Below are 113,745 nucleotides of genomic sequence, written 5' to 3'. Positions count from 1 at the left end.
CGGGCACCCGGCCTGGCGCCGGCGGGCACCGGTGAGGTGCGTGGCCTCAGCTTCAGCACCACCTCGGTGGACATTCTGGCCGGTCTGATGCAGGGGCTGTGTGAGCTGGTCGCCGAGGATCTCGCGGTGCTCGAGTCCACCATCGACAAACCGGTGGGTGTGGTGCTGGGTGGGGGTGCGGTGGCGGCGTCGGTGTGGTGGCGGCAGGCCTTCGCCGCCGCGCTCGCACCGCGACCGGTGTCGCACCAACGCAACCCGGAGATCGGTGCCACCGGCGCGGCACTGGTGGCGCTCGGCCGGTTCGGTGACGCGATCGGGCTCGCCGACATCGGCCGGACGGACGAGCTGGTTCTACCGACCACGGCAGGACGATCCCACCCGCAGTATCCTTCCTGAACCACCGCTCAGCCCAAACCGTTGACAGTCCAACCAAGCCTGGTTGGATGGACTGCGCTCCCCGGACCGCGGCGGACGCGGTAGCACGGAGGAGGCAGGGTGGCGGCAGGTCCCGAGCCGGCGAACGGCGCGGTGTCGAACCATCGCCGGCGCCGCTTCGACGTCCGAGTGGTGCCGCATCGGCGGCGGTCTCCGTTCCGGCTGCGCGACTGGCGGATGAGCACGAAGCTCGCCACCGTGCTGGTGGTGCCGTCGATGGCGTTCCTGCTGCTCGCCGGTTTGCAGACCAGCGCCCTGGTGGGGCGGACGACCGCGCTCAACGACTTCTCCAGGCAGGTGGGCATCGGCCGGCAGATCACCGCGGCGGTGCACCAGCTCCAGCAGGAGCGCGACCGCTCGGCGGGCGAGTTGGGTGAGCTGCGCAGGGGCGGCGACCGGGCGGCCGCGGCGTCCAACCTGAAGCCGTTGCAGACGGCCACCGACCGGGCCATCGCGGACCTGAGTCGGGCGGCCGAGCCGCTGGCCGACGCCGACGCGTCCTGGCGGGTCGCGTTCTCCGAGGCACTGGAGGCGTACGACCAGGTGATCGACATCCGGCCGACGATCCCGCCGGCGGTGCTCAGCAGCGAGACCATCCTGAGCAACTACCACCGGGCCGTCAGCGCGTTGCTCGACCTGCTTGCCGAGCCGAGCCCTGGTCAGGGCCAGTCGGCGTTGAACGACGCGGTGCTGCGCTACGTCCAACTGGCCCGGGTCAAGGAACTCTCCTCGCGGGTGCGGGCCCAGCTCTACGCCGCCGGCCGGGCCGGCGGGTACGGCACCGAGGACCGGGTGATCCTCAGCGATCTGCGCGGCCAGCAGCTGACCGCGCTCAGCGCGTTCCGGGTGGCTGCCACGTCCGACCAGATCCGCCGCTACGACGAGACGTCGGTCAGCCCGATGTTCCTGGTCGCCACCCGGCTGGAGGAGCGCAGTCTGCCGGCCGGCAACGCGTCGCCGGAGGTGCTGCCCTCGGAGCAGTGGTGGTCGGCCAGCCAGCAGCGTCAGGAGCTGCTGCGCCAGCTCGAGGCGGGTGTGCTGGACGACGCCGTGCGGCAGGCCGACGACGCCAGCAGCGAGCAGCTGCGGGCCACCCTGCTGGTGGTCGGCGGGATCGTCGCGGTCCTGCTGGTCGCCCTGCTGATCTCGTTGCTCGTCGGACGGTCGGTGGCCCGGTCGATGCGGTTGCTGCGTAGCCAGGCGCTCCGGATCGCGCAGGTGGAGCTGCCGGACGCACTGGACCGCCTGAAGACCGTCACCGGCGGGGTGCCGGGCATCGAGGTCGCGCCGGCGGTGGTCCGCTCGCTCGACGAGATCGGTGAGCTGGCCGAGGCGTTCGTGGCGGTGCACCGCAGCGCCGTCACGGTCGCCGTCGAGCAGGCGCTCATGCGGCGCAACGTCAACGCCATGTTCGTCAACCTGGCCCGCCGCAGCCAGGTGCTGGTGGAGCGGCAGCTGGAGCTGCTGGACGACCTGGAGCGCGAGGAGAGCGACCCGGACCAGTTGGAGAACCTGTTCAAGCTCGATCACCTGGCCGCCCGGATGCGCCGTAACGACGAGAGCCTGCTGGTGCTCGCCGGCACGGACTCCACCCGCCGGTGGAACCGGCCCGTCGGTCTCGGCGCGGTTCTGCTGGCCGCCGCCGCGGAGATCGAGCAGTACCAGCGGGTCCGGATCGACGCGGTGGCCGACGTGTACGTGGTCGGGCACGCCGTCGGCGAGCTGGTGCACATGCTGGCGGAGCTGCTGGAGAACGCCACCGCCTTCTCGCGTCCGGACACGACGGTGGTGGTGACCGCGCGGGTCGACGCCGCGACCGCCCTGGTCGAGATCGCCGACCGTGGCCTGGGGATGAGCCCGACCGCGCTGACCGAGGCGAACGCGGTGCTGGCCAGCCCTCCGGCTGCGGACGTCGCGACGGTGGAGCGGATGGGCCTCTTCGTTGTCAGCCACCTGGCTGCCCGGCTGGGCGTACGGGTCCGGTTGGACGACCACCAGGGCGGTCTGGTCGCCCGGCTCGCGTTGCCCGCGGTGCTGCTCGCCCCGGCGGGCACGGTGCAGACGGATCTGCCCGCGCCGGCCCGGATGTTGGCGACGAGCGCCGCTCGGGGCGTGGTCCGGCAACCCGGGGCCGTCGCCCAGGCCGGTGCCTCCGGGCTGGGCATCGCGGCGCGGGACCTGCCGGTCGCCGGTCGGCCGCCGGGTGTCGCCGTGCCGCGCCAGGCCCGTCCGGTGCCGGTGCGCGCCGAGGACGTGTTGACCCCGGCCGGCGCCCGCGACGACGGTGGGGGCTGGTGGTCGCGGCAGGGCCCGGGCCCGTCCGCGCCCATCGTGCCCGCGTCGGGGATGCCACCGGCGGTCCCGGTCACCGCCGGTACGAACGAGCGAGGGCTTCCGGTGCGGGTGCCGATGGCACAGTTGAGTGCGGTCACCCGCTCGGCGCAACCGTCGGCGGCACCGACGCGCACCGACCCGGACCCGGAGGCGGTCGGCGGCATGCTCTCCCGGCTCTACAGCGGAGTGCGGCGCGCCGAGGCCGAGGACACCACCGAGATACCCGTGCCACCGTCCGGGGGGCACGACGAAGGGGGACGACGACAGTGACGACGTTGAGCCAGGAGGCGCGTGACCTGAGCTGGCTGGTGAGCGCGTTCGCGGAGCGGGTGCCGGGCGTGGCGCACGCGGTGGTGGTCTCCTCCGACGGGCTGTTGGTGGCGATCTCCGACCACCTGCCGCGCGACAACGCGGACAAGCTCGCGGCGGTCACCTCCGGGCTGATGAGCATCACCGCGGGCGCGGCCCAGATGTTCGACGGCGACGTCGTCAAGCAGACGGTGGTCGAGATGGGCCGCGGCTATTTCCTGGTGATGCAGGTACGCGACGGTTCGATCCTGGCCACGTTGGCCGCCGGTGACGCGGACATCGGTGTGGTGGGCTACGAGATGGCCCGGCTGGCCAAGCAGGCGGGGGAGATGCTCACGCCGGCCCTGCGGGCGGAGTTGCAGCAGGCGTTGCCCCGCTGAGTGCGTTGGCCGAGGCCCGGACGGTCGCCAGCTCATCCGAGCCGAGCCGAGCCGTCCGGGCCGGCCGTCCGGGTGGCGGTGCGCTCAGAAACCGCCGTCGGCGATGACGGAGCGGTACCAGGTGGCGCTGCTCTTGAGCACCCGCCGCTGGGTCGCGTAGTCCACGTAGACCAGGCCCCAGCGCTGGTCGTATCCCGCGTCCCACTCGAAGTTGTCCAGCAGTGACCAGACGTGGAAGCTCTCCAGCGGTACGCCGTCGGCGATGGCCCGGTGTGCGGCGCTGAGGTGGTCGCGCAGGAAGCTGATCCGACCGGTGTCCCGGACGGTGTCGTCCGCGGCGAGCGTGTCCGGTGTGGGCAGCCCGTTCTCGGTGATGGTGAGCGGGATCGGGCCGTAGTCGCGGGTGACCCGGGTCAGGAGGTCGTACAACCCGTCGGGGTAGATCTGCTGCCACGCGGCCTCCGAGGTCACCCAGCGGTGTTCGGTGCCGCCGTCGGCGGTGACGTAGATCGGCGTGTAGTACTGCACGGCCAGCAGGTCGACGGGCGCGGAGATGATCGCCAGGTCGCCGTCGTGGATGCCCTGGACCATCCGGCTCTGCGGGCCCAGGTCGGCCAGCACGTCCTCCGGGTAGCTGCCCTTGAGTAGGGAGTCGAGGTAGAGGCGGTTCTCGTAGCCGTCGTAGAGGTGGGCGGCGGCGGCAGCCTGCGGGGAGTCGTCGGCGGGGTAGCAGGGGTGCAGGTTGAGCGCGGGACCGATTCGGCTGTCGCGGCCGCTGGCCCGCAGCGCGGCGACGGCGAGCCCGTGCGCGAGCTGCAGGTGGTGGGCGACCAGGTAGGCGGCGTCCGGGTCCTGCCGGCCGGGGGCATGGTGGCCGGTGAGGTAGCCGTTCTGCACCACGGTCTTGGGCTCGTTGACGGTGAGCCAGGCCGGCACCCGGTCGCCGAGGGCGTGGAAGACCAGGTCCGCATAGTCGGCGAAGTGGTGGGCGGTGTCGCGGGACTCCCAGCCGCCGGCGTCCTGAAGCGCCTGGGGGAGGTCCCAGTGGAACAGGGTGGCCATCGGGGTGATGCCGCGTTCGTGGAGGCCGTCGAGGAGGCGGCGGTAGAAGTCGAGCCCGCGTTGGTTGGGCGCCCCGGTGCCGTCGGGCTGGATCCGGGGCCAGGAGATGGAGAAGCGGTAGCTGCGCAGCCCGAGGTCGCGCATGAGGTCGAGGTCCTCGGCGTACCGGTGGTAGTGGTCGACGGCCACGTCGCCGGTGTCGCCGTTGCGGGTGCGCCCCGGGACGCGGCTGAAGGTGTCCCAGACCGATTCGCCGCGCCCGTCCTCTTTGGCGGCACCCTCGATCTGGTACGCGGAGGTGGCCGCGCCCCAGCCGAAGTCGTCCGGGAAGCGCAGCGGGCCGGCGGGCCCATTAGGTATCGACATGGATTCTCCTCATGGATACGGGGCCACCGCCGAAGATTCGGGAGCGCTCCCATGATAGGGCAGACGCGGCCGGCCGGTCATCCGTCCGTCGTGACGGCCGGGGCTGGCGGGGTGGTGGCGGGTATGGCCCCGAGCAGCGAACGAGGCCGTCCGGGCGGCGCACCGCGCCTGTCCCGTCGGCCTCTTTTCCTATCGTGTACGGGGGTTTAGTGTGGGGACGGGGGAGGGCAACCCCCGTCCCCACCGTAACTGCACACACGCAAGCGGAATTTGGGTCCTGCCATGCGTGTCGCGCGGGAGCCGGGCCACGCGAGTGGCTCTGGTTCCACCTCCCTCCATGTGGCGGGACGATGGCTGACGACGGCGTCCGGGCTGGCCCGTCGTCGGCCATCGGTCGGTCTCCCCGACCCCGCCCGGAGGCGGCGCCGGTGATCTTCTAGTTGGAACCTTGTCGATGGAAGCGCTCCCATCGACCGATGTTGCGACTGTAACGCCCGTCACGCGTTTGTGAAAGACCCAAAACAAGATCGAAACAAGGAGCTGATCCGGGTTGTTGTGGGAGCGCTTCCATGGCACACTGTCGATTCAACGCGGCAGGAGCCACATCGCGTGAGTGCGGGTCCACCGAGGGCAGCCGGCAGCACCACTTCCGGTCACGGTCACCCCATCGCGGCCAGCGGGACCCCCTCCCGTGCAGGCCGCACCGACCCACCCCGGCCGGGCCCGGGGAGACCACCTTCCCGGCGCCTCTAATCCCCCGCGGACCACCACCCTCGCGGGCCGGCGCCCCCGCCGGGACCATCCCGGCCTCGCCCGAGGAGACACCGCGCACATGAGACAACTGGCAATACGTCGCCGCGTGGCGATCGCCGCCGCCGCGTTGCTCGCCGTCGGCGGGGTGACCCTGCCCGCCGGTGCCGCACAGGCCGCCCCCGCCTGCGACGTGGTCTACGCGACCAACGACTGGAACACCGGCTTCACCGCCAACGTCACCATCAAGAACCTGGGCGACCCGATCAGTAACTGGACGCTCAAGTGGACCTTCCCGAACAGTGGCCAGCGGGTCACCCAGGGCTGGTCGGCCAGGTACAGCCAGTCCGGCAGCGAGGTCACCGCGACCAACGAGTCGTACAACGGCAACCTCGGCACCGGGGCGTCCACCACCATCGGCTTCAACGGCGCCCACTCGGGCAGCAACCCGAAGCCCACCTCGTTCACCCTGAACGGCACCCCCTGCAACGGCACCCCGGCCAACCAGCCGCCGACGGTCTCGCTCGGCCTGCCGACCGGGCCGTTCACCGCGCCGGCGGACGTGCCGCTGACCGCCACCGCCAGCGACCCGGACGGGACGATCAGCAAGGTCGAGTTCTACCGGAACGGCCTGCTGATCAACACCGACACCTCCGCTCCGTACGCGTACACGCAGGAGGACCTGCCGGCCGGCAGCTACACCGTGCAGGCCAAGGCGTACGACAACGCCAACGGCATCGGGGTCGCCGAGAAGGCGTTCACCGTCGGCGCCGCCAACGGCCCGACACTGGTCGCCACTCCTTCCGCGGTGAGCGTCACCGAGGGTGGCACCGCCACCTTCAACCTGAAGCTCAGCGCCGCCCCGACGGCCAGCGTGCCGGTCACCCTCGCCCGCACCGGTGACACCGATGTCACGGTCTCGCCGACCAGCACCACGCTGACCGCGAGCAACTGGAGCACCGGGGTCACCGTCACGGTCGCCGCGGCGGAGGACGCCGACACGCTCGGCGGTGCCGCCACCATCACCGCCTCCGCCACCGGTCTCGCCTCGCTGGCGGTCACCGCCACCGAGATCGACAACGACACCCCCGGCGGCGACAACGCCTACACGGCGAAGTTCCTCGAGCAGTACGGCAAGATCAAGAATTCGGGCTACTTCAGCCCTGAGGGCGTGCCATACCACTCGGTGGAGACGCTGATCGTCGAGGCGCCCGACCACGGCCACGAGACCACCTCGGAGGCGTTCAGCTTCTGGCTCTGGCTGGAGGCCTACTACGGCAAGGTCACCCAGAACTGGGCGCCGTTCAACAACGCCTGGACGGTGATGGAGAAGTACATCATCCCGACGCACGCCGACCAGCCGACGGCGGGCTCCGCGGGCACCCCGCAGTACGCCGCGGAGTACAACCTGCCCAGCCAGTACCCGTCCGCGCTGAACCCGAACGTCTCGGTCGGCCAGGACCCGCTCCGCTCGGAGTTGCAGTCCACCTACGGCACCGGCGACATCTACGGCATGCACTGGCTGATGGACGTCGACAACACCTACGGCTTCGGCCGCTGCGGTGACGGCACCACCAAGCCGGCCTACATCAACACCTTCCAGCGGGGCACCCAGGAGTCGGTCTGGGAGACCGTTCCCCAGCCGTCCTGCGACACCTTCGAGCACGGCGGTCAGTACGGCTACCTCGACCTGTTCGTCAAGGACACCGGCGCCCCCGCCAAGCAGTGGAAGTACACCAACGCACCGGACGCCGACGCCCGTACCGTGCAGGCCGCGTACTGGGCGCTGACCTGGTCCAAGGCGCAGAACAAGCAGGCCGACGTCGCGGCGACCATCACCAAGGCCGCCAAGATGGGTGACTACCTGCGGTACGCGATGTTCGACAAGTACTTCAAGAAGATCGGCAACTGCGTCGGGGCCAGCACCTGCCCCGCCGGCAGCGGCAAGGACTCGGCGCACTACCTGCTGTCCTGGTACTACGCCTGGGGCGGCGCGTACGACGCCAGCCAGAACTGGTCCTGGCGGATCGGCTCCAGCCACAACCACTTCGGTTACCAGAACCCGTTCGCGGCCTGGGCGCTGACCAACACCCCGGAGCTCAAGCCGCAGTCGTCGACCGCGGTCGCCGACTGGACCAAGAGCTTCGAGCGGCAGCTGGAGTTCTACACCTGGTTGCAGTCCGCCGAGGGCGGCATCGCCGGCGGCGCCACCAACAGCTGGGACGGCAGTTACGCCCAGCCGCCGGCCGGCACCAGCACCTTCTACGGCATGTTCTACGACGTCGACCCGGTCTACAACGACCCGCCGTCGAACCAGTGGTTCGGCATGCAGGCCTGGTCGATGCAGCGCATCGCCGAGCTGTACCAGCAGACCGGCAACGCGAAGGCCAAGGCCCTGCTGGACAAGTGGGTGCCGTGGGCGATCGCCAACACCACGCTCGGCACCAACTGGTCGATCCCGTCGGACATGGCGTGGACCGGTCAACCGACCACCTGGAACCCGTCCAACCCGCAGCCCAACACCGGCCTGCACGTCGAGGTCATCAGCAAGGGCCAGGACGTCGGTGTCACCGCCGCCTACGCCCGGATCCTGATCGCGTACGCGGCCAAGTCGGGCAACGTGGCGGCGAAGGACACCGCCAAGGGGCTGCTCGACGCGCTGTCGGCCGCCAGTGACGCCAAGGGTGTCTCCACCACCGAGACGCGCGGCGACTACCGGCGCTTCGACGACGTCTACAACGCGTCCACCGGGCAGGGCCTCTACGTCCCGTCGGGTTGGACCGGAACGATGCCGAACGGCGACGCCATCGCCGCCGGCAAGAGCTTCCTGGACATCCGGTCCTTCTACAAGAACGACCCGGACTGGCCCAAGGTGCAGGCGTACCTGGACGGTGGTCCGGAGCCCACCTTCAACTACCACCGGTTCTGGGCACAGGCTGACGTCGCCATGGCGTACGCCGACTACGGCAGCATGTTCCCGAACGGCTGAGACGGCCCGGGGTGGGTGGCGTGGACCGCCCACCCCGGGATTCGGTCAGGGTCCGGGGAACGACGGACCCTGACCGGGGGACGGCCTGACACCCACGGTCAGGCCGGGGTGGGCCAGCCATCTGGCCGACGCAGCGGATCGGCTGGCCCACCCCACCGCCCGGACTGGAGCCAGTCGCGAAAAAGCCCAGAAATTCGGGCCTTCACGGGATCACGCTGAAGTCCACGACGGAGTAACGTACGTCACCGGAGAGGCCGCTCCCCCCGTGGCGGCCTCTCCACTTTCTTGGCCCCTGACCGGCCCCGCTCGTGATCGTCACGACGATCGCTGGCAGCTCAGCAGAGCATTGCCCGGCGTGCCGAACCGCTCAGCCGCCCATGATCACCGAGGCGAGTCACGCCGGCCGGCCGGCACGTCGGGGCCGTCGGTGAGCGGGTGACGCAGACCCGGGTGCCCGGCCGGCAGCGAGCGCCGCAGCACCACCCAACTCAGTGCCAGCGCCGCGGCGACCAGCGGCCAGGTCAACGCCACCCGGGCCACCACCAGCGCGAGCACCTGGCCGCTCAGGTAGAGCGGCACGAACACGGCGACCCTCAGCAGGTAGGTCGCCGTCCACACCCAACTGGCCCGGCCGTACCCCCGCAGCAGCGCCGGGTCGCGCCGCCACCGGGCGCGCTGGCCCAGCACCGCGCCGACCAGCACGCCGAGCAGTGGCCAACGCACCACGACGCTGACCGTCCACGCCAGGGCGCTCGCCGCGTTGGACAACACCTGGATCAGAAAGAAGTTCTCGGCCCGGCCGGTGCGCACCGCGATCAACGCCGCGACGCAGACCGCCAGCAGCCCGATCAGCACCGACCGCGGCCGGTCACCCCGACGCAGCCGTACGCCGGCCACCACCGCGCCCACGGCCAGCGCCGCGCCGACCCCACCCCACAGCGACTCGCCGCCCAGCAACCAGCCCGCCGCGAACGCCAGCGGCGGCAGGGTGGCATCGACGGCGCCGCGTCGCCCACCCAGCAGATCCGTCAGCGACTCGGCGCGCGCCGGCCCTCCCGGACCGGTGTCGGCACCTGCCCCGGCCGGCCCTCCCGGCCCCGGATCGGCGCCCTTCCGCTGCTCCGGACGGCCGCTGTCGCGCCCCGGTGCTCCGCTCACCACCGCCTCCTCGCCTCTGGCACAACCTAACCGTCAACGCGCGGCGGGCCACCGATCGGTTGCCCGACACCGGCCGCTACGGTGTGCGGATGCGCGCGACGGCACGGGGTTGGACCGCGGTCTGGTTGGTCGTACTGGCCCTTGTCCAGGCGGCTGCCTTCCTCGCCGTGTGGCGGGTGGCGGTGCACACCGAGGTCGGTCAGTGGGTGGACACCGTCGCGCTGACCGGCAACCGGATCGGGCAGGACACCATCGACGGACCCGTCGACCGGATCCTCAACGCGATGTCGGTGGTCTCCCTGCTGGCAGCCACCGCGATGATCGGCTTCATCGCGTTGATCCGGGGACGGATCGCCCTGGCCGTCACCGCGACCCTGCTGATCGCCGGAGCGAACCTCTCGACCCAGCTGCTGAAGTACGGCTTGAACCGCCCCGACTTCGGCCTCGACCCGGAGCGCGCCGAGGTGGGCAACAGCCTGCCCAGCGGGCACACCACCGTGGCCGCGTCGGTGGCGGTCGCGCTGATGCTCGTCCTGCCGCGCAAGGTGCGGGCGGCCGGTGCCTTCATCGGTGCCGGTTATGCCGCCGCCGCCGGAGTCGCCACCCTCTCCGCCGGCTGGCACCGGCCCAGCGACGCGGTCGCCGCGTACCTGGTGGTGGGTGTGTGGGCGGCGTTGGCCGGGCTGCTCCTGCTGATCACCCAGCGGGAGCAGGCCGAGGTCGCCCCCGGCGACGCGCACCGGATCGCCGCGCTGGTGCTCGGGGTGGGCGGTCTGCTCGCCCTGGTCGCCTGTGGGCTGGCCCTGGCGTGGCTGGTCGAGTTGCGCGGCACCGGGCCGCAGGAGTTGACCCGCCGGCCACTGTTCATCGGGTACGCGGGCAGCGCCGCCGGGATCGCCGGCACGATGGCGGTGGTGATGGCGCTGGTGCTCACCGTCGTGCACCGGCTCGTGCCCCGGGTCAAGGGCTGAGCCGGCTGATGGATCCGGTCCGTGCGGCGTTCTCGGCCGAGTGCGCACAGCTCACCGAGGTCCTGGCCGACCTGGTCGACGCCGACCTCGACGGACCCACCGACTGCCCGCCGTGGACCGTCCGGGAACTGATCGCACACGTACGCACCGGCGTCGGCCGGCTGACCGACATGCTGGCCGCGCCGGCCCCGCCACGCGCCGAGGTGGACGCCGCCGGTTACTTCGGCCGGGCGAAGTTCACCGAGCAGGTGGATGCCGACCGGATCGCCGGCGGGCGGCGCGACGCCCTCCAGGTGGACCAGCCGGCGCTGGCGACCGAGTTGGAGCGAGCGTGGCGAGCCACCGAGGCGGCGGTGGCCGCCGCCCCGCCCGATCGCGTGGTGCGGACCCGACACGGCGACGCGATGCGCCTCACCGAGTTCCTGCGGACCCGGGTCGTCGAGGTGGGCGTCCACGGTCTGGACCTGGCTGCCGCTCTGGGTCGGCCGCCGTGGCTCACCGCCCCGGCGGCCGAGGTGATCGCCGACCTGCTCGCCGGAGGGCGCCCGGCACCGTCCGGTCTGGGCTGGGACCGGCTGACCCTGATCCGCAAGACCACCGGGCGGGCGGCGCTGACCGCCCCGGAACGGACCGCGATCGACGCGGCGCGCTTCCGCTGGCTCGCCTTCGGTCGCTGACGCCGCGCGCTGTCGGTCGCTGACGCCGCGCGCTGTCGGTCGCTGACCCCGCGCGCCGTTGGTCGCTGACCCCGCTCCAAGGCGCGTGAGCCCGACCCGGACACCCAAGATCCGCGCAACTTCGGGGGAACCGCCGCCTCACGGCCGGTGGACGCAGCAGTTTCCCCGAAAGTGTGCGGATCTTGCGGGGCGACGGTGTCGCCCTGCTGGTTGCGGCTCGCCCCCGGGCGGGTCAGCTCGCGGAGCGGGGTGCGGGGACGTGCGGGGCAACACCGCGCAGGTGCGTCAGGACGACAGGATCGATCCGGCCCGGCACCAACCGCTCCTCCAGGTTCTCCAGCCCCGCCCAGGAGACCAACGCTGCCTCCGGCCCGTCGCCGGCCACCGGATGGCCCAGCGCCATGAGCAACGCGGCTACCTCCTCGGCGACCGCGCCACTCAGGTCGAGCAGGGTGGCCGGGTCCGGCCGGCCGAACAGCATGGTGTGCACGGCGAGCAGCCGGCTCAGCTCGGCGACCGGGTCCGGGTGATCGTCCACGCGAAGGTCGACCAGCACGTCGCTGGTGCCGCCGTACCCGCCGCCACGCTCGACCACCAGCAGCCCGGCGCTCTGCCGACCACGCCGGTCGCCGCCGGCCTCCTCGCCGGCCCGCAGCGCGGCGACCAGCCGCTCGGCGAACGGCAGCGCCGCCCCCGCCAGCCACGCCTCGCCGAGGGCGTCGACGACCTCCGGGCCGGTGAGCACGTTGCCCTGTGCGGCCCAACCGTCGCCGGTCCGCCCACCGGCCCACGGGAGGCAGGCCGGCCCGGTCCAGCTGGCACCCGGACCACTGGCGTCCACCACCCCGAGCTGGCGGTGCTCGCGCTCGGGGTCCGCGGCGACCAGCCCGGCCACGACATCGGCGGCTGTCACTCCGGTGCGCAGCAGGGCGAGGCCCTGCGGGCGGTAGCCGAGGTTGGCGTGCGCCTGGGTGGCCAGCGCGCCGACCTCGGCGGCGGCCGCCGGCACCACCGCCCCGGCGGCGAGGAACTTGCTGGCGACGGCGACACCATGCAGACGGCCGTCGGCTGAGCGGGCGACGAGCGAGAAGGTCACCGGCCGAGATTATCCGGTCGCGCCGGCAGGACATCGCCGTACGTCGTCGTCTCAGAACGGTGGCGCGGCCGGCTCCGGTGGCGCGCCGCGCGCCCGGCGGGCGTCGGCGATCGTGACCGCGCCCAGCACCAGCACCCCGACCGTGGTCGCGACCACACCCGGCAGGAACAGCAGCGGCACGGCCGACACCGCCAGCGCCAGCAGGGCGACCCAGCGGGAGGGCGAGACCCGCGCGAACACCTCGTACTCGAGGCGGGACCGACCGGCCAGGAACAGCGCCGGACCGCCGAGCACCAGGGCCAACCACGACCCCGGGATCCGTTCCAGCGGATGCTCGATGATCAGTTCGTATCCGATCGCGGTGGCGGCGAGCCCGACGACCATCACCAGGTGGGTGTCGGCCGCCGACCGGCCGATGGTGGCGGGGTGCCGGGCCTTCGTCACCGCCTCGCCCAGGATCCGCCCGGCCCGCTGGACGTAGATCCGCCACAGCATGATCGACGTGGCCAGCGCGAGCGCGAACGCCCAGGCGTGCCCCGTCTCGTACGGTCCCCTGCTGTACGCGAAACCGGCCACCAGGATCGTCTCGCCCAGGGCGACGAGGAAGAACTGCTGGTACCGCTCGGCCAGGTGCTCCCCGGCGATCTCCCACTTGGAGATCGTCGAGCGACCCAGCCCCGGCACCGGCCAGCCACAGCGGCCGGCCAGGTACTCGATCACCAGCGCCGTCGTCCAGAACACCACCTGCATGTTGGTCGTCAACATCGCGCCGCTGATCCAGAACACCCCGCTGACGGCGAACACCACCGCCATGCGCACCTTCAACCGGCGGTACGGGTGCGGACCCAGCGCGATCGAGAGGATCACCGGTCGGGTCACCTGTGCGACCACGTACGCCACCGCGAACATCAGCGCGGTGTCGCTGAACGCCCGGGGGATCGCCACCCCCATCACCATGCTGCACACCAACGCGGTGATCACTACGGTCTGCAGCGGCACCCGGTACGGGTCGTACCGGCTGGTCGTCCACGCGGTGCCCTGCCAGACGGCCCAGAGCGCGAGCAGCAACAGCAGGGTCTTGCCGCCGCCGGTGACCGTGCCCCAACCATTCTCCCGGCCCGGCTCCTGGGTCAGGTCCTCGAACGCGCGTGCCGAGATGCGGGTGAGCGCGAAGACGTACACCAGGTCGAAGAAGAGTTCGAGGAAGGTGGCCCGGCCGGGGGTGGTCGCCGCAGGAACCGGCTCCAGGCGTCCCGCTGCCCCGGAACCCATGGTCAGCGGCCTGCGCCGTCGGTCCGGTCCACCTGGCAGTCGTAGCACCCCCGATGGCAGGCACCGCCGGAAACCGGCGATTCTGCCCAGTACGGGGATCTTGCTCGCGTGCCCCGTGAACGGGCACGATCGATCGGTGACGAATCGATGGGGCATGACGGTGCCGCTGGGCGGCATCCCGCTGGCCGACCACGAGGCGGTCTACGCGACGCTCGACCGGGCCGGGTTCACCGACGTCTGGTCGTCCGAGGTCGCCGGGACCGACGCGTTCACCCCGCTGGCGCTCGCTGCCGCCTGGCAGCCCCGGTTGCGGCTCGGCACCGCGATCACGCCGGTCTTCACCCGGGGTCCCGGGCTGCTGGCGATGAGCGCGGCGGCGTTGGCCGAGGCCGCGCCGGGTCGATTCTCGCTCGGCATCGGGGCGTCCTCGCCGGTGCTGGTCCGCGACTGGAACGCGGTCCGGTTCGAGGAGCCGTTCCGGCGGACCCGTGACGTCCTGCGTTTCCTGCGCGCCGCGTTGCGCGGTGAGACCGTCGACGAGGTGTACGACACGTTCACCGTGCGACGGTTCACGCTGGAACGACCACCGGCGGTGCCGCCACCGATCCTGCTCGCCGCGCTGCGTCCGGGGATGCTCCGGCTGGCCGGCGCGGAGGCCGACGGGGTCATCCTCAACTGGCTCAGCGCCGACGACGTACCGCGTGCCCTCGCCGAGTTGGGTGAACGACGCCCCGGCTTCGAGATCGCCGCCCGGATCTTCGTGTGCCCCACCGAGGACGCCGCGTACGCCCGGACGTTGGGCCGCCGGCTGATCACCAGCTACCTGACCGTCCCGGCGTACGCCGAGTTCCACCGTTGGCTCGGCCGGGACGAGACGCTCGGCCCGATGTGGGAGGCCTGGGCCGCCGGTGATCGACGTGGGGCCAGCGCGGCGGTGCCGGACGACGTGGTCGACGCCCTGGTGCTGCACGGCTCGCCCGAGCGGTGCCGGGCACAGGTGCGCCGCTACGCCGACGCCGGCGTGGACGTGCCGGTCTTCGCGCTGCTGCCCACCCCCGAGGTGACCGCCGGTGGCGCGACCGCGCTGACCACCCTCATCGCCCAGTTGGGCACCGACTCGATCGGAGCGTCCGCGTGAACCTCACCGACCGGATCGTGGTGGTCACCGGTGGCGCCGGTGGCATCGGGGCTGCGTTGTCCCGCCGCTTCGCAGCGGAGGGTGCCGCCGCCGTGGTGGTCGCCGACCTGGACGCCGACGCGGCGGACGCGGTGGCCGAGGGCATCGGCCCGGTCGCCCATCCCATCGCCCTCGACGTCACCGACGAGGAGCAGGTACGCGAGCTGGTCGCCGACACGGAGGAGCGCTACGGCCGGATCGACCTGTTCTGCGCCAACGCGGGGGTGACCACCGGTGGGGGAGTGGAGGTCGACGATGCCGGTTGGGACCGGGCGTGGCGGGTCAACGTGCTCGCCCACGTCTACTCGGCCCGTGCGGTGCTGCCCGGGATGCTCGCCCGGGGTGGCGGGCACCTGCTGCACACCTGCTCGGCGGCGGGGGTGCTGACCGCGGTGGGCGACGCCGCGTACACCGCGACGAAGCATGCCTCGGTGGGGTTCGCGGAGTGGTTGGCCATCACCTACCGGGACCGGGGCATCCGGGTCAGCGCGCTCTGCCCGCAGGGGGTGGACACCCCGATGCTCGCCGACGGGATCGCCGAGGGTCACCTCGGTGCCCGGGTGATCACCGCGTCCGGTGCGGTGCTCACCCCGGACCAGGTCGCCGACGCGGCCATCGCCGGGTTGGCCGAGGAGCGTTTCCTGATCCTCCCGCACCCGGAGGTCGCCGACTACGCCCGCCGCCGCGCCGAGGACCCGGACGGCTGGCAGGCCGGCATGCGCAAACTCATCCGTCGCCTGACCGCCTGACCGTTGTACTGAGCACAACGGACTTCCCCCGCCGGCGGGAGCACATTCCCCGCTGTCGGGGAGGAGAAGCGCGTCGGTCGCCGCAGACCATTGATCCATGAATGCGGGTGTGTGGTCGCCAACCTCCGGTCGTACCCGTCGATCCGCGGCGATCGACGCGGCCAGACCGTGGGCGGTGGCCTGCGGCGTCTTCGTCGCCGGTGAGCTGGCTCTGCGTCTGTACTGGATCGGGGGCGGCCGGTGGGGGTACACCGCCTGCGACCGCACCGATCTGGTCGACCCGGCCGGTGGATGCGGCGCGGACCGGGTGGAGACGCTGCCGGTCTGGACGGGATGGGGCGCGATCGGAGTCGGTGTCGCGCTCGCGGTGATCATCGGTTTCACGATCCGGGTTCCCGGCCGCGTCGCGTCCGGCGCGAGTTGGGCGGCGAGCGGGCTGCTCCTGGTCGTCGCGTTCCCGCTGCACCTGCTCTTCGAGGTGCCGGCGGCGTTGGCGGGACGTCCCTCGGACTGGCGTGACCTCGGCGCCCGGCTCGCGCTGGTAGCCGGTGGCGTCCTGTTCGCCGGGCTCGCGAACGCCTCCGGTCCCCAGCGCGGACCGATGGCTGCCGACTACCAGCCGGTGCCGAGGTGGACGCGCCTCTGGGCGTACACCGCTGTCGCTCTGCCCGTGGTCGGCTGGGCCGTGCCGCACGGGCTCTGGGTGCTCGGCGTTCCGTTCGGCGTCTCCGAGCGGAAGCTGGATGAGATGCACCTGAATCTTTCGACGGAGACGGGCGTCGCGATCACAGTCGTCCCGCCGCTCGCCGGCCTGCTCGTCCTCGGGTTGGTGCGGCGGTGGGGGCAGCAGTTCCCGCGCTGGGTGCCGGGGCTGGGCGGTCGACGCGTTCCCCGGCTGCTGGCGGTGCTCCCGGCCGGGGTGGTGGCGCTCGCGTTGGTCACCTACGGGGTGCTGAGCGTCGCGGTGTTCGTCGGCCAACTACGCACCGGTGACCTGCCGTGGTCGGAGGTGTGGGAGGAGTGGGCGACCAGCGCCACCCTGCTGGTGTTCCTCGGCTGGGGAGTGTCGCTCCTCATCACGACCACCGGCTATGCCCTCGCCACCCGGCCGCTTCTGCTGGGACCCCTCCTCATCGCCGTGGCTGCTGACTACGGCCGCCGCGTCGCCTGGACCCGACCCCCGGCGAGCCAGCGCCCGGGTTGATCAAGAGGTTTGCGTCAAGAAGCCGCCCGCCGGTGACGCAAAGCTCTTGATCACCGCGGGGATCGGCGGGTGCGGATCACCGCGGGGATCGGCGGGCGCGGCGCAGGGGGGACGGGTGGACGGACCAGAGCAGGCGGCGCCACCAGGGGCGGGCCGCGCGCAGCGTCGCCACGTAGGCGGTCGCCACCTCGGCGGCCCGCGCCGCCTGGTCCGACGTCGCGGCAGCGGGGGCGAAGCCCACCTGATTGAGCAGGGCCGCCAGTTCGTCGACGGTCGGCCCTTCGCCGGTCGCGCCGCCGTTGGTCGGGCCGCTGCCGGTCGCGCCGCCTGCGGTCGGGTCGTCGCCGGTCACGTCGGCTCGGGCGTCGGCCAGAGCCTGGCGGGCGTGCCCAGCCACCTCGGTAGCGGCCAGGTCGTCGCCGACCGGTCGGCCGGCCAGCCCAAGCGCATCGGTGACCTCCCGCCAGGCGCCGGCGATGCGTTGACCGGGATCACCCTCGACGAGCCGACGCCGGGTCAGCGAGCGGCGCATCGTCAACAAGGTGAGCAGGAGCGCCCCCACCAGCAGCACCAGGCCGCTGCTGCCCCCGGAGACCAGCACCGGCGTGGACAACCCACCCCGTCCGGGCGGCCCGTCCGGCGCGGCCACCGGCTCCGGCGACGCGGACGGCTCCACGGTGGGCGCCGGTGCCTCCGACGGTGGCGGATCCTCGGGCGTCGGCCGGAAATCCTCCTCCACCGGCCTCGGCTCGTTGTTCGGGCGCGGCAGCGGGTCGAACGGCACCCAACCCAACCCGTCGAAGAGCACCTCCGGCCACGCGTACGCGTCACCGGCCAACACCGGCCCCTGCCCGCCGGCCCGGAAACCCACCACCACCCGGGTCGGCAGCCCGGACAGCCGGCCGAGCACCGCGAAAGCCGCCGCGAACTGCTCGGACGTGCCCTCCTGGCCGCCACCGTTGCGGGGTCCGAAGAGGAAGAAACCCAGATTCGGGTACGCGTGCCCACTCGGCGCGTCCGCCGCCACCCGGTAGTGCTCGGCCAGGAACTGCTCGATCGCCAACGCCCGAGCGTACGGAGCGCCGTTCTCCTCGGCGAGTTGCGCGGCCAACCGGCGCATCGGGTCGGGCACCCCGTCGGCGACCCGCAACACCCGGGCCACCTCGTCCCCGGCGGGCACGTTCGCGGTGCCCAACAGGTTGAAGTCCGGGTGCTCCTCGGCGGAGGTCACCTCGTACCGCAGCCCCGGCGTCAACCCCTCCGGCCGGATCAGCGTCCCGCTCGCCGGGTCGTACGCCACCCGCGCGCCACTGACCTCCCGCGGCGTCGCCACGGCGGGGAGGAGTCGACCGCTCAACTCCGCCACGGTGATCTGCTGGCGGACCGTCCCGACCGTGCTGTCCTCAGGCGGCGTGGCGGCCGGCAGGATCCGGCCCGCGTTGCGGTACGTCGCCCCGACCCGCCAGGTCACCCCGTCGTAGTCGCTGAGCACCGCCAACCGGATCCGCACACCGCCACCGGTGCCCGCCCCCGGCTCGGTTCCAGGCTCGCCGTCCGGCGACGCGGCGTCGGGCGGTGCGGGCGGCGCATCGGCGCGTTCCGTGCTCACGTCGAGGAGTTTCTGCTCCGGATGCAGCGCCCAACCGGAGATCCGGATCAGCGGGTTCTCGTCGAGCGACTGCACCTGCGGCGGCTCCACGTACCGGCGCGGGTCCACCGGCCGACCGTCGACCTGACCGGCGACGACGGGGCCGAGCAGCGCGACCAGTCCGACCACCAGGGCCACCCCGAGGGCCGCGCTGGCGGCCAGCCGGAGCCGCACCGCCGCGCGTACCCGAGGTGCCAGGTCGGCGGCCGGATCGCCGCCGGCCGGCGCCGCGTTGCCGGGCGCCGCCAGGCCGACCGCCGCGACCGCGACGAACGCCACGGTCGTCCCGACCGCCGGCTCGGCGTTGGGGCCGACCGTGTACAGGGCGGCGGCGTAGAGCCCCGCCGCCGGCAGGTAACCCAACAGCACCCGGCCGGCGCGTAGTGCCACCTCCGCACCCGCCAGCCCGGCCAACCAGGCGGCGACGACGGGCACCAGCACCGTGTCCGGTGCGGGCTCCACCGGGATCATCGCGGTGAGCAGCCGGGGAATGCCGTTGCGCGCGGCGTCCGCGGTGACCTCCAGCAGACTGCCCGGAAGCTCCGCGTGGTGGGCGGCCAGCCGCAGTGACCACAGTGTCCAGCCAGCCATCGCGGCCACCGACACCGGTGCCACCAGCCAGGACGGCAGCCGACGGGCGGCGACACTGACCAGCACCGAACCGGCCGCCGCGCCGATCACCAGCCAGGTCAGCAGGTCGCCCGCGTACACCCGGCCCAGCGTCACCCCGGCGAGCACGGTCAGCCCGATCAACGCCGCCGGGACCACGGCCGCCCGCAGCACCCGCACCGTGCGCGTCACCACCGGCGTACCCCGTCCCACTCGGCGGCGAACTCCGGGCCGTCCGCCGCGTCGACCACCACCAGGCCGGTGGCGCCCGGCGGCGTCGGCTCGGCCGCGCCGAACACCCCGACCACCACCGACGGGTACGCCCCACGCAGCGCGCCGACGTGCCCCAACTCGTCTCGGCCACCCGGCCCGGTCAGGAAGATTAGCGTGTCGCCGAGCCGGTCCTGTCGCAGTCGGGTCGTGGCCGCGCGTACCGTGTCGTCGTCGCTGGAGAGTTCGGCCGCGGCGAGCCGGTCCAGCGGCCCGAGGGCGACCGCGGCGTCCGTCTCCTCACCGGGCGTCGCCACCTCGGCGGCCACCAACAGCAACACCACCGGCAGGTCCGCGCGGTGCGCCGCGGTGACGACCGACGCCGCCGCCTCGCAGGCCGACTCGAACGACTCCGCCACCCCGCCGACCCGCTGCGGGTGCGCGGTGACACGGTTGTCCAGCAGGACGACCAGACGCGGCAGGCTGGTGTCCACGTTCTCCCGCACCATCAGCTCACCCACCCGGGCGCTGGTGCGCCAGTGCACCCGGCGCAGCTCGTCGCCGACCACGTACTCCCGCAGCGAGTCGAACGTGATCGACCCGTGCGGCACGCCGTCGACCCGGCCGTCGAGGCTGCGCCCCGCGCCGGTGGGCACCGCCGTCAGCGGGTGGATCCGGGGATACACCCAGACCGGCACCACCGCACCGTACGGGCGGGCCAGCGCCACCAGACCCAGCGGGTCGCGCCGGGTCACCCGCAGCGGCCCGACCGCGACCACCCCACGTCGGTGGGTCGGCACGTCGTAGCGGACCTCGGTGTCCCGTCCCGGCCGCAGGCGCAGCACCGGAACCGGCACGGCGCGCTCGCCGCACCGGTCCTCGGCCAGCAGGTTCGCCGACCGCAGTCGGCCCGAATTGCGCACGGTCACCGTCATGATCGCCGACTCGCCGCGCGCCACCCGGTCCGGGTCGGCGTGGCGGGTCACCGTCAACCGGGGCCGCCAGGCCGCGACCAGTGCCGCGTAGCCCACCGCCGCGCCGGCCGCCGCGCCGAGCACCGTCAACTCGGGGTACGCGAACCGGAAACCCGCCCCCAGCAGCACGACGGCGGCGACGAGCAGCCCGACTCCACGGGCGGTGATTCCCATGCCGCTGCTGCCGGTCAGCCCTGTGCCGGAGCGGGTTGCCCGGACGGCAGGGGCACCGGCACCGAGGCGATGGCCTGGCGCAGCACCTCCGCGGCGGTCAACCCACGCACCTGGGCGTCCGGGGTGAGGAGCAGCCGATGCGCGAACACCGCCTCGGAGAGCGCCTTCAGGTCCTCCGGCATGATCCAACCCCGCCCGTCAATGAGCGCGTACGCGCACGCCGCCCGGGTCAACGCGATCACACCCCGGGGACTGACCCCGACGCGCACCTGCGGGTGGGTACGGGTCGCGGCGGCCAGTCGGACCGCGTACGCGTAGAGCGGTTCGGCGATGTGCACCCGGCGGGCCATCCGGACCATCTCCCCGACGGTGGCGGTGTCGGTGACCGGGGCGAGCGCCTCGGGGGAGCGCACGGTGGCACCACGCAGCACCTCGACCTCGACCGCCTCGTCCGGGTAGCCGACGGACAGTTTCACCAGGAACCGGTCCAACTGTGCCTCGGGGAGCCGGTAGGTGCCGTCCATCTCCACCGGGTTCTGGGTGGCCACGACCAGGAACGGCGACGGCACCGGGTGCCGGACCCCGTCCACCGTCACCGTGCGTTCCTCCATCACCTCCAGCAGCGCCGACTGGGTCTTTGGCGACGCCCGGTTGATCTCGTCGGCGATGACGATGTTGGCGAAGACCGGCCCCGGGTGGAACTCGAAGTCCCGGGTCGCCTGGTTGAAGATGGTCACGCCGGACACGTCCGACGGGAGCAGGTCGGGGGTGAACTGGATGCGCCGCCACTCACCCTTCACCGTGGCGGCGATGGCCCGCGCCAGGGTCGTCTTACCGACCCCGGGCACGTCCTCCAGGAGTACGTGACCCTGTGCGAAGAGCGCGGTCAGCGCCAGCCGGACCACCTGCGGCTTGCCGAGCACCACCGCGTTGACGTTCTCGGCCAGCCGGGCGGCCAGGGCCGCGAAGCCCTGCACCTCCGGCTGGGTGAGTGGCTCGTGGGTGTTCACGGTCGGCGGTGCTCCTCGGCTGGTGGTTCAGCAGGTGGGCAGGACGTTGATGTTGTCGCCGCCCTCCAGGTTGAGCCAGGCCCAGGGAATGTAGTTCTTCCCCTCGTAGCTGACCTGCACCCACCAGGTGCTGCGCTTCTCGTTGTTGTAGATGTAGGCGTAGACCTCTTCGCCCGACTTCTTGCAGTACGCCTGCAGCCGGCTGCCGGGCTTCGCCCAGCCGACCTGCTTGTCGTTGTCCTGTCGCGCAACCGAGAAGATCTCGTTGCCGTTGCGGCCGTCACGGTCCCGGTCGCAGTAGGTCGACTCGGGCCCGGATGCGCCGTTACGGCAGGTCGCGATTCCGTACAGCGAAGGCGTGGCCTGCGCCCTCGTCGCCGTGCCCTTACCGGCGGCGTTGCTCGCCGTCACCGTGAACGTGTAGTTGGTGCCCGGCGTCAGGCCCGTCATCGTGATGCTGGAACACGGCCCGGCCTTCGCCGGCTCACCCGTCGTACTCAGCGAGCAGGTGGCCTGACCGCCGCCGGCGTCCACTGTGAACGTCACCGTCGCCCCGGTGGCGGTCGCCGACGAACCGGTCACCGTGACCCGGGGCTCGGCGACCGTACGCGCCGTGGCGGTGGCCTCCGGCCCGGGCCCCGCCTCGTTGACCGCCTTCACCTTCACCGTGACGTTCTGGCCGTTGCCCAGCCCGGTGACCGTCGTCCGGGTGTCGGTCACCTCGCTTGCCCGCCCACCGACGTCCACCAGGTACTTCGTCACCGGCCGGCCGTTTGCCTCGGCCGGCGCCCACTGCACCGTCACCGCGCCCGGCTGGTTGGCGACCGTGCCGGCCCGCAGGTTGAGCGGCCGACCGGGCGCGGCGAAGGGCACCACCGTGTTGCTCACCGGCGAGGCCGCCGACCCGGCGCCCTTGCTGTTGACCGCCACCACTGTGAACGCGTACTGGGTGCCGAACTCCAGCTCACCGGCCGGCACCACCAGCTCCGTCTTCGTCGACTCGCCGGCCGGGGCGTTCGTTCCCGCCGAACTGGCCGTCACCGCGTACCTCGCGATGGTGTTGCCCTGCCCGTTCGCGGCCGGCCACTTCACCAGCACCGTGCCGTCCGGCCGCTCCTGGGCGGTGACGCTCGCCGGCGGGTCGGGCACCGCGGCGGTCGGGGTCACCGGGTTGCTGTTGCGCGGCGGACCGTCACCCTTGGCGTTCACGGCGTGCACCGCGAACCGGTACGTCTCGCCGTTGGTCAGGCCCTTGATCTCCACCGCACGCTGGTTGGCGCCCACCTCCACGCGCTTGCCGGCACCCTCCACCACGTACTTGATGATCTCGGCGCCGTTGGCGGCCGCCGGCCGCCAGCTCACCCGGGCCTGCGCGTTGCCGGCCGAGGCGGTCACGCTGCGCGGAGCACTCGGCTTACCCACCCGAGGCTTCTTCGGCGGGGGCGGCGGCGGGGCAACCGGTGGCGGGTCGCCGCCGAGCACGTCGTTGGCGTACTTGTTGACCTCGCGCACCTGGTGCTTGTCGTCCACCACCCGGGCCGTCGCCGAGTCGGGGGAGTTGATGAACAGGTGGTTCTCCCGGACCTCCAGCTCCAGCGGCCCGTTCGCCCGTCCGCCGATGGTCTCGACCAGCTGACCGCCACCGTCGAAGGCGTAGATCGTGCCGGTGGCCTCGTCGGCGCAGTAGAACCGGTCCGCCCAGGCCACCGCCGGGCTGAGCCGATCCCCCTCGCCCGGCACGGTGAACGCCCTCTCCTCCCCACCGTCACCCACCACCAGCACCCGCCGATCGGCGGGCACGGTGACCGGAATCCGCGGCCCACTGGTGCGCGCGGGCAGTGCGGCCGGGCCGGACAGCGTCAACGACGTCGGGCGCACCTCGCCGCGCTGCACGCGCACCAGCTTGCCCGCCGTGCGGTCGAGCACCGCCACACCGTCGTCCAGGGTGGAGACCACCAGCTCGTGGCTCGCCTCGGCCACGTCGTACGACTCGACACGCTCCGGGCTGATCCCGCCACCGGCGGGCGCGGCCGAGGCCGGCGCGGACGGCAGCTTGGCGGCGGTGATCGCCGAGACGGTGCCCTCGCTGGGCACCGCGATCCACAACCGACCCGCACCGTCGAAGGTGCCGCCGGCGATGCCCGGGGGATAGCGGACCGGCTCGCCGACCGGGGCCAGCGACCGCGGGTCGAGCTGCCGCACGATGCCCTGCACGGCGTCGACCACGAACGCCGAGTCCTCGTGCAGGGCGACACTCACGCCCAGGCCGGGGGTCGTCTTGGTGGTCGCGGTGAGCTGCAGGGTCGCCAGGTCCAGAGAGCTGACCTGCCCCGTCTGCAGGTCGCGCAGGATCAGCAGCCGGTCGGTCTGGGTGACCTGCATCGGGTGACGGTTGGCGCCGGGGATCTCGGTGCGGGTGTCCACCCGGGCGGTCACCCCGTTGACCCGGGCCAGCTCGCTGCGCGCCGTGCTCCACAGCCAGGAACTCGCGTCGTAGTTGGCCACCGCGTTGTCGGCCGCGCCCAACCCGAGAACCGTCAACCCCATGGCGGCCAGCAGAGCGGCCACCGTGCCGACAGTCACCAGTCCACCGCGAAGCCGGGACCGGGAGCGGGGGGCGTCAGTCCGTACGGCGTCGTCGATGCTGGCCACAGCCGGCTGCCTCCCCTGAGTCGTGGCAGGTGGCGCGCCTCGCGGCAACCCCTCCCCTGAGCCGGGTGCCATCATATGGCGCTGCTGGTGGCGGGGGAACCCGCACGGTCACCCCTGTGGATACCGAGCGTGTGCGTTGTGGACGCCCAGCTCAGCCCAGCTCAGGCCGGCTCACGTTCCGGGTCAGCTTGGCGACGGTCGGCCCGAGGGCTTGCCGCTCGGCGAGGCGCTGCGCTCCCGCGCGGTGCAGACCTGGCCCGAGGTCGCGAAGCTGTCCGTGGAGTAGACCGCCAACACGGTGAAGCAGTGATCCACCCGCGAGTTCAACCCGTTGACCGTGTAGCTGGTCCGGCCCGGGTCCACGGTGGCCATCACCCCCAGGGCCTGCCCGGCCCGTCCGGCGGCGACCATGAACGGCACCGCGCCGCCGGACGGGTCCGTCCAGGTCAGCGTGATCGTGGTCGAGTTGTCCCGGAGCTTCAGATCCCCCGGCGGAGGCCCGGCCGCCGTCGGCACCCCCGTGGGTGCCACCGCCGTCGGCGCGGCCCCGCCGGGTGGCGGGTCGTCACGGGTCAGCACCACCGCACCCAGCCCGGCCACCGCCACGACGGCCACCCCGGCCGCCACCACCGCGCCGATCAGCGTCGCACGGTTGCGGCCCGCCGAGCCGTCCTCGTCGGCGTACGCCGGCCGGTACGGGTCCTGCGCCGGGTGGTACTGCTGCCCCGGGTACAACGCCTGCCCCGGGTGGTGGTCCGGGGCCGGGTAGTGCTCCGGGACCGGACGCTGCTCCTGGGCTGGGTATTGGTCCGGGGCTGGGTAGTGGTCCTGGGTCGGGTAGCTGGCCGGCTCGGCCGGAGTTGGCTGTTGGTCCTGGTGGTGCTGAGGGGCAGGTCGCGGCACGCTCGATGGCGGCATCGGCACCGCGCCACCGCCGTCCGGGGACCAGGCCGCCGGAGTCGGCTCGACCGGCGTCGCAGCGGGGCGCAACGGCGCGGCGGCAGATCGAGGCTGCGCGGCCGGCTGAGCCGTCACGTTCTGGCTCGGACCGGCGTAACCGCTGGCCGGGCCACTGCTCGGCGCGACGGCCGGGAACACCTCGGTCTCGTCGGACGCCGAGACACGGGCCCGCTGCGTCGGCACCGCCGCGGCATCGAAGATGTCCAGCCCGGACTCACCGTCTTCGCCGGTGTCCGCCGCGTCCGCCTCGGCGACGTCGGCACCGGTGTTCGGCAGTGGCTGCGGTGGGCCGCTGCGGCTCCACGGGGGCGCGGTCAACCCCCACGGCGGTACGGGAGGGGCGGAGATGGGTGGTGCGGGACTGGGTGGCGCGCTCTGCGGAGGTCCGGAGACCGGTTGCCGGGGAAGGGGAGGCGCGCTGATCGGAGGCGCGGAGACCTGCTGCCTAACAGCGGGTGGTGCGGAAACCGGGTGGGTGTGCCCGGGTGGTGCGGACACCGGCTGGCCGGGCGGTCCGGAGACCGGGTGTGGGTGGGCTGGCGGCGCAGAGGTGGGCAGCGGGGGAGCGGGGGGCGCGCTGACCGGGTGGGCTGGTGCTCCGCCGACCGGCCGTGGTGGCCCCGGGTGACTCCTGGCCGGCACCGACCCACCCGGCGACGTCGCTTCGACACCGGGTGCGTCGACCGATCCGCTCGCCCCGGTTGGCCTGGCTTTCGGCCGGGCGGCCTCCTCGGCGAGCAGCGGTTCGATCTGCCGTACCTGGATCGTGGGTTCGTGCCAGCGGGGCGTCGGTATCGGGGCGGGTGGGGCTGCCGGGGGGTGTGCGCCGTCAACGTTCGGGGGGTCGGCGACCCGCTGACGCGGCGCCACGGCAGGTCCATTTGGTGGTCGGTGTGGTGGCCGCTGCTCGGAGGACTGCGACGGCTGGCTTTCGGCCCTGGGCCTGGGCAGTGGGCTTCCGGCCGTCGGTCTGGTCGGCTGGCTTCCGAGCGTGAGCGTGGACGGCTCGATCTCAGTACTCGACCTGGGCTGCCGGCTCTCGACCGTCGGCCCAGGCGACGGGCTCGCCGTAGGAGGAGGTCCCGGCTGCGCCGATGAGATCGAGGTAGGTGCCGGCTGGACGGGTCGCGCCGGCGTGGTCGAGGTCGGTGCTGGCTGGATGGGCGGGGTCGAGGTAGGTGCCTGCGGGACGGGCTGCACCCGAGGCGCTGGAGCCGGGGCCGGGGCGGCATTGCCGGATGCGGCGGGTGCGCGTACCCCTGCAGGGGTTGACCGGGGTGTCTCTGGCGGTTGCGGCGGAGCCCAGGGTGAGGTGGTCGCCGCCGGGCCGCCAGCGGAAGGGCGCATCGCGGCGAGCGTCGCCAGTGACAGCGTCGGCCCGGACAGCGCCGACCGGGCGCTGAAATCCGGCGGCGCACTGACCGGCTCCGGGGTGGGCGTGGGCGCTGGGTTGTGCCGCCCGCTCGGGGTTGGCGCGGGTGGGCCGAGGTAGTCGCGGGCGGCGCGTACCGCTGGGTGGTGCTCCCCGAGCACCGCGGGCCCGGCGGTGGCGACCCGGGTGTAGTTGCGGCGGGCCTCGTGCCTGTTGCCCAGCTCCTCCGCTACCTCGGCGAGTTCGAAGGCGATCGCGAGGAGGACCGGGTCGGAGTGCTCCCACCGCCGCTCGCCCGCCGCGAATGCCTCCTCCAACACCCGGCGGGAGCCGAGCGGATCATCCGCCTCCCGGTGCAGCCGCGCCAGCAGATGCGCGGTGTGCAGCATCTCGGGGTGGTCGTCGGTGTACGGCGGGGGAGGGGACCCGACAGCCTCCGCGAGCAGCTGCCGGGCGGCGCTGAGATCGCCCGCGGCGCGCAGGGCGAGGGCCCGATGCTGGACGGCTGCGAGGGGGGAGGGATGGGACACGTGGCAATGCTGCCGTCAGAGGGCCGCCGGACGCTACCCGGACACGCGTCGGTGCTGTGCCGATGAGGCCCTGTGCGGCGGTTTGACCAGTGGCGCGAGCGCCGAGACCCGGGCACCGGAAGGCGATGTGCATGATCCACGGGCGGCGTGTACAGTAACTCCCCGTGCGGCCCGCCGTACCGACCATCGGATGGAAAGATCATCTGGGTCGGCGAGGTAGGCTGAACGTGTAGGTCCGGGTGGCGGAATGGCAGACGCGCTAGCTTGAGGTGCTAGTGCCCGTATAGGGCGTGGGGGTTCAAGTCCCCCCTCGGACACGAACCATTACCCCCACGGTGCGCGCTGAGATCGACTTCGGCGCGCACCGTTTGCGTTTCAGGCTGGTAGTTCAGCCGGAGGCCGAGTTGCCGGTAGACCTCGGCTTTGTCGGCGGGATCGGCGTCGCGGAGCACGGCGGCGATGTCGCCGAGCGCTCGGACTAGGTCGGCGATCTGGGAGCGGCTCATCCGGCGTGGCTCTGTCTGCTGAGTGTTTGAAGATCGACTTCGGCTCGTGTCCGTTCGGCCTGGGTTTGGGTGATCCAACCGGTGACTAGTGCGGGATCTGCGCCTGCGTCGAGGGCGGCCCGGTACTGGGCGAGCTTTGCGTCACAGGCCGCGATCGTGGCCTGCGCTGCGGCCGTCTGTGGCGTTGTGTCCGTTGGTTGGGCGTCGCACATGGCGGTGATCGTTTGGTCGAGGTGGTCCGGGGTGAACGCGGATGCCAGCCACTCGTCGAGCGGGTCGGTGAGGGCGTACTCGCGCAGGTAGACGTTGCGGGGGTGTTCGCCCCGACCGACGCCGGCCCTCGGCGCTACCTGATCAACGGAACGGTCTTCAAGAACGCCAGAGATGACGACGGCGTCCACCTCTCCGCCGTGCGTGACCGTGGAACTCCCTGGGTCGCCATACCTGCGGTGGTGAGCGCCATCCGAGTCATGGAGCGCATCGTCGGCGACGGTCAGGTGCTGTTCGGCCGCGACACCCCGTACTCAAGCAGCACCCCCTATCCCGGGCTTGCACTGACCCACAAGACCGCCGCCGACCGCATCGACAGACTCATCACCTGGATCAACGGCTACGCCCGAAGGATCGGACGGCCTAACGAAGCGATCCCGGCTGACCTCGACGGGCCCATCGGGATCTCACGTTTCCGTCGCACGCTGGCGTGGCACATCGCACGACGTCCCGGCGGTTTGGTCGCCTTGGCCGTGCAGTACGGGCATCTGCGGACCGTCGTCAGCGAGGGCTACGCCAGCCGCTCCCGGCAGGGCATCCACACGCTGATCGACATCGAGTCCGCTCGCGACATCGCCGAACGTCTCAGCGACCTCAACGAGGCCATCGACAACCTCGAAGGGATCTCCGGGCCCGCCGCCCGGCAGCTCATCGACGCGGCAGCCCGCGAGCACAATCGCTTCGGCGGGATCATCACCACCCACCGCCAAGCCCGAGCTCTCCTCGACGGCCCCGGGCTGACCGTCTTCGAGAACCAGCGGTCGTTTCTGCTCTGCAACTACGACCGCGACAAGGCGCTCTGCCACCCCGGCCGCGCCAAGGCCGGCATCCCCAGCCTGGACCGATGCCAGCCCCGCTGCGCCAACATCGCCCGCACCGACCAGCACGCGACCCGAATGCTCCAGCACGCAGGCCGATTGCGCGCCCAAGCCGACTCCGGTGCCACACCCACACCGCTCGCCGACCGCCTGCGCGCGGAAGCCGAAGCACTCACCGGCCGAGCCCGGCACCACCTCGACAACCGGATCACCGGCGGGACCGTCTCATGACTAGCGATAACACCGACGAACGCAACGCCATCGAGGCGGCAGCTGCCAGGCTCCTGGCCGGAACACCGCTGCGCTCGAACGGCGCGCTGACGGCCGTCTCCCTCGCTCAGGAAGCCAACGTCAAGAGGCACGTCCTGACTCACCGCCACACCGATCTCAAAGACCTGTTCTACGCCCGAGTCCGTACTCAGGGCCAGGTCCCCGACAGTGAGCGCAAGCTCCGAGAAGAACTCGATACGATCAAGCGTCGACTGGCCGAGGCCATGGAGCACATCCACTCTCTGGAGCACGACAACGACATGCTCGCCCGCATCGTCAACTTGCTCGCCACCGAGAACACCCAGTTCCGGGAGCAGCTCCACACCGCCCCATCAGCCGTCGTCCGCCCTCTCCGCCAGATGCCGATGTAGCCCCAGCGACTCCATCGGCAAGCTCGGGCTTGTGATACATGTGGCGGCCACCGTTTCTGCCGGTCAGGAACCGTTGTGTACCGGGCGCCGACAGTTCACTTCGGCACCGCCACCAGCCCGTTGTCCGCATACGTGTCGCCGAAGGAGCGACACCGCAGCGGCGTGTCAGCCGATGTGTGCGGGCGCCGCGTCCTCGGTGCGCTGCTGGGGGCTTGCGTTGAGCGTGGCGACGGTGATGACCAGCGCGGCCAGCAGGAAGCCGACGGCGGAGGCGAACGCGACGGTGTAGCCGTGGGTGAGCGCGTCGGCCGCCCGCTGGATCAGGGGCTGGTCGCCGCTGGCCAGGCCGCGGAAGAACGCGACGTCGGCGTGCGGCAGTTTGTCATCGGCGGCGCTGGTGGAGACGGCGGCCAGGACGGCCAGGCCGACGGCGCCGCCGATCTGCTGGGCGGTGTTGAGGATGGCCGAGGCGATGCCGGTGTCGTTGCGGTCGACGCCGGAGATCGCGCCGAGCGTCATCGGCAGGAAGCTGGCGCCCAGGCCGAGGGCGGTGATGAACATGGCCGGCATCAGGTGGGTGAAGTACGACGAGGACGGTTCGAGCAGGCTGAACCAGAGCATCCCGCCGGCCGCGACGACCAGGCCGGGGCCGGCGAGCGTGCGTGGCGCGAACCGGCCGGCCAGGCGTGAGCCGATCCCGGCGGCCATCCCCATGCCGAGGCTGAACGGCAGGTAGGCGAACCCGGCACGAACCGGGCTGTAGCCCTTGACCTGCTGTATGAAAAGCGACAGGAAGTAGAAGGTGGCGAACATGGCCGCGCCGATGAACAGCATGGTGACGTAGGACCCGGCACGGTTGCGGTTACGCAGCAGCCGCAACGGCAGCAGCGGGTGCCGGTTCCTGCGCTGCGAGCGCAGAAAGGTGATCAGCAGGATTGCCGCGACGGTGAACATGCCGAGGGTGACGGGGTCGGTCCAGCCGCGGTCGCCGCCCTGGGTGATGGCGTAGACCAGGGCGGTCAGGCCGCCGGTGGCGGTGGCCGCGCCGCGCACGTCCAGTTCGCCGTGCAGCTTCTCGCCGCTGGCCAGCACGCGGGCGCCGAGCAGTACGAGCACGCCGATCGGGACGTTAACGAACATCACCCAGCGCCAGCTCAGGTAGTCGGTGAGCACGCCGCCGAGCAGCAGGCCAACGGTGGCGCCGAGCCCGGACATCGCGGCGTAGACGCCCATCGCCCGATTACGGGCGGCACCCTCGGCGAACGTGGTCGCGATCAGCGACAACGCCGTCGGCGCGATGACGGCCGCGCCGAGGCCCTGCAGGGCCCGGGCGGCGATCAGCAACTCCACGCTCGGGGCCAGGCCGCCCAGCAGGGACGCGCCGGCGAACACGGTCAGGCCGATCCGGAACACCCGCCGTTTGCCGTAGAGGTCGCCGGTGCGCCCGCCGAGCAGCAGCAGCCCGCCGAAGGCCAGGACGTAGGAGTTGACGATCCAGGACAGGCCGGAGGCGGACACCTCGAGGTCCTTCTGGATGCTCGGCAGCGCGATGTTCGTGATCGTGCTGTCCAGCACGACCATCAGCTGCGCGGCCGCGATGACGATCAGCGCGAGGGCCGGATGGGTGGAGGTGCGCGGCGGAGCCGATTGTGCGGGGATGGACATCAGAAACTCCAGAACTAGACAGGTGTTGAGTTTTCGTGAGGCCGCGACAATATCTCAACGGTTGTCTAGTTTTTCAAGTAGGGATGTGCCGGCTTGTACGATCGGACGCCGACGTACGGAAGGGGTGCTGCACGATGACCGAGGCCGCCGCAGAGGCGCCGCAGGGCGAACGCAAGGGCGAGCGCACCCGGCGGCGCATCCTGGAGGCCGCTCGCGCCCTGTTCGCCGAGCTCGGCTACGAGCGCACCACGATCCGTGGGATCGCCGCGGCGGCCGAGGTCGACAAGTCGTCGATCCTGCAGTATTTCGGCAGCAAGCAGCAGCTGTTCCGGGCCGCGGTGCACTGGCACATCCCGATCGCGGAGCTGACCACCGACGATCCGGCGCAGAGCGTGCACAACTTCATGCACGGCATGCTGAGCAGCTGGGCCGCCGACCCGAACAGCCCGATGGCGGTGCTCGTGCGCGCGAGCATGACCAGCGAAGAAGCAGCCGAACTGCTGCGGCGTCACATCACCACCGAGGTCGTCGACGCGATCGCCGCGACCGTCGACGATCCGGAAGCCCACCTGCGCGCTTCCCTGGCCGGCGCCATGATGATGGGCATCGCCGCGCAGCGCTACCTGCTGCGCATGCCCCACATCGCAGACGCCGACCTCGACGACGTCCTGCGCCTAGCCGGCCCGGCCATTCGCAACGTCATCGCCCCGCCGGCCTGACGCCCACGCGTCGGCGCCGAAGATCGCCGGCACCTGCTCGGCTGCAATGATGCTGAAAGCCGTCTGCTCGAACCGCTCTCGCTCGCCCTGTCGGCAGGTGCGCGACGGCACACCGCATCATGAAGTACTCCCCCCGGCACGCAGCGTGGCGTGCCGGGGGTCAGCGGCTCAGTCCCGCTGGGTCGGCGCCGGCCGATCGGCAGCGTCGCGAAGATCTCCGCGACATCGGCAAGGTGAATGCCGAGTCGCCGAGCAACGAGGATCAGCGAGACGCGGCGCAGCATGTGCCTGCGGTGAGGCGCTGGTTGCCCTCACTGCGCTCTGCGACGATCAGCCGTTTGCTCTCGTAGAAACGCAGAGCGGGGGCCGCCGTCCGGTACGGGCGGTGGCCTCCCCAGCGTCAGCAGACCCTCCGGGCTCGCCTGCTCGGAATGCTCCGCCGTCGTACGCGTCAAAATCCTCGCCGTGCCTTCTCGCCGAACGTAGAAACTGAACCCACGGTGAGATCAATAGGTCAGCGTCGGGGCGGCCTTGCTCCACCGGCTGGTGTCGAGTTGGTCGAGCAGGAAGTTCGCCAGATCGGCACGGCTGAGCCGCGACCCACCGGGCGGGTTCTTCCCGTCCTCGACCCGGAACGTCCCGGTGGCCGGCTTGTCGGTGAGGTAACCGGCGCGGACCAGAGTCCAGTCGAGCCGGCTAGACCGCACGATGTCCTCCATCACGCCCATGTCCTCGTACAACTCACGCAGGAACAGCGGAATCATCAGTCGGAACCACCAGGGCAACCCGGGGTCCTTGGGCTCCACCCCACCGGACGAGACGACGATCAATCGCTGCACCTGAGCGTCCTGCAGCGCAGTGACGACCGCCTGGCCACCCTTGGAGTAGATGCCGTTCGGATTCCGGGCCGTGCTGCCGATCGCGGAGATCGCCGCGTCGTGCCCGACAGCGATCTCCCGCAACGGGCGGCCACCGGCCAGCACGTCGGCGGGTTGCAACGCGAGATCGGGATGTGACGGCAGCCCGTCCAGGTGGCGGGCCACCGCGGTCACCTGGAACCCGCGGTCGAGCGCGCCGGAGACCACGAGACGTCCGGTGCCGCCGCTGGCCCCGAAAACGATCAGCTTCATACGAATTCCTCAACCTGGTGGGTTCGTCGCAGGCAGGTCCCGGCAAGGGCGGAAGCCTCACCGGTAACCGAAAAACTAGACAAGCGTTGAGATATTAGTCAGACAGTTCCGGAGAAGCAACCCCGGCGGTCACCACAGGTAGCGACATCACCCAGAGTGAGTCGATCTGGACCAGAGCGCTGCTGCGCTGAGAGGACCATCCGCGGACACCGCAACACGGTCAGAGTTGACAGGGAAAGCCAGGGCGCGGAGACGGAGCTGGTGGCGCGTCCGTTCGGGCCGCGTTTGGTGACCACCACGTCGTCGGTGTAGGCGTCGACAAGGTCGACGTTGTCCGGGACGAACGCCTCGCGGGGTGTGGCGCGCACAGCGGCTTCGACGGTGGGTGTGGTGGTCGCGCCGGCGGCGACCAGGTTGTCGGCTAGCCGGGCGCGCAGTTCCTCGGCAGTCGGTGCGGATGTCTTAACGTCGGTCACCTGGCGGTCCTTTCACATCGTTGACGGTGCGGTCGCAACGGCCAGAAGCGGCTGCGAGGCGGGTCACCCGCCGAAGGCGCAAGCCGGTTTCGCTCGACGTTGAACTGGGCTGGCTGTGGGTTTTGTCAGCGTAGGAGGGCGCGGGGCAGGGCGGCCGGTGCCGCACGGTTCGCGTTGTCATCCCTGAGGGGGATGGTGGTGGTGCTGCTCGACGCAGCGCTGGTTGAGCAGGCTGAGCTGACCTTCCATCCGCTCGGTGGTGGGATGGTCGGGGTGAGCGGGCCGGTGGATGGCCATGGTGTCCGTCGGCAGTGCCCTGGCGGGGGCGCGGTGTCCGAGGGCGTGCAGCACGGCGGCCATCTGAGCCTGGGCGGTGAGGATGGAGTGGGGTGGTCGGCGTGGTGCTGCTGGACGCGGTCGACGACCGAGGCGATGAGCGCCGGCGTGTGGACGCGAGGGACGGGCATCGGTGGGTGGATCCTTCCAACGACGCGGGGCGGTGGATGTGCCCTATCGGGCGGTGGCCGCCGATGGTGAGGCGGCCGGTGGACCCGGCCGCGTACCGCTCTCGGTGGGGTTGGTGGGCGTGCGTCGGCCGCTGCCGGCAGGTCGATGCATGCCTAGCAAGGTAGGACCGTGGGGGAGACGGATCGGGGTTTGTGCCTGGTAGCCGTGGCGGGTGAACAGATTTCGGTCGCGGACGGTGACTTCCGCCCAGGCGGGCATCTCGGTGCGGTCGATGCGGGTCAGGTAGTAGGCCAGCATCACCTCGTCGAGATCGCCCGCGTCCTGCGGTGGGGTGGCGAGGGTCTCGAGGTGGTGGTGCGCGTCGGTCGGCCGGCGGGCTGCCAAGGCGGTGTCGAGGGTGCGGAACCGCTGAAGGTAGGGGCCTGCGGCGTCGGCGAGGCGGGACGGGTAGTTCGCTGGTGGTGGCAGCGGGCGCAGCCGGTGCAGGCCGACGGTGGCGGCGGTGAGGTCGTCGGTGACGTGGATGTCTCCGAAGAACAGGGCATGCTCGACCCAGATCTCGGCAACGGCGGTGAGCACCCGTAGCCGGTGCGCGGCGTCGGGTACCAGCCATTCGCCGAGGCTGCCGGGGTGCAGAGCGGCGGCGACGACGCCTGCCACGGCCTGCCGCTCGGTCCACCGCAGGGTGCGGATGCGGGGTGTGTTGTCCATCGAAGGTTGTCCTGTCCTTGTGCTCGGGACGGGTGCTTATCGGTAGGTGGCGGTGGCGAGGTCACCGACGGTGGCATCCACGGCGGCGGTGACGGCCCGTACGGGCTTGTAGTGCTGGTCGGCGACGGTGCGCAACCGGGCGGGCAGGGTGGCGGTGTCGTCGTCGAGATACAGGTACGGCGACAGGCCCAGCACAGCGACGAGGCCGGCGAGAGCGGCGGTGTGGTTGTCCGGCTGCTCCCGGCCACGGGCCAGGGCACAAGCCGGGCGCGGGGAATGATCTGCCAGCGGGTGTGGCTGGGCAGGTAGGTGTCGGCCCGAACCAGCCCGGCCAGGCGGCGCCGCTGCTGGTGATGCAGGATCCCGGAGGTGACCAGGCCGGCGCGGGTGCGGTCGTACAGGTCGTTGCTGAACGCCCGCAGCCAGCCGCGCAGTGGCGGTGGCGTGGTGGCGTGCCGGATGGAGGCGATGGCGGTGTCGGCGATCAGGTCGCCGACCGGCCGGTCCTGATGCAGGTGCAGGGTGAGGTCGCCGCCGGGGCGGGTGGTGCCATTCGGGTTCAACACCACCCGCCCGGCGAGGAACAGGTCGATCAGGACCGCCCCGGCCATGCCTAGGGCGAGGGCTTGGTGGTGTACGTGGGGTTGTCCGGTGTCCTCGTCGTGCCCGAGCAGGAACACCTCGTCCCGCAGTGGCAGCGGGGGAGTCAGCGCGGTCATCGTGTGCTCGCCGTCTACCGCGGCTCGGCCGCGCGCCGTAGGCGGGCGTGCACCCCGCCGTAGGCGGGAGACGGCCCGGGCAGCAGCGCGGTGTCGACCATGGCCAGGACGGTGTAGCTGGGGTCGCACACGTTCCCGATCGGCGCCCGGCCGGCCTGGGAGATCAGCTGGTAGGCGTCGAGGGTGTCCATGCCGGTCAGCTCGGCCGTCCAGCCGACGAGGTCGGTGTGGGCGATGCGGTAGGCGTCTTCGAGGGGTCGGGCGCAGCCGGTCGAGGCCAAGTCGGTGTCGGTCTCCAGCCGTGGCCACACCGTCGGCGTCTTCTTGATCACCTCGACGGCCAGGGTGGTGACGGTGGCGATCTCCACGCCGACGCCGCAGGCCTCACCCTCGCCCTGGCGGGCGTGCCCGTCGCCGAGGGCGAGCATCGCCCCGTGCACGTTCACCCCCAGATACGCGGTCGTACCGGCCCGGACCAGCGGCGTGTCGAGGTTTCCGCCGTGGGTGTCCGGGACGATCGTCGCCCGGGCCTCGAACCCGCCCGGGGCCACGCCGATCGTGCCGATCATCGGCTCCAACGGCAGATCCACGTTGTGGTCGGTCTCGGTGGCCCGGAACCGGACCGTGCCCGCGGCCCGGTCGATGCCGTACACCCACACCCGCTCCTCAAGCGGCGGTTGCAGGGTGGCCGTGTGGGAGGTCGACGTCAGCGCCCCGAAGTGCGGGAACGTCGACGACACCCCCCACTCCCGGGCCGGGGTGATCGACATGATGTGCACGGCGAGGGTGTCACCGGGTTCGGCGTCCTCAACGAAGAACGGCCCCGACACCGGATTCAGATACGGCATCTGACAGACCTGCGACGGCAGGTCCGCTGGCCCGCGCACCCGCCCACCGAAGCAGTCCTCGGTGAACACCTCCAGCATGTCGCCGGACCGTAGGTGCGCCACGGGCATCCGCCCGCCGAAGGTGTACGCCAACTCGTCCCGGGCCGGCCGGTAGACAATCGTGTCCACGACGGTCACACCCTCTGCATCTCGTGCCGGGCCGGCTCCGCCGCCGCCAGCCCTGACAACACCGGCCGCCGGCCTGTGGCGTACAGGCCGCCCAGAACCAGCACCCCCAACGCCAGCCACGCCAGACCGAGGCGCTGCGCCGCGATGTTCGCGTTCGCCACCACGTACGCCAGGACCGCGAACCCGGCCGCCGGCATCACCAGGTGCGCCCACCAGTTCCGGCTACCGTGCCGGATCAGGTAGTGCACGACCACGGACACGTGCAGCACCAGGAACGCCACCATCGCCCCGAAGTTGATCAGCGACGACAACAGGGTGATCCCGTCCGCGCGCAACGACATGTACAGGCCGAGCGCGAGCGACACCACCGCGGTCAGCAGGGTGGCGTTCAACGGCACGTTCCGCCGCGCCGACACCTTCGCCAGCAAGGCCGGTAGCTGCCGGTCCCGAGCCATCGCGTACAACAGCCGCGACGTGGCCACCTGCGCCACCATGCTGTTCGGCAAGCCCCACGCGATCGCCGTCGCCACCGCGCACAGCGTCGCCAACCACCCGCCCCCGGCCACCCGGGCCGCCTCGTAGAACGCCGTGCCGTCCGGATCCCCGTCCGTCAGCAGCCCGGCCGGGTTCGGCACGAGCATCGCCGCAAGCCACGTCTGGACAATGAACAACACCCCCGCCAGCACCAGCACGGCGGCCATCGCCCGGCCGATCTGCCGAGCCCCGTCCCGGGTCTCCTCCGCCAGCATGCTGATCCCGTCGAAGCCCAGGAACGACAGCACCGCGATCGAGACCGCGCCACCGACCAGCGACCAGGTAAACGTCTCGGAGTTGTAGAACGCCTCCCAGCTGAACCGGCCCCTACCCGAGGCCAGGGCCCAGCCCGCGACGGTGAGGAACACCGCCAGCACGATCAGCTCACCGACCAGCATCACCCGGGTCACCACCGCGGTCATGCGGATCCCGACGGCATCCGCGCTGAGCGACCGCATGCCACCGCCGATCAGGTCGCCGCGATCGTCGCCCGCCAAGTCCGCCCCAGCGACGGGCTGCTCATCCTCACCGCCGCTTACACCGGCATGCGGTGGGGAGAACTCACCGGCCTCACCCGCGACAACGTCGACGTCACCACCGGCAGCATCCACGTCCACCCCGACGTCGGCGCCCTGGACGAGGTCGAAGGCAAGCTGTTCCTCGGCCCACCCAAGACCAACGACTCGGTGCGCCACACCCACAAGACCTGGCCCATCGAGGACGGCATCCCCGAGATCACCCAAGCCCGCCGCCTGGGCCACCGCCTCGCCGGTGTGCGCGGCATCTACAGCCACGTCACCGAACCCATGATCACCAACGTCGTCGACGCACTACATCGCCGGTGGGAAGCCACCCAGCCCGACCGGACTGCCGACACCGCCCGACGACTGCGCGCCGTTGCCTAACAAGGGAGAGGATGAGTCATGCTTCAGGCCTTCGTAGCGGAACCACCGTGCGCGGTGTGTGGGCGACCGGCAGCACACGTCGAACTCGTCGCACCCGCCAGCCAGCCGGCGGACTGGCAGCGCTGGTCACCGCAGCAGCGCGACGCCTACAACGCTGCCCGACAGCGCCACGACGACCAGCAGTGGTGGCTGCTGTTCTCCGGGATCGAGGCGGGTAACGGATCCGGCAGACCGGTGGACCTGGCAGAGGCGCAACGGATCGCCAACGCCTTTACCCAGCCGTATCGGTACGCCGCCGTAGCCTCCGCGGGCTTCTACGACGACGCCGGATTTTGCGGCCAGTGCGACGCACCGTACTGCTACCACCATTGGAACGTCTCTAACACTGGCTACGGAGCATGCCCTCAAGGCCACGGCAAGAGCCTTGATCCGCACTGGTGGCCCGACGATCTTTAAGGGCCGACAGGCGGAACACAGTGGAAGCGCGTCCGCACAGCTGGCGGAGGCGGCGTGGTCGCGTTCAGTGCGCCCAGCCAGCGGCGTGGAGACTGTTGTGGAACCAGCCTCCTGAACTGAACGGCCGGATGGTGTTGTCATCGTCGACGTGGTGTGGGAAGACGGCCAGGACATGGGCGAGATCCTGCTCCGCCGGTCGGGGTAACTGCAGGAGTGCCTCATCGAGGGTCAGGCCGCTCGCCTTGACGAACTCGGGATGCTTCCTGAGGTATGCCACGACGTGGTCCACTACGGCCGCGAGACGCTGACGCAGTCGGGCGGCGTCGGGTGCGTCGCGGCTGTCCCGTAGGTCGACCAGTTGCCAGGCCGGCCCGAACACCGGCACCAGTTGTAAGCCTGCCGCGTTGAAGAATTCCAGGGCCCCCCGACGGGTGTCGGCATCACCGAACCCATCCTCGATCATTTGCCGCACGTCCGAGTAGACATGTGCGTAGGTGTCGTCGGAGGCGATGGCGACGATCGTGGTGATCGTGCGGGGGGTGGTGACAATTGTTGTTGTCGAAGATCCGTCCACTCTGCTTTCCTCCCGTACAAGCATGATGTGGAAGTTCGCCTATATCTCTAGGCTAGGTAGTCAGGTCAACCGCTGAACGTGCCGATGGGGCCCGACATCCGCTGACTCACCTGCGCCGCATGATCGCGTGCAGCGTCCTGCTGCTCCCAACCTCCGTCACGTTAATGAGTTCCCACCCCATGTGGCTGAGGTAGTCGGCGGCGGCGAGTGCCTGGCTGATGCTGGCCCCGCCGGGGGCATAGGCGGCCACGGCAAGGTGCCGGTGTGGGTAGGCACGTAGATCGACCAGTTGCTGCAAAACCGCCGCTGCGGTGATGGCGCGGGAGCGAGCGACAGAATCAATGGTCTCGCGGGGCATGCCACGACGATAACGGTAACCAGCAGGCGCGATCGCCCGGCGCAGCTGACGGTATGGTCAACAGCGTGAAGGCTCGATCCCGGAAACGGGCGCTGGTGGTCGGGCTTCTGGTAACGCTCGCGGTTACCAGAGGGTGACGACGGTCGATCAGCAACGGCCCGTGCCGTCACCACCTCGCCGATCGTGGGTGCTCCCGCCACAAGTAGCCCAGCGCCCGCCGTCGGCCCCTTGTCCGACGCCACCAACCTCGAGTTGTGCCGGCGCACGGACCTGACGCCCCCGGCGGACTTGTCGGTGAGAGTCGCTCGTACCGATCCGAAGCCGCCGCTGGCGCGGTAGGGCTCGTCGTGCCTATTTTTCACCAGGGCGAGTGCACCGAGGTGCGGGATTAGTCCTTGTCGCTCCGCTACGCGAAGCGGCCCGAATCGGGAGGAAGTATGTCTACTTCCGAGTTAGGTGGACGCGGATGTGTGACTCGTAGGCCAGCAGGGTGGGGGTGGACGCTGCTGAGGCTGCGGCGGGATGTCAGCCACGACTGCAGGTATTCGCCGACGCTGGTCGTGACGGCGCCGGGCAGTCCGGCGCGGACCCGTTTCCCGAGCCGTCCACGGTGCGGGCGATCGCCGTCGCGCTGCACGTCACCGAGATCGCGGTCAAGAAGCGCCTCACCCGGCTCTACGACAAGTTCCGCCTGGCCGGCAACGACGACCGTCGGCGGTTCCGGCTGGCCGGGGAGGCCGCCCGCCGGCGCACCACGGTGTCTGGTGGCCTGACCACCCGTATGCTGGTTGCCCCAATCGGCCTCTTCCGGTGCGCCTGCCTCCATTCCACCGCCGCGTCGCGGTCGCACCGGTTAGCCTCGCCAAGTCCAGCGGATGAGGACGGTCGGAGGCGGGTGGTGGCAAAGCTCGCGGAGTTGGCGAGCGGTGAGTTGTGGCCGCCGCCGAGGGTCTCGTTGCCATCTGCCCGCGCCGAGCTATTTAGATGATGGCAGCCAATGCGACCAGCGCCAACGGGCAAGGGCGTGACCTGGGAGGAATTGTTCTTCGATCTTGCCTTCGTCTTCGCCCTTACCCAGTTCTCCCAGCTGCTGCATGAGGACCACAGCTGGGTTGGCATTGGCCGTACATTCATCCTCTTCGTTCCGGTCTACTGGGCCTGGGGCGGCGTGACGCTCTATACCAACCAGCGCGACGTCAAGGCGCTTCTGGACCGCGCCGGCATCCTCACGCTCGGGCTAAGTGGTCTTCTGATGGCCCTGACGATTCCGCGGGCGTACAACGACAACGGGCTGCTCTTCATCGCCGCGTACCTCGCTGGCCGAGCGTTGCTGGCCGGGCTCGCTCTGCGCCATGTCCCGTTTGGGCGGGCTCTCTTCGTCGGCCCCTACGGATTCTTCGTCATCACCGGACCGCTGCTGGTGGCGGGTGCCCTCACACAGGGCGCCGCCCGGGTCGTCCTCTGGGCCGTCGCCGCCATGATCGACCTGCTGAGCCCGTGGGTGGCGGCTCACCTCGCGGTTCAGGGCCGGGCTCAGCCGGCGCACTACACACATCGCTACGGACTATTGATCATCCTCGTGTTCGGGGAGTCCGTGATCCAGGTCGGGGCGGTGGCCGTCGACGACAAACTGACCGTCAGTCGACTGGCCGCCGTCATGGCGGCCTACGCCCTGGTCAGCGTCCTCTGGTGCGCATACTTCGGCTACGGTCTGTCGGACTTTCGGCGCGCTCTGGAAGTGGCCACGGACCAGCCCTCGCTGCGCCGCGCGATCCTCGTCTACAGCCACCTGTTCTTCAGTTTCGGGATCATCACCATCGCCGTCGGTCTGGGGGATATGGTGCCCGCCCCGCTCGAACCCTTGCCTCCCCGCGAGGCGATGCTCCTCTTCGGCGGCTGCGCACTGTTCCTGCTCACCTTTGCCTACGTCTACTGGCGAATCCACCGAATGATCGCCTGGCGTCGGATCGGCGCGGGCACGGCCTGCCTACTGATGGCGCCGCTGGCCACGCTGGTGCCAGCCCTCGCCATGGTGGTCTCCCTGGTCTCGGTGGTCGTCGTGATGATTGTGGCGGAGGAGTTGGCCATGCGGCGCCAGGGCGGCGAACCGGACCACGCGATGTTCGAGATCGGGCCCAGGGACCCGATAGACCGGGGGCCCTCCACGGAGTCCGATGCCTGAGCGCCAGCACGTGGTCTCGTCGAAGGCACCAACGCAAGGTCATGTTTCTGAAGTGTCGGATGCACAGCCGTGCCCGGTTCGCGCTGCTGCGACAGCGGATCATTCCTGTGTAGGCTCACCAGTCGCGATCACCGTTTCGCGCCCAGAGTTGCTAGATCCACAGACCTGGGTGACGACTGTCACGGTCACCGAGGTGGACCTTAACACTACTGTGAACCTTTAGCGTTGGCTCAGTAAGTGATAGCGAACTGAGTAGCGCAAGGAGATTGACATGATCAATGCCTTGACAGGACGGACTGCGCTCGTGACCGGAGGGTCACGGGGTATCGGTGCTGGGATTGCCCGTGAATTGGCACGCCAGGGTGCAAGTGTTGTCATCACTTACCGAAATTCGCGCCAGCGCGCGGAAGAGGTTGTCGCCGAACTGGCCGATCTTGGGGCGAAGGCGTTTGCTGTGCAGGCGGACCAGTCCATTCCCCACGAGGCTTCTATCGCTGTCGAGCGGGCTGCCGAGTTCCTGGATAGCCGGATCGACGTGTTGGTGAACTCTGCTGGAGTCGCCGTCATGGGCACCGTCGATCAGGACGACCCGGAGTTCCTCGAAGGAGTGCAGCAGATGATGGCCACAAATGTGCTGGGGACCATCGTCACAACCCATGCCGCAGCACGATATCTGCCGGATGGTGGGCGCGTCATCCTGGTGGGAAGCATCGTCTCCCACCGTATTCCTAGCCCCGGCGTTGCCGAATATGCAGCAAGTAAGGCGGCGATTGATCGACTCGGTCGAGGGTGGGCGCGCGACTTTGGCCCACGCGGCATCACCGTCAACGTTGTACAGCCCGGGGCGATCGACACGGACATGAACCCCGTGGACGGGCCGAACGGTGCCGCCCAGGTGGCCATGACGCCCCTCGGGCGCTTCGGCGCCACCAGCGATATCGCTAAGGCGGTCTCCTTCTTTGCCAGCGAAGACGCCGCCTTTATCACGGGCTCGCTGTTGACCGTTGACGGCGGATTCAGCATCTGAGTCAGTAGCGGTACCCGCAACGCACGAGGCTCCGGTACCAGACGACGGCATCGGAGCCTTGCCGTTGCTGGTCCGGCCCTGCCAACCCCTCCAGCCCGCCTCTGTCTGATCGGTGACGTTGGATTCACTCTCGCGAATAGTGTTTCCCGGCCGATGATCTGGCAGACGGAAAACATCTCATTGTCAACCACCAGTTGAAGGAGACAATTCGATGCCTACCGAAGAGCAGATGCGCGCAGCGATGCAGAAGTACCTCGACGCTCTCAACACTCATGACGTCGATGCGGCTCTCGCTGTTCGCGGAGGGCAGCACGCTGCAGGACCCCGTGGGCACCGGCGTCGCAGACGCCCACGAGCGCCTGCCCCAGATGTTCAAGCAAGTGCCCGACGGCGCCACGTTCACTCTGGACACCCCGATTCGCACGTCCTACGGCTCCGCGGCGGCGATGGCCTTCACCGTTCGGATGGTTTACGACGGCCAGTCCATCTGGCCTGGATGCGCGACGGACCCACCGTCATACCGCGCTTGGAGGTGGATGGTTGTTCCGGCGACGAGGGTGACGAGAACGTCCTGGTTGCGTTTCCCGCTGGAGAGGGCGACGGGACCTATGAGACCCGGGTCGGCCGCACGCGGAGCGGAGAGATCACCTGTTTCGTGACCGACTTCCTCTTACACGACGCATAGGCCCCTTCCGGGACCGAGCGCCGGCTGGATGTGCCACGTGTGCGGTGCTGAGACCTCGACCACGGAGACGATGCGGCAACGGAGCCCTGCCCCGCATCGGTAGAAATTGCCTATTCGGGCCGGGGTAGGCTGGCCGGCGTCCGATCCGCCGCTACCTCTCGGGCTTCACATACGGACGGGGTCAACGCGGACGCGGTGACGGGCGAGTTCGGACGCCGCCTATTGCCTGAGCGGCCTCGAGGTCCGGATCCGGTCCCGTCAACCCAGTCGATCCAGCTTCTCGCGAGCGGCAGTGTCGGGCCGAGGCGTGAGGACCACGAGGCGCAGGTCGCTGTTCTGGGTGGTCAAAACGTTGGCGTCCAGCGGGATGGCCCCCACGTCCGGGTGTACGGCGGTCTTGTGCGCGCTCTCGTGATGGGCCACCGCGCGGAGGGCCCAGAGGTGGCAGAACCTGTCGTTTCCGGCCATCCGCGAGATCAGTGCCGCCACGTCGGGATCGTTCGGATAGCGGGCGCTGGTCGCGCGCAGGTCGGCCACCAACGACTGCTCGAAGTAGGCGCGCTCGGTGTCGGTCTGGCGGACTCGGGGGTTTCGGGATTCGAACTGGACGATCAAGGCGTTGCGCTCATCGGCGGTGGCGCCGGCGGGGTCGCCGAAGACGGCTGCGAACAGCCGGTTCCAGTGCAGCAGCCGCCACACGGCGTCGTAGACAGCCACCGGGGTGTCGTCGAGGTGGTCGATGACGCGGTGCAGGCTGGTGGGGATCAGGTGGGGTATCCGGTCCGGGGCCGCGGCGAAGCCGGCAAGGCGCATCAGGTGCGCCTCCTCGTCGTCGGAGAGTCGTAGCGCGCGGGCCAGGGAGGTGCACACCTGCGCCGATGGTGTGGCGGCCCGGCCCTGTTCGAGGCGTGCCACGTATTCGGGGGAGATGCCGGCCAGTGCTGCCAGCTCACCGCGCCGTAGCCCGGCGACGCGGCGAGGTGATGCGCTCGTGAGGCCGACCGCGGCCGGATCCAAACGATCCCGCCAGGCCCGCAGCGCGGCTCCGAGGTCATTCATGAACCCCATGATCCGCCATCGCTGGGTGGTACCAGTGGTACGCGGAAGATCTGTGTCTTCCACAGTGGTGGCTCGGCCCTTCAGGATGGGGATCATGAGCAGAGTGACCAGGATGAATCACATCGGAGTGCCGGTCAGCGATTTGGCGCGGTCGGTGAGGTGGTACGAGGACGTCCTCGGCATCGCGCCGAACGGCGTGACGATCGCGGCGACGAACCCGGCGATCGGTGCGGTTGTCGAGGTCGAGAAAGCGTCGATGCGGGCATCGTTCGCGCTGGCCGGTGACAACGTCCTTCTGGAACTCATCCAGTACGACAGCCCGCAGCCGAGGCCCTTCACCGGGCGCAACTGTGACGTTGGGGTGATGCACCTGTGTTTTGAGGTCGACGACCTCGACGCGGCGCACCGCGACCTGGTGGAGCGGGGCGTGCACGTCAACGCCGATCCGGTCGTGCTCCAGGACGGCGATGGCGTCGAAGCGGGGGCGCTGGCCGGGACGAAGATCCTCTACCTACGTGACCCCGACGGCATCCAGCTGGAACTGTTCGAGTTGCCCTCGTAGGAGCGCCGACTCCGGACCCGGCGGCCGCCCCCCGGTGGGCTGTCGACCCGATCGGTGCACTGCTGTGGATACCATCGTTCGGGCCGTTACCGACACCGCCGTGGGCACCGCACCGACCCCCACCACCATTCGTCCGGCGACATGCAGAAGTTGATGACAGACAACACATCCGGATCTTTCGTCACTCGAGAGGCGGAGCTGGGCGAGATTGCCTCGGTGACGGCAGCCGCGGCGCGGGGCCGTGGTGGGGCGATGCTCGTTCTCGGTGACGCGGGGATCGGCAAGTCGACGCTCATCGGTGAGGCCGCTTCGCGGCTCGACGGATGGCAGGTGCTGCGGGCCGGTGGTGTCGAGTTCGAGAGCGAACTGCCCTACTCGGCCCTGCACCAGTTGTGCGCGCCCGTGCTCGACCACCGCGCTGGGCTCCCCGTACCGCAGCGGAGCGCGCTCGACGCGGTGTTCGGGCTGCACGCCGGGGTCACGCCGACCCCGATGCTTGTCGGGCTGGCCGTCCTCGGCCTGCTGAGTGCCGTAGGCCGGCGCAGGCCGCTGTTCTGCGCGGTCGACGACGTGCAGTGGATCGACGCCGGCTCGCGGCAGGTACTGGCCTTCGTCGCGGCACGCGTGGCGGTGGAGCCGGTCGCCATGGTGTTCGCTGCCCGCGACGCCGCCTCGGTGTCGGAGCTCGGTCGCCTACCCGCCCTCACTCTCACCGGGCTCTCCGATTCGGAAGCCCTCACCCTGCTGCGGTATCGGGCACCCTTCGGCCACGAGTCGGCGATCGTGCAACGGATCCTCGCCGAAGCAGCCGGCAACCCTCTTGCCCTGGTGGAGTTCGCCCGCGACGCCGGACCGTTCGGGCTACCCGGGGACGCCGGGCACCGCGCCGTGGAGCACCGGTTCGTGAGTCGGTTCCTGCGGCTGCCGGCACCCACGCGCTCGGTTCTGGCGCTGGCCGCGGCGGAGCCGACAGGTGACCTCGTTCTGCTGCGGCGTGCGATGGCGATCCAGGGGCTGGACGCCGTGGACCTGACCGCGGCCGAGGACAGCGGCCTGTTGGTGACCGGGCCCCGGGTGCACTTCCGGCATCCGTTGGCGCGTTCCGCGGTGTACCGGTCGACTGGCGCCGGGGCACGACGGCAGGCACACGCGGCGCTCGCCGCCGGTACCGACGTCGACGTCGATCCCGACCGTCGCGCCTGGCACCAGGCGAACGCGATCACCGGCCCGGATGAGGAGACTGCGGCCGAGCTGGAGCGTTCGGCCGGGCGGGCACAGCGCCGCGGTGGATTCGCGGCCGTGGCCGCGTTCCTCGAGCGCGCGGCTCGACTGACACCCGGCCGGTCGCGGCAGGCCCGCCGGTTGTTGGCCGCGGCCCGGGCGCGGTTGGGTTCGGGGGCGCCTTCTGCCGCCCGGGAGTTGGTGGACGAGGCCGAGCGTCTCCAGCCGGACCCCGTCGACCGCCGGGCCGCGCGACTGCTGCGCGCGACGATCGACTATCACGTGGCGCGCAGTATTCCGGCGACGATCGCGCTCATCGAGGCGGCCGACGGCGTGGGACCCGACGAGGTCCGCGAGACCTACCTGGAGGCGTTCGCATCGCTCATGTTCAGCGTCGACGAGCCGGGGAGGTTGCGGCGGCTCGCCCTGCACATCCGGGAACGGGTGCCCCAGAGTCAGCCGCCACGCCCGGTCGACCTGCTCCTGCAGGCGTTGGTCGAGCAGAACCTCCGCCCGGTGGACGAGGCGATGCCCCTGATGCGCCGCACGGTCGACGCCTTCCGGGACCACGCCCGCACGTCCGAGGCGGATCCGTGGTGGATGGAACGCGCCTGCGTGCTGAGCGTCGACCTCGGTGACAGCGACGCCATGGAGGAGATCGCCGACCGTCAGGTGGATCTCGCCCGGGCACAGGGCGCCTACGCGATCCTTCCCCATGCGTTGCGCTTCCAGGCGGCAGCCCGGACGATCGTGGGCCGCTTCGCCGACGCACGGGTCTGCATCATCGAGGCGCGTGCGGTCGACGAGGCCGCCGGGACGTCCAACCTCGTCGGGTCCGACCTGATGCTTGCCGCATGGAGCGGGGACGTCGACCGGTACCGCGAGATCCGGGAGAAGCTGCGCGGCTGGGTGGGGGTGAATTTCACCGCGGTGCACTACGCGGAGAGCGTGCTGTGCAACGGCAGCGGCGATCATCAGGCCGCGCTCGACGCGTTGCTGCTCGTGCGGGACCAGCACCGGCGCGGCGCGTACGCCGTCACCGCCTTCCACCACGAGCTGGTCGAGGCAGCCGCGTACCTCGGACGTCCCGAAGAAGCCAAGGAATCGGCTGACTGGATCGGGGATGTCGCACGGATCAACCCGAACGCGTGGACGACGGGCGCGCATCTGCTGGCGTGTGCGCTGCTCGACCCGGGGCTCGGCGCGCAGGACCACTATCGTGCCGCGATCAGCCGGTTCGCCGGGAGCAGGATGCGGGTCCACTACGCACGTGCCCGACTGCTCTACGGACAGTGGCTGCGACGGGTCGGCCGTCGCGCCGAGGCGCGGGTGGAACTGCGCGCCGCGCACGAACTGCTCTCCACCATCGGCGCGCGCGGGTTCGCCGGCCGCGCCGCCCGCGAACTGGAAGCCATCGGCGAGCCGACCCTGACCGACGACGCCGATCCGCTCGCGGGGCTGACCGCACGGGAACTACTCGTCGCCCGCAAGGTCGCCTCCGGCGCAGGCACCAAGGAGGTCGCCGCGCTGCTGTTCGTCAGCCCGCGAACGATCGACGCCCACCTGCGCAACCTCTACCGCAAACTGGGCATCACCTCACGCCGGCAGCTACGAGAACTCCTCCGCTGACGGAGCCGGGCCGACCGAGCGACGAAAGGACCCCGCCGGTACGAGACCGGCGGGGCACTTGGGTCACGTCAGCGCCGGGCCCGATCACACTCCCGTTCGGCACGCGTCTTCAGCTCCGTCAGCCACGTCTCCAGGCCCGCCCCGAGAGCCGCGGTGGAGAAATCGACGTTCTGCTCCACCTGGCCACCGCGCCACGTCTCCTCGGTACGCACGAGAACCCGGCCGCCGATCTCGGTGAACGTCCACACGTGCACCCCCTCGTCGATGCGCAGCCCCGTACCGACCGCCGGGCCGTTCCACCGAAGGCACCTCTGGTGCTGAAGCTGCCGAACGGTGGACGTGACGACGAGCGTCGTAGCGGGATTCAGCGCGGTCTCGCGGACCGGCGTCGTCCACCGGAACGACGAACCGGGACGCAGTGGGCCACGATCGAGCCGCTTGCTGGACAAAACGGGCTTTTGCCACGACGGCCAGCGTTCCACGTCAGTCTGCAACTTCCAGACGGTCCGTAGCGGAGCGTCGATCGTCGTCTCCGTCCGATAGCGAATCTTCGCCGCGGTGTCGACAGTCCTTCCCGCACATCGCGCCGTCGCGTGGTCGGCACCGACATCGCGCCTGACCTCGGCCCGAGCCGGCGCACCCGCGGTGCCCACGAGGCCGGCCACGACCACTGCCGTCGCGACGGCAAATACTCGATTCTTCACGAGGCGGTCACCGCCTCGGCGGTGTCCTTGAGTCGTTCCAGCCACATGGCGAGGGTCGTGTCGAGGCCCTCCTGGAACGGCCCAGGGTCGGCATCGACAGGCGGGCCGGCGAAGGACTCCTCGGTCGACACCTCCACACCGTCGCCGGCCGGAGTGAGCGCCCATACGTGGACGCCGAGGACGCCGTCCGGTCCGCCACCGTAACCCCGCCACACGAGGCGTTCCCGCGGCCGTACCTGAACGATCGTCGATTCGATCTCCATGCCCGCGGCCGACCAGCGGAACACGGAGCCCGGCGCGAGCGGGCCGGGTGTCTCCACGCGTGCGTACGGGATTTCTGGCAGCCAGGTCGTCCATGCGTCGATGTCCGTGAGGATCCGCCACACGGCGTCCGCCGACGCGGTCACCGTGACGCTGTGGCGGCTGACCACCGGGGCCGACACGTCAATACCGGCCTCGTCGGTGTCCGTAATGTTCTCCATCGTGAAGCCTCTCTGCGGTCACTGACCATCGGATCGCCGGGCATGAGAGTGAGCCGCTAGATCCACACCCGGCAGATGCGATCGTGCCAAGACGGCAACCGCTACACATCGGCAAGAACTACCTAGTTCGCGGTACGTGGGCCGGCCACGGTGAAGATCCCTACCTCCGTGCCTGTTACCGGCCTCAGCCCGACAGGTCTTCGGCGAGGCGCAGCGGTGCTGCCCGGGATCATCTCGGGACTCCTTGCCGTGCTGATGCTCGGCTTCGGCATGAATCACACGTGGCCGTGGCCATCGGCAACGCTGTCTTCGACGCCATCGGGCGGCGCCTGCGCGACCAGGCCTTCGATCAGGACAGGCTGCCGTGAACGACGGGAGTCGAGACGGGCCGGTCCGGGCCCGCGCGGGTCACCGGTTGTCGTCCGGTCCCAGCGCGGCGCGCCGCCAGGTGTACCACCCGCGCGGCACAGCACGTGGGCGACGATCGTGGTCAGCGAGACGAACCCGTCAGCGATGAGCGTCCGGTCCGCGTTGGGCACGTCGATGACGAAAGCGGCCTGAACGGTGACCGCGATCTTGTGGAAGAGAAGGAGCTCCCACACTCCGCGCTGCTTCGTGACCGGGCCCTCGGCGGTGCGGATGCGGCTGGCCCGTCGGACGGTCGAGGTGGTCGCTCCAGTGGCGTGGGTGGTCGATGACACCGGTTTCCCGAAGGCCGGCAAAGGCTCGCCGGATGTGGCCAGGCAGTACTCGGGGACGTTGGGTAAGTTGGCGAACTGCCAGATCGGGGTGAGCGTTCACGCGGTACCGACACCGCGTCGTGCCCGCTGGATTGGCGGTTGTTCTTGCCGACGTCGTGGGACGACCAGGCTGTTGGGGATGCTGACCGCCCCGATGTGGTCGCCCGCCGGGCTCGGTGCGGGATACCCGGCGATGAGCATCAGCGGCCGACGTGGTCGCTGGTGGTGGAGATGGTCGATGGTCTGGCCGGGCAGGGACTACGCCCGCCGTTGTTGGCCGCCGACGCGGCTACTGCGACAACAGCCAGTGCATCGATCGGCGGTCGAAGCACGTACGTCAGGCGATGATCGGCGGAAGCTGCCCATGGGGGACGCCGGCCGGGCCGCTCAGCTCCGCCAGGAGGGCGTCCACCGCGGGCCGCTGCGGCCTGCCGCCGAGGGCGCGGGTGACCGCGAAGATACGTCGTTCGCTGACCGGCTCGACCAGTGGCTCCACGTGCACGCCGGGTGGCACGTGGCGCAGCGCCAGCTCCGGCACCAGCGCAGCGCCCAGCCCGGCCGCGACGAGGTCCAGCGTGAGCGCGAAGTCGACGGCACGGTGCCGGATGTCCGGCTCGAAGCCCGCGAGCCGGCAAGCGTGCAACGTGGACCGCAGGCACGGTGTGTGTTCGGCGCTGGCGATCCATGGCAGGTCACGTAGCTCGCTCAGCCGTCCCGTGCGACGGCGCCATTCGACCGGGGTGATCAGGTGCATCGGGTCGGTGGTGACCGGATGCCGGTCCAGGTCGTCGACCAGCGGCACGGGCACGTGGTCGTACTCCTGCAGCACCACCACGTCGAGGGTGCCGGAGCGCAGGTCGAGGCGGCTCTGCTGGTCTTCGGCCTCGATCACCCGCACGTCCAGCTCTGGGTGCTTCGCCCGCGCGCGAGCGGCGGCGGGTGCCACTAGCGCGCCCGCCGCCGACGCGAACGCGCCGACCCGCACCGTGCCGCTGACCCCGTGGCGGAGCGCGGCGAGCCCGGCCACCGCCTGCTCCACCGCGTCCAGCACGTCCTTCGCGTGGCTGGCCAGCACCTGGCCGGCCGGGGTGAGGACGATCCCGCGCCCGGCCCGCTCGACCAGCTCGTGCCCGGCCTCACGGGACAGCTGGACGAGCTGCTGTGAGACCGCCGACGGAGTCACGTGCAGCGCCGCGGCGGCGGCGGTGACGCTGCCGCGCAGCGCGACCTCGTGCAGCACGCGGAGCCGACGTGCGTCAAGATTCATGTAGCCACGCTACAGCGGCAGTGAAGAACATTGAACTGGTCCTTAAGCATTTCCTCGGGCAGCGTAGCCGCCGTGAAAACATCGCATCGCCTTCTCGCCGTGCTCGTCGCCGCCATTTGGGGCGTCAACTTCGTCGTCATCGAGCTGGGCCTGCGCGACCTGCCGCCGCTCGAGCTGACCGCGCTGCGCTTCGTCGCGGCGGCGGTGCCGCTGGTCTTCCTGGTGCCGCGCCCCAGCGCCCGGCTCCGTTACGTGATCGCCTACGGGCTGGTGCTCGGCGTCCTGAAGTTCGGTGCACTGTTCACGGCGCTCGCCGCCGGCATGTCCGCCGGTCTGGCCTCGCTGGTGCTGCAGGCGCAGGCGCTGATGTCGGTGCTGCTGGCGGCGGTAGTGCTCGGCGAGCGGCCGGCGCGGGCGCAGGTGGCCGGCGTACTGGTCGGATCGGTCGGGATCGGGGTGCTGGCAGTCGGCAGCGGCGGCCACGCCACGGTGATCGGCTTCGCGCTGACGCTGTTCGCGGCGGCCAGCTGGGCCACGGCAAACCTGGTCATGCGGGCTAGCGGCGAGACGCGACCGCTCTCGCTGCTGGTCTGGTCGAGCCTGGTACCGCCGTTACCGTTGCTCGGCCTGGCCGGCGTGCTCGACGGCGGACAGGCGGTGCTGGATGCGACCACCGGCCTGTCGTGGCGCGGGCTGCTCGCCGTGGCGTACATCGCGTACGTGTCGACCCTAGTCGGCTTCGGGATCTGGAACCGGCTGATCGCCCAGTACTCGGTCGCACGGGTGGCCCCGTTCAGCCTCCTGGTGCCGGTCTTCGGGCTCAGCGCGGCGTGGCTGCTGCTGGATGAGCCCGTCGGCGTGACGGAGCTGGCCGCGGCCGCCATCGTCATCGCCGGGCTGGCGCTGGTAGTGCGGCGCTCCACAGCGGACCCCAACAACGCCACGGCTGCGAGCGAGGATCGCAACTCCTCCGTGGTGCGCCGCTCGTGCGGTGACGGCTCCGCTGCGCCCGGTTCCCCGGACGGGGCGAGCCGAGACGGCGTATCGGCGCCTGGCCGAGGTCGCCGACCAGTTTGAGCTGTCGGCCTTGCAGTCGAGGATGGTTGCCGCAGTGCTGGGCCGCGCGGTGCCCGAGGTCGTGCATATGCAGGGACCAAGCCCGACGTTCCTGCACTTGTGAGGGCACGTTCGGGATGAGACTAAGGGATGCCTCGTATCCCTGACGTCCGTCCGTTGAGGATGGTCGGGCAGGATGCCAGGGGTGCAGGTGATCACGGCAGCTCTCCCCGAGTGGATCCTTCCGATCATCGGGCTGTTGCCTGCCCGGTTCCGCAGGCTGGTCCGGCTGGCGGCTGGGCATGGTGGGATGATGCGGTACCTGGGTGAAGGAGTGGAAGGGCCGCTCGCGAAGGAAGACCGGCGGTCGGCATGGAAGCTCAACCCGGGTGTGCCGCTGCGAAAGCCGGACGAGGGCGACGTGACTCCTCGGGCGTTAGCAGGCGCCGGTACGGGACGGGGTCGTTGCGGAAATCGGCCTGCGCCGTCCAGTGCTGCACCTTTGCAGCGAACAGCCGGCGCTCATCGGCCATGGCAGTGCTTGGACCGCGTCGTACGGGGGCTCGGTGAAGGGGAGTTCGCACTCTCGGCAGCCGTGAGCATCATGCTGGCCACCACGTCACCGCTGGGAAGCCGGTCCGGATCGAGCCGCTCCACCTCGATGAGGATGGCGTCCACGACGTTGTAGCGGGGACGGATTCGCTTCGCGTCGGTGGTGTAGAGGTACCCATCGGCTTGGCGGCCACTGTTGGGCAGCCGGCCATACTCGCCCTGGAGTTCATCGTATCGCCTCGTCAGATGCTGGCGTGATGCCCAGTGCAACGTTGTGGGATCCACGCATACATCCTCTCCGGTCAGTCCACGGCGCTTCACAGGTGCACGGATCTGCCGAGATCCGCGGCTCTGCAGCTGAACTGTTGGGCCTCGGTCGAGCCGTTTCGGGAGCCCGCTCACGATGAGCGGGCTCCCCGGCCGGATAGGCCTTGCCGAAGGCGCGAGGCCAACTTCGAGAGTCTGAATGCTTGGACTGTGCGGTGGATCCTGATCCTGCCCCGAGACCGACCGCGAACACCCCTTGTCTTCCTTTCAGCAGATCGGCGTAGGCCTCCTGCAAGTCAGCTGACGGGTCGACTCCGAGTTCCTCGGCGATCCGCCGCCTGACCTGCTCGTAGCGCTGCAGCGCCTCGGCCGGCCGGCCCAGCCGGTGCAAGGCCTTCAGGAGGCGCAGCCACAACGACTCACGCAGCGGATGTCGCGCGATCAACCCCTCGATTGCTAACAGCGACTCGTGGTACCGACCGTCTCGGAGATCGATATCTATGAGGCGTTCGACAGCCGCCAGGTGCCGCTCGAGCAACCGTGGATACTCGGTACGCGCCAACCACTCAGAGTCGACGCCCTGGAACGGCTCGCCCCGCCACAACCCCAATGCCTTGTCCAACAGTGCCCGCTCCATGGCCACATCCGGGGTGCGGGTCGACTCGGAAAGGACCCCTTCGAACCGCAACGCGTCCACCCGATCGGCGGGAACTTTCAGCGCGTACCCGGCGGGTTCGGTCCTGATGCGGTCCGGCCCCAGAATGGCACGCAACCTCGCCACATAGGTCTGCAAACTCCGCCGAGGATGAGCCGGAAGATCGCCATTCCATACGATGGCCGCCAGCTGCTCGACTGACACCGATCGTTCTGCCGACAACGCCAACCCGACCAGCAGGCACCGCAGACGATTCGTGGTCAGCGGCACCGACCTACCGTCGACATCAAGCAACAGCGGCCCCAGAACACCCACCGTCAGCGCGGCCACAGACGCTCCTCAAAGGCCCGCCGGTCGCCGGCCATCGTGGCTATGACGGATCCGAGAGACTCTGTCCTGGGCCTGACCAGCGCGATCACCGTGACGGCACCCGCGACGGCGACGAACGCCAACGAGGTCGCCCACGGACCGACCAACCCCGCCCGCGGTGGTAAACCTGCATTTGTCATGCATCGATCCTCGTGGTGCACCAGCGCTCCAAGGCGTCTCCTGCTCGAACATGTCCGGATTCCTCGGCGGCTGTGCCGAAATCCTGGTGCGGACGCCTACCGGGACCTGTCTGTGTTCGTGGCGGTAGTGCGAGGGGCGTACCGGTTGAGCAACGTCCGTCGGGGCGTTTCGGTCGAGCCCAGGTGCCACTCGTCGAACAGGATTGCATGATCGACCTCGCTCCGACGTCGACCTGAGCAGCGGTGAAGCGCTTCTGAAGCGGATGTGAAGCCGGCTACCACGATTCTGGCTCGGCGAACGCGAGCGCGTCGGCGACACCGACACTCAGGAGTACTTCGCATGACTCGACAGCCCCAGCATGATCCCGGGCCTCCAGGCGAAGCGACCCTTGCCCGGGATAGCGGTACGAGGCGGCATGGGCCGACGGTCACCCGCATCGCCGCCGGCATAGCCCTCAGCGTTATGGCCGCGTGGGCGGTCGTCGGCACCGGAACAGGTGCGGCCGTGAATGCACCAACCTCTGGCGGTCGACCAGTGGCCGCCACGGATGACGAGCTGCTCCATCGGGCTTCGGAGCGGCTGATCGCCCGCTGCATGGCCCGGCACGGCTTCGTGTACGCCGAACAGCCGCCGCCTTCGTCGACGGGGCAGGACTTCCGCCACGTGCTCGACGATGTCGGTTGGGCCCGTGAGCACGGGTACGGCCCCCTGCTGGGCAGACCTGGCGCGTGGGACCAGGATGCCAACTCCGCCAACCTGGACAAGCTGTCGACTGAACGGCAGAGGGACTGGCAGCGAACGCTCCTGGGGTCCGGACGTCAGCTCACCGTGGACCTTCCCGACCTTGGCCGGATGTCCGCGCCCGACAACGGCTGCACCGCCGATGCGCGACTCACCCTCTACGGGGACCTTGCCGGCTGGTACCGGGCGCGGCGGATCGCTGACCACGTTGGCAGCTACGTCGCCAGCAAGGTGACTGGAGCCCCTGAATACCGAACCGGGCTCTCCGTCTGGGCCTCGTGTGTGCGCCAGCGTGGGTATGCCGCGTCCTCCCCGCGTGAACTGCGCGAATTCGTTGCTGCCGAGGCACCGGAGTCCGTCGGCGAGCAGGCCCGGGCGCGGGAGGTCGATGCGGCCGAGGCTGAGGCCGAGTGCGCGAATTCCAGCGGATTTTCCCAGACCATCGACGCTCTTGAGCGGAGGTATCGACCGGAGATCGAGAGGAGGTTCGCACGCGAGATCGACGCACTGAAGTCATTCGAGCGGGAAGCCGTTCCCCGGGCCAGGCAGACCCTGGCCATCGCCTAGCACCGCAGCACCATTCGACCGGAGAAGAGCTGAAAGGACACTTTAATGATCAAGGCTTTGAGGAACATCGTCATCGGGCTGCCCATCGTGGCGGCGGCCCTGGTGGCGGCCCCGACCAGCGCCAGCGCTGACCTGGGCGACTGCCCCCGAACCGCCTTCTGCGCCTGGGCCGAGGACGGGTTCACTGGCCCCTGGGCCTACTGGTATGGGAGCTACCCGAGGTGGGGCGACTATGGCATGCACGACGACGCCGACTCCGTCTTCAACAACGCCCCATCGAGTACGACCGTTCCCGACAACGTGTGGGTCTACTACGACGTCGACTACGTGAGCCCGTCTATCTGCGTTCACCCCGGTGAGACGTACGACGTCGGGATGAACGACAACGACTACGACTCCCACAAGTGGTTCCACTCGTGCTGACGGACGGACCGGCCCAGCGGCGGGGGTCGCACGCCCGGCCCGCATAGTTGCCCACGACGAACCCCGCCTGCTCGTGTCTCCGTCAGGAGCGCGGCAGGCGGGGTCTGACTTCGACGCCGACGATCTCGCCGTCACTCGCTGAACACACCAGGACGGACCGGCCGGGGAAGCGACCGGGAGAGCCCTTGCCGGCTTGTCACGAACGGACGACCTGCTCTCACGCACAGGCTGGCTCGTCCGCTTCTCCTACGGCACCCGCCGGTTCCCGATTGCAGGTGCACAACGCCTCGCCGCCGCCAGCATTGAGCACCACGGCGCCAGCGGTTTCGCCGTCGCAGGCTGCCCGTAGCGGACATGACTAACAGCACCGATCGCGTCGGAAGGCTCGGGCGACGTGCTCCACACTCCGAGCCGCTCGATTTCAGCCCCGGATCCCTGACAGTCGGTCTAGGAGAGGGTTTGTGATCTTCGGAAACGCCTCGAGACCTGCTCGGCCAGTACCCGCTGATGCTGCGTTTCCCGTACTTCGACATCTACCGCAAGTGGCTCGTCGAGCAGGTCGATCTCGTGCTCGCGATGCAGCTGTGACCGGAGGCCTTCACACCTGAGGAGGAAGCCGACAACTTCGCCTAGTACGAGCAGCTCACCGTCCGTGACTCGTCGCTGGCGGCGGCCGGGTCGTGCGGCTCAGCCGCGCAGGCAGAACGGGTGGCCGGCCGGGTCGCGCAGGACACGAAAGCGTTCCGGCGCCGGTTGTTGTCTTTCTCTGACGGCTCCGAGTTCGATCGCCCGCGCCTCGGCGTCATCGAGGTCATCGGGGCCGTCGACGGCCAGGTCGAAGTGGATCTGCTGCGATCGTTCGCCGGTGGGCCAGGTCGGTGGCCGGTAGTCGTCGACGCGAACCGCGCCGAGGTAGAGCGGACCCGCCTTGACCGCACAGAAGTCCGGGGTCTGGACCGTGACCTCACCGTCCAGCATCGCGGCCCAGAAGCGGGTCAGGTCGGCTGGGTCCGGGCACTCCAGGTTGATCGCAGCGATGTGAGCTACCGGCATGGGTCCTCCAAGGAGCGGGTTCGTCAGGGGCCGACAGTGACCTACCCTAGCACCCAAAACGACGCGTCACTCTCTTTTGGTTCAAGCCGTCCGAGAGGGAGGCCGGCCGGCATCACGGACGCCGGTCGAGCGTCCACGGGCCGGCGGAAGCCGGTCGGGTCACGCTCGTACTAGCCCTTGATGATCGCCATCAACGCGGTGGTGAAGGGTGCGGGATCCAGGTCGCCACGAATCGCCAGTTGCAGGCTGTAGCTGATGCTGAGGGCCACGAACGCTTCGGCGATCTGCCCGGCCTGCGGGCGCCGGGAGTCGGGCACCAGCTCGGCAATCGCGGCCCGCATCGCGGCGAGTTGTCTCTGCACAACGGCTGCCAGCAGTGGTGATACTGCGGCCTCGGCATAGATCTGGGCGACCAGCCGGGCATGATGGGTGTCACGGGCCCGGGCCCGGACATGGTCGAGGAAACCACCCACGGCCTCGGCGGTGAGCGCCCTCGGCAGCGCTTCGGTTCCCTGCTCGCAGACCGCGATGACGATCTCATCCTTACTCGTGAAGTACCGGTAGATCGCCCCGTTGGAGAGCCCGGACTCGGTCACGATGTCGGCCATCGACGTGTGGGCAAAGCCGTGACTGGCGAACCGAGCCCGGGCGGCATCCACGATCTGCTGGCGGCGTGCGTCGAGATGAGCTTGACTGACCTTAGGCATAAAAGAGTGAACCCTCGCTTTATTTGCTACTGTCGGAAGCCTACCTCACCGCACTGACCCTCAGGAGCCACCGTGCGCTACCAGACCTTCGGCCGTCTGAGCGGACTGCGTGTGTCGCAGTACGCGCTCGGGACGGCGAACTTCAGCACCTCGAACACCGGCGCCGGCCCCGAGGCCTCCCGCCAGATCTTCGAGGCCTTCGTCACCGCCGGCGGCACCACGTTCGACACCTCCAACCTGTATCAGGATGGACAGGCCGAAACTGTGCTCGGCGGGCTGCTCGGGCCTCAGCGGGACGACTTTGTGATCATCACCAAGTACAGCGGGACCAGGCAGGCCCAGCCCCGCCCGGGCACGACCGGCAACAGTCGCAAGATCATGGTCCGGTCTCTCGAAGCGAGTCTGCGCCGCCTGAACACCGACTACGTCGACGTCTTCATGCCGCATTTTCCCGACGGCCTCACCCCGATCGAGGAGATCCTGGCCGGGTTCGACGACCTGATCCGCTCCGGCAAAATCCTGCACGGCGCCCTGTCGAATTTCCCGGCCTGGCGGGTTGCCGGCGCCGCCGTCCGCGCCGACCTGCGCGGCCTTGCCCCTCTGGTCGGCATCCAGACGGAATACAGCCTGGCCGAACGATCCGCCGAGCGGGAGCTACTGCCGATGGCGCAGGCTCACGGTCTGGGCGTGGTCCTCTACTCCCCGCTGGCCGGCGGACTGCTCACTGGTAAGTATCGGCAGGGTGAACAAGGCCGGCTGACCGCCCGGGGCGACGCGATCGAGGGCAGTGCCCAGCGCACCGCCATCGTCGACGCCGTACTGACGATTGCCGAGGAACTCGGCGTCAGCGCGGTCCAGGTCTCCCTGGCCTGGCTGCGTAGCCGGGCCGCACTGGCCCCCACGGCCCTGATCCCGATCGTCGGCCCGCGCACCCTGACTCAACTGGAGGAGTACCTGAAGTCGCTGCAACTCGACCTCAGCGATCAGCACTATCGACACTTGGACGAGGTCAGCGCCATCCGGCCAGGAACCCCACACGAGGACGTCACCGCCGCGCTGGATCATGGTTTCGACGGTGACCGCACTCTGGTCGACCCTTCCCCCGTTCCCGTCATCTAGTGCCCTGACCACAAACGTTCGCCGGGTTGGTTAGGCGGCCTTGGCTGCGGGGTGGCCCGGGGTCGCGGTCAGGTCCGGCTGCGGCAGGAGGCGGCGGCAGCAGACGGACACGTCGCCTCGGAGGCGCGAAGCCAGTCAGAGCAAGGGTCACGTCCACTGCCGCCAACCATCAGCCCATCACGTACGGGCCAACCCGGCCAGCCTCACCGTCGGTCCAGGACGGCGTTTCCCGCCCCCTCGGCGGCTGTCACCTGCAGCAAGGCCAGCGGGACGTGGTGTTGGCCGGCATGGACGTCGCGGTCGTGCAGGCTGCCCTGTGCCACGGGGCGCGGGAACGAGATCTTGACAACGTTGAGCTCGGGGATCCGGTAGATCTGGACGGTGTCCGCCGCGACGCCGTAGAGACGCGCGATCACCGGCGCGTTCAGGAATTCGGGATCGCCGACGATGGCGTAGCCGGCCGCGTCGCGCAGGAACACCTCCATAGTGACCCAGAAGGGGCCGGCGTTCTTCGACCGGACCTCGAGTGCGAGGTCCGCAACGGTCTCAGTCATCGGTGTCCTCCGGAACGTTGATGCGAAACAGGCTGGTGGGGGAGTCGACGTCGACGACGTGGTTGAGGACGAACTCGTACGCCGCTCCGCGTTCGGTCTCGGCGGGCGAGGTCGCGAAGGCGAGGCTGGGGAGGTAGTCCATGTCGGGGGTCGGTAGATGCAGCATGAGCGGGTTGGCTATCTTCGCGATGGCGGTGGCGGTCTGCTGGTCGGCGGCGTTGACCAGGAGCATCACGCCGACCTCGCGGGGCGGTCCGGTGGCCGGGTCGATGGCATCCAGGACGGCGTTGTAGCCGTAGAGGCGGATGTCGAAGGCGTACTCGTCGGGGTTCAGTCCTAGCGCGTTGGTGACCCACTCACCGATCATCCGGCGCAACAGCGCGGCCCAGGTGGTGATCTGGCCGAGGATGTGGGGGTCGCGGATGGCGGTGAACGACATAGTCTCGTAGCCGGTGATGCGCGAGCCCTCGAGTTTGATGGTGTGCTGCGCGGCGGGTTCGAAGCGGGAGCCCTCCACGCGTACCCGTCGGTCGTCCAAGGCCCGGTAGGTGGCGTCGGCGACCACGATGGTGCCCGCCGGTTCCCGCATCGAGAAGGGGTCGACCGTCTCGTAGAGCATGTGCGCGGCGACCGAGGTGGTGGTGCAGGCGACGGCGGGGTCGAGCGGCTCGATGGTGAAGCCGGTGGCGTCGATGGTGGCGAGAACGCCACCGGCGCGCGGGTTCGTGGTGCACTGCCCGCCACATTCGACGATCTTGGCGGCGTGCCAGGTCGGGCCGGCCGGCATGCCGGCCATCAGCGGATAGGCGGCGGCGATGGCGGTGTCGGTGGCGCGTCCGGCCAGAACCACATCGGCGCCGGCGGCCAGCGCTTCGGCGATCGGCTCGTGGCCCATCATCGCGACGATGTGCTCGCAGCTCTCCAATGTTGCCAGGTCGAGGTCGCCGGCCGGCGGCAGCGGGTGCACCCGGCCCTGGTCGAGGTGTCCCTTGAGGTCGCCGGCCTGCTGCTCGCTGTAGATCGTCGCTACCCGCAGGTCAAGGTTCTCCTCGGCCAGGATCTGGCGGGTGATGCCGGCGACCCAGTCGACGCCGGAGTCGGTGCCGCTGGTGCCGCAGGAGCCGATGATCAGCGGGATGCGGGCGGTGGCTGCCGCACGCAGCAGCAGCCGCAGGTCTCTGGCCACGGCTGCGGCGGCGGTCTTGGCGATACCGGAACCGAGGTAATAGGGGCCGGAGTCGGTGGAGCCGCCGTCCACGGCGATGACGTCGGCGCCGAGGTCCAGGCCGCGAGTGACGGTCTCGGGCGGAAATCCGGCGCCGAGCATGCCGGTCGGCGCGAGGACGCGAACGGAGTGGCGGCGTGCGGTCATGGTGGTTCCTTCCATGGTCAGGTGAGGGTGGCGGCGAGCGCGCGGCCGGCCTGGCGTCCGGAGAACAGGCAACCGCCGAGGAAGGTGCCTTCCAGGGCGCGGTACCCGTGCATTCCACCGCCGCCGAACCCGCTGACCTCGCCCGCGGCGTAGAGGCCGTGCACCGGCTGCCCGGTGCCGTCGAGCACCCGGCCGTCGAGGTCGGTGTGCAGGCCGCCGAGGGTCTTGCGGGTGAGCACATGCAGGCGTACGGCGATCAGCGGTCCGGCGGCGGGATCGAGCAGCCGGTGCGGCGGCGCGGTGCGCATCAGCCGGTCGCCGCGGTATCGGCGGAAGTTGCGGATCGCGGCAATCTGCATGTCCTTGGTGAAGTCGTTGGTGAGTTGTCGGTCGCGCGCCTCGATCGTGCGGCGCACGTCGAGCGGGTCCAGCAGCGGCTCGCCGGTGAGGGCGTTCATGCCCTTGACGAGTTCGTCGAGGTCGTCGGTCACGACGAAGTCGGCGCCGCGGCGCTTGAACGCCTCCACGGGTGCCGGCGCCCCGGCACGGAGGCGGCCCAGGACCTGACGAACGCTCCGGCCGGTGAGGTCCGGGTTCTGCTCCGATCCGGAGAGCGCGAACTCCTTCTCGATGATCTTCTGGGTGAGCACGAACCAGCTGTGGTCGTATCCGGTCGAACGCAGGTGGGCGAGCGTGCCCAGGGTGTCGAATCCGGGGTAGAGCGGCACCGGGAGCCGGCGGCCACGCGCGTCGAGCCACATCGAGGACGGGCCGGGCAGGATTCGTATGCCGTGGGAGGCCCAGATCGGATCCCAGTTCTGTATGCCCTCGACGTAGTGCCACATCCGGTCCGGGTTGATCACGGCGCCGCCCGCGTCCGTGGTGATGTCGAGCATTCGACCGTCCACGTGCGCCGGGACACCGGTGATCAGGTGAGCGGGCGGCGTCCCGAGCCGTTCCGGCCAGTTGCGGCGTACGAGGTCGTGGTTGCCTCCGATGCCGCCGGAGGTGACCAGGACGGCCTGCGCCGTGTAGGCGAAGTCCTCGGCCGGGACGCGGGAACTGGCGGTTCCACGGGGAGCGTCGCTGGGCTCCAGAATCGTCCCGGCCGCGCCGGTGACAACGCCGGCGCGAGTGGTCAGCGTGTCGACCCGGTGGCGGAACGCCAGCCGGACCTGACCGCGCTCGGCGGCCTGCCGCACGATCGCGATGAACGGCTCGAGCACGCCGGGACCGGTACCCCAGGTGATGTGGAAACGCGGCACCGAGTTGCCGTGCCCGGTGGCGTCGTAGCCACCGCGCTCGGCCCAGCCGACGATCGGGAACAGCTTGATGCCCAGGCTTCGCAGCCACGAGCGTTTCTCGCCCGCGGCGAACGAGACGTACGCCTCGGCCCAGCGCCGCGGCCAGTCGTCCTCGGGCCGGTCGAACCCCGCGCTGCCCTGCCAGTCTTGCCACGCGAGGTCCAGGGAGTCGCGGATGCCCATCCGGCGCTGCTCGGGCGAGTCAACCAGGAACAGCCCGCCGAACGACCAGAACGCCTGGCCGCCGAGGCTCTGCTCGGGCTCCTGATCGAGCAGTAGGACGGATCGACCGGCGGCGACCAGCTCCGCAGTGGCGACCAACCCGGCGAGGCCCGCCCCGACCACTATCACGTCCGCTTCTGCTGTCCTGTTGGTCATGCCAGCTCCCGTACTGCGGTTACCGAGTGGGCGGGGCGGCCATCGAGGGCGGCGACCAGTTCCTTGGCACCCTCCATCCCTGCGGCCAGCCGCGCCTCGGCGGTCTGCCCGGCCATGTGCGAATAGACGGTGATGCCCTCGACGCCGCGCAGGACGCTGTCGGCGGGCAGCGGCTCGACGTCCACCACGTCGAGAGCCGCGCCGGCGAGGCGGCCGGCGCGGACGGCCTCGGCGAGGGCTGCCTCGTCGATGATCGGCCCTCGTGCGGTGTTGATCAGATGCGCGCTGGGCTTCATGCGTGCCAGCGCTGCGGCGTCGACGAGGTGGCGGGTGCGCGACGTCAGCGCGGTGTGCACGGATACGAAGTCGGAGTCGCGAAGCAGCTGGTCGAGCGTGACCTGGATCGTCGGCGCGGCCAGGCTGCCGGTGCACAACACCGTCATGCCGAAGGCCGAGGCGAGCGGTGCCACCCGCCGTGCCACGGCACCCCGCCCGATCAGTCCGATGGTCTTGCCGCGTACCTCGTGGCCGTCGCGGCGGGGCCAGCCACCGGCCGCGACGTCGGCGGCCATCGGCACCAGATGCCGTGCCTGGGCGAGCAGCAACGCGATGGTGTATTCGGCCACCGCGTTGCTGTTGATCCCCGGCAGATTACTCACGCTGATGCCGAACCGGGCAGCGGCGGCCACGTCGACGGTGTCGTAGCCGGCGCCGGTGCGCACGATGGCGCGCAGGCTCGACGCCTGCCGCAGCACCTCCTCCGTCATCGGCTCGTTGGCGATCAACGCGCCGTCGACCCCGGCCAGGGCGGCGATCAGCTGCTCGGGCCGGCGAGGTCCCCGCATCGGGTCGTGCCGGGTCGTGAAACCCCGCCCGGTGAGGTATGTGTCCACCTCGTCGCCGGGGGCGAGGTAGTCCGTGGTGATGAGAACGGTCGGCATCGAATTCCTTCGTGTCATGACAGGAGAGCGGTCGTGCGGCGTCGTTGCAGGCGGCCGAGGTACACGACGACGAGGACGGCAAGCGCGGCCAGTGCCGCGATGTCGAGCAGCATCCCGGTCCAGCCGGTGAGGTCGACCACGGCGCCGATGATCGCCGGTCCTCCGAAGCCGCCCAGGTACCAGGTGACCGCGTACAGGCCGGTGTAGGTGCCGAGCACCCGACTGGACGGCGCCATGTTCCACAACGCCACCGCCGCGTTGATCGTGAACGCGGCGGCGCCGACGGCGGCGAGGCAGAACACGACGACGGTCCCGGTCGGGGTCCGCACGATCGATCCGGCAGCCATCGCGACGGCGAACAGGGCCATGCCCGCGCCGATGGTACGCAGTCGCCCAAAGCGCTCGGCGCACAGCGCCGCCGGGAAGGCGGCGAGCAGGTAGGCGACGCCGCTGGGCAGGCTGAGCCCGCCCGCCTCTCCACGCGTGAGGCCCAGAACCTCCATGCCGTACGGGGTGATCAGCGAGCGCGAGGCGAACCATGCGCCACCGAAGAGCAGAACGGTCAGCAGGAGCAGAAGTCGTCGGCGGTCGCGATCGGTGACCAGGTCCGCGACGATCCGCCGGAACGGCACGTCCGTTCCGCCGTTGCTCGCGGTGGCGTCCTCGGCCAGGGCGGCTTGATATGCCGCTGATCGGTTGTCACGCACCTTGAGGATCAGCACCCCCGTGACGAGCAACAGGATCACCGCCGGGATGACGAACGCGCCGCGCGGATGCTCGTCCACCACGAACAGGCTGATCAGCGACGCCACGATGATGGTCAGCGAGGTCGCGATCTTCACGACGGCGTTCGCCCGGCTTCGCCGCTGTGGCGCGATGAAGTCCGGCACCATCGACTCGGCCAGCGGACGGATCGTGTTGGCGACCAGCGCGTAGAGGACCATCACCACGACGAGCGTGGCGAGCGACGTGGTCCAGGGGAGGAGCAGGAAGAGCAGGGCGGCCACCGGCATGCCCACCGCGAGGTACGGCACGCGGCGTCCCCACCGGGTACGGGTGTTGTCCGACCGGTTGCCGATCCAGGGTTGGACGAAGATCCCCAGCAGGTTGTCCATTCCCATCAGGAGACCGACGACCGCCGCGCTCGCGACGTGGTCGCGTAGCAGCGCGGGGACCTGGTTGTCGTAGAAGTTCCAGGTCGACTCCTGCGCGAACAGCACCAGAGCGATGAGCAGCGTGATCTTCCGGTGGGACACCGCGCTGTCGCGGACCTGCGTTTCGGTCATGTCACCTCCATGTGTCCGGCGTCACGCTAATTTGCTATAGCAAACTCGTCAATAGTTGCAACAAGCTTTGCTGTGTCATGGGTTAGAGTCCGAACATGACCGTTACCGAGACGCTCGCCGACCAGGCGTACCGTCACGTCCGCACCGCCATCGCCACCGGCGACCTCGCCGCGGGGGAGAAGGTGACCGAGCGGGGCATGGCCGAGCGGCTCGCGATCAGCCCGACGCCCGTCCGTGAGGCGCTGCGCCGCCTGGAACTCGACGGCCTCATCGAACGGATCGGGCCGCGTACCGTTCTGGTGGCCGCGATCCGCGACGCGGCCATCGACGACCTCGCCGAGGTGGAGGTCGGCCTGCGCGGCCTCGTCGCCCGGTTCGCCGCCCGGCACGCCACCGCCGGTCAGCTCGACGCCCTGGACGCGATCCTCGACCGGGCCGACGACCTGCTGATCCTGCTCAAGGAACGACACCGTCACGGGCAGGCGGTCGACCGGCACCTCGCCGAGCTGCTCGACACGATGCAGGAGTTCAACGACACCGTGAACGCGTGCGCCCACAACCCCGTCCTCGTCCGGATGCTCGAGCAGAGCCGCGTGTTCTCCCGCCCCCAGCGCCGGGAACTGCTGCTGCGGAAAGTGGCCTCGGACGACACGTTCGGCCTGGAGCGGTACACCAGTCACCGCGCCCTCGTCCGGGCCCTGCGCGCCGGCGACTCCGCCACCGCCGAACGCCTCGCCACCGAGGACGCGCAGGGTGGTCTCGCCGCGCTGAGGGAGACGGCGTGACGTCACAGCGCATCGCCGTCATCCCCGGGGACGGCATCGGCAAGGAGGTCGTACCCGCGGGGATCGAGGCGTTGCGCGCGACCGCCGACCGGTTCGGGTTGAGCCTCACCTTCGACAGCTTCGACTTCGCCAGCGCCGACTACTGGCAGCAGCACGGCACGATGCTCCCGCCCGACTGGGAGGAGACACTGCGTGGCTACGACGCCATCTACTTCGGGGCGGTCGGCTGGCCGTCAGTGGTGCCCGACCACATCTCCCTGTGGGGTAGCCTCCTGCAGTTCCGGCGGGTCTTCGACCAGTACGTGAACCTGCGCCCCTGCCGGCTCATGCCAGGCGTCCGCAGTCCGCTGGCCGGCCGCGAACCCGGCGACATCGACTTCGTCGTCGTCCGGGAGAACACCGAGGGCGAGTACTCGAGCGTGGGCGGTCGCATCTTCGAGGGCACGGAGCGGGAAACCGTCCTCCAGGAGACCATCATGACGCGCGTCGGCGTCGACCGCGTGCTGCGCTTCGCCTTCGAACAGGCGCTCCGCCGCCCGAAACGGCACCTCACCTCGGCCACCAAGAGCAACGGCATCTCCATCTCCATGCCCTACTGGGACGAGCGGGTGGCCGCGATGGGCGAGCAGTTCCCCGACGTACGTCTCGACAAGTTCCACATCGACGCGCTGGCCGCACAGTTCGTGCTGCACCCCGAATGGTTCGACGTGGTCGTCGCCAGCAACCTGTTCGGCGACATCCTGTCCGACCTGGGCCCGGCCTGCACCGGCACGCTCGGCATCGCCCCGAGCGCGAACATCAACCCCGAGCGCGATCATCCGAGCCTGTTCGAGCCGGTGCACGGCTCCGCGCCGGACATCGCCGGTAAGGGCATCGCCAACCCGGTCGGCCAGATCTGGTGCGGTTCGATGATGCTGGAGCACCTCGGTCACCCCGAGGCGGCAGCGCACCTGCTCGGTGCCGTCGAGGACGTCCTGGCGTACGGTCCGCGGGAAGCCCCGCTCACCCCCGACCTGGACGGCACCGGCACGACGGCGGAACTGGCCAACGCAATTGCCGAGCGCGTGCGCGAGTCCTGATCGTCTACTCCGGTTGTTACTTCTCAGGATGCGCCGCTGCCTGATGAGGTGGCGCAGGGCGTTCGGTTCGCAAGAGACACGGCGCCAGGCGCACGCCTTCCAGATCTCTCGTTCGGTCCGTTACTCCCGAGCTGCGGGCGAGTTTGCCTACACCTATTAGGCAGGAGCATAATAGGTGTAGGCAGTTAGGGGGAGGGTGATGGAGAGACCAGGGCTCACGCCGGAGCGTCTGACCCGAGCGGGGGCGGAGCTGGCCGATGAGGTCGGCTTCGACGAGGTCACCATCTCGGCGCTCGCCCGGCGGTTCGACGTCAAGGTCCCGAGCTTGTACTCGCACCTGAAGAACTCGCAGGACCTCAGGATCCGCATCGCGCTGTTCGCGCTGGAGGAACTCGCCGATCGCGTCGCCGACGCCGTCGCTGGTCGGGCCGGCAGGGACGCCCTGGCCGCGTTCGCTGACGCCTACCGCGAGTACGCCAGGGAGCACCCGGGCCGGTATGCGGCCGCCCGGCTCCGGCTCGGCCCGGAAACAGCGGCCGCCAGCGCTGGCGTCCGGCACGCCCAGATGGCCCGGGCGATCCTGCGGGGCTACGACTTGGACGAGCCGGCCGCGACGCATGCGGTCCGGATGCTGGGCAGCGTCTTCCACGGCTACGTCAGTTTGGAGCTGGCCGGTGGTTTCGAACACAGCGCCCCCGCTGCGCAGGAATCCTGGGACTGGATCGTGGATTCGCTCGACTCGCTGTTACGCAACCGCAGCACTACCTGACCCGGACAACGGCCGCACCGCCGCAAGCGGTTCGCTGCGCGGCGCGCCGGTGAACACCGAGATTCGGTCGAAAGGCTTGAGGCAATGACCACCGAACAACAATGGATCACCCCGGTCACCGCGGACCTCCTGCGCGGCTTTGTCGACGTGGAGGCGACCGCGCGCGGTCTGCTGCCGCATCGGCTGACCACCCAGGCGCGCCGGCAGATCCCCGACGACCAACTGGCCATGGCCGAGGCCCAGCCCTCCGGGGTGCGGCTGGCGTTCCGTACCCGGGCCACCACGATCGAACTGGACACGCTGCCCACCAAACGGGTCTACCAAGGCTTCCCACCACCGGCGGACGGCGTCTACGACCTGCTGATCAACGGCCGCCTGGCCGCGCAGGCCTCGGTGCCCGGGGGCAACGTCCGGACCGTTACCGACATGTTCACCCAAACCTCGGTGCTGACCGAGGGGCCGGCCGGCACCGCCCGCTTCGCGGATCTGCCGGCGGGTGAGAAGGACATCGAGATCTGGCTCCCGCATACGGAGATCACCGAACTGATCGCGCTGCGCACCGACGCGCCCGTTGAGCAGGCCCCGCCCAGCGGGCGCAGGACGTGGCTGCACCACGGCAGTTCCATCAGTCACGGCTCGAACGCCGCTCATCCCAGCGCCATCTGGCCGGCCCTGGCCGCGGCTGAGGGCGGTGTGGAGTTGGTCAACATGGGGTTCGGCGGGAGCGCGTTGCTCGACCCGTTCACCGCCCGCGCGATGCGCGACATCCCGGCGGACCTGATCAGTGTCAAGATCGGCATCAACATCGTCAACAGCGATGTGATGCGTCTGCGCGCCTTCGCTCCCGCGGTCCACGGTTTCCTCGACACTGTCCGCGAAGGGCACCCGACCACACCACTGCTGGTCGTGTCCGCCATCCTGTGCCCGGTCCAGGAGGACACGCCCGGCCCCCTCGCCCCGGACTTCGAGGGCGGGACCCTGCGGTTCAAGGCCACGGGCGATCCGGCCGAGCGCAGCGCCGGGCGGCTGACGCTCAACGTCATCCGTGACGAACTCGCCCGGATCGTCGAACAGCGCACGGCCGACGACCCGAACCTGCACTACCTCGACGGACGTAACCTCTACGGCGAGGCGGACTACGCCGAACTCCCGCTACCCGACGAGGTCCACCCCGACCCTGCTGGACATCGGCGCATCGCCGAGAACTTCGCGCGGCTCGCGTTCGGCGACGGTGGCCCCTTCGCCACCAAGACCGGCTGACCATGTGGGGTCGGTAGGAGACGTCGGGCACCTGTCCCGCTCGGCCGCCGAGCATGTGAACGTCCGCCACACGTAGATCTACGAACACGAGTCGCCTACCGCCATTGCAGTGCTACTGGGCGGTGGCGCGGGCGGCTGTGTCGATGAGGTCGGCGACCGGGCCGGGTTGAGAGACTGCCACGGCGTGGGACGCGTCGATCTCGACCGTCGTCGACCCGGCCCGCTTGGCCAGGAAGCGCTGCAGGTCCGGCGGAATGCCCTTGTCCTGGGTGGTGATCAGGGTCCAGGACGGGATGGTCTTCCAGGCAGCCTTGGTCACGCTCTCGGTCTGGGCGGCTTCAGTGGGAGGCCGCTGCGTTACCGCCATCAGCTCAGCGGTGTCGGGGTCGATGTCGGCGGCGAACACCGCCGGGAACTGGTTCTGGTGGATGTACTGCGCCATGGTCGTGCCGCCGTCGTCGAGAGGAGTCGGCACCATCTTGACGGACGTGAGGAGCGCACTTCCCGGGAACTTGGTGATCAAGTCGGCCACGCTCTCGCCGACGTCCGGGCTCACGCTGGCGACGTACACCAGAGCCTTGACGTTGGGGGCGCCATCCGCAGCCTCGGTCATCACACATCCGCCGTACGAATGAGCCGCTATCACGACCGGGCCGGACACCGAGTCCACAACAGCTCGAGCGTAAGCGGCGTCCTTTTGCACGCCGCGGAGCGGGTTTGCGACGGCAATGACCGGGTAGCCTCGACGTTTGAGATTGGCGATCACCCCATTCCAACTCGATGAGTCGGCGAAAGCGCCGTGGACGAGTACGACGGTGGGCATTCCTGCGTCCTGGGCAGGCTTGTCAGAAGCGGCATTCATCCGGCGGTTCCTTTCAAAGGGCCCCACTGTCCACTGAGGGTGGTAGCGCAGGCCGGCGACGAGGATGTTCGGCGGCGTTTCCGCTGGCAGCCGTGTAACGGTCCGCAATTGCCGACGCGGGAGCGGTGCTCCAGTATCCAGTATTTAAGGCCGGCTAGGCTGCTGTCAGCAGAATCTGGAAAGCCGGGCCGTGTAGGTTATTTGACGACTTGTCGAGGCGCGCCTGGTCTCGTGAGGCGGTGAAGCCCTGTCGACTACTGCAGCAGTTAAGCACCCGAGTGCGCATTGGAGTAGTCATTGCCGATTTTGGAATCCCTGCGTTTAGCCAAGCGTCTAGACCACCATGCCGGCGATTTGCGGGCGTACCCACTTGCTCCGGCTTCAACCAAGCGCGATCAGCTGGGTCAATCCGGACGTTCGGGTGGTGGCGTGACTGCGGTCCTGCATCACGCCGCTTGCAAGCCTGGCCAGTGGCATCCTCGTTGCGGAGGTGGCGGCACGTCCGCCCTCAGGATTTGGCGCCGGACTCCACCTGATCGATGGCCCAGGCGGCGTTGATGAGACCGATGTGGGACAGCGCCTGGGGGAAATTCCCGATCAGGCTTTCGTCGCGGAGATCGATCTCCTCCGACAGCAGGCCAAGATCGTTTGCCCGGTCGGTGACGTTTTCGAAGATCTGCTTGGCCTCGTCGATCTCTCCGGCCAGGGCCAGAGCCTGGACCAGCAAGTACGAGCAGACGATGAAGGCGCCCTCCGATCCCGCCCCTGTCCAGCGCTGCATGAGGCCGTCTCGCCCCAGTTCACGTCTGATGGTGTCCAAGGTGGCGAGGACTCGACTGTCGTCGCCGGGGAGGAACCCGATGATCGACATGATGAGCACCCCGGCGTCGAGGTGGTCGGACCCGAACGCACCGGTGAACGTCCCGGCCGAGGTGCTCCAGCCGTCGGTGAGAATCGCCGCGTGGATCTCCTTCATGGCCTGCGACCAGTGCGGGACCTGCGCCTGCGCGCCCAGGGTTCCTGCCAGCTTGACGGCCCGGTCCAGGGCTACCCAGCACATCAGCTTCGCCGTCAGGTAGTGCCGGTGCCCCTCGCGTCCTTCCCAGACGCCGGCGTCGGGCTCCCGCCACGTGGCGGCTGCCCGGTCGGCCAGCGACCGCAGCAGGTCCGCGGCGGCGGGCGACAGGTCCGTGAGTTCGTCCCGCAGGACCCAGGCGCACTCCAGGATCTCGCCGAGGACGTCGAGCTGCTTCTGCTGCCAGGCGTCGTTGCCGATCCGCACCGGTCGGCTGCCCTGGTAGCCATCGAGATGCTCCAGGGTGTGTTCGGTCAGGTCCCGCTCGCCACCCGCCCCCAACATGATCGGCACGTGATCCTCCGCGTCCACTGATCCCAAGGAGGCGGCCATCCAGTCGAAGAAGCGGTGCGCCTCGTCGGGGCAGGCGGCAACCCACAGCGCCTTGAGGGTGAAGCTGCCGTCGCGGAGCCAGCCGAACCGGTAGTCCCAGTTCGCCTCTCCGCCGACGTCTTCCGGCAGCGAGGTGGTGGCTGCCGCGATCACCGCACCGGTCGGCTGGTACGTCAACGACTGGAGGACCAGGGCGCTGCGCCGGACCGCCTCCCGGTAGGCGCCCTGGTAGTCCTGGTGGATGCCGTCCCAGGACTGCCAGCCGGCGATGGTGTCCCGCAGTGCCGCGCGCCCGTCCAGCGGCACGGTCAGCGGGTCAGCCGCACGACGGTGGTGCAGCGAGAACACGGCGCTATCGCCTGCGGCGAGAGTGAATCGCCCGGTCACCAGTGAACCGTCGACGGCAAGATCACGATCAGCGGTCAGGATCAAGCGGTCGGCGCCCCCGGATATTTCTATCCCCATCGGCGTTTCGGCAACCGTGGGGCTCACCAATCCGTACTCCGGCCGGGCCGCGATCTCGACCGCCACCTCCACCACGCCAGCGACCACCTCGACCTGCCGCAACAGGACGTGCGGAGACGTGTAGCCGATCCGGTGACCACGTTCCCCGGCACCGAGGCTGAGGGCGTCCGTCAACCTCAGCACGCCGCTTTGGGTTTGGAACTCCGTGCGGAGCACCATCGTGCCGTCAAGGTAGTGACGGGAGGTCGTGTACTGCCCGAGCGGTCGGATCGACCAGAAGCCGCCGGTAGCGCCGAGCACCTGCGCGAAGACGCTCGGCGCGTCGAACCGGGGCGGGCACCACCAGTCGACGGACCCGTCCGATGAGACCAACGCCGCGCTGTGACAGTCGCCGAGAAGTGCGTAGTCACTGATCTTCGCCACGCCCGGCGCGTACCCGCGGTGGTACTCCGTATGCCCCGGCGTCGCCAACTCAACCTGCCTTCGCGCCATCGAGCTTCCGCCGCCCGGCGCCACGGCGGGTACCAGGTCCGCCACGCCGCCTGGCCCGCCCCACAGGCGAGTCGGGACCGCGACGGACGGGACGCTCCACCTTGCCGTCGAACCCCGGGCGAGCGCCAAGACGGTGACCTGGTCGACGCCGACCCTGCCGGCCAGTTCCGCTGGTCGAGCCACAGGTAACTGCTGACGCTGTCTCGGTTCGGTTCGCGCGACGCGGGGTGGTGTCGGCGGAGGCGGCGTAGTTACAAATGCGGTCGAGTAGGTGGTTATCTCGGACGTGGAGGGTCTTCGGTCGCTTCAATGATGGCTTCGGGTGCCCACCAGATGTCCTTGCGGGGATGGGGGCCGACGCAACCCTCTGGCTGGCGGCTCGTTGGTGCGGCAAGGGGCGGACGGAGGCGGATTATGGCGGCGGGGCGGGGTGCCGAGCTGCTGCGTCCCGCCACGAGTTCGGGTCGGGCGACGTTCCTGGAGCTCTTCTTTGATCTGGCGTTCGTTGTGGCTCTTACTCGGGTGTCGCAGCGGTTCGCCGACTTGGGCGATGACACGGGCTGGGTGCTGGTCGGGGGGGTTGGTCGTACCCTGTTGCTGTTCTTGGCACTGTGGTTGATCTGGTCGCACACCACCTGGATCACCAGTCGGTATGAACCGGAGCAGCCGATCATCCAGGCCGTGGTTGTTGGGACGATGTTCGCCGGCTTGATTATGGCGGTGACGTTGCCGCGCGCCATGGAGGAGCGTGCGTTGCCGTTCGCGGTGGCGTACCTGATGGTGATGGTGGTGCGGCCGCTGGTGATCGCCGCCGCGCTGCGTGGCCACCCGCGACGGTTGGTGCCGTTCCGGCTTGCCGGGTGGGCTTTGGTGAGCGCGCCTCTGTGGCTGGCCGGCGCGTTGGGTCCGGATCGACTTCGTCTGCCGTTGTGGGCTGCCGCCCTTGCCGTCGACTATCTCGCCTGGGGCCTGGGCTGGCCGCTGCCGTGGCTCGGGGTCTCGAAGGTGTCCCACTGGCGGATCGCGGGGACTCACCTCGCCGACCGTTACCAGCAGATGTTTCTCATCGCCCTCGGTGAGTCGATTCTGGTCATCGGCGTGGTTTTCAGCGGCGCGGACTATTCCGCCGAGCGCGCATGCGCCTTCGCGGTCGCGTTCGCCACCAGCGCGCTGCTCTGGCGAATCTACTTCTACCGCGCGGGTCTGCTGCTGAGCGATGCGTTGGCTCGGGCGGTGATGCCTGGGCGCTTGGGTACGGCGTCGGAACGGACGCATCTGCTGATCGTGCTCAGCGTGCTCGTCACGGCGGTCGGCTACGAGTTGGTGATCGATGATCCGTATGGGCCGGCGCAGCCCAGTTGGCTTCTGTTCGTGGTGGGCGGTCCGGTGTTGTTTCTCGTCGCTTGCATACGGCTGGAGTATGAGATCTTCGGTCGGCTTTCCTGGCCCCGGGTGATCGGCTTGGTGGTCCTGGTGCTGTTCACGCCGTTGTTGGCGCGGTGGGCGCCGATGGTCGGGCTGAGTGTGGTGGCCGCCGTGTTGGCCCTGGTCGCGCTCCTCGACGCGTTGCGCAGCCGGGGACGGCCGCTGGAGGTCCCGTCCTCGCCGGTCGGGCGGGCGACATCCGGCGATCCCGACGCGGAAGCCTGACCGCGCGCGGCCACGCCGGACTAGCCCGCGGATTCGGTCGGCTGGCGCTCGGCAGTGATCCGCAGAAGTCCTTCGACGCCGTGGAGGAAGGTCTCGGACACCAGCGCGGGGTCGAAGAGGCATCCGGCGGCCATGGCGCCGTCGCGGAGCATGACGAAGTGACGCGCGGCGGACTCTGCCGTCTCCTCCTGGACCCGCGCCATCAGCGTGGTCAGCGTGTCCAGGAACCATTGCCGGTGGGCGATGATCTCCTGACGCACGTGATGTTCCGTGTCGGGATACTCCGCCGCAGCGTTCAGAAACGCGCATCCTCGGAACCCCGGGGACTGGATGCTCCCCGCGATGGAGTTGGCAATGGCCAGGAGTGGGGCGACCGGCCGTGAGTTGGTGGTGATGACCGTGTCGACTGCGCCGCGCTCCATCTCATGCACTTCACGCAGGTAGGCGAGGATGAGGTCGTCCTTGCTCGGGAAGTGCCGGTAGAAGGTGGCCCGGGTCACCTTCGCCTCGGCGATGATCCGATCTACGCCGACGGAATGGATGCCCTCCGAGTAGAAGATCCTGGTGGCCGTGGTGAGGAGCCGACGGTGCGCCTCGGAGGGCCGGGTACCGGATGCGGTGGACGTCATATCGTCATCGTAGCGGATAGAACGTTCGGTCTTGACGATGCGGACTGCGTCTGTCATGCTGTACAAGACAGAACGATCGGTCTCTCTAACCCCTCCGCTGAAAGGGTCACCCGTGACCACCATTGCTGCTTCGCCCGGTATCTCCCAGACGGCTTCCGCGCTGCGGCGGCTGTACTTCGTCCGCTTCGCGTTCGCCATCGTCTGGGCTGGCGTGACGATCGCTACCGCCAAGGAGATCGGTCCGCTCGCGGTGGCGCTGTTCGTGCTCTACCCGTTGTTCGACGTGGGCGCCGCCATCTACGACCTCCGTTCGTCGCGGGCCACGGGCTCGCCGACCCTGCTGTACGTGAACATCGCGGTTAGCCTGGTCACGGCCGTCGGCCTGGGTGTCGCCGGTGCCTCCGGTGTTCCCGCTGTCCTGCGGGTGTGGGGCGCGTGGGCGGTCGTGGCTGGTCTGGTTCAGTTGATCGTGGGGGTCACTCGTCGGAAGATGGGCGGGCAGTGGCCGATGATCATCAGTGGCGGCATCTCGGTTCTGGCTGGTGGGTCCTTCATCGCCGGTGCTTCCGCGGACAACCCGTCGCTGACCAACGCTGCCGGCTACGCCATTCCCGGTGCCATCTTCTTCCTCATCGCGGCCATCCGCCTGGGCCGCGCCGCGAAGGGCAAGTGACATGACGGCCATCGAGTACGACGTCGTCGTGATCGGCGCCGGTCCGGTCGGGGAGAACGTGGCCGACCGGGTTGTGCGGGGCGGGCTGACCGCCGCGATCGTCGAGCGGGAGTTGGTCGGTGGTGAATGCTCGTACTGGGCCTGCATGCCGACGAAGGCGTTGCTGCGCAGCGCGTCCGCGTTGCGCGCGGCTCGCCAACTGCCGGGGGCGCGAGAGGCGGTCACGGGAGGCCTGGACGCGGCTGCGGTGCTGGGCCGGCGGGACTCCTTCGCGTCGCATTGGCAGGACGACGGGCAGGTGTCCTGGCTCGAGTCGGCTGGCATCGCGCTGCACCGCGGTCAGGGGTGGATCAGTTCCGCCCGAGTTGTCGAACTGACCGGCGTCGACGGTGTCACCACGACGCTGACCGCGCGGCACGCCGTGGTCGTCGCGACTGGCAGCAGCGCCCTGTTGCCGGATATCCCGGGGCTGCGCGAGTCGGCGCCGTGGTCCAGCCGCGAGGCCGCTTCGGCCAGTTCGGTTCCCCGTCGGCTCGCCATCATCGGTGGTGGTGTGGTGGCGGCCGAGATGGCGACCGCGTTCGCCGCTCTGGGGTCTGCGGTGACGGTGCTGGCCCGTGACGGTGTGCTGCCGTCGGCGGAGCCGTTCGCCGGTGAACTGGTCACGCAGTCGTTGCGCGAGGCCGGTGTGTCGGTACGCCTCGGCGCGGAGGCCGTTGCCGTCAACCGCGACGACAGCGGAACCGTCCACATCAAGACCGCCTCCGGCGAGCGGGTCGAGGCCGACGAGGTGTTGGTGGCGATCGGTCGGACACCGAACACCGAGGACATCGGCCTCGATCGGGTCGGGTTGGCGCCGGGTGCCTGGCTGGCGGTCGATGACACCCTGCGCGTCGTCGGCGGCGGCGAGTGGCTCTATGCGGCGGGCGATGTGAACCGGCGGGTGCTGCTGACCCATCAGGGCAAGTACCAGGCGCGGGCGGTGGGCGACGTGATCGTGGCCCGGGCGAAGGGCGAGAAGGTCGAGGACGGCAGGTGGGGCCGGCACGTGGCGACGGCCGACGAACGTGCGGTGCCGCAGGTGGTCTTCACCGACCCGGAGATCGCGTCGGTGGGCCTGACCGCGGCCGCGGCCGAGGCAGCTGGGCTACGGATCCGGGTCGTGGACTACGACCTCGGGGCCGTCGCCGGAGCTTCCCTGCACGCCGATGGCTACAAGGGACACGCCCGCATGGTCGTCGACGAGGACCGAAAGGTGATCGTCGGCTTCAGCCTCGCAGGCCCGGACGTCGCGGAACTGATCCACGCCGCGACCATCGCCGTCGTCGGCGAGGTCCCGCTGGACCGGCTGTGGCACGCGGTTCCGGCCTACCCGACCGTCAGTGAGGTGTGGCTGCGGCTGTTGGAGACCTACGGCCGCTGACGGTGAACCGAGCGCTCGTCCCGGCGCTGTTCGCGCCGGGACGAGACTCGCCGTCCAATACCGTGCACGAAAACAGAACGAACATTCTTTCCACTTCGAGGAGAGTCCCTTGCCCACCAAGATCACAATCATCATCGACAACCCTGCGAGCCCCGACGACTTCGAGCGGGCCTACGCGGACGTGAAGGCTGCCGCAGCGAAGTTCCCGAAGCTGCAGCGACTCGAGTCTGCGAAAGTGTGGCCGAAGGAGGATGGCACCGCTACCCCCGCGTACCGGACGCTCGACCTCTACTTCGACAGCTACGAGGACGCCTCCGCCGCAGTCGCGACAACCGTTGCCGCTGATGTCTTCGGCACCCTCGTGGGGACGCAGGTCACGTTCAAAGGGCTGTTCTCGGACATCGAGCAGGCTTGAGGATCACGAGCTCCCCGGGCGTAGGCAGAAACGACGCCCACGCCCGGGGTTCCTCAGCTTCAGCGGGCTTGTTCAGGCCCAGAATCGCCAGGTCGTTGAACCATCGTGGGTGCCGCAACCTCAGCTGATCAGCGGAATGCGCGCGGCAGTGCCGCTGCCGGCGAGTCCCGGGCTCTGCCGGCGGTGAGGCCGACGTCGGCGGGCAGGAGCTGCTGAAACGCCGGCGGGAGGAAGGCGGCAACTACTTTCGTTGAATACGATCAGTTCCCCCCCGGTGGCGGTCGGGGCGGGGGAGGGGCTAGCGATCCCTATCCCCCGGAGTCTCTCCCGCGAGGAGCGGGACGGTCGCATGATGAGTAGATGACGTTCCTTGTCACCGGCGCGACCGGTACCGTCGGCGGTCATCTCGTCCGTACGCTTGAGGGACTGGCCATGAGGTCGTTGCTCTCGTCCGTGACCATCGAAGGCTGCGCTGCCGGAAGGCATCTCCGCCCTAGCCGCCGACGTGACCGGCCGCAACAGGTGAGCCGGGCGTTGCGGGGCAATTCAAACGTCGTCACCGCCCACCAAAGGGCAGGAGAAGAGGCGTTGACGAAGGCAGGGCCATCGTGAGTTCCGTTGCTGCTTCGCCTGGCCATTCGAGCACCGCTTCCGCCCTGCGGCGGCTGTATTTCGTCCGCTTCGTGTTCGCCGTCGTCTGGGCGCTCATCCTGTTCACGACCGCCAAGGACATCGGCCCGCTCGCCGCCATCCTGCTCGTGCTGTACCCGTTGTTCGACGTGGGTGCCGCCATTTACGACCTCCGCTCGTCGCGGAAGGCCGATTCACCTGCCCTGCTGTACGTGAACATCGCGGTCAGCCTCATCGCCGCCGTCGGCGTGGGTGTCGCCGCCGCGTCCAACATTCCGGCGGTCCTGCGGGTGTGGGGCGCCTGGGCGATCGTGGCCGGCTTGGTTCAGCTCATGGTGAGTGTCACCCGTCGCAAGATGGGCGGCCATCTGCCAGTGATCATCAGCGGCGGCCTCTCGGTGCTGGTGGGTGCGGCATTCATCTCGCTTGCCGGCGCCGACAATCCGACGCTGGCCTACGTGGCGGGCTATGCCATCGCGGGTGGCGTCTTCTTCCTCGTCTCGGCGTTGTGGCTGAACCGCACGGTGGCGAAGGGGAACTGACGTGGACGCGAATGCGTTCCGCTTGTGCGGTCCAAACCCGCAACCAGCCCCGACAGGTACAGCCGCGCCCGCCGTCGCGGCTCGGACCGGGCGAACCGGTGCGCAAAACTGGCATACAACCGGTCCAGATCCTTCGGCCACTGCGCAACATCGACATCCGTCACACCATGTCATGCCAGCGATCGCGGCCCAGCGCTGCGGAGGTGGCGGGGTGGCGTTCGTGGTCCGGACCAACCGGCGGCAAACGGTGAGCCAGGGCAGGGTGCGCTCCACGACCCACCGGCGTGGGTGGACCGCAAAGCCGCGCTGGCGGGTTTACAGACGATCTCCAGCCTGGTGCGAGGTGATGATGAACCGCTTCCGGTCGTTGATCTTCTTCCCAGCGTCGCAGCCTCGGCTGTCTCGGCCGACGGTGTCGGCCCCCTTCACGCTCTGCTAGTCGATGATCCCCGCCCATGGCTCCGGCTGCCGGCCTTGCTGCACCCGAGCCTTCACCCGCAGCGTGGCCAACAGCTTCTCCGTCACCCCGGCCTCTTCCCAGCCTGTGAAGTACCAATACACCGTCTGCCACGGCGGCAGGTCGGCGGGAAGGTACCGCCGCGGGCACCCCGACCGCACCACGTACAGGACCGCGTTGACGGTCTCCCGCCGTGGGTGCTTCCCCCTGCGGCCGTCCGTGTTCGGCTCCGGCAACAGCGGCTCGATCAGCGCCCACTGGGCATCGGTCAGGTCGGAGGGGTAGCCACGAAGCGCAGATACCGCGTTACCTGCCGGTCCGGATCGCCGATGTCATGCCGCCACGCAGTCCACAAGGGCCCTTCTCAAACACGCTCTCGCGGGACCTTACCAGTTACGTGCCCGGAACCCACCTGGTCGCGGTAGCTTGATCTCAAACGCGTATGAACTGGTCGATCATGGCAGATATGACGGTTCGTGGCGGTGACAGCTTTGCCTCGCCTGAAAACAACTCGGAAGGGAGTTATTGAAAACTGGCTCCTCACAGGGTGCACGAGCGGCTTCGGCCAGCGGCTCGCGCTCGCTGGGGCACAGCGCGGAGATCAGGTCATCGCGGCGGCCCACGGTGTCAAGACGATCGTGGAAATGGCCGAGCCTTTCGGCGGCCGGATGATCACCTTGCCACTGGACGTGACCGATGCGGCGGCAGCCAACGCAGCGGTCGCAACGGCGGTGGAGACCTTCGGTGGGTTTGACGAGGCAGTCGACGCCGATGAGGCCCCGCTTCATCTGCCGCTCAGCCCGATCGCGTACTCGATCGCTGAGCGAAAGCTGGCTGCTCTCCGCAGCGATATCGACGCCCGGCGCGACATCACGATCGCCACCGATTTCGACCAGCCTTGAGTGCTGGCCGCTAGCTCTGTTTGATCGTCAATATTTGACTGGAAAGCGATCATGATCGCATCTTTGAAGGGGTTCACCCAGCAACTGGTGCCGGTTAATGGCATCAAGATCAACGCTGTCGCGGGAGGCTCAGGCCCGCCGGTCCTTCTGTTTCACGGCTGGCCGGAAACATGGTGGGGATGGCACGGTGTGATGCCGCTGCTGGCCGAGCATTTCAGCGTGGTGGCCATCGATCTGCGCGGCGCGGGCTTTTCCGACTGCCCGCTCGACGGCTATGACAAGGCGACGATGGCGCGCGACGCGCACGAAGTCATGGTTGCCCTTGGGCATGAACGCTACGCCGTGTGCGGACATGACATTGGCGGAATGGTCGCCCTACCGCAGGCCGCCATCTATCGGGAGGCTGTTACCCACCTGGCCGTCCTCGACGTTCCGCTTCCCGGCTGGACCGGATGGGAGGCGTCGATCGCAGGGCTCTGGCACTTCAGCTTCCATATGAACCGGGATCTACCCGAGCGAATGATCCATGGCCGTGAGTATGACTATATCTCGACCTTCATGTCTGAGCGGTTCTACGATCACAGCACCTTCAATCCGGCGGACATCGAAATATACGCGAAAGCGATGGCGCTTCCTGGCCGCACCCGCGGCGGCATGGAATGGTATCGGACCCTCACCGCCGACCATGCAGCCGCGCTCGAGTACAAGAAGCAACCGCTCGATATTCCGGTGCTAGGTCTCGGCGGAGATCAGCGCTTCGGTGCGCAGATGGTGCCGATGCTCAAAGAGTTCGCCAGCAATGTGACGGGCGGCTCGATTGCGCGGTGCAGCCACTATCTCGCGGAGGAGCGGCCGGATGAAGTCGCGGCCGCTCTGATCGAGTTCCTCAAAGCCAAGTGAAACTCTGCGACCGCGCCGCCGTGGGCCGGGCGGATCGCGACACTGCGGGAAAGTTGCGCCCGCACCTAACCCGATCGATCGATTAAACAAGAAAGGAAAACTGTCATGACCGCACCTGTCATTCGCGGCGTTAATCATATCGGCATTACAGTGCCCGACATCGAAGCCGCAAAATCGTTCTTCATGGAAGCTTTCGGCGGCCAGGTGATCTATCAGTCCTTCGGACCGGATGATCCGCCTCGGCAGGGACCCGAATTCGAGCGGGCCGTTGGCGCTTTCCCGGGAACGGTCGTGCGCGCGCAGGCGATGGTCAAGATCGGAACCGGACCCGATTTCGAGCTCTTCGAAATGCACGGTCCCGAACAAGCCCAGCCGATCCGAGCGAGCGACTTCGGGATCACGCACTTCGGTCTCTACACCGACGACATCGACGCATCGGTTGAGCGCTTCGAAAGGGCCGGAGGAACGCCACTCACGGCGCCTCGCGCTATTCCCTATACAACCGAAGAAGGTCCTGGAAACAAGGTCTGCTACTGCCGCATGCCCTGGGGTACGACGATGGAATTCATCACCACTCCGGACCGCATGCCCTATCATGACCAGACGGATGTGCGCAGGTGGCAGGACGAGGACTGAGCAGGGCGCGAAAAGGGATCCGCATCAGTCAAGTCGCGGCGATGCTGACGCTGTCGGAAGGTTTCACGAGTGCGCAGCCGGGACGGCTGTCATGACGGATAGACCGTGCCGGCCGCCAGCCCATCCGGGCGAGCTTGGGCGGATGTCTGATCACGGCAAAGCATTAATGCTCGGCAGAGCATCGGACCTGGCGCGCAGACGCCGCTGCGGGGTCACCTTCAGGACGCGGCGAGCGAGGCTAGCAGGCGCAGCTTCTCGGCGTTGTCGCCGGCCTCGCCGGGGTAGTAGAGCACCAACAACAGACCGTCGACCGGCAGCTTGTCGCGGGTGCAGCATGAGCTCGCCGACCACCGGGTGCCGGACTGTGGTCGTACCACCCTGCAGTTGGGGCGCGTCGTGGCGCGCCCACGAAGAGCGGAACCGCGCGCTGGACAGCGACAGCTCGCCGACCAGCTCGACGACCCGGGCGTCGTCGGGCGCGTCGCCGATGGTCTGGCGGAACGCCGCCGCGGCCGATCTGCGCCTCGCCGACCGCATCGCGTACCGGATCGTAGTCCGGCTTGACCACGTCGATGGGCAGGAAAAGGACAACGAACAGAGCTGCGCCTGAGGCGCCGGCCAGCAGTGCCGGCGGCCGGCTCTGGTGAGCGATCGGCATGACAGGTCCTTTCTGCAGGTGCCCGCAGGCCGGGCATCACCGGAACAAGATGCCGAGAAGCGTCGCCTCCTGCATCGCGTCATCGACCTCGTCGACGCCAAGCGACTCAGACGCGCATCTTCACCTGAAACCCGAGGATCAGCTCGGCGACGTCGTCGACGGCGGTTTCCAGCAGGAAGTGTCCACCCGGCAGTAACCGGATCTCGGCGTCGGGCAGATCGTCGGCGAACGCGCGGGCGCCGGCCGTCCCGAAGATCTCGTCGCCCTCACCCCAGACGGCCAGCAGTGGCGGCCGGTGCTGGCGGAAGTACTCGTGCAGCCGTGTGTAGACCGGGATGTTGCTGGCGTAGTCGGCGAACAGGTCGAGCTGCACCGCGTCGTTGCCCGGGCGGTTCACCAGCGCGAAGTCGTGCCACCAGACGGTCGGGTCGACGAGGGTCTGGTCCGGCACACCGGTCAGGTATTGCCAGCGGATCGCGTCCAGGCTCAGCGCCTGCCGCATCGCGTCCTCGGTGGCCTCGGTGCGCTCGCGGTGGTAAGCCCACACCGCGTCCCAGAAGGCGGGGATGAACCCTGCCTCGTACGCGTTGCCGTTCTGGGTGACGATTCCGCCGAAACGACCGCAGTCCAATTCGCTGGGGTCATCCGCGCAGCGTGGCCTGCAACCTTTCACCGTGACCAGAGCCGACCGGGTGATTCGCCGTGTCTGCATATGCAGCGGTGCGCGCCGTCCAAGTGGTGCGGACGGCGCGCACGGTGCAGGACCGAGGGTCAGAACCTGCCGGCCTTGACGTCGGCCACTGTCACGCGGGAGACCTTGAAGGTTCCCGCAAAGGAGGTTCCCGTCTCCGAGGAGTCCATCTTGGAACTGATCGGTACCCCGTTCTGGGCGTTGATGGTCAGCACCTGTTGGGTGTCGTCCGTCCACACCTTGGCGGTGATGGTCAGGGTGGGCTGCCCGCCGGTCGTCGAATCCACGACGGTGACACCGGGGATCGTGGAGGTCAGGCGAAGCACGCCCGCCCGTACCTTCGGGTCGCCTCCCCCTGCGGAGAGCACGTCAACGCTGTTGACCCACAGGTGGTTGGCGGCGATGAACTCCCGGTCCTTATCGGTGAGCGGAGACGGGTTTGCGACCCCCTTCTGCCGAAGGATCTCCATTCGGTCCTGCTCGGCGCCGGCAGGGGGCTTTCCCTCGTCGTACACCGAGTTGATCATTTGCTCCCGGGCTTTGGCGAGGTCACCGGTTGCCGCGTACCGCGCCGCCGCCACCCCACGGGTGTGGAAGCCGTTGCCGAGGTTCTCGCCACGAGCGATCACCCGTGGGAGTTCGTTCCTGGCCTCTGTGTAGTAGTACTCGCCGCTGTCGGTGTACAGGTGGTACCGGGTACGAGATGGCACGGTGCCCCGACGGACATCGACCTTCTCGATGATCAGCGACGCATCACCCGGCAGCCTGGCGTTGTCTGCGGTGAGGTTGGCCGCCAGGGACACGAGCTTGATGTTGCCTGCCGGTGCCTGGGAGGCGGCCCCGGCGTGATTGTCCGGGCTGGTCGGAGCCGGGGCCGTGCCGGATCCCGTGGCCATCGGCAGGGCCAGTGCGAGAGCGGCCACGGCCGCGACACCACCGCCGGCGGCCAGGCCGAGCGCATGGCGCTTGCGTCGCCGGGCCCGACCGCGCTGCTCGATCGCCTCGACCGGGCGATCCATCTGTACGTCGGAAAGGGTCTGTTTCACCGCGTCCCACACCTCATCGTCGTTCATGATCGAATCTCCTAACGGGCTGCGGGCGCGAGCTGCGCCCGCAGGGTTGCGGTGGCACGGGACAGATGGACGGCTACGGTTTGGGCGGAGATGCCCAACACTGCAGCCACGGACCTGGTGTCCAGGTCGAGCCAGATACGTAACACGACCACCTCACGCTGCCGTTGCGGCAGCCGGCGAACGGCGGCCAGCAGGGCGTCATTCGTGTAGAGGTCGTCCTCGATGAGAGACGCTCGCTCGTGGCCGTCGAGGGCCACCTCCCGACGGCGTCGCCGCCACCAGGACACTCGGATGTTGAGGGCGGTGCGCACCACCCACGCCGCCGGTGCCGGATGCTGGCTCAGCTTTGGCCAGGAGGCCCAGGCTCGCGCGAACGCCTCAGCGACCAGATCCTCGGCCAGCGCGCGATCGCCCGTACCAGCTAGTACGGCGCGCAGGCAGTTGTCTCGGGACCGCTGATAGAAGTCCGCGAAGTCCTTCCGTTCTCGTTCCACATGGGGTTTACGCATCAGCGCCCCGATCCATTTACCCCCACGGAAAAATTCTCCGTCGATCATGGAGCTAGCGATGACAAATGGGGTTGAACCCTACGCGTGCCTCGTGGTCGACGAGCTGTTGCGGGTCAGGACGTTGAAGGCGCGCTGCGCGTCACCGGATCTCGTTGTCGGGGTGGTCGCTGTCGTAGGCCTGGCGGGCTTGGGAGATGGCTGTGCGGTGTGCCAGTGACCAGTCGGCGAGTGCTTTGACGAGGTGGGTGAGGCTCGCGCCGGTTTCGGTGAGGCGGTAGTCGACCTGGGCGGGCACGGTCGGGTACGCGGTCCGAAGGACGAGGCCGTCTCGTTCCAGGCGGCGCACCGTGAGGGTCAGCATGCGCTGGGAGATTCCGTCGATGGCGCGCTGGAGTTGGCGGAAGCGTCGCGGTCCGTTGGCGAGTTCGACGATCACGAGAACCGACCACTTGTCGCCCACCCGGTCAAGAACGTCTCGGATGCCGCAATCTGGGTGATCCGGCTGTCCGCATGGTTCGAGCTCGGCGGCTCCCGCGGTTACTTCGGTGTGCGTTGGTGACACGAGAATGCCTCCTTGTGAGCCGCCGGGCGCGGGTTCAGGATCTCACCGTAGTTACTGAAGAGAACCACGGTAGGAGGCCGAGAAGTAATGATCATGGTGACCGGCGCCAACGGGCAGCTCGCTTCCCGCACAATCGCAGCGCTCGGCGAGCGAGAGGTACCCGCCCTGGCAGGGAGTCGCACTCCCGCCAGCGCGCAGCGCCACCTTGACTTCGACGATCCCGCAACCCTCGACCTCACCGGCGTTTCGACCCTGGTCCTCGTCTCGGCCGGGTATGCCGAGGACGACCAGGTCATCGCGCGTCACCGGACTATTCTCGACGCTGCGGGTCGCGACGGCGTGGCCCACGTGATCTACACCAGCCTGACCGGCGCTGGGGACCACCTCGGGTTCGCACTCGCCCACCGGGTCACCGAGCAGATGATCAAGGCCAGCGGGCTCGCGTGGACCGTCCTGCGCAACGGGCTCTACGCCGAGCTCTTCGGTGCCTTGCTCACCTGGACTCCTGACGGCCTGGAATCAGCATTCGGGACTGGCGCACTCTCCGCGGTGGCGCGGGCCGACCTGGCAGCTGCCGCAGCCGTCGTCGCAAGCGAACCCACCGCGCATCTCGGCAAGGTCTACGACCTGGTCGGGAACCCGATTACCGCTGTCGACATCGCCGACCGTCTCGGCGTCGTCCACCGCACGATCGAACTGGGTGAGTACCGTACCCGCCTACTCGGCGACGCCAACCTGTTGCCATTCCAGCCGCCGATGCTCGCCTCAATCGCCACCAGTGTCCGCCACGGGTTCCTCAACAACACCAGCCCCGACCTCGTGCGGCTGCTGGATCGCCCGCTCACAGATCCACTCACCGTCGCTGCGGATGCCGCGGCCGCCATGCGCCCAGGCACGCACTGACACAGATACTCACGGCAATGCACCTTGCGCCGCCACTGATCCGGCTGTGGCGCACCTCCTGGCCGCAGTTCGTGCCCTTCTTGGACTACGACCACGAGGTCCGCAAGGTCCTTTGCACCACCAACATCATCGAAAGCTCTACGCCCGGTTCCGCCAGGCCGCCCCGCCGACGCGGGCGCTTCCCGACCGAACAGGCCGCGATGAGGGTCCTCTACCTCGTCGTCCAACAAGAACGCCCGGGCGACGGGAGCATCACCGGCCGGGTCTACGGTTGGTCAAGGCCCTCAACGCACTGATCCTCCCCTACGGCGACCGGATCAACATCGATTTCACTGCGGGCCCAAACACGGAAATCGACACACGAAGCAACACCTTGTCGCACGTCGAACCAGGAGGGTGGAGGTGACGGCAGGTGTGTCCGGCAGCACGACGACAGCGAGGTCAGCCGGCCGGGGTGGGGCTTGCCGGGACAGGCAGCAGGTTGCGCTCTGCGAAGACCTTCTTGGCGACGAGCGTGGCGTTGACGGCCCGGGGCACGCCGCAGTAGACCACCGCCTGCAGCAGCGCCTCGACTATCTCCGACGGCGTCAAGCCTGCGTTGAGTGCCCTATTGACGTGCACCTCCAGCTGGGCCCCGGCATCACCGAGGCCGGTCAGAATGCCGAGGGTGAGCAGCTCCCGGTCCCGGCGCGCGAGCTGGGGCCGGACGTAGAGATCCCCGTAGGACCAGGCGACGGAGCGACGGCTCAGCTCGGGTGAGACGTCGGCGAGGGCTTCCAGGAGTCTCTGCGCGGCGCCGCCGTCGGCCTGTCGCAGCGCCTCAAGACCCCGCTCGTACTGCTCGTCTCCCGCCATGGTCACGCCCTACCTCTGTCAATCGTCCTGTCGGCTGGACCGGCGCGTACCCATTGCCGTGCCGGACAAACGGGTCGCGTCCCGCGCGTCAGTCGATAGGGGGCGCGGCCGGTGAGATCAAGGAAGAGGTCCTCCAAGGGTGTCGTCGGGTCGGAAGACGTGGTGGACCACCAGCACCTTGCCGTCCATCAGGGTGCCGATGCGGGCGGCCTCGCCGCTGTGCGCCGCCAGCGGGTCCGCCCAGTTGATGGAGCGTGAGCGCAGTTCGTTGACGTCGAGGGAGCGGGTGATCTCCCCGATGCCGAGGCGGCCGGAGCTGCTGGCCAGCAGGCGGAGGATCGCCGCGGCCCGCGCGATGGACTGCACCTGACCCGGCATGGGGCGGAATGCTAACCGCGTTCGGCGGCCGCAACAGTGTTCGGCATTGTCGACCCGGGTTCGTTGACCCGGCCTCGATGGTTTCCTACGGTTCACCGCAAGGTGACGTTACCTCACCGCAGCGTCACCGGCCGGCCCTCCACTTCCCCCGACGGGAGGGCTGCCACCCCCACCGTTTCTGGAGGCATCATGGCGCAACGGTTGAAAGCGCCCGGGCTCGTTGGCGAGTTGGCCGCCGAGTTCGCCGGCACCGCGATACTCATCCTCTTCGGCGTGGGCGTGGTCGCCCTGGCGGTCTTCAAGGGCTTCTCCTGGCGCAAGGTGATGCCGTACGCCCTGGCCCAGACCGCCGGCGCGTTCGTCGGCCGCTTCCTGCCCAGCGAGGACGAGCTGGAGCCGGGCACCCTTGCTACCGAGAAGACCCCGACCGAGGACGAGTTCGCCCGGATCTGACAACGCCGATCCGAATCCTTACGACGGACACAGAAGGAGACACCCGCATGGCTGATTTCGTCGGCGCGGTAGACCAGGGCACCACCAGCACCCGCTTCATGATCTTCGACCACGGCGGCAACGAGGTCGGCCGCCACCAGCTCGAACACCAGCAGATCCTGCCGCAGGCCGGCTGGGTGGAGCACAACCCGCTCGAGATCTGGGAGCGGACCCAGACGGTCGTCCAGACCGCGATGAACGCCCGTGGCCTGACCGCCTCCGACCTGGTCGCGCTCGGCATCACCAACCAGCGCGAGACCACGGTTGTGTGGAACCGCCGGACCGGCCGGCCCTACTACAACGCCATCGTCTGGCAGGACACCCGTACCGACCGGATCGCCTCGGCCCTGGAACGCGACGGCAAGGGCGACGTCATCCGACGCAAGGCCGGCCTGCCTCCGGCGACGTACTTCTCCGGCGGGAAGATCCAGTGGATCCTCCAGAACGTCGACGGGGTCCGGGAGGCCGCCGAGCGCGGCGAGGCCGTCTTCGGCAACACCGACACCTGGCTGCTGTGGAACCTGACCGGCGGCGTCGAGGGCGGAGTGCACGTCACCGACCCGACCAACGCCAGTCGCACAATGCTGATGAACCTGGAGACGCTGGACTGGGACGACGAGCTGCTGTCCTTCTTCGACATCCCCCGCGCCATGCTGCCGGAGATCCGGCCGTCGTCCGACCCCCGCTCGTACGGCAGCACCCGGCAGCACGGCCCGTTCGCCGGCCGGGTCGCGATCACCGGCGACCTGGGCGACCAGCAGGCCGCCACGGTCGGGCAGGTCTGCTTCGCCCCGGGTGAGGCGAAGAACACCTACGGCACGGGCAACTTCATGCTCCTCAACACCGGGACGGAGATCGTGCGGTCGAGGGCCGGGCTGCTCACCACGGTGTGCTATCAGTTCGGCGACGACGCCCCGGTGTACGCGCTCGAAGGCTCGATCGCGGTCACCGGCTCGGCTGTGCAGTGGCTGCGCGACCAGCTCAAGATCATTAGTACCGCCGCGCAGAGCGAGATCCTGGCCCGCCAGGTGGAGGACAACGGCGGGGTGTACTTCGTGCCCGCGTTCTCCGGCCTGTTCGCACCGTACTGGCGCTCCGACGCACGTGGCGCGATCGTCGGCCTCTCCCGGTTCAACACCGACGCCCACATCGCCCGGGCCACTCTCGAGTCCATCTGCTATCAGAGCCGGGACGTGGCCGACGCCATGGAGCAGGACTCCGGGGTGCACCTGGAGTGCCTCAAGGTCGACGGCGGCGTCACCGTCAACGACCTGTGCATGCAGATGCAGGCGGACATCCTCGGCGTGCCGGTCAGCCGGCCGGTGGTCGCCGAGACCACCGCCCTCGGCGCGGCGTACGCCGCCGGCCTCGCCGTCGGCTTCTGGAAGAACACCGACGAGCTGCGCGAAAACTGGAACGAGAGCCGGCGCTGGCAGCCGGGCTGGTCGCCGGAGCAGCGCGAGAACGGCTACGGCCGGTGGAAGAAGGCGGTCCAGCGCACCCTCGACTGGGTCGACGTCGACTGACGCCCCACCCTTCAAGGATCCGGGCGGCCGGCGCCCGTCGCCGGCCGCCCCCACCCACCTCAGAAGAGAGAAGACGGGTGCTTTTCCGCGACACTGTCACCGGCCGCCCGCGAGCGGTCCCTGGCCGCCCTCGGTAGCGGCCATGAACTGGACGTCCTGGCGATCGGCGGCGGCGTCACCGGCGCCGGCTGCGCTCTCGACGCCGTCACCCGGGGTCTGTCGGTCGGGCTCATCGAGGCCGGCGACTGGGCCAGCGGTACGTCGAGCCGGTCCAGCAAGCTCATCCACGATGGCCTGCGCTACCTGGAGATGCTCGACTTCGGGCTGGTCCGCGAGGCACTGCGCGAGCGGGGCCTGCTCCTGCAGCGGCTCGCCCCGCACCTGGTCCGCCCGGTGCCGTTCCTCTACCCGCTGCGCCACCGGGGCTGGGAACGGTTGTACGCCGGCGCCGGCGTGCTGCTCTACGACACGATGAGCCTGTCCGGCCGCCACGGGCGCGGCCTGCCGGCCCACCGGCACCTGAGCCGCCGCGGGGCGCTGCGCGCCTGCCCGTCGCTGCGGCCCGAGTCGCTGGTCGGCGCTCTGCAGTACTACGACGCCCAGGTCGACGATGCCCGGCTGGTGACCTTCCTCGTCCGCACCGCCGCCGCGCACGGGGCGCACCCGCTGTCGCGGGCCCGCGTCGTGGGTTCCTGCGCGAAGGCGCCCGGGTCACCGGCGCCCGGGTGCACGACCTGGAGACCGACCAGGTGTTCGAGGTGCGCGCCCGGCAGGTCATCAACGCCACGGGGGTGTGGACCGACGACACCCAGGCCCTCGTCGGCGAGCGGGGCCAGTTCCAGGTGCGCGCCTCCAAGGGCATCCACCTCGTGGTGCCGCGCGACCGGATCCGGTCCAGCACCGGCCTGATCCTGCGCACCGAGTCCAGCGTGCTGTTCGTGATCCCGTGGGGCCGGCACTGGCTGGTCGGCACCACCGACACCGACTGGGACCTGGACAAGGCGCATCCGGCGGCGACCAGCAGGGACATCGACTACCTGCTGGAGCGCGTCAACGCGGTGCTGGCCACCCCGCTGACCCGCGACGACGTCGAGGGCGTGTACGCCGGCCTACGCCCGCTGCTGTCCGGAGAGTCCGACGCGACCGCCCAGCTGTCGCGGGAGCACACAGTGGTCAGTCCGGCGCCCGGACTCGTGGTGGTGGCCGGCGGCAAGTACACGACGTACCGGGTGATGGCGCGAGACGCGGTCGACGAGGCGGTGCGCGGCCTCGGCGGCGCGGTGGCCGCCTCGTGCACCGACCGGGTGCCCCTGCTGGGGGCGGAGGGCTACGTCGCCCGGTGGAACCAGCGCCGCCGGCTGGCGCAGCAGTCCGGCCTGCACACCGAGCGCGTGGAGCACCTGCTGCGGCGCTACAGCGCCGCCGTCGACGAGGTGCTGGCGCTGCTGCGGGAGGACCCCACGCTCGGCGCGCCGCTCGACGGCGCGGAGGACTACCTGCGGGTGGAGGTCGTCTACGCGGCGTCCGCCGAGGGGGCGCTGCACCTGGAGGACGTGCTGACCCGGCGCACCCACATCTCGATCGAGAGCTTCTACCGGGGTCCGATGGCCGCCCGGCCGGCGGCGACGCTGATGGCGTCGGCCCTCGGCTGGGGCGACGAGCGGGTCGACCGGGAGGTGGCGCACTACGTCGCGCGCGTCCAGGCCGAGCGGGCCGCGCACGAACAGCCCGACGACGCGGCGGCCGACGCCTTCCGGCTGGACGCGCCCGACGTGGTGCCGGCGGTTACCGTGGCGGCCTGACCGGGCTCCGGCGGTGTGCCCGGCATGCCGCCAGTACCGCGTCGGCTGCGGCGGCCAGCCCGACCGCTCAAGTCGCCAGCGAGGAGGCGGAACTTCGCCAGGCGGTGGTGGCGTACTCGGACGCCTTCCTCGACGTGAAGCCTACGGCCGGCTACGAGCTGTTCTCGGCCAGGTGCAAGGAGCGCGTGACCCTCAGCGAGTTCACCGCCATGCTCACGGCCGCCAAGGAGATGTACGGCAAGGCGATGCCGATCAAGCCTTCCGAGGCACAGATTTCAGGCGAGCTGGCCCGAGTGACCTACACCTATGACGTGCCTGCCCTAGACCAGAACAAGGAGCCGTGGGCGCGGGAAGACGGCAAGTGGAAGCAGGACGACTGCTGAGCCTTGCATCAAGCTCCGCGCCAGCCCACGCCATCATGAGCAGCGGACTGGCGGGTGGCGACGCGCGCATGTGCCGAAGGTAGGACGTCGAGGCGCCAGTGACCCTCGACGAGACATGAGCGGGTTCTGTACGCGGTTGGTGTGTTGGTCGTCGTGATGGATGATGCCGGACGTGATCACCAGAGAGCGCGCTGTCGCGCTCGTCGAGGCCTTGCTGATCAGGCAGCGACGGGAGGGACGGCTGGCTGATGTGCCGGAGGTTGCGGTCTGCGGTGTCGAGGAGCACGTCCTCGGGTGGTTGGTCGCCTGGCAGTCTGTCGAGTACCTGCGTTCCGGTGACTTCGGCAAGATGCTGGTGGGACAGGGGCCGTACTTCGTAGATGGGGAAGACGGCAGCATCCACCACGTGCCAGTCGCGATGTGTGGCACGGATCGATGGGCTGACGTGTATCTGCAGCAGTACAAGGGCGTGAGACCCCCGGATCCGCTGCTCGCCGAAGTTCGTGCCCTCGTACAGGGTGGGGGCAGGATGGCGGCGCTGCGGTATGTCCGCCAGCAGGCGCCGCGGATGAGCCTGCGGAATGCCCAGGCGTACGTCGAGGCGGTGATCGAGGGAGATGTGCCACCGGAGTGTTTGGCGAGCCTCACTCGGGAGGAACCAGAGCCGCTGCTATTAGCGATCGAGACGCTTGCCGGCCCGTCTGACGAGGACGCTGGAGCGTAGGCCAACAACTGAGGGTTGCGGACGCCAACCACACCGATGAAGACGACCCGAGGGTGAGCATCGCCGGGTATCCATCGAGAAGCGGATGTTACCGGAGCTGTTGCTTTGCTCTTGCTCTTTCGAAGAAAGGAAGCTGCGACGGGTCCGAAGCCGAACCGGCCCGAACCCGCCGCCCGACGGGGTACAGGTGTCGAGAGCAGCTAGTGACATGCGCTGCCCGGATGTGGGGGACGGCCGATGCCCTGTCTGGACCGCACCGGCCGCCCGTCCACTACGGCTGGGCTCGTACAAGCCCCACCGGGTGCGCCAAGTCGATCTGGCCACTGTCGTTCCTCTCACCTCGTCCTTCCGACAACGAGCACATCGCGTGCGGGGTGTGCGCCACAAGGCTCTTCACACCGCTGATACGGAAACCGGCCGGGAATTGACGCCGCCGGTACGCCGCCAGCTTGCCGTCAGGGACCGCCGGTCCCGTAACGAATCGTGCTGAGGCGGTTCGTGTCTGCCGATACGCGCGTCGTGGCGCCAGCGCCGACCGGCTCGCATGCCTGCGTAGGCGGCACCCGTAGGCCGAGTGGCTGCCGTTATGGCCGTGTCAAGAATCGTCGCGTCGTCGTAGCGGGTGCGTGAAAGCCGTCGACGGTGGCCGGCCGGGCGCAATGAGATGGCGGAAGGTGGACTCGATGCGCGGGTCCGCACGGTCGTCGGAGGCTTGCCATGGCAGTGGATCGCAATCTGTGGGAACCACGGGGCGCGCAGCAGACGCCGACGGGCGTCAGCGTGGCGATCGGCTGGACGGCGATGGTCGCCGCGTCCCTCCTGGCGGCGGCGTTGTTCTCGCGGTCGGAGATGCCAGGGCGGGTGCTCGTTGTCGCTGTGGCGGCTGGTGCCTTTGCGGCGTTGGTCCCTGACCTGCGCGCCGTGGCTGCGGTTACCGGTCTGGCCATGGCCACGTTCGTCGGATTCCTGGCGAACCAATTCGGTGAGCTGACCGGTGGCGACGGTGCCTGGTCGTACGCGGTGGTGATCGGTTTCGGTGGGGTTCTCGGGATCGGCTACCGGTTCATGCGGCAGGTCCCGTAGGTGCGAAGCGAGGAGCGTTCAGTACCGCTGCAGGGAGTGGTGGAAAGGCCCGTGCTCGGTGGACGTGATGTGACGGTCGAACCGCCGGACGACGTCTTCGACGGCCGTCGTGCGGCTTGAGGCGTGCGTCGTACCGCAGCGCCTGGCGTCCCCGCCGGGCTGGTGCGGGTGCCGTTGCGTGCGGCAGCGGATCCTTTCGGGCCGGGCCACGATCCGCCCGGGAACCTACGATGGCCTCGATGAGGATTCCGGAACGGCGACCCGAGGACGTACCTACCGACGAGGCCCGGGTCGACGAGGCCCTGCGACTGATCTCCGGCGTGCCGGTCGAACTCGATGCCGCAGTTGAGCGGCTCAGTCGTGGCAGCGGCGTCTACGCCTGGTGGGCTGCGCCCTCCGTCTTTCCCGACCTTTCCGGGCTGCCGAATGACAGCGTCCCGCCGTTACGGATGCTGTACCTCGGACGGGCGACCAGCCTGCGGGGACGGGTCCTTCGTAACCATCTGAGGCGTTCGGGCAGCTCGACGCTGCGCCGTACCCTGGCCGGGCTTCTGACGGCCGAGGGCTACCGCACGACCTGGACCGACCGTGTCGTCCTGATCCCCGAGGATGAGGCGCGGCTGACGACGTGGATGCACACGCACCTGCGCTTGACCTGGGCCGAAGACGCGGAACCGACGACCATCGAAACCGAGCTTGTGCGGCGTCTGCACCCGCCGCTCAACGTACACGGCGTCAACCCCGAGCACGTCCAGGCTGCCGTGGTCGCCGCCAAGAACGCCTACAACGCCAGCAGCCGCCCGGCCGAGCCTCCACGAACGCCGTAACTGGTTGCCCGACATCCGCACGGGTGCGGTTGCGCGCTCGTGCCGCGACGAGGGCGGGAGCCTTTCGTCGCAGGGGCTGCGGTGGCCATCATGGTCTCTCATGAGGTTCGAGACGCTCGTGATCGTGGACGTGGTGGGCCGGCCGCGAGCTACGCCGGATTAGGGACGTTCGTGGATGTTCCTCTGGGACCTAGGCCATTCCGAGGCCGCGGCGGCCGATTTCGTTGAGGTCTTCGGGCTGGAAGCGGTTGGGCCACTCGCGCTCGTAGTCCTCGGCGGGGAAGTCCGAAGGGCTCGATCCGCTGAGGAACGCCTCGCGGACGTTGGCGGCGTACTTCTCGTTGCGGGGGCACCACGGTGCGGCGGGGATGTACATGACGTTGCCCCAGCCCTTCTGCGACTCGACCGGTGCGACACTGTGGATCATGTCGGCGTGCCACCAGACCGAGTCACCGGCCTGCACGTCGGGGATGCCGGTCAGTGCCTCCATGAGCGGGGCGTGCCATTTGTGGCCAGCCGGGAAGACCTGGTTGACGGTGACGCCACACATGTCGTCGTCGGGGACGTCGGACAGCAGCGGGCGCAGCATCAGGTACGCCATGGCCTCGGGAATCGGCACGGTGTGCAGCACGCCCTGGTCGTGGGCCATGTCAGACAGGGCGGTCCAGCCTTGGAAGGTGCGGAATGCCGAGCACATGGTGGTGCCGGGGTACTGCGGGCCGTCGGTGCGGTGCGCGGCGTCCCACGGGTCGTACTGTTCGACGCTGCCGTCGAACAGGTGCCGGAACGCCTGCTGGTAGGACCTGGTCATCCACAGGTCCAGGGTGCCGGGGTCGAGGTGGGTGCCCAGGCCGGCGGAGTCGACGCCCTCGGGGCGGCGGCGGATGCGGTCGGGGTAGAGCGAATCCCTGTTCGGGTCGAACCACTGCACGCCGTCAGACTCCGACTTCCACTGGCTGTTGAGGAAGGCCTGGACGGCCGCCATCCGGTAGCTCTGGCGGGCCTGCATCTGGGCGGGCGACCAGTAGATCGGGTAGATCTCGGGCCTGGAGCCGACGCTGCCGAAGAAGTCGTCGCCGGGGCCGCGGTAGTTCTCGAAGAAGTTGTTGCTCTCGACGTAGTCGACGATGTCCTGGTCCCACGCGAGGGCCTGGTCGCGGTCGAAGTGGCCGCGCACGATCAGGCAGCCGCGGCGGCGCAGCAGGTCGAGTTGCGCGGCGGTGACGGTGCCGTTCGCGATGTCGGCGTAGTCGATGACCGGCCAGACGCTCTCGCCGCTACGGCGGGCGGCGTTGATGTCATCTACCGCGGCCTGGACCCGCTGTTCGACGACGGCGAAAACCTCATCGACCGTGCGCCCGGAGGCCTCGATCCGGGCGCGCAGCGCGGCCTTGATCTCCCGGGTGGCCGCTTTGAGGTCGGTGGGGGTCTGCTCCCAGTGCGGCAGTGTGGTGCTGGTCGACACGGCGCCTCCTTCTAGTTAGCCCACGTTACTTGAAAGACCCTACTGGGTCGAAACTCTTCTAGGCAACAGCACTGACTAGAATGTTGGCGTGGAGCCCACCTTGCCGTCGCAGGAGATCGTCCGGTCGCTCACCGACGAACACGTGCTTCGCGCGTTCATGCAGCACCGTCGACTTACTCGCGCCGAGCTTGCCGTCGAGATCGGCATCTCCAAGCCGACTGCGGGAGAGAGTGTGCGCCGGCTGACCGAACGCGGGCTGGTGGTCGACACAGGTGAGCGCACCCCGGGCGGTCGCGGTCGCGGTCGGGTGGGCTCGTACTACGCGCTCGCGCCGGCGGTGGGCGTGGCACTCGCGATCGTCATCGCCCCGGAGGGTGTCGTGGCGGAGTGCCTGGACATCTACGGTGACACCGTGTCGCGCGCGGTCCGGCCGATCGACCGGCCCGCCCGCCCGAGCCAGGCTGCCGATGCGCTGGCCGCCGCGGCCGCCGAGGTTCTCGCCGCAGCCGGCCGGCCGGCCCGGCTGGCCGTCGTCAGCGCGGCCGACCCGGTAGATCGCGCCACCGGCCGCCTGGTACAGCTGCCCGATTCACCTTTCCTGGTCGGTGACCTCGACCCGGTCGCCGTCCTCGCGCCACGCGCGGGCGGCTCGGTCGTCGTCGACAACGACGTGAACTGGGCGGCGCTGGCCGAGCGGAACACCGCCTGCGACTTTGCTTACCTCTACTTGGGTGAAGGGCTGGGCTGTGCGATCGTCAGCGACGGCGAGGTCCGCCGTGGGCATACGGGCCTGACCGGTGAGATCGCCCACCTGCTGACCGTCGGGCCGGGTGGTCGCGCGGTCCGGTTGATCGAGGTCTTCGGCGAGCTGGGTCTGCGCCGCGACGGCTCGACCGCGATCGATGTCGAGCGGCTCCTCCACAGCGACCCCGCGACGCGGGAGCTCATCGGCCAGGCCGTTGCCGGTGTCGTCGCCGCCGTGGTCGCGCTTGTCGACCCGCAGGAGATCGTTGTTGGCGGTTCGTGGGGCCCTACCCTGATTGGGAGCATCCGCTCGGCGACAACACGGATGCCGCGCGAGGTCTCCGTGCGACCCGCCGTGCTGACCGGCGAGCCGGTTCTGGCCGGTGTGCGCGCGGAGGCGCTCAACCGCCTCCGGTCAGCCATCACGACGACCGACTGATCCGGGCGTCCAGCTTCCAATCGTCGAGTTTGTCGACAGGCCGCACGGCCACCGGTTTGCTGCGCCTCGTACGACCGGGCCCTGCGGAGCGGACTGCCTGCCGTGCTGCCGCTGGACGGCACCCGCGCCGCCACGGCGGGGGCGTCGTGACAGGCGGGCCGCGCACGGGCGAGATCGCCGAGCAGGCCAGCCTCAACATCCAAACCTTGCGCTATTACGAAAAGATCAGCGGCGTCCTCGCGGTCGTCGCCTCCGGCGCTTGCGGGGATGACAAGGGTTCCTGTGCGCGCATAACGTGCACTCGATGATCCGACCCGCGTTCCTGGACGTCGCCGAGGCCGCCATGGCCCTGTTGCGCAATCCGATACTGGCCGAGCAATGGTCCTCGCCCAGCGCACTGCCGGACTTCTCCACCGGCGGCCTCGCCCGCCATCTGGCCAACCAGGTCACTCAGACGGTGACGTTCCTCGCCGCGCCGCCAGGAGAATCGGCGATCTCCGTGCTGGAGCATTTCACCGGCAACGCCTGGGTGACGTCAGGCGTGGGTAGTGCCGACAACATCGACATCCGGCGCCGCAGCGAGCAGACAGCTGCCGCGACGACAGCCGGGGAGCTGGCGGACGCGGTCGATGCGGCATTGGCCGACCTGGGTGCCACGGTGACAGCGCAACCGCCCGACCGCATCGTGGACCTGGGCGACTGGGGCCTAATAGTCGACGACTTCCTGCTGACCCGGGTCATGGAGCTGGTCGTGCACACCGACGACCTGGCAGTCAGCCTCGGCTTGCCGACGCCACCGATGCCGCGGGCAGCGACTGAAGCGACAATCCAGCTGCTGAGCAGCCTTGCGGCCTGGCGACACGGTTCCCTGAACGTGATACGCGCGCTAGCTCGGCAGGAACGAGCTCCCACCTCCATCTCCGCCCTCTAGCACTGACGCCGGAACGGAGACGAAAGATTTGACCTGCGCCGATGCGATCGAGCGGTGCGGCGTGACCTCCCAGTGCAGGTCGAAGTGGTCAGGCGTTGCTGCTCCCAGGATGGCTGGCGCCAGGCTATTGGCACGATCGTCGTCGTCATGCCGTGGGTGTGGCAGACGGTCAAGCCAGTGTGTCTGTTGGTGCCGGACCACGTCGGCGAGCGTTCGGCGATACGGTCGATTGTGGCCGTGGACCTTCGAGTAGGCCGCTATTCTCGGCCCACCCAAGTGGCGACGCACGCCTCGTTGCCCTCGGCGTCGGCCAAGACCCACCACTTCGGTGCGTGCGCGTCGGAGACCAGTTGGCCACCCGCGGCCAATGCGGCGGCGATGCGGGCCTCGGCCTGATCATGCGGGACGGCAACATCAAGGTGCATCCGGTTGCGTTGTGGACGCTGGGCATCCATTGGCTGCATTCCGAAGCCCGGACCCCGGCGCGCCGGGTCGGCTAGATAGTCATCATCGATCTGGTGATAAGCCAGCAGCGCCCGCCAGAACGGCAGCACGTGCGCGCCGACGAGGGCGTCGAGGGTGACGTTGACGAGCTGCACGGCGGTCGGGTCGGCGGGGATGTCCAGGTCCCTGGCGGCAGCCGAGATCCGCCGGGCCAGCGCAACGTCGCGCGACAACAGGGATACCGTGACGCCGACAGGACGCAGATCGATGTTGACGTACTGCTGCTCCGCGCCACTGGCGAGCCGGCCGACCTCATCGACGAACGCTATGCCCTTGGCCAGCGAGCCGGTGCGGAAATACGCCGAGACCACGTGGTAGAGGCAGCGCCAGTCCTCGACACCGTCGGCCGCGTGGAACTGCCCGGCCGTGATCTGCACCGTCATGCCGGCGAACCTAGCACCGGCTGCGCGACGGAGCGCACCGTGGCTCTCGCACTCACTGGTCGGCGGTGCACTCTCACGGCCGTCCGAGCGTGGTGCAGGCGTGCCCGTAGCGCTCGGTAACCGCGCCGGGGCACCGGCGCACGTTTCACGGTGTCAGATACGGCCGCCCGAAACCCGAGCGCACTTCCTCGACTGCCTGTCTTGACTCGGCTTCAGTGAGTTCTGGTCGGTGGCGGCGGCCCGCTGGACTGCGGTCGGCAACGTCCTGTGTCGCCTGGCAGGGGAGTGCGCGCAGGTCAAGGCGGTAGGGAGCCGCTGGTCGGCCCGGCCTTGCAGGCGAGCGGTGCGCCGTGACCTCCCAGTGGATACCGAAGTGGTCAGGGCTCGCTGCTCCCCGCATCGCTTGTGTCTCCGAGGTCAGGGTCGTCGAGGTTGCGTCCGTCGTCCGGTATCCTCGCGGCCCAGGTGATCGCGCTGACGGGGAGCGGACGATGACTGACGTATCGGCTCAGGCGAGCGACGAGTTGGCGGCCTTCGTCGGGGCGACGATGCCGGTGCTCGTTGAGCGGATCCCCGCAACGCCCGCGCGTCTGCTGGGACGCTTGGCCGCGCCGGAGGAGGCGGATTCGCGCTCGGTGGGTGCTCACCGGTTCGGCCGCCCGGTCGATGGTGAGCCCGGGTGCCTGACGGCGTTGCGAGCGTTGGGGCCCCTGCCGGTGGAGCGCCTGCTCGGCGCGCTCGAGTTGGTTGTCGGCGGTCACGACTGGAGTGGTGCACCGGACGTTTTGGCGGGTCTGTTGCAGCCGCCGGATGTCCAGTATGCCTGGATGGTTGCCGGCGGGCACGACAGTGAGGTGACGTCCGCGACGGCTCTGCTACATCGACTGCATCCTGGACTGGCCGACCGTACGGTGGCGTTGGTGCGAGAGCTTGCGGCGCACCCATGGGTCGCGCCGCTGCTGGCAGCCACGCCCGCGGCGACCGATGAGCCATCGATCGCGGCTGAGCACGGTGCCGCTCATCTCGGCTTGGCGGTGGCGGTTGCTGGTGCCGTGGTCCACCAGGCGGCGCCGCCGGTGATCGTGGAACGTGCCGCCGCCACGGTCGGCCTGGGAGTCGGCGCCGCGGCGTTACTGCTGCGGGAAGCACCCATGCCGCCGGCATACGCGGCGGCGTCGCTCGCCAGGATCCGCGCGGAGTACCTGCTGCCGCGCCACATGTCCGGCACGGTGACCGCAGCCGAGCACCGGTTCGGGCTTGCCGAGCACGAGTTGCCAAAGCAGGCCGACTTCGCCGGCAACGGGATGGTCGCCGTGGCCGACGGCGGCATTGTCGTGCGCACCGGTGTCGCAGTGGGCACGGTCCGCGTTGAACTGGCCGTGCTCGCGGAGGCCCCAGACGAACTGGAGTCCGGCTGGGAGGAGATCGTCGAAGTGAGCTGGCGTGCCGCCGAGGGGCGCGCATCAGTGATGGCGCCGGACGGCACGGGCGACCGCGGCCTACGCCGGCAGACCCCGCCGTGGCCCGGCGAATACCGGACCCGGGTACACGCCCGCGGACGCGACGACCTCGACGCCGAGCTCGAGAGCTACAAGCTCGTCGTCTGGGGCGCGCCCGCCTCACCGGAAATCGTCCACAAGCGCACCGACCAACTCGGGCACCGGCTGCGCGGCGAGCCCGAGCCAGCCCGGCCCCCCGAGCACGCGTACCGATGGATTCGGCGCAGCCCGATCTCCCAGGCAGCGACGGTCACCCTCGTCGCCGGCGCGACGGTCGAGCAGACGTTACGTGCGTTCGGAGCCGACCCGGACCAGGCGGAATCGATCAACGACATTCAGCGCGACCTGTCACTACGGCGTGCCATCGACCCCTGGATCACCGTGCTGGACGGCGGTGACGCGGTCCTGGTCGTGGAGGACAACGGCTTCCGCGGCACGGACGCGGCGGTGCTGCGTATCGCGTCGACCGGCGGCCGGGCGGCCAGCATGTTCTGGAACGTCAACGCCGTCACCCGGCTCTCCTTCGCTGAGGCCGGCCAACTGCTCGCTGCCTTCGAGCCGTGGGGACACGATGAGTACCCGCCGGAGGTTGCCGCAGCTCTCGTCGGGCTCGACTTCGCCGAGCCCGGCGATCGCGCTGAGAAGGGACTGGTCGCAGTCACACGGTTCACCGGCCGGGGCATCACCGCTGCCGACCTCACCCGGATCCGCGCCGCCGGCATCGGTTACCGCATCACAGGATAGGCACACGGCCGCACCCCGGTCCGAGACGAGGACCTCAGGCACATCCATGACAGTCCGAGCGCACGGTCCCGTCGCGCCAGACCAGTAGCTGGTCCCCGTTAGCTGAGACACCGATCCCACTCGCGACGCCGTGACCAGCGCATCCTCTGTGGTGACACCTTCGGCGAACCGAACAGGTCAGCCCATTTGCTCCCGGTCGTCAGTCGGACGACGTCCGCTCATGTCGATGCGGATGTTCGCGGCGGCCGCGATGATCGAAGATGTCGGCCATGAGCCACGAGCACCGCACCTTTCACAACCCTCCATCGGCAACGCCCGCCGATGTGCGGAGGGCTCTCGACCGCAACGACATCGTCGGGGCTACGAATGCCATGGTCGGATGCGCGCTGTACGGCGACGGCGACTGGAAGGTGTCGCAGGAGCTCTACCTGACTTTGCTCGATCACCCTGACCACCAGGTGCAGGCGCTTGCAGCCACTTGCCTCGGGCACCTCGCGAGGGTTTACGGTCAACTCGACGAAGATCGTGTAGTCCCCGCACTCCGCCACGTGCGCGCCAGGCCCCACGTCAGGGGGACCGCCGGCAACGCGCTGGAGGACATTGAGGTCTTCCTGCATCCTCGGCGTGCGCGCTGGCGTGGGCGCCTGTGGCGACTTACACGACCGTGGACCTGGTTCTAAAGCAGTTCGGCGCAAAAGTATTCAGCAGTCGCGGACCCGGGTGCAGGCAGGACGTTCAAGTTCACTGGTTTGCCGCCGATCGGGTATCACAGATCGTCACGAGCTAACCGTGATCGGATACCTTTCCGATCACGTTCTCGATCTTGGGGCAGCGGAGCGACTCGCCCAGCCGCTAGCATCGCGCTGAATTCCGTCCCCCATTACGGAGACCTCCATGCGCAAACTTGCCGCCGCCGCCCTCATGGGCGTGCTCGTGGCCGTCCTTCCGGCAACGGCCGCCCTGGCTGCCGACCCCAAGCCGGATATCGCGGTGACCTCCGCCGCCGACAAGGCCAACTACGCCGAGGGCGAGACCTTCACCATCACGGTCACGGTGAAGAACAAGAGCTCCGTCGACGCCAAGCGGGTGCACTACACCGGCGGCGACAGCGAGGGCGTCGACGGTGTCGCCTACGGTGAGCTGTCGACCGGCTTCGACCTCGCCGCCGGCGCCACCAAGACCGTTCAGATCACCGGCAAGACCAACAACCTGGCGTGGCAGTCCGGCTACGGATTCGTCGCCTTCTCGCTCGCCGCCGACAACGGCGAGGCCAACGACGCCGACAACATCACCAGCGTGCGGCTGCTGGTGGCGGGCGCCTTCGACGATCTCGGCGGCTACGTCTTCCAGGGTGAGTCCTATGGCGCCGAGTGGACGCCCCAGACGCCTGGCGTCCCGGGTGTCAAGGTCGTCGCCACCAGTGCCGACGGCAAGACGAAGCACGCCGAGGCCATCACGGACGCCAAGGGCCTGTTCCGTTTCGCCCACCTCCCCGCCGGCGACGTCCTGCTGACCTTCACCGCGCCGGCGGGCTGGAAGATCCTGGCTGGCGAGAACGGCGAGGACGACCACACTCTGGCGCAGGTCCGCGCCGACGACAGCGACGAGCCGAGCATCTACGTGCCGGCGAAGAAGGTCGCCGTGAGCTCGCCGAGCGCCTCGCCGTCGGCCCCGAGTGGTTCGCCGTCGGCGTCGGCGCCGAGCGTCTCGCCGTCGGCATCGGCGTCGTCGAGCGCCGGCCCGGGCCTGCCGGTCACCGGCGACAACACCATGCTGTTCGTCGGCGCGGCTGCGGTCGCCCTCGCGGTCGGCACGGTGCTGGTGCTCGTCGCACGGCGCCGCCGTGTACGCCTGCAGGCCTGATCGACCGAGATCGCTCCAGCGGCCGAACACCCGCAGGCTGTAGCGTTCCCCGCTATGTCGAGCAAGGCGAAGGGCGCCGAGGCCCCAGCACCCCGCTGGAGCCTCGGCGCCGCGACTCCGGCCGCGACAACGCCCTCAACGCGCGCTCCGTCGGGTGTTCACGCTCATGGTCCTCGTCGGCCACTCGAACATCCTCGGCTTCGGGACCTTCCTGCGAGGTCTGTGGCGTTGAATGTTGCACTCATCGGGGAGGCCCGCATGGTGAAGTCTTCGGCCCGGCGGCGCCCACTATTCGGCCCCGGTTGAGCCGTTTCGGGAGCCCGCTCACGATGAGTGGGCTCCCCGGAGCCTGGCCCGGCTCGAACGGTGGTGCCATCCCTGGGTCAGTGACGTGCGGTACCGGCGCCGCACGTTGGCAGGCCGGCCTCCGAGATTAGCGCGTCCACGCCCTGGTGGGGGAGTTCGTGTACGTCGCCGTGTCGATCTTCGCGGGCCAGGCGAGCATAGCGGCTTCGGCAACGGCGAGAAGCTCCTCCGTGCTGGCGCCGTCGCGCGCGTGCTGGGACATGCCCTGCAGGATGACGCCGACGAGGACGGCCAGCCGGTCGGCGTCGGTGTCGGCGGGTAGCCGGCCGTCGGCGACATCGACCTTGATCCGCTCTCGGAGCGCGGTGATGTTGGCGGCCCGTTGGGCGCGCAACAGGTCGGCGATGTCAGCCGACGTTGCGGTGCAGTTGACGGCCGCGCTGATGACGAGGCAACCAGGTGGATGTTCGGGCCGGGTGTACTCCACTGCGGCGGCGCGTAGCGCGCGGGCGACTCCGTCACGCGTGGACTCCTCCGCCGCGAGTGCCGTCGCGAGGAACGTGCCGTGAGTCTGCTGATAGCGCTCGACCACCTCGCGGAACAGAGTCTTCTTGTCGCCGAACGCCGCGTAGAGGCTGGGTGGGGTGATGCCCATGGCCGCGGTGAGTTCGGCCACCGACACCGGCTCGAAGCCGCGTTGCCAGAACTCGTGCAGCGCCGTCAGCAGGGCCTGGTCCCGGTCGAAGGCTCGGGGCCGGCCACGCCGGCGGGGACGATCGTTGGCCATTGACACATTCTATAGCGCTCGCTAGCCTCGTGCCAGGAAATACATAGCGCTTACTACAGAAAGGTCACGCGGCATCATGGCACTGCTCAACGGCAAGACCGCTCTGGTCACGGGCGGCAGCCGAGGCATCGGTCGGGCAATCGCCACGCGGCTCGCGGCGGACGGCGCCCTCGTCGCCGTCCACTTCGGCACCAACGAGGCAGCCGCTAACGACACCATCACCTCCATCACCGAAGCCGGAGGCCGTGCGTTCGCGGTCCGTGCTGAACTGGGTGTACCCGGCGACGCGCAGGCGCTGTGGTCCGCCTTCGACGCCGGCCTCACCGAATCCGGCGCCGAACCGGGCGTCGACATTCTGGTCAACAACGCCGGCATCGCGAACTCCAACGACCTGGCCCGCACGACAGAGGCCGAATTCGACAAGATCTTCGCCGTGAACGTGAAAGCCCCGTTCTTCATCCTTCAGCAGGCCCTGAGCCAGTTGCGGGACAACGGCCGGGTCATCAACATCTCCTCCGGCACCACCCGCATCGCCGCACCCGCGATCATCACCTACTCGCTGACCAAGGGCGCAATCAACACTCTTACCTTCACCCTCGCCAAGCAACTCGGCGAACGCGGTATCACGGTCAACTCGGTGGTCCCCGGCATCGTCGACGTGGACAGCAATGCCGTCTGGCTGCGGGACAACCCTGAACAACTCGCTTTCTGGGGCTCCTTCTCCCCGTTCAACCGGGTCGGCCAACCCGTCGACATCGCCGACGTGGTGGCCTTCCTCGCCTCCGACGAGGCCCGCTGGGTCACCGGCCAGCATCTCGACGCCACCGGCGGCGCACACCTGTGACACACCCCTGTCCGGAGCCGGCGCCGCTGCCGACATTGCCTGCGACCGCTGCCCGCAGTGGCGATGGCGTGCTGTTCGACGGTGGGCCGCCCCCGACGCCGCCGGCCGCCTCACCGCTCGTGCACTGCTGCGGGCTTGGGTTGGACGCAGGCCTCACGCTGCACGTCGACGTCGTGGCCGGCGCGCAGCTCGCCGTAGCCACGGCACTGCTGAGACACCGCGGATCGGACCCCCTGATCAGCGCAGGGCCGCGCGGTCTTCGGAAGCGGCGTCGACCATCTCGGCGGCCTCGCGACGGATCCGCTCGCTCCCCCAGGCGCCGAGCGGCCCGAGCGCCCGGTTGAGCGTGCGCCCGTGCTCGGTCAAGGAGTATTCCACCCGCGGCGGCACCTCGGCGTGGACCTTCCGGTGCACCAGGCCGTCCTCCTCGAGCTCGCGCAAATGCTGAGTCAGCATCTTCTCGCTCACTCCGGGCAGACCCCGACGCAGCTGCGCGAAACGGCGTACGCCATGGGCCTCGAGTTCCCAGAGGATCAGGCCCTTCCACTTGCCGCTCACCACGTCGAGCGCCGCGTCGATGCCGCAGATGTAAGGCCCGCGTCGGGATGCCTTGGCCATCGCTGACCCCCCTTACTGAAAGGTAAGTACCGCAGAACTTAGTGGGTACTTACGAGAATAGTGACGCGGCGCCGAGCATGGAGAGGTGGACAACCAACAGCACAACAGCGCCGTCACCGTGATCGGGCTCGGCCCGATGGGCCAGGCGATCACCCGCACCCTCCTCGCCGCCGGCCACCCCGTCACGGTCTGGAACCGCACCACCGGCCGGGCCGAGGGCGTCGTCGCCGACGGCGCGACGCTCGCGGCGACAGCCGCCGAGGCGGTCGAGGCGAGCAGCCTCGTCATCCTCAGCCTCACCGACTACCAAGCGATGTACGACATCCTCGGCCCGGCCACCGCGTCTCTCGCCGGCCGGACGTTGGTCAACCTAAGCTCCGACACCCCCGACCGCAGCCGCGAGGCGGCATCCTGGGCGGCGGCCCACGACGCGGCCTTCCTCACCGGCGGCGTCATGGTCCCAGCGCCGATGGTCGGCACCGACGCGGCGTACGTCTACTACAGCGGTCCCGGCGATGTGCTGGACGGCAGCCGAGAGGCGCTGGCCCGGCTCGGCGCGCCGAACCACCTGGGCGAGGACCCGGGTCTCGCCCAGATGATGTATCAAGCCCAACTCGCCGTATTCCTCGGCACCCTGTCCGCGTTGATGCACGCCACCGCGATGCTGGGTGCCACGGGAATGACGGCCACGGAGGCAATGCCGGAGCTGATCGCCTCGGCCGAGTCGATCGGCGCCATTCTCCGCGCCGGCGAGGAAACCCCCGGCGCCGCGCTGGACGCTGGAGAACACCCCGGCGATCTCAGCACGGTCACCATGATGGGCGCGACCGCCGACCACATCGTCGAGACCAGCACGACACTGGGCCTCGACCTCGCGCTTCCCCTGGCCGTGCGAGCACATTATCGGCAGGCGATCGAGAATGGGCACGGCGGCGACAACTGGACCCGCATCATCGACAGCATCCGCGAGCCACGGGACAAGCGGCATCGTCTCATCAGCTGACGTGTGGGACCGGGCCCTGCCGTCGTTCGTCGTACGCGCGGCGGGCGGCGGCTCGGTAATCGCTGCCGCGCTCGCGACGGCGCCCGGCTCCGCTGGGCTGTGGTGGTTACTGCGGGACTGGCTGCGCAACCGGCGGGAGTGAGGTCGCTTCAGCGACGTCACCAGAGTGATCGAGAAGGTCGGGCCGGCCGGTGCTGCCGCGCCCTGTGGTCGTTGCCCGCCGGCTGTGGGTCCTGCCTGGAAGCCGCGTAGCACGTCGGTCAGCCAGCCGTCGGCTTTTCGGGAGAGGACGGTGCTGGGCGCGGTGGCAGCCCTCGTCGGCCGTCAGGCTATTAGTCATCGCAGGTGCGTCTTATCCGTGGGCGCCGCGGCGACGTGGTACGACTGCTTCAGCGATTAGCCGACGAAGCGGGCGGGCCGGGTGACGAGGAATCGAGTGGCCAATCTGCTGCGCAGTCGTGAGAGTCCGCAGCGGCCGACCTTCCTGGAACTGTTCTTCGATCTCGTCTACGTCTTCGCGCTCACCCGGATTGTGCACGAGTTGGTGCTGGACTACACCAGAGGTCACGTCGCGGAGCGGTTGACCACCTCCCTTGCGGAGAACGGCGAGACTCTGCTGCTGCTCTTGGCCCTCTGGTGGATCTGGACCCAGACGGCATGGGTGACCAGCAGATTCGATCCGTTCCAGCCGCCGATCCAGTTCGTTGTCGTTGCGACGATGTACGGGAGCCTGCTCCTGGCGGTCGCGATTTCGGGGGCTCTCGCCGAGACTGGCCTGCTCTTCGCGAGCACCTATGTCGCGATTCAGGTGGGCCGCACCGTCTTCTTCGTCGGCATCGTGCGCGGTCATAATCTGCGCCGCGTCAATATGTTGGCGCTCATCTGGTTCGGCGCGTCGGCCGTACCGTGGCTCGCCGGAGCCTTTGCTCCCGAGTTGACGCGCAATTCGCTGTGGACGGTGGCCCTGGCAATCGACTACCTGGGGGCCAGACTCGGTTGGCCGGTACCGGGGCTGGGTCGCTCGCGGGTGTCCCCGTGGGCCGTCGCGGGCGAGCACTTGGCCGAACGCTACTGGCAGCTTGTCATTGTCGCGCTTGGTGAGACGATCCTGACCTCCGGATCGAGTCTTCTCCGCGGTCCGATCGTGGCTGAACGAATGATGGCCCTTACCTTGTCGTTCCTCACCACGGTGTTGCTGTGGCGGATCTACTTCTATCGGGCCGGCCAAATCCTGGGCGAGGCCATCGCGGCATCCGCCGACCCCGGCCGGCTCGGTCGGTTGGCCGAGTTCGCACACCTGCTCATGGTGTCCGGCATCCTCGCCAGCTCAGCCGGCTCCGAACTCGTCCTCATGGATCCATCCGGAGACGCCAAACCCGCCTGGGTCGGAGCCATCCTCGGAGGGCCTGCGCTCTACCTCGCCGGGCGCTCAGTATTCGAGTACGTGGCCTTCGACCGAGTGTCCTGGCCGCGGCCGATCGGGATCCTCGTCCTCGCGGCCATGGCACCGATCATGGTCGGCCTGTCGCCCCTCGGGGTCGCTGCGGCAGCAGTCGCGGTCCTGTTCGGCGTTGCCGCCTCTGACACGACCCGAGCCCACGGGCTTCCACTGGAGGAGGCCTCGCCGCCACGCTGACGCGTACCCGGCACCCCACCGAACAAAGCCGATTCGCCGGGTGACATTTCAGTTCGTCCTGCTGCGCTAGCCGGCTGATCGCGACGCTACCGATTGCCGCCGGCCAGCCGGTGACCGTCGTGGGTCAGAGGTAGTTGACGCCGGTCAGGTCCGCGGCTGCCGCCCACAGCCGCGTGCCGACGGCCGGGTCGCCGGCCTCCTGGCTGAGCCGGGCCTCGGTGACTCCGCCTCGCGTCTCCCAGAGCCCGGACGGGCCGAAGAACTGGCCACCCCGCACACCGGGCTCGGTCGCAGCGCGCAATTGCGGCAGCGCGCCCTGCGCCACCGGCTGGGTTGCCAGCAGGCCGGCCGACGCGATCAGTCGCCCGAGTCGGCCACGGTGTTCCCAGGCACGCGGAGTCAGGTTGGTGCGGGTGAGACCGGGGTGGGCCAGGGCGCTGACGATCGGCGTTCCGGCGGCGCGCAGGCGGCGGTCCAGTTCGATGCCGAAGATCGTGGTGGCGAGCTTGGACCGGCCGTAGGCGGTGGCTGCCCGGTAGTCGTGTTCGAACATCAGGTCATTGAAGTCCAGGTGCGCGTTCTTGTGGGTGATCGAGCTGAGGCTGACCACGCGGGCTTCCCGCGCCGCGGCCAGGTTGCCGAGCAGCAGGCCGGTCAGTGCGAAGTGGCCCAACATGTTGGTGGCGAGGTGCAGTTCGAATCCGTCGGCGGAGGTGCGACGTGGGCCAAGCAGCACCACGCCGGCGTTGTTGACCAGCAGGTCGATCGCCGGGTGGTCGCCAGCCAGCTTCGCAGCGAAGGTCCGCACGGAGGCGAGGGAGGCCAGGTCCAGCTCGCGTACCTCGACGTCGTCACCGATCCGGCGGGCGGCCTCCTCGCCGGCGGGAGTGTGGCGAACGGCGAGCACGACGTGGGCGCCGTGGCCGGCCAGTTCGGCGGCGGTGACCAGGCCGAGGCCCGAGTTCGCGCCGGTCACGACGGCAACGCGACCGTGCTGGTCGGGGATGTGGTCGGTGGTCCATCCGGTCATCTGCTGCTCCTGGAGGTGTCGGTGCGCTGGCTGCATCGACGCTAGGAGCGATCCCGTTGGGTTCAGTCGTTCTCGGTTGCCTAGGTCTGACGGACCTACCTTCGGCGGTCCGGGCCGCTGCACACTTGCGGCATGAACAGCCTTCATCCGTACGCTCGTGAGCTCGGCGACTTCCTCCGCGCTCGGCGTAGTCGGCTGCGTCCGCACGACGTCGGCCTGGAGCCGGGCGGCCGGCGCAAGGTCACCGGGCTACGGCGCGAGGAGTTGGCCCTGCTGGCCGGGCTGAGCACTGACTACTACCAGCGGATCGAACAGGGCCGGGAGGTACGCCCGTCCGACGACGTCCTGGACGCGCTTGCCGGCGCGCTCGGGCTCGACCACAGGGAACGCCGGCACCTGTTCACCCTGGCCCACGCCGCCCGCCGGTCGATGCCCGCCCGGGTGAACCGCGATCCGGAGCGGGTGCCGGAGGGCACACGGCGCCTGCTGCGGGTGATGGACACTCCTGCGGTCATACTCGGCCGGCATCTCGACCTGCTCGACTGGAACCCGATGGCGCAGGCGCTGCTCGGCGACCCGGACGCCTACCCTGCCGACCGGCTCAACATGCTCCTGTTGCTGTTCGACGACACGCTGACCGGCGAGCGTAGCTGCCCGGACTGGGAGCGGCAGGCTCTGGACTACATCGGCATGATGCGCGCCGCCGTCGCCACCGACCCCACCCACCCACGCGCCGCCGCGATCGTCGGTGAGCTGAGCATCCGCAGCGCCCCGTTTCGGCGGCTGTGGGCCCAGCACGACGTACGTGAGTCGGTCAGTGGTACCAAGACCTTCCGGATTCCCGGGGTAGGCGACATCGTCCTGGACTGGGACACCTACCCGCTACCGGGAAACCCCGGCTCCGTCATGCTCGTCTTCACCGCCGAGCCGGGCAGCGCCGACGCGGACCGGCTGCAGCTCCTGGCATCGTTGCACGCGACCCGCTCAGCGCTCACCGACGAGCACCCCTCCCGGACGGTCTGGACCACAGCCGGCCCCACCCCTGGCGGGACTTCATGATCGGGTGCACGCTCATGCGCGGTTGAGGGTGTTCGTATGGTGAGTCACCGTAGTGCTGCTGCAAGGTCAGCGGCGTTGTCGAACGCGGGTGCTGCCCTTTCGGATTCGTCTTCCGTGAGCGTGACGGACTGGGTGCGGGCCAGCATCTCGGCCGCAGTCTTTGGATCGTGCAGCACCATCGCGAGTTCGGCGCGGTAGACCAGGACCTCTACCTGCTCAACCGGATCGTCGTCGGCGTGCGGGCGGGCCAACGCGCTGTCGAGGATCCGAACGGCCTGTCCGACGCTTCCCCTGGAATCGGCCTGCACGACAGCATTTGCCAGGGCCTTGGCCAGCCGCCCGGCAGGCGTGGCGGCCGGCATGGGCGCGGTGGCGGCGTCCCGGAAGACGCGGATCCAGTTGCCACCCGGGTCGATGACGCTGAATCCGCCCAACCCGTCGGCGTTCTTCCGCGCCCTGGGCCGGGTCATCCGCGGCGTTCCGGACACCAGTACCTTGCCGTACGCGGCGCGCATGCCGGCGGCGAATGCCCGATGTAGTCCCTCGATGTCCGCGGTGATTACGAGACAGGAGCCGTAGGACTGCTCCGGGTCAAATCCGGCGATCTCGAAGAACTGCAGATGCAGGTCTTCCCGCTGCACCCCCACGCACGCGTTGGGTTTGCGTTGCTTGTACGTGGTGCGGAAACCGAGAACGCCGTAGAAGGTTTCGATGTCATCGATGGATGGGCACGGCAGCAGGGGGACGGTCCGCTCGTTGGTCATGCCCCCTTTCTAAGCGTCGCGGGGTATCCGTCGCACATGGAAATGGCCGATCATCGCTTTCGGTCGTCCGATCGGCTGATGACCCGGAACGCAACAATGCCCAGCCGAGCCATCGGCGGTGTCCTCCCGCCTGCCATATGTCTCGCCAAGATCAGGCGCCCGGATCTCCCGCGAGTCGCGGGCTATCGCACCAGCGCGATGCCGGCGAGGATGTGCGACAGGGCGAGCCACCAGCCGGCCAGTACCGCCCGGAGGATGTTCGCCAGCCCGGAGGCGAGGCGATCCGACCGCCGAAGATGAGCCACAGCACGTTCGATGCCGGTGGTCCTGCCTGCTGGCCTACAGGGCGAGGATGACGGTCATGGCGGCGTAGCTGGCCAGCAGCAGAACCCCTTCGAAGCCGAGACGGCCCCAGCCGCAGGTTTGGCGGATGAGCAGACCGCCGAGGAGGGTGGCGGTCATGAAAAGGCTGGTGGTGGTAGCGAGCAGTTCCTGCTCCCCGGCGGCGTGGTAGATGGAGCCCTGTCGGTAGGCGACGTCCCCGGCGACGAGGGTGAGCACGTCGAGGATGTTCCCCCCCAGCACGGCGGCGATGGCGAGGGTGACCGCGCCGCGTCGCACGGCGGCGATCGCGGTGACGGTCTCCGGCAGGGCGTTGACCGCTCCCATCAGCACGGCGCCGACGAAGCCGGCAGTGAGCCCGGTGGTCTCGACGACGCTTTCGGCGGCGAGGGCGACCAGCCAGCCGCCGGCGGCGACGAGCAGGCCGACGACGGCGAAGTTGGTCCACAGCCATCCGGGCGAGCGCTGGTTGAGGATGTTGTCGTTGTGGGGGACGTCGGGGCGGGTTTCGGCAGTGGCGATGGCCTGCCACATCGGTTGGGCGCCGGCGCGGCGGATGAGCACCAGCCCACCGACGTAGGCGGCGACGAGGATGGCGGACATCGGGTTGACGCCGGCGATGGTCGTCTCGGGGATGTAGGTGGCCAGCAGCGCCAGGGCGAGCAGGGAGATGAGCAGGCAGCCCGACAGCAGGTTGGACAGCGACGCGGCGGCGTGTTCGAGGTTGACGCGGCGGTGGAAGGCGTCGGCGACGGCGACGGCGGTGGTCTGGGCGGCGATGCCGCCGACGGCGTTGCTGTAGCCGAGGCTGGCTTGGCCGCTGCCGGCGGCGACGACGGTCATGATGATGCCGGACAGGCCGGTGACGAGGCCGAAGAACACGACGCCGAACAGGGCTTCACCCCAGCCGGTTTTGTCGGCGAGGGCGTCGCCGACACCGGCGAGGCGCACGCTGCCGGCCACGGTGATCGCCCCGGCGAGGACGAACACCGCGGCGCTGACCGGCAGCGGCCAGGGCAGGGTGGTCAGATCCGGCACCGCCGGGTGTTTCCCCGTTTTCGGCGCGCGATGCGCCCGGTGACCGTATCGGTGACCCGCTGTGAGGCTGCCGCTGCGGTTGAGCTCCGGATGGCCCGGGTGGGCGACTATGGCGTGCAGGTCACGTTGGTACTGGTGTTGGTGCTGGTGAACGCGGTGTTCGCGGGCAGCGAGATGGCGTTGGTGCAGCTGCGGGAGAGTCAGCTGCAGCGCCTCGAGCGCACCTCGTGCGGTGGGCGGGTGCTGGTCGGCACCATTCCTTTACCTGTGACCGCGGGGCGGCCGCTGCGTACGTCTGCCCCACTCAACCGTCGATGGCGGCCATGTCGGACTCGGCGTGGCGATCGCCGGACGCCGGGGTCAGGTTGTTCAGCCGGGCGATCTGACCGGCGGTGAGTTGGATGTTGTCGGCGGCGCAGTTCTCCTCGACCCGGTCGACGCGCCTGGTGCCCGGTATGGGGGCGATGCCCTCGCCCTGCGCCAGAAGCCAGGCCAGGGCGATCTGCGCGGGCGTGGCACCTACCTCGCCGGCGACGTCGCGGACCTCGTCGACGATGCGCAGGTTGTGGGTGAGGTTGTCGCCGGTGAACCGGGGATTGGTGCGCCGCCAGTCGGTGGCGTCCAAACCGTCGAGGGAGCGGATGTCGCCGGTGAGGAAGCCATGTCCGAGCGGCGAGTAGGGCACCAGGCCGATGCCGAGTTCCCGCAGCGTGGGCAGCACGTCGGCCTCGGGGTCGCGGGTCCACAGCGAGTACTCCGTCTGGACGGCGGCCACCGGATGAACCGCGTGAGCCCGACGGATCGTCGCCGCGGACGCCTCCGACAGGCCGATGTGGCGCACCTTGCCGACGGTTACCAGTTCGCTCAGGGCTCCCATCGTCTCCTCGATCGGAGTGTCGCGGTCGACCCGGTGCTGGTAGTAGAGATCGATGTGGTCGGTGCCGAGCCGCCGCAGCGACCCGTCCACGGCCGCGCGGATGTTGGCGAGGGTGCTGTCCGGCCCTGGCCTGCCGGTGTGCGAGATGAGGCCGAACTTGCTGGCGAGGACGACCTCGTCGCGGCGGCCGTTGATCGCGCGACCAACCAGCTCCTCGTTGACGTACGGGCCGTACACCTCGGCGGTGTCCAGGTGGGTGACGCCGAGGTCCAGGGCACGACGGATGGTGCGGATGGATTCGGCTTCGTCACGGCCGGCGCCCGTGTAGTAGGCCGACATCCCCATGGCTCCGAGGCCGATGCGCGAGACCTCGAGGCCTCGCAGAGATGTGCTGTGCATCACATGGTCCCTTCGTGAATCGGAGGCCGGTCCGTGCTCCGGAGAGGCGCACCCAGCTGAACTTGATGCTTCAAGTTCTACAGTCTCGAACTTGAAGCGTCAACAAGCAGTTAGTAGGGTGACCTCATGGCTGAGAAGGAGACGGGGAGGCCGGCCGGAACCGATGCTGGAACGCCGTGGCTGAATGACGACGAGCGGGCGGCGTGGCTGGCCAACTCCGCGCTCATGATCAGCCTGCCGGCTGCCCTGGACGCGCGGATGCAACGCGAGTCCCAGCTGACCTTCTTCGAGTACGTGGTGCTCTCGGTGCTATCCGAGGAGCCGGAGCGCACGATGCGGATGAGCCGTCTCGCCGAGCGAACGGCGGCGTCGCTGTCCCGTCTGTCGCACGTCGTCGGACGGTTGGAGAAACGCGGCCTGCTCGCGCGGGCCCGGATCCCTGGTCCAGGCAGAGCCACCAACGCGATCCTGACCGACGCCGGTTACGAGGTTGTCGTGGCCGCGGCACCGGGACATGTCGCGGCGGTCCGCGAATATCTGATCGACCAGCTCGAACCCCACGAGCTGACAACGTTGACGCGCATCGGCACCGCGGTCGAGGCCGCCGTCAACCGCGCCGCGGCGACGTCCGCGCCGTAGCCGCCGAGGGCCGACGTCACCGCATCGGGTGGCGCTCGGCGAACCGCCACACGATCTCGCTGGCATCGGGGCCCGCGTGATCGGTGTAGCGGCCGTCGCCGTCCGGGCCGGGCCAGGCGTGCCCCATGTCCTGGACGCGGTACGCCTCGACGATCGATGAGCCGTCCGGGGCGGTGATCGTCGTGTGCGTGTACGCGTGCCGACCCGCCTCGGCCGGCACGGAAGTGGTCTTTTCGGTCAGGTCGAGGCTGTCGTTGGGTTGGCCGTCGTCGACGAGGTCACCCACTGCGGTCCAGTGCGCGACGAGTCGGGTGGCGACCAGGGGTGGCACGACCTCGTCCTGCTCGCCCTGGATCACCAGCAGCGGCACCCGCCGGGCCCGCTCACCCATCTGGGCCCAGGCCTGACGTGCCGTGTCCAGCGGCGACGTCGACTCCGGGTCGTCCGGGTCGACCTGGTCGAGCCCGTACTCCCCGCCGGCGACCGAGGTGACCGTGGCGAAGACGTCGGGGTAGGTCGCGGCGAGGATGACCGCGGTCCCCGCGCCCGAGGAGGCGCCGGCCACGTGCACCCGATCCGGATCCGCGTCGTACTTCTCGACGACCTGGCGGGCGACGCCGGCGAGCAGCGCGGGTTCGCCGCTGTCTCGGTGTTGCTCCCGTGGGTCGGCCGAGTTCCAGCAGGCGATCACGTTGCGGGAGATCAGTTGCGTGGGGTAGACGACGATGAAGCCCTCCCGGTCGGCCAGGCGGTTGAACTGGGTCGTGGACTTCATGGAGTTCCACCCGTAGCCGGTCATCGCACAGCCGTGGATCGCCATGACGACAGGCAGCCGAGCCGTCCCGCCGTGCTGGGGAGGGAGGTGGACCTGGTAGCGCTGCGACCCGGCGTCGCCGTTGTAGACGTGGTTGCGATCGCCCTCGCCCATCTGCCACGGCAGGCCGAGCTGAAGGGCGGCGACGCCGACGCTGACGGCGGCCACAACGGTGACGAAGGCGCCGGAGACGACCCGGAGCCACCGCCGTCGGACGCGACGGCTGGGCCTGCTGCCAGCAGGCGATGTGGGAGGCGGGGAGGTCACGCGGGCCTCCTTTCCAGATATGAGTGGGTGTACGCCGGGGAGGTGTGCGGTAGCCGTCGTCGCCGCCCGGACTCCGCCTCGGCTCGACCGAGGACTTCGACGGACGTCCTAGCTTCGAGGAAGCACGGTGATGGCCACGATGGCGCTGTTGACGACAGTGGCCGTCACGGTGCGGGTCACGGCTGCCGCCGCGGCGTCGGCACCCCAGTCGCCCCGCTCGAGTTCCTTGG

General features: G+C 69.5%; 104 protein-coding genes, 1 tRNA gene and 12 pseudogenes (2 of these 117 running past the window's edge). 60 read left to right on the top strand and 57 right to left on the bottom strand.

Annotated features, from left to right (window positions below):
* From ABGB10_RS17570 to ABGB10_RS17560, 3 genes are all read left to right on the top strand, one after another.
* Window positions 1-396, top strand: the end of a protein-coding gene (locus tag ABGB10_RS17570; RefSeq protein ID WP_347661909.1) for an FGGY family carbohydrate kinase. Its footprint begins 1,017 nt before the window's first position; 396 of the gene's 1,413 nt are visible here — the last part of the coding sequence; its start codon lies off the left edge, out of view; the stop codon is at window positions 394-396.
* Window positions 397-495: 99 nt separating this feature from the next.
* Window positions 496-3,039 carry a nitrate- and nitrite sensing domain-containing protein gene (locus ABGB10_RS17565; RefSeq protein ID WP_347661908.1) on the top strand — a complete coding sequence of 848 codons (2,544 nt, stop codon included), beginning with the start codon at window positions 496-498 and terminating at the stop codon, window positions 3,037-3,039.
* A gap of 5 nt (window positions 3,040-3,044) precedes the next feature.
* Entirely contained in the window at window positions 3,045-3,458 is a 414-nt protein-coding gene (locus ABGB10_RS17560) for a roadblock/LC7 domain-containing protein (protein ID WP_221310111.1), read from the top strand.
* An 84-nt stretch (window positions 3,459-3,542) separates the two neighbouring features.
* Here the strand turns inward: ABGB10_RS17560 and ABGB10_RS17555 are convergent, their stop codons facing one another.
* Window positions 3,543-4,886 carry a GH1 family beta-glucosidase gene (locus ABGB10_RS17555; protein WP_347661907.1) on the bottom strand — a complete coding sequence of 448 codons (1,344 nt, stop codon included), beginning with the start codon at window positions 4,884-4,886 and terminating at the stop codon, window positions 3,543-3,545.
* Window positions 4,887-5,718: 832 nt separating this feature from the next.
* Between ABGB10_RS17555 and ABGB10_RS17550 the strand changes: the two genes are divergently transcribed.
* Entirely contained in the window at window positions 5,719-8,625 is a 2,907-nt protein-coding gene (locus tag ABGB10_RS17550; RefSeq protein WP_347661906.1) for a glycoside hydrolase family 48 protein, read from the top strand.
* Window positions 8,626-9,006: 381 nt separating this feature from the next.
* On the opposite strand, the gene ABGB10_RS17545 is transcribed toward ABGB10_RS17550, so the two are convergent.
* Window positions 9,007-9,648, bottom strand: a complete 642-nt coding sequence (locus ABGB10_RS17545) for a DUF3159 domain-containing protein (protein ID WP_347661955.1) — start codon at window positions 9,646-9,648, stop codon at window positions 9,007-9,009.
* A gap of 218 nt (window positions 9,649-9,866) precedes the next feature.
* Between ABGB10_RS17545 and ABGB10_RS17540 the strand changes: the two genes are divergently transcribed.
* Entirely contained in the window at window positions 9,867-10,754 is an 888-nt protein-coding gene (locus ABGB10_RS17540) for a phosphatase PAP2 family protein (protein ID WP_347661954.1), read from the top strand.
* An 8-nt stretch (window positions 10,755-10,762) separates the two neighbouring features.
* A complete protein-coding gene (locus tag ABGB10_RS17535; protein WP_347661905.1) occupies window positions 10,763-11,431 on the top strand; it encodes a maleylpyruvate isomerase N-terminal domain-containing protein in 669 nt (222 codons plus the stop codon).
* A 232-nt stretch (window positions 11,432-11,663) separates the two neighbouring features.
* Here the strand turns inward: ABGB10_RS17535 and ABGB10_RS17530 are convergent, their stop codons facing one another.
* Complete coding sequence (locus ABGB10_RS17530; RefSeq protein WP_347661904.1) at window positions 11,664-12,527, bottom strand: DUF1028 domain-containing protein; 864 nt, start codon at window positions 12,525-12,527, stop codon at window positions 11,664-11,666.
* 51 nt (window positions 12,528-12,578) lie between these two features.
* Complete coding sequence (locus ABGB10_RS17525) at window positions 12,579-13,799, bottom strand: low temperature requirement protein A (RefSeq protein ID WP_347661903.1); 1,221 nt, start codon at window positions 13,797-13,799, stop codon at window positions 12,579-12,581.
* 154 nt (window positions 13,800-13,953) lie between these two features.
* Between ABGB10_RS17525 and ABGB10_RS17520 the strand changes: the two genes are divergently transcribed.
* The 3 genes from ABGB10_RS17520 to ABGB10_RS17510 all read left to right on the top strand — a co-directional run bounded on the left by ABGB10_RS17520 (window position 13,954) and on the right by ABGB10_RS17510 (window position 16,929).
* Window positions 13,954-14,937, top strand: a complete 984-nt coding sequence (locus ABGB10_RS17520; protein ID WP_347661953.1) for an LLM class F420-dependent oxidoreductase — start codon at window positions 13,954-13,956, stop codon at window positions 14,935-14,937.
* Entirely contained in the window at window positions 14,934-15,725 is a 792-nt protein-coding gene (locus ABGB10_RS17515; RefSeq protein ID WP_347661902.1) for an SDR family oxidoreductase, read from the top strand. The genes ABGB10_RS17520 and ABGB10_RS17515 overlap by 4 nt, the downstream gene beginning before the upstream one ends.
* A 97-nt stretch (window positions 15,726-15,822) precedes the next feature.
* Window positions 15,823-16,929, top strand: coding sequence for a hypothetical protein (locus tag ABGB10_RS17510; protein ID WP_347661901.1), 1,107 nt, complete (start codon window positions 15,823-15,825; stop codon window positions 16,927-16,929).
* A 76-nt stretch (window positions 16,930-17,005) separates the two neighbouring features.
* On the opposite strand, the gene ABGB10_RS17505 is transcribed toward ABGB10_RS17510, so the two are convergent.
* From ABGB10_RS17505 to ABGB10_RS17480, 6 genes and pseudogenes are all read right to left on the bottom strand, one after another.
* Entirely contained in the window at window positions 17,006-19,381 is a 2,376-nt protein-coding gene (locus ABGB10_RS17505) for a transglutaminaseTgpA domain-containing protein (protein ID WP_347661900.1), read from the bottom strand.
* Window positions 19,375-20,544 (bottom strand): DUF58 domain-containing protein, encoded by a 1,170-nt coding sequence (locus ABGB10_RS17500; RefSeq protein ID WP_347661899.1) that lies wholly within the window; start codon window positions 20,542-20,544, stop codon window positions 19,375-19,377. The genes ABGB10_RS17505 and ABGB10_RS17500 overlap by 7 nt, the downstream gene beginning before the upstream one ends.
* 14 nt (window positions 20,545-20,558) lie before the next feature.
* Window positions 20,559-21,554, bottom strand: a complete 996-nt coding sequence (locus tag ABGB10_RS17495) for a MoxR family ATPase (RefSeq protein ID WP_347661898.1) — start codon at window positions 21,552-21,554, stop codon at window positions 20,559-20,561.
* 27 nt (window positions 21,555-21,581) lie between these two features.
* Complete coding sequence (locus ABGB10_RS17490; protein WP_347661897.1) at window positions 21,582-24,206, bottom strand: fibronectin type III domain-containing protein; 2,625 nt, start codon at window positions 24,204-24,206, stop codon at window positions 21,582-21,584.
* 183 nt (window positions 24,207-24,389) lie between these two features.
* Window positions 24,390-24,866, bottom strand: a pseudogene (locus ABGB10_RS17485) (fibronectin type III domain-containing protein); the annotation flags it as partial.
* Window positions 24,867-26,651: 1,785 nt separating this feature from the next.
* Window positions 26,652-27,068: pseudogene (locus ABGB10_RS17480) on the bottom strand (hypothetical protein); the annotation flags it as partial.
* 233 nt (window positions 27,069-27,301) lie between these two features.
* Between ABGB10_RS17480 and ABGB10_RS17475 the strand changes: the two are divergent.
* Both ABGB10_RS17475 and ABGB10_RS17470 read left to right on the top strand, forming a co-directional pair.
* Window positions 27,302-27,385: transfer RNA gene (locus tag ABGB10_RS17475), tRNA-Leu, on the top strand.
* An 18-nt stretch (window positions 27,386-27,403) separates the two neighbouring features.
* On the top strand, window positions 27,404-27,550 hold the full coding sequence (locus ABGB10_RS17470; protein ID WP_347661896.1) for a hypothetical protein: 147 nt from the start codon (window positions 27,404-27,406) through the stop codon (window positions 27,548-27,550).
* Between the two features lie 20 nt (window positions 27,551-27,570).
* Here the strand turns inward: ABGB10_RS17470 and ABGB10_RS17465 are convergent, their stop codons facing one another.
* Window positions 27,571-27,975: a hypothetical protein gene (locus tag ABGB10_RS17465; protein WP_347661895.1), complete on the bottom strand. Its 405-nt coding sequence runs from the start codon at window positions 27,973-27,975 to the stop codon at window positions 27,571-27,573.
* Between the two features lie 51 nt (window positions 27,976-28,026).
* Here ABGB10_RS17465 and ABGB10_RS17460 point away from each other — a divergent pair, with 51 nt between their 5' ends.
* The gene (locus ABGB10_RS17460; RefSeq protein WP_347661894.1) at window positions 28,027-28,893 is read left to right on the top strand and encodes a hypothetical protein; all 867 of its coding nucleotides are present in this window, start codon (window positions 28,027-28,029) and stop codon (window positions 28,891-28,893) included.
* Window positions 28,890-29,303, top strand: coding sequence for a hypothetical protein (locus ABGB10_RS17455; protein ID WP_347661893.1), 414 nt, complete (start codon window positions 28,890-28,892; stop codon window positions 29,301-29,303). Before ABGB10_RS17460 ends, ABGB10_RS17455 begins: the two co-directional genes overlap by 4 nt.
* Window positions 29,304-29,468: 165 nt before the next feature.
* On the opposite strand, the gene ABGB10_RS17450 is transcribed toward ABGB10_RS17455, so the two are convergent.
* Complete coding sequence (locus tag ABGB10_RS17450) at window positions 29,469-30,968, bottom strand: MFS transporter (protein ID WP_347661892.1); 1,500 nt, start codon at window positions 30,966-30,968, stop codon at window positions 29,469-29,471.
* Between the two features lie 134 nt (window positions 30,969-31,102).
* Here ABGB10_RS17450 and ABGB10_RS17445 point away from each other — a divergent pair, with 134 nt between their 5' ends.
* Window positions 31,103-31,687 (top strand): TetR family transcriptional regulator, encoded by a 585-nt coding sequence (locus tag ABGB10_RS17445; RefSeq protein ID WP_347661891.1) that lies wholly within the window; start codon window positions 31,103-31,105, stop codon window positions 31,685-31,687.
* 506 nt (window positions 31,688-32,193) lie between these two features.
* On the opposite strand, the gene ABGB10_RS17440 is transcribed toward ABGB10_RS17445, so the two are convergent.
* The 7 genes and pseudogenes from ABGB10_RS17440 to ABGB10_RS17410 all read right to left on the bottom strand — a co-directional run.
* Window positions 32,194-32,817, bottom strand: coding sequence for an NAD(P)H-binding protein (locus ABGB10_RS17440; protein ID WP_347661890.1), 624 nt, complete (start codon window positions 32,815-32,817; stop codon window positions 32,194-32,196).
* A 98-nt stretch (window positions 32,818-32,915) separates the two neighbouring features.
* Window positions 32,916-33,293 carry a hypothetical protein gene (locus ABGB10_RS17435; protein WP_347661889.1) on the bottom strand — a complete coding sequence of 126 codons (378 nt, stop codon included), beginning with the start codon at window positions 33,291-33,293 and terminating at the stop codon, window positions 32,916-32,918.
* 177 nt (window positions 33,294-33,470) lie between these two features.
* Window positions 33,471-33,653: a hypothetical protein gene (locus ABGB10_RS17430; RefSeq protein ID WP_347661888.1), complete on the bottom strand. Its 183-nt coding sequence runs from the start codon at window positions 33,651-33,653 to the stop codon at window positions 33,471-33,473.
* 150 nt (window positions 33,654-33,803) lie between these two features.
* Window positions 33,804-34,472, bottom strand: a complete 669-nt coding sequence (locus tag ABGB10_RS17425; protein ID WP_347661887.1) for a hypothetical protein — start codon at window positions 34,470-34,472, stop codon at window positions 33,804-33,806.
* Window positions 34,473-34,508: 36 nt separating this feature from the next.
* A pseudogene (locus ABGB10_RS17420) lies at window positions 34,509-35,191 on the bottom strand (GPP34 family phosphoprotein).
* A gap of 14 nt (window positions 35,192-35,205) precedes the next feature.
* Entirely contained in the window at window positions 35,206-36,216 is a 1,011-nt protein-coding gene (locus tag ABGB10_RS17415) for an acetamidase/formamidase family protein (RefSeq protein ID WP_347661886.1), read from the bottom strand.
* Window positions 36,213-37,181: pseudogene (locus ABGB10_RS17410) on the bottom strand (APC family permease); the annotation flags it as partial. The pseudogene ABGB10_RS17410 and the gene ABGB10_RS17415, both read right to left, overlap by 4 nt.
* 105 nt (window positions 37,182-37,286) lie before the next feature.
* Between ABGB10_RS17410 and ABGB10_RS17405 the strand changes: the two are divergent.
* Both ABGB10_RS17405 and ABGB10_RS17400 read left to right on the top strand, forming a co-directional pair.
* On the top strand, window positions 37,287-37,646 hold the full coding sequence (locus tag ABGB10_RS17405) for a hypothetical protein (RefSeq protein WP_347661885.1): 360 nt from the start codon (window positions 37,287-37,289) through the stop codon (window positions 37,644-37,646).
* Window positions 37,647-37,664: 18 nt separating this feature from the next.
* Window positions 37,665-38,102, top strand: coding sequence for a hypothetical protein (locus ABGB10_RS17400; RefSeq protein ID WP_347661884.1), 438 nt, complete (start codon window positions 37,665-37,667; stop codon window positions 38,100-38,102).
* A gap of 64 nt (window positions 38,103-38,166) precedes the next feature.
* On the opposite strand, the gene ABGB10_RS17395 is transcribed toward ABGB10_RS17400, so the two are convergent.
* Both ABGB10_RS17395 and ABGB10_RS17390 read right to left on the bottom strand, forming a co-directional pair.
* Entirely contained in the window at window positions 38,167-38,700 is a 534-nt protein-coding gene (locus ABGB10_RS17395; RefSeq protein WP_347661883.1) for a hypothetical protein, read from the bottom strand.
* An 82-nt stretch (window positions 38,701-38,782) separates the two neighbouring features.
* Window positions 38,783-39,034, bottom strand: a complete 252-nt coding sequence (locus tag ABGB10_RS17390; protein ID WP_347661882.1) for a transcriptional regulator — start codon at window positions 39,032-39,034, stop codon at window positions 38,783-38,785.
* 496 nt (window positions 39,035-39,530) lie between these two features.
* Here ABGB10_RS17390 and ABGB10_RS17385 point away from each other — a divergent pair, with 496 nt between their 5' ends.
* From ABGB10_RS17385 to ABGB10_RS17375, 3 genes are all read left to right on the top strand, one after another.
* Window positions 39,531-40,022, top strand: coding sequence for a hypothetical protein (locus ABGB10_RS17385; RefSeq protein WP_347661880.1), 492 nt, complete (start codon window positions 39,531-39,533; stop codon window positions 40,020-40,022).
* A gap of 36 nt (window positions 40,023-40,058) precedes the next feature.
* A complete protein-coding gene (locus ABGB10_RS17380; RefSeq protein WP_347661879.1) occupies window positions 40,059-41,216 on the top strand; it encodes a low temperature requirement protein A in 1,158 nt (385 codons plus the stop codon).
* A gap of 271 nt (window positions 41,217-41,487) precedes the next feature.
* Window positions 41,488-42,243, top strand: coding sequence for an SDR family oxidoreductase (locus ABGB10_RS17375; RefSeq protein ID WP_347661878.1), 756 nt, complete (start codon window positions 41,488-41,490; stop codon window positions 42,241-42,243).
* Window positions 42,244-43,186: 943 nt separating this feature from the next.
* Here ABGB10_RS17375 and ABGB10_RS17370 read toward each other — a convergent pair.
* A complete protein-coding gene (locus ABGB10_RS17370; protein WP_347661877.1) occupies window positions 43,187-43,987 on the bottom strand; it encodes a helix-turn-helix transcriptional regulator in 801 nt (266 codons plus the stop codon).
* Window positions 43,988-44,099: 112 nt separating this feature from the next.
* Here ABGB10_RS17370 and ABGB10_RS17365 point away from each other — a divergent pair, with 112 nt between their 5' ends.
* Entirely contained in the window at window positions 44,100-44,549 is a 450-nt protein-coding gene (locus ABGB10_RS17365; RefSeq protein WP_347661876.1) for a VOC family protein, read from the top strand.
* Window positions 44,550-44,690: 141 nt separating this feature from the next.
* Entirely contained in the window at window positions 44,691-47,399 is a 2,709-nt protein-coding gene (locus ABGB10_RS17360) for an AAA family ATPase (RefSeq protein WP_347661874.1), read from the top strand.
* 68 nt (window positions 47,400-47,467) lie between these two features.
* On the opposite strand, the gene ABGB10_RS17355 is transcribed toward ABGB10_RS17360, so the two are convergent.
* The 3 genes from ABGB10_RS17355 to ABGB10_RS17345 all read right to left on the bottom strand — a co-directional run bounded on the left by ABGB10_RS17355 (window position 47,468) and on the right by ABGB10_RS17345 (window position 49,307).
* Entirely contained in the window at window positions 47,468-48,052 is a 585-nt protein-coding gene (locus ABGB10_RS17355; protein ID WP_347661952.1) for an SRPBCC family protein, read from the bottom strand.
* A gap of 47 nt (window positions 48,053-48,099) precedes the next feature.
* On the bottom strand, window positions 48,100-48,585 hold the full coding sequence (locus ABGB10_RS17350) for an SRPBCC family protein (protein ID WP_347661873.1): 486 nt from the start codon (window positions 48,583-48,585) through the stop codon (window positions 48,100-48,102).
* A gap of 275 nt (window positions 48,586-48,860) precedes the next feature.
* A complete protein-coding gene (locus ABGB10_RS17345) occupies window positions 48,861-49,307 on the bottom strand; it encodes a hypothetical protein (protein ID WP_347661964.1) in 447 nt (148 codons plus the stop codon).
* Between ABGB10_RS17345 and ABGB10_RS17340 the strand changes: the two are divergent.
* Window positions 49,225-49,673 (top strand): annotated as a pseudogene (locus tag ABGB10_RS17340) (transposase). The gene ABGB10_RS17345 and the pseudogene ABGB10_RS17340 sit on opposite strands and share 83 nt — an antisense overlap.
* Here the strand turns inward: ABGB10_RS17340 and ABGB10_RS17335 are convergent.
* Window positions 49,663-50,592: a LysR family transcriptional regulator gene (locus tag ABGB10_RS17335; protein ID WP_347661872.1), complete on the bottom strand. Its 930-nt coding sequence runs from the start codon at window positions 50,590-50,592 to the stop codon at window positions 49,663-49,665. The pseudogene ABGB10_RS17340 and the gene ABGB10_RS17335 overlap by 11 nt on opposite strands.
* A 72-nt stretch (window positions 50,593-50,664) precedes the next feature.
* Between ABGB10_RS17335 and ABGB10_RS17330 the strand changes: the two genes are divergently transcribed.
* Both ABGB10_RS17330 and ABGB10_RS17325 read left to right on the top strand, forming a co-directional pair.
* A complete protein-coding gene (locus ABGB10_RS17330; protein ID WP_347661871.1) occupies window positions 50,665-51,669 on the top strand; it encodes an EamA family transporter in 1,005 nt (334 codons plus the stop codon).
* Window positions 51,670-51,853: 184 nt separating this feature from the next.
* A pseudogene (locus ABGB10_RS17325) lies at window positions 51,854-51,958 on the top strand (IS5/IS1182 family transposase); the annotation flags it as partial.
* 468 nt (window positions 51,959-52,426) lie between these two features.
* Here the strand turns inward: ABGB10_RS17325 and ABGB10_RS17320 are convergent.
* Window positions 52,427-53,452 (bottom strand): BTAD domain-containing putative transcriptional regulator, encoded by a 1,026-nt coding sequence (locus tag ABGB10_RS17320; protein WP_347661870.1) that lies wholly within the window; start codon window positions 53,450-53,452, stop codon window positions 52,427-52,429.
* A 714-nt stretch (window positions 53,453-54,166) separates the two neighbouring features.
* Here ABGB10_RS17320 and ABGB10_RS17315 point away from each other — a divergent pair.
* Both ABGB10_RS17315 and ABGB10_RS17310 read left to right on the top strand, forming a co-directional pair.
* On the top strand, window positions 54,167-54,940 hold the full coding sequence (locus tag ABGB10_RS17315) for a hypothetical protein (RefSeq protein ID WP_347661869.1): 774 nt from the start codon (window positions 54,167-54,169) through the stop codon (window positions 54,938-54,940).
* Between the two features lie 45 nt (window positions 54,941-54,985).
* Window positions 54,986-55,363: a peptidase inhibitor family I36 protein gene (locus ABGB10_RS17310; RefSeq protein ID WP_347661868.1), complete on the top strand. Its 378-nt coding sequence runs from the start codon at window positions 54,986-54,988 to the stop codon at window positions 55,361-55,363.
* Between the two features lie 687 nt (window positions 55,364-56,050).
* Here ABGB10_RS17310 and ABGB10_RS17305 read toward each other — a convergent pair.
* Window positions 56,051-56,416, bottom strand: a complete 366-nt coding sequence (locus ABGB10_RS17305; protein ID WP_330438273.1) for a VOC family protein — start codon at window positions 56,414-56,416, stop codon at window positions 56,051-56,053.
* A gap of 170 nt (window positions 56,417-56,586) precedes the next feature.
* Window positions 56,587-57,123, bottom strand: coding sequence for a TetR/AcrR family transcriptional regulator (locus ABGB10_RS17300; RefSeq protein WP_347661867.1), 537 nt, complete (start codon window positions 57,121-57,123; stop codon window positions 56,587-56,589).
* Window positions 57,124-57,195: 72 nt separating this feature from the next.
* On the opposite strand from ABGB10_RS17300, the gene ABGB10_RS17295 reads away from it, so the two are divergent.
* Window positions 57,196-58,242, top strand: a complete 1,047-nt coding sequence (locus tag ABGB10_RS17295) for an aldo/keto reductase (protein ID WP_330438271.1) — start codon at window positions 57,196-57,198, stop codon at window positions 58,240-58,242.
* A gap of 203 nt (window positions 58,243-58,445) precedes the next feature.
* On the opposite strand, the gene ABGB10_RS17290 is transcribed toward ABGB10_RS17295, so the two are convergent.
* The 5 genes from ABGB10_RS17290 to ABGB10_RS17270 are packed head-to-tail and all read right to left on the bottom strand — an operon-like array spanning window position 58,446 to window position 64,077.
* Window positions 58,446-58,796 carry a DUF4387 domain-containing protein gene (locus ABGB10_RS17290; protein WP_347661866.1) on the bottom strand — a complete coding sequence of 117 codons (351 nt, stop codon included), beginning with the start codon at window positions 58,794-58,796 and terminating at the stop codon, window positions 58,446-58,448.
* Window positions 58,789-60,168: an acyclic terpene utilization AtuA family protein gene (locus ABGB10_RS17285; protein ID WP_347661865.1), complete on the bottom strand. Its 1,380-nt coding sequence runs from the start codon at window positions 60,166-60,168 to the stop codon at window positions 58,789-58,791. The genes ABGB10_RS17290 and ABGB10_RS17285 overlap by 8 nt, the downstream gene beginning before the upstream one ends.
* 17 nt (window positions 60,169-60,185) lie before the next feature.
* Window positions 60,186-61,850, bottom strand: coding sequence for an FAD-binding dehydrogenase (locus ABGB10_RS17280; RefSeq protein ID WP_347661864.1), 1,665 nt, complete (start codon window positions 61,848-61,850; stop codon window positions 60,186-60,188).
* Window positions 61,847-62,791, bottom strand: coding sequence for a phosphoglycerate dehydrogenase (locus tag ABGB10_RS17275; RefSeq protein WP_330438267.1), 945 nt, complete (start codon window positions 62,789-62,791; stop codon window positions 61,847-61,849). The genes ABGB10_RS17280 and ABGB10_RS17275 overlap by 4 nt, the downstream gene beginning before the upstream one ends.
* Window positions 62,792-62,805: 14 nt before the next feature.
* Window positions 62,806-64,077: an MFS transporter gene (locus ABGB10_RS17270; protein ID WP_330438266.1), complete on the bottom strand. Its 1,272-nt coding sequence runs from the start codon at window positions 64,075-64,077 to the stop codon at window positions 62,806-62,808.
* 95 nt (window positions 64,078-64,172) lie between these two features.
* On the opposite strand from ABGB10_RS17270, the gene ABGB10_RS17265 reads away from it, so the two are divergent.
* The 4 genes from ABGB10_RS17265 (at window position 64,173) to ABGB10_RS17250 (ending at window position 67,970) form a co-directional block, all read left to right on the top strand.
* Window positions 64,173-64,862 carry a GntR family transcriptional regulator gene (locus tag ABGB10_RS17265; protein WP_330438265.1) on the top strand — a complete coding sequence of 230 codons (690 nt, stop codon included), beginning with the start codon at window positions 64,173-64,175 and terminating at the stop codon, window positions 64,860-64,862.
* Window positions 64,859-65,941 (top strand): tartrate dehydrogenase, encoded by a 1,083-nt coding sequence (locus tag ABGB10_RS17260; protein ID WP_330438264.1) that lies wholly within the window; start codon window positions 64,859-64,861, stop codon window positions 65,939-65,941. Before ABGB10_RS17265 ends, ABGB10_RS17260 begins: the two co-directional genes overlap by 4 nt.
* Window positions 65,942-66,140: 199 nt before the next feature.
* Window positions 66,141-66,710 carry a WHG domain-containing protein gene (locus ABGB10_RS17255; protein ID WP_330438263.1) on the top strand — a complete coding sequence of 190 codons (570 nt, stop codon included), beginning with the start codon at window positions 66,141-66,143 and terminating at the stop codon, window positions 66,708-66,710.
* Window positions 66,711-66,794: 84 nt separating this feature from the next.
* Window positions 66,795-67,970, top strand: a complete 1,176-nt coding sequence (locus ABGB10_RS17250) for a GDSL-type esterase/lipase family protein (protein WP_347661863.1) — start codon at window positions 66,795-66,797, stop codon at window positions 67,968-67,970.
* A gap of 112 nt (window positions 67,971-68,082) precedes the next feature.
* On the opposite strand, the gene ABGB10_RS17245 is transcribed toward ABGB10_RS17250, so the two are convergent.
* A complete protein-coding gene (locus ABGB10_RS17245) occupies window positions 68,083-68,832 on the bottom strand; it encodes an alpha/beta hydrolase (protein ID WP_347661862.1) in 750 nt (249 codons plus the stop codon).
* A gap of 508 nt (window positions 68,833-69,340) precedes the next feature.
* Window positions 69,341-71,128, bottom strand: coding sequence for a glycoside hydrolase family 15 protein (locus tag ABGB10_RS17240; protein WP_347661860.1), 1,788 nt, complete (start codon window positions 71,126-71,128; stop codon window positions 69,341-69,343).
* Between the two features lie 483 nt (window positions 71,129-71,611).
* Here ABGB10_RS17240 and ABGB10_RS17235 point away from each other — a divergent pair, with 483 nt between their 5' ends.
* The gene (locus ABGB10_RS17235) at window positions 71,612-72,847 is read left to right on the top strand and encodes a low temperature requirement protein A (protein ID WP_347661858.1); all 1,236 of its coding nucleotides are present in this window, start codon (window positions 71,612-71,614) and stop codon (window positions 72,845-72,847) included.
* Between the two features lie 20 nt (window positions 72,848-72,867).
* Here ABGB10_RS17235 and ABGB10_RS17230 read toward each other — a convergent pair whose 3' ends face one another.
* Window positions 72,868-73,533 (bottom strand): TetR/AcrR family transcriptional regulator, encoded by a 666-nt coding sequence (locus ABGB10_RS17230; protein WP_347661856.1) that lies wholly within the window; start codon window positions 73,531-73,533, stop codon window positions 72,868-72,870.
* On the opposite strand from ABGB10_RS17230, the gene ABGB10_RS17225 reads away from it, so the two are divergent.
* The 4 genes from ABGB10_RS17225 to ABGB10_RS17210 all read left to right on the top strand — a co-directional run bounded on the left by ABGB10_RS17225 (window position 73,532) and on the right by ABGB10_RS17210 (window position 77,159).
* Window positions 73,532-74,149, top strand: a complete 618-nt coding sequence (locus ABGB10_RS17225; protein WP_347661855.1) for a hypothetical protein — start codon at window positions 73,532-73,534, stop codon at window positions 74,147-74,149. The two genes, ABGB10_RS17230 and ABGB10_RS17225, sit on opposite strands and share 2 nt — an antisense overlap.
* Before the next feature lies 1 nt (window position 74,150).
* Entirely contained in the window at window positions 74,151-75,572 is a 1,422-nt protein-coding gene (locus tag ABGB10_RS17220) for an NAD(P)/FAD-dependent oxidoreductase (protein WP_347661854.1), read from the top strand.
* A 109-nt stretch (window positions 75,573-75,681) separates the two neighbouring features.
* Complete coding sequence (locus tag ABGB10_RS17215) at window positions 75,682-75,987, top strand: hypothetical protein (protein WP_347661853.1); 306 nt, start codon at window positions 75,682-75,684, stop codon at window positions 75,985-75,987.
* 608 nt (window positions 75,988-76,595) lie between these two features.
* Complete coding sequence (locus ABGB10_RS17210) at window positions 76,596-77,159, top strand: hypothetical protein (protein WP_347661852.1); 564 nt, start codon at window positions 76,596-76,598, stop codon at window positions 77,157-77,159.
* Between the two features lie 435 nt (window positions 77,160-77,594).
* On the opposite strand, the gene ABGB10_RS17205 is transcribed toward ABGB10_RS17210, so the two are convergent.
* Window positions 77,595-77,888, bottom strand: a complete 294-nt coding sequence (locus ABGB10_RS17205) for a transposase (protein WP_347661951.1) — start codon at window positions 77,886-77,888, stop codon at window positions 77,595-77,597.
* Window positions 77,889-78,098: 210 nt separating this feature from the next.
* Between ABGB10_RS17205 and ABGB10_RS17200 the strand changes: the two genes are divergently transcribed.
* The 3 genes from ABGB10_RS17200 to ABGB10_RS17190 all read left to right on the top strand — a co-directional run bounded on the left by ABGB10_RS17200 (window position 78,099) and on the right by ABGB10_RS17190 (window position 80,054).
* Window positions 78,099-78,518, top strand: a complete 420-nt coding sequence (locus ABGB10_RS17200; protein ID WP_347661851.1) for an SDR family NAD(P)-dependent oxidoreductase — start codon at window positions 78,099-78,101, stop codon at window positions 78,516-78,518.
* A 63-nt stretch (window positions 78,519-78,581) separates the two neighbouring features.
* Window positions 78,582-79,418: an alpha/beta hydrolase gene (locus ABGB10_RS17195; RefSeq protein ID WP_347661850.1), complete on the top strand. Its 837-nt coding sequence runs from the start codon at window positions 78,582-78,584 to the stop codon at window positions 79,416-79,418.
* 105 nt (window positions 79,419-79,523) lie between these two features.
* A complete protein-coding gene (locus tag ABGB10_RS17190; RefSeq protein WP_347661849.1) occupies window positions 79,524-80,054 on the top strand; it encodes a VOC family protein in 531 nt (176 codons plus the stop codon).
* A 218-nt stretch (window positions 80,055-80,272) separates the two neighbouring features.
* Here the strand turns inward: ABGB10_RS17190 and ABGB10_RS17185 are convergent, their stop codons facing one another.
* The 6 genes and pseudogenes from ABGB10_RS17185 to ABGB10_RS17160 form a co-directional block, all read right to left on the bottom strand.
* Window positions 80,273-80,431 carry a hypothetical protein gene (locus tag ABGB10_RS17185; protein ID WP_347661963.1) on the bottom strand — a complete coding sequence of 53 codons (159 nt, stop codon included), beginning with the start codon at window positions 80,429-80,431 and terminating at the stop codon, window positions 80,273-80,275.
* 10 nt (window positions 80,432-80,441) lie between these two features.
* Window positions 80,442-80,591: pseudogene (locus ABGB10_RS17180) on the bottom strand (transcriptional regulator); the annotation flags it as partial.
* A gap of 227 nt (window positions 80,592-80,818) precedes the next feature.
* The gene (locus ABGB10_RS17175) at window positions 80,819-81,343 is read right to left on the bottom strand and encodes an alpha/beta hydrolase (RefSeq protein WP_347661848.1); all 525 of its coding nucleotides are present in this window, start codon (window positions 81,341-81,343) and stop codon (window positions 80,819-80,821) included.
* 140 nt (window positions 81,344-81,483) lie between these two features.
* Window positions 81,484-82,476, bottom strand: coding sequence for a hypothetical protein (locus ABGB10_RS17170; RefSeq protein ID WP_347661847.1), 993 nt, complete (start codon window positions 82,474-82,476; stop codon window positions 81,484-81,486).
* An 11-nt stretch (window positions 82,477-82,487) separates the two neighbouring features.
* Window positions 82,488-82,985 (bottom strand): sigma-70 family RNA polymerase sigma factor, encoded by a 498-nt coding sequence (locus ABGB10_RS17165; RefSeq protein WP_347661846.1) that lies wholly within the window; start codon window positions 82,983-82,985, stop codon window positions 82,488-82,490.
* Between the two features lie 139 nt (window positions 82,986-83,124).
* The gene (locus tag ABGB10_RS17160) at window positions 83,125-83,445 is read right to left on the bottom strand and encodes a helix-turn-helix domain-containing protein (RefSeq protein ID WP_347661845.1); all 321 of its coding nucleotides are present in this window, start codon (window positions 83,443-83,445) and stop codon (window positions 83,125-83,127) included.
* A gap of 189 nt (window positions 83,446-83,634) precedes the next feature.
* Here ABGB10_RS17160 and ABGB10_RS17155 point away from each other — a divergent pair, with 189 nt between their 5' ends.
* Entirely contained in the window at window positions 83,635-84,450 is an 816-nt protein-coding gene (locus tag ABGB10_RS17155) for an NAD(P)H-binding protein (protein ID WP_347661844.1), read from the top strand.
* Window positions 84,451-84,488: 38 nt separating this feature from the next.
* Window positions 84,489-84,677 (top strand): annotated as a pseudogene (locus tag ABGB10_RS17150) (transposase); the annotation flags it as partial.
* A gap of 214 nt (window positions 84,678-84,891) precedes the next feature.
* On the opposite strand, the gene ABGB10_RS17145 reads toward ABGB10_RS17150, so the two are convergent.
* Together ABGB10_RS17145 and ABGB10_RS17140 are read right to left on the bottom strand one after the other, a co-directional pair.
* Entirely contained in the window at window positions 84,892-85,305 is a 414-nt protein-coding gene (locus ABGB10_RS17145) for a carboxymuconolactone decarboxylase family protein (RefSeq protein WP_347661950.1), read from the bottom strand.
* Window positions 85,306-85,440: 135 nt separating this feature from the next.
* Window positions 85,441-85,683, bottom strand: a pseudogene (locus tag ABGB10_RS17140) (IclR family transcriptional regulator); the annotation flags it as partial.
* A gap of 189 nt (window positions 85,684-85,872) precedes the next feature.
* Between ABGB10_RS17140 and ABGB10_RS17135 the strand changes: the two are divergent.
* From ABGB10_RS17135 to ABGB10_RS17105, 7 genes and pseudogenes are all read left to right on the top strand, one after another.
* Window positions 85,873-86,046: pseudogene (locus ABGB10_RS17135) on the top strand (aquaporin); the annotation flags it as partial.
* A gap of 137 nt (window positions 86,047-86,183) precedes the next feature.
* A complete protein-coding gene (gene glpK / locus ABGB10_RS17130) occupies window positions 86,184-87,701 on the top strand; it encodes a glycerol kinase GlpK (protein WP_347661843.1) in 1,518 nt (505 codons plus the stop codon).
* Window positions 87,702-87,794: 93 nt separating this feature from the next.
* Window positions 87,795-89,503, top strand: a pseudogene (locus ABGB10_RS17125) (glycerol-3-phosphate dehydrogenase/oxidase).
* A 107-nt stretch (window positions 89,504-89,610) separates the two neighbouring features.
* The gene (locus ABGB10_RS17120) at window positions 89,611-89,886 is read left to right on the top strand and encodes a hypothetical protein (protein WP_347661842.1); all 276 of its coding nucleotides are present in this window, start codon (window positions 89,611-89,613) and stop codon (window positions 89,884-89,886) included.
* A 172-nt stretch (window positions 89,887-90,058) separates the two neighbouring features.
* Window positions 90,059-90,610 (top strand): YrhB domain-containing protein, encoded by a 552-nt coding sequence (locus ABGB10_RS17115; protein WP_347661841.1) that lies wholly within the window; start codon window positions 90,059-90,061, stop codon window positions 90,608-90,610.
* A gap of 717 nt (window positions 90,611-91,327) precedes the next feature.
* Window positions 91,328-91,693, top strand: coding sequence for a hypothetical protein (locus ABGB10_RS17110; RefSeq protein WP_347661840.1), 366 nt, complete (start codon window positions 91,328-91,330; stop codon window positions 91,691-91,693).
* Window positions 91,694-91,932: 239 nt separating this feature from the next.
* The gene (locus ABGB10_RS17105) at window positions 91,933-92,520 is read left to right on the top strand and encodes a GIY-YIG nuclease family protein (RefSeq protein ID WP_347661839.1); all 588 of its coding nucleotides are present in this window, start codon (window positions 91,933-91,935) and stop codon (window positions 92,518-92,520) included.
* A 190-nt stretch (window positions 92,521-92,710) separates the two neighbouring features.
* On the opposite strand, the gene ABGB10_RS17100 is transcribed toward ABGB10_RS17105, so the two are convergent.
* Window positions 92,711-93,985, bottom strand: a complete 1,275-nt coding sequence (locus ABGB10_RS17100) for a DUF1479 domain-containing protein (protein ID WP_347661838.1) — start codon at window positions 93,983-93,985, stop codon at window positions 92,711-92,713.
* A gap of 88 nt (window positions 93,986-94,073) precedes the next feature.
* On the opposite strand from ABGB10_RS17100, the gene ABGB10_RS17095 reads away from it, so the two are divergent.
* Window positions 94,074-95,168 carry an ROK family transcriptional regulator gene (locus tag ABGB10_RS17095; protein WP_347661837.1) on the top strand — a complete coding sequence of 365 codons (1,095 nt, stop codon included), beginning with the start codon at window positions 94,074-94,076 and terminating at the stop codon, window positions 95,166-95,168.
* Between the two features lie 304 nt (window positions 95,169-95,472).
* On the top strand, window positions 95,473-96,099 hold the full coding sequence (locus ABGB10_RS17090; protein WP_347661836.1) for a maleylpyruvate isomerase N-terminal domain-containing protein: 627 nt from the start codon (window positions 95,473-95,475) through the stop codon (window positions 96,097-96,099).
* Window positions 96,100-96,356: 257 nt separating this feature from the next.
* Here ABGB10_RS17090 and ABGB10_RS17085 read toward each other — a convergent pair whose 3' ends face one another.
* Window positions 96,357-96,986, bottom strand: a complete 630-nt coding sequence (locus ABGB10_RS17085) for a VOC family protein (protein WP_347661835.1) — start codon at window positions 96,984-96,986, stop codon at window positions 96,357-96,359.
* Between the two features lie 524 nt (window positions 96,987-97,510).
* On the opposite strand from ABGB10_RS17085, the gene ABGB10_RS17080 reads away from it, so the two are divergent.
* The 3 genes from ABGB10_RS17080 (at window position 97,511) to ABGB10_RS17070 (ending at window position 101,092) form a co-directional block, all read left to right on the top strand.
* Window positions 97,511-99,229, top strand: coding sequence for a DUF6461 domain-containing protein (locus ABGB10_RS17080; RefSeq protein WP_347661834.1), 1,719 nt, complete (start codon window positions 97,511-97,513; stop codon window positions 99,227-99,229).
* Window positions 99,230-99,498: 269 nt separating this feature from the next.
* Window positions 99,499-99,909, top strand: coding sequence for a hypothetical protein (locus tag ABGB10_RS17075; RefSeq protein WP_347661833.1), 411 nt, complete (start codon window positions 99,499-99,501; stop codon window positions 99,907-99,909).
* 214 nt (window positions 99,910-100,123) lie between these two features.
* Complete coding sequence (locus tag ABGB10_RS17070) at window positions 100,124-101,092, top strand: SdrD B-like domain-containing protein (protein WP_347661832.1); 969 nt, start codon at window positions 100,124-100,126, stop codon at window positions 101,090-101,092.
* 433 nt (window positions 101,093-101,525) lie between these two features.
* Here the strand turns inward: ABGB10_RS17070 and ABGB10_RS17065 are convergent, their stop codons facing one another.
* On the bottom strand, window positions 101,526-102,185 hold the full coding sequence (locus ABGB10_RS17065) for a TetR/AcrR family transcriptional regulator (protein ID WP_347661831.1): 660 nt from the start codon (window positions 102,183-102,185) through the stop codon (window positions 101,526-101,528).
* 76 nt (window positions 102,186-102,261) lie between these two features.
* Here ABGB10_RS17065 and ABGB10_RS17060 point away from each other — a divergent pair, with 76 nt between their 5' ends.
* Window positions 102,262-103,029 carry an SDR family oxidoreductase gene (locus ABGB10_RS17060; protein WP_347661830.1) on the top strand — a complete coding sequence of 256 codons (768 nt, stop codon included), beginning with the start codon at window positions 102,262-102,264 and terminating at the stop codon, window positions 103,027-103,029.
* 237 nt (window positions 103,030-103,266) lie between these two features.
* On the opposite strand, the gene ABGB10_RS17055 is transcribed toward ABGB10_RS17060, so the two are convergent.
* On the bottom strand, window positions 103,267-103,647 hold the full coding sequence (locus ABGB10_RS17055; RefSeq protein ID WP_347661829.1) for a helix-turn-helix domain-containing protein: 381 nt from the start codon (window positions 103,645-103,647) through the stop codon (window positions 103,267-103,269).
* 85 nt (window positions 103,648-103,732) lie between these two features.
* Between ABGB10_RS17055 and ABGB10_RS17050 the strand changes: the two genes are divergently transcribed.
* From ABGB10_RS17050 to ABGB10_RS17040, 3 genes are all read left to right on the top strand, one after another.
* On the top strand, window positions 103,733-104,650 hold the full coding sequence (locus tag ABGB10_RS17050) for an NAD(P)-binding domain-containing protein (protein WP_347661828.1): 918 nt from the start codon (window positions 103,733-103,735) through the stop codon (window positions 104,648-104,650).
* A gap of 1 nt (window position 104,651) precedes the next feature.
* Window positions 104,652-104,792 carry a hypothetical protein gene (locus ABGB10_RS17045; protein WP_347661827.1) on the top strand — a complete coding sequence of 47 codons (141 nt, stop codon included), beginning with the start codon at window positions 104,652-104,654 and terminating at the stop codon, window positions 104,790-104,792.
* 294 nt (window positions 104,793-105,086) lie between these two features.
* Window positions 105,087-106,286 carry a low temperature requirement protein A gene (locus ABGB10_RS17040; protein WP_347661826.1) on the top strand — a complete coding sequence of 400 codons (1,200 nt, stop codon included), beginning with the start codon at window positions 105,087-105,089 and terminating at the stop codon, window positions 106,284-106,286.
* A 124-nt stretch (window positions 106,287-106,410) separates the two neighbouring features.
* Here ABGB10_RS17040 and ABGB10_RS17035 read toward each other — a convergent pair whose 3' ends face one another.
* On the bottom strand, window positions 106,411-107,316 hold the full coding sequence (locus ABGB10_RS17035) for an oxidoreductase (RefSeq protein WP_347661825.1): 906 nt from the start codon (window positions 107,314-107,316) through the stop codon (window positions 106,411-106,413).
* Window positions 107,317-107,448: 132 nt separating this feature from the next.
* On the opposite strand from ABGB10_RS17035, the gene ABGB10_RS17030 reads away from it, so the two are divergent.
* The gene (locus ABGB10_RS17030; RefSeq protein ID WP_347661824.1) at window positions 107,449-108,375 is read left to right on the top strand and encodes a helix-turn-helix transcriptional regulator; all 927 of its coding nucleotides are present in this window, start codon (window positions 107,449-107,451) and stop codon (window positions 108,373-108,375) included.
* 44 nt (window positions 108,376-108,419) lie between these two features.
* Here ABGB10_RS17030 and ABGB10_RS17025 read toward each other — a convergent pair whose 3' ends face one another.
* From ABGB10_RS17025 to ABGB10_RS17015, 3 genes are all read right to left on the bottom strand, one after another.
* Window positions 108,420-109,139 carry a VOC family protein gene (locus tag ABGB10_RS17025; RefSeq protein ID WP_347661823.1) on the bottom strand — a complete coding sequence of 240 codons (720 nt, stop codon included), beginning with the start codon at window positions 109,137-109,139 and terminating at the stop codon, window positions 108,420-108,422.
* A 182-nt stretch (window positions 109,140-109,321) separates the two neighbouring features.
* Entirely contained in the window at window positions 109,322-109,444 is a 123-nt protein-coding gene (locus ABGB10_RS17020; RefSeq protein WP_347661962.1) for a hypothetical protein, read from the bottom strand.
* A gap of 34 nt (window positions 109,445-109,478) precedes the next feature.
* Entirely contained in the window at window positions 109,479-110,519 is a 1,041-nt protein-coding gene (locus tag ABGB10_RS17015) for a cation transporter (RefSeq protein ID WP_347661822.1), read from the bottom strand.
* 90 nt (window positions 110,520-110,609) lie between these two features.
* On the opposite strand from ABGB10_RS17015, the pseudogene ABGB10_RS17010 reads away from it, so the two are divergent.
* Window positions 110,610-110,765, top strand: a pseudogene (locus ABGB10_RS17010) (HlyC/CorC family transporter); the annotation flags it as partial.
* 58 nt (window positions 110,766-110,823) lie between these two features.
* Here the strand turns inward: ABGB10_RS17010 and ABGB10_RS17005 are convergent.
* Window positions 110,824-111,795, bottom strand: a complete 972-nt coding sequence (locus ABGB10_RS17005) for an aldo/keto reductase (protein WP_347661821.1) — start codon at window positions 111,793-111,795, stop codon at window positions 110,824-110,826.
* A 126-nt stretch (window positions 111,796-111,921) separates the two neighbouring features.
* Here ABGB10_RS17005 and ABGB10_RS17000 point away from each other — a divergent pair, with 126 nt between their 5' ends.
* The gene (locus ABGB10_RS17000) at window positions 111,922-112,434 is read left to right on the top strand and encodes a MarR family transcriptional regulator (protein ID WP_347661820.1); all 513 of its coding nucleotides are present in this window, start codon (window positions 111,922-111,924) and stop codon (window positions 112,432-112,434) included.
* A gap of 16 nt (window positions 112,435-112,450) precedes the next feature.
* On the opposite strand, the gene ABGB10_RS16995 is transcribed toward ABGB10_RS17000, so the two are convergent.
* Together ABGB10_RS16995 and ABGB10_RS16990 are read right to left on the bottom strand one after the other, a co-directional pair.
* Window positions 112,451-113,515: a PHB depolymerase family esterase gene (locus ABGB10_RS16995; RefSeq protein WP_347661819.1), complete on the bottom strand. Its 1,065-nt coding sequence runs from the start codon at window positions 113,513-113,515 to the stop codon at window positions 112,451-112,453.
* A gap of 108 nt (window positions 113,516-113,623) precedes the next feature.
* Window positions 113,624-113,745, bottom strand: the final stretch of a protein-coding gene (locus ABGB10_RS16990; protein ID WP_347661818.1) for a GPP34 family phosphoprotein. 559 nt of this gene lie beyond the right edge of the window; the window shows 122 of its 681 coding nt (coding positions 560-681); its start codon lies off the right edge, out of view — the gene reads right to left on this strand; the stop codon is at window positions 113,624-113,626.

The sequence above is a fragment of the Micromonospora sp. B9E7 genome (assembly GCF_039871815.1).
In the GTDB taxonomy this organism is placed as follows: Bacteria; Actinomycetota; Actinomycetes; order Mycobacteriales; family Micromonosporaceae; genus Micromonospora.
The sequence above is the reverse complement of the archived record's forward strand: the minus strand, read 5'-3'. Positions and strand labels throughout refer to the sequence as shown.

Bases quoted from the DNA above. Each gene is read 5' to 3' on its own strand.
- ABGB10_RS17275 (WP_330438267.1), bottom strand. From the start codon at position 62,791: ATGCCGACCGTTCTCATCACCACGGACTACCTCGCCCCCGGCGACGAG.
- ABGB10_RS17310 (WP_347661868.1), top strand. From the start codon at position 54,986: ATGATCAAGGCTTTGAGGAACATCGTCATCGGGCTGCCCATCGTGGCG.
- ABGB10_RS17090 (WP_347661836.1), top strand. From the start codon at position 95,473: ATGATCCGACCCGCGTTCCTGGACGTCGCCGAGGCCGCCATGGCCCTG.
- ABGB10_RS17455 (WP_347661893.1), top strand. From the start codon at position 28,890: ATGACTAGCGATAACACCGACGAACGCAACGCCATCGAGGCGGCAGCT.
- ABGB10_RS17030 (WP_347661824.1), top strand. From the start codon at position 107,449: ATGAACAGCCTTCATCCGTACGCTCGTGAGCTCGGCGACTTCCTCCGC.
- ABGB10_RS17445 (WP_347661891.1), top strand. From the start codon at position 31,103: ATGACCGAGGCCGCCGCAGAGGCGCCGCAGGGCGAACGCAAGGGCGAG.
- ABGB10_RS17365 (WP_347661876.1), top strand. From the start codon at position 44,100: ATGAATCACATCGGAGTGCCGGTCAGCGATTTGGCGCGGTCGGTGAGG.
- ABGB10_RS17350 (WP_347661873.1), bottom strand. From the start codon at position 48,585: ATGGAGAACATTACGGACACCGACGAGGCCGGTATTGACGTGTCGGCC.
- ABGB10_RS17165 (WP_347661846.1), bottom strand. From the start codon at position 82,985: ATGCGTAAACCCCATGTGGAACGAGAACGGAAGGACTTCGCGGACTTC.
- ABGB10_RS17290 (WP_347661866.1), bottom strand. From the start codon at position 58,796: ATGACTGAGACCGTTGCGGACCTCGCACTCGAGGTCCGGTCGAAGAAC.
- ABGB10_RS17245 (WP_347661862.1), bottom strand. From the start codon at position 68,832: ATGAATGCCGCTTCTGACAAGCCTGCCCAGGACGCAGGAATGCCCACC.
- ABGB10_RS17105 (WP_347661839.1), top strand. From the start codon at position 91,933: ATGAGGATTCCGGAACGGCGACCCGAGGACGTACCTACCGACGAGGCC.
- ABGB10_RS17375 (WP_347661878.1), top strand. From the start codon at position 41,488: ATGATCAATGCCTTGACAGGACGGACTGCGCTCGTGACCGGAGGGTCA.
- ABGB10_RS17110 (WP_347661840.1), top strand. From the start codon at position 91,328: ATGGCAGTGGATCGCAATCTGTGGGAACCACGGGGCGCGCAGCAGACG.
- ABGB10_RS17000 (WP_347661820.1), top strand. From the start codon at position 111,922: ATGGCTGAGAAGGAGACGGGGAGGCCGGCCGGAACCGATGCTGGAACG.
- glpK (WP_347661843.1), top strand. From the start codon at position 86,184: ATGGCTGATTTCGTCGGCGCGGTAGACCAGGGCACCACCAGCACCCGC.
- ABGB10_RS17300 (WP_347661867.1), bottom strand. From the start codon at position 57,123: ATGCCTAAGGTCAGTCAAGCTCATCTCGACGCACGCCGCCAGCAGATC.
- ABGB10_RS17255 (WP_330438263.1), top strand. From the start codon at position 66,141: ATGGAGAGACCAGGGCTCACGCCGGAGCGTCTGACCCGAGCGGGGGCG.
- ABGB10_RS17535 (WP_347661905.1), top strand. From the start codon at position 10,763: ATGGATCCGGTCCGTGCGGCGTTCTCGGCCGAGTGCGCACAGCTCACC.
- ABGB10_RS17060 (WP_347661830.1), top strand. From the start codon at position 102,262: ATGGCACTGCTCAACGGCAAGACCGCTCTGGTCACGGGCGGCAGCCGA.
- ABGB10_RS17305 (WP_330438273.1), bottom strand. From the start codon at position 56,416: ATGCCGGTAGCTCACATCGCTGCGATCAACCTGGAGTGCCCGGACCCA.
- ABGB10_RS17145 (WP_347661950.1), bottom strand. From the start codon at position 85,305: ATGGCGGGAGACGAGCAGTACGAGCGGGGTCTTGAGGCGCTGCGACAG.
- ABGB10_RS17370 (WP_347661877.1), bottom strand. From the start codon at position 43,987: ATGAATGACCTCGGAGCCGCGCTGCGGGCCTGGCGGGATCGTTTGGAT.
- ABGB10_RS17035 (WP_347661825.1), bottom strand. From the start codon at position 107,316: ATGACCGGATGGACCACCGACCACATCCCCGACCAGCACGGTCGCGTT.
- ABGB10_RS17425 (WP_347661887.1), bottom strand. From the start codon at position 34,472: ATGGACAACACACCCCGCATCCGCACCCTGCGGTGGACCGAGCGGCAG.
- ABGB10_RS17230 (WP_347661856.1), bottom strand. From the start codon at position 73,533: ATGACAGACGCAGTCCGCATCGTCAAGACCGAACGTTCTATCCGCTAC.
- ABGB10_RS17550 (WP_347661906.1), top strand. From the start codon at position 5,719: ATGAGACAACTGGCAATACGTCGCCGCGTGGCGATCGCCGCCGCCGCG.
- ABGB10_RS17270 (WP_330438266.1), bottom strand. From the start codon at position 64,077: ATGACCGAAACGCAGGTCCGCGACAGCGCGGTGTCCCACCGGAAGATC.
- ABGB10_RS17065 (WP_347661831.1), bottom strand. From the start codon at position 102,185: ATGGCCAACGATCGTCCCCGCCGGCGTGGCCGGCCCCGAGCCTTCGAC.
- ABGB10_RS17055 (WP_347661829.1), bottom strand. From the start codon at position 103,647: ATGGCCAAGGCATCCCGACGCGGGCCTTACATCTGCGGCATCGACGCG.
- ABGB10_RS17390 (WP_347661882.1), bottom strand. From the start codon at position 39,034: ATGCCCCGCGAGACCATTGATTCTGTCGCTCGCTCCCGCGCCATCACC.
- ABGB10_RS17395 (WP_347661883.1), bottom strand. From the start codon at position 38,700: ATGCTTGTACGGGAGGAAAGCAGAGTGGACGGATCTTCGACAACAACA.
- ABGB10_RS17440 (WP_347661890.1), bottom strand. From the start codon at position 32,817: ATGAAGCTGATCGTTTTCGGGGCCAGCGGCGGCACCGGACGTCTCGTG.
- ABGB10_RS17280 (WP_347661864.1), bottom strand. From the start codon at position 61,850: ATGACCAACAGGACAGCAGAAGCGGACGTGATAGTGGTCGGGGCGGGC.
- ABGB10_RS17525 (WP_347661903.1), bottom strand. From the start codon at position 13,799: ATGGGTTCCGGGGCAGCGGGACGCCTGGAGCCGGTTCCTGCGGCGACC.
- ABGB10_RS17170 (WP_347661847.1), bottom strand. From the start codon at position 82,476: ATGAACGACGATGAGGTGTGGGACGCGGTGAAACAGACCCTTTCCGAC.
- ABGB10_RS17555 (WP_347661907.1), bottom strand. From the start codon at position 4,886: ATGTCGATACCTAATGGGCCCGCCGGCCCGCTGCGCTTCCCGGACGAC.
- ABGB10_RS17085 (WP_347661835.1), bottom strand. From the start codon at position 96,986: ATGACGGTGCAGATCACGGCCGGGCAGTTCCACGCGGCCGACGGTGTC.
- ABGB10_RS17400 (WP_347661884.1), top strand. From the start codon at position 37,665: ATGCTTCAGGCCTTCGTAGCGGAACCACCGTGCGCGGTGTGTGGGCGA.
- ABGB10_RS17335 (WP_347661872.1), bottom strand. From the start codon at position 50,592: ATGAATCTTGACGCACGTCGGCTCCGCGTGCTGCACGAGGTCGCGCTG.
- ABGB10_RS17070 (WP_347661832.1), top strand. From the start codon at position 100,124: ATGCGCAAACTTGCCGCCGCCGCCCTCATGGGCGTGCTCGTGGCCGTC.
- ABGB10_RS17075 (WP_347661833.1), top strand. From the start codon at position 99,499: ATGAGCCACGAGCACCGCACCTTTCACAACCCTCCATCGGCAACGCCC.
- ABGB10_RS17025 (WP_347661823.1), bottom strand. From the start codon at position 109,139: ATGACCAACGAGCGGACCGTCCCCCTGCTGCCGTGCCCATCCATCGAT.
- ABGB10_RS17285 (WP_347661865.1), bottom strand. From the start codon at position 60,168: ATGACCGCACGCCGCCACTCCGTTCGCGTCCTCGCGCCGACCGGCATG.
- ABGB10_RS17405 (WP_347661885.1), top strand. From the start codon at position 37,287: ATGCGGTGGGGAGAACTCACCGGCCTCACCCGCGACAACGTCGACGTC.
- ABGB10_RS17265 (WP_330438265.1), top strand. From the start codon at position 64,173: ATGACCGTTACCGAGACGCTCGCCGACCAGGCGTACCGTCACGTCCGC.
- ABGB10_RS17005 (WP_347661821.1), bottom strand. From the start codon at position 111,795: ATGCACAGCACATCTCTGCGAGGCCTCGAGGTCTCGCGCATCGGCCTC.
- ABGB10_RS17155 (WP_347661844.1), top strand. From the start codon at position 83,635: ATGATCATGGTGACCGGCGCCAACGGGCAGCTCGCTTCCCGCACAATC.
- ABGB10_RS17250 (WP_347661863.1), top strand. From the start codon at position 66,795: ATGACCACCGAACAACAATGGATCACCCCGGTCACCGCGGACCTCCTG.
- ABGB10_RS17430 (WP_347661888.1), bottom strand. From the start codon at position 33,653: ATGGCCGCCGTGCTGCACGCCCTCGGACACCGCGCCCCCGCCAGGGCA.
- ABGB10_RS17510 (WP_347661901.1), top strand. From the start codon at position 15,823: ATGAATGCGGGTGTGTGGTCGCCAACCTCCGGTCGTACCCGTCGATCC.
- ABGB10_RS17235 (WP_347661858.1), top strand. From the start codon at position 71,612: ATGGCGGCGGGGCGGGGTGCCGAGCTGCTGCGTCCCGCCACGAGTTCG.
- ABGB10_RS17500 (WP_347661899.1), bottom strand. From the start codon at position 20,544: ATGGGAATCACCGCCCGTGGAGTCGGGCTGCTCGTCGCCGCCGTCGTG.
- ABGB10_RS17360 (WP_347661874.1), top strand. From the start codon at position 44,691: ATGCAGAAGTTGATGACAGACAACACATCCGGATCTTTCGTCACTCGA.
- ABGB10_RS17520 (WP_347661953.1), top strand. From the start codon at position 13,954: ATGACGGTGCCGCTGGGCGGCATCCCGCTGGCCGACCACGAGGCGGTC.
- ABGB10_RS17225 (WP_347661855.1), top strand. From the start codon at position 73,532: ATGCTGTACAAGACAGAACGATCGGTCTCTCTAACCCCTCCGCTGAAA.
- ABGB10_RS17450 (WP_347661892.1), bottom strand. From the start codon at position 30,968: ATGTCCATCCCCGCACAATCGGCTCCGCCGCGCACCTCCACCCATCCG.
- ABGB10_RS17220 (WP_347661854.1), top strand. From the start codon at position 74,151: ATGACGGCCATCGAGTACGACGTCGTCGTGATCGGCGCCGGTCCGGTC.
- ABGB10_RS17190 (WP_347661849.1), top strand. From the start codon at position 79,524: ATGACCGCACCTGTCATTCGCGGCGTTAATCATATCGGCATTACAGTG.